This window comes from Pseudomonas sp. FP1154 (genome assembly GCF_030687245.1).
In the GTDB taxonomy this organism is placed as follows: Bacteria; Pseudomonadota; Gammaproteobacteria; order Pseudomonadales; family Pseudomonadaceae; genus Aquipseudomonas; species Aquipseudomonas rhizophila.
In genome coordinates this window covers 288358-402027 of the sequence record NZ_CP117465.1, presented here as the reverse complement: position 1 = coordinate 402027, position 113670 = coordinate 288358, and the positions used below count along the sequence as shown (strand labels likewise).

105 protein-coding genes, 1 other RNA gene and 4 pseudogenes (1 of these 110 only partly in view) are annotated in these 113670 nt (G+C 60.9%); 50 read left to right on the top strand and 60 right to left on the bottom strand.

What is annotated here, in order from left to right:
* The first annotated feature begins 259 nt into the window (after window positions 1-259).
* The 4 genes from PSH91_RS01790 (at window position 260) to ilvD (ending at window position 5587) form a co-directional block, all read left to right on the top strand.
* Window positions 260-1342: a SagB family peptide dehydrogenase gene (locus tag PSH91_RS01790; RefSeq protein WP_305467125.1), complete on the top strand. Its 1083-nt coding sequence runs from the start codon at window positions 260-262 to the stop codon at window positions 1340-1342.
* Window positions 1339-2283 (top strand): diiron oxygenase, encoded by a 945-nt coding sequence (locus PSH91_RS01785; protein ID WP_047226037.1) that lies wholly within the window; start codon window positions 1339-1341, stop codon window positions 2281-2283. The genes PSH91_RS01790 and PSH91_RS01785 overlap by 4 nt, the downstream gene beginning before the upstream one ends.
* The gene (locus tag PSH91_RS01780; RefSeq protein ID WP_281459630.1) at window positions 2276-3478 is read left to right on the top strand and encodes an MFS transporter; all 1203 of its coding nucleotides are present in this window, start codon (window positions 2276-2278) and stop codon (window positions 3476-3478) included. The genes PSH91_RS01785 and PSH91_RS01780 overlap by 8 nt, the downstream gene beginning before the upstream one ends.
* Before the next feature lie 267 nt (window positions 3479-3745).
* Window positions 3746-5587: a dihydroxy-acid dehydratase gene (ilvD, locus tag PSH91_RS01775; RefSeq protein ID WP_047226039.1), complete on the top strand. Its 1842-nt coding sequence runs from the start codon at window positions 3746-3748 to the stop codon at window positions 5585-5587.
* 177 nt (window positions 5588-5764) lie between these two features.
* On the opposite strand, the gene PSH91_RS01770 is transcribed toward ilvD, so the two are convergent.
* Window positions 5765-6820, bottom strand: coding sequence for a haloacid dehalogenase-like hydrolase (locus tag PSH91_RS01770; RefSeq protein ID WP_288911925.1), 1056 nt, complete (start codon window positions 6818-6820; stop codon window positions 5765-5767).
* Between the two features lie 243 nt (window positions 6821-7063).
* Between PSH91_RS01770 and PSH91_RS01765 the strand changes: the two genes are divergently transcribed.
* Window positions 7064-8455, top strand: a complete 1392-nt coding sequence (locus tag PSH91_RS01765) for an L-cystine transporter (RefSeq protein WP_274091164.1) — start codon at window positions 7064-7066, stop codon at window positions 8453-8455.
* 15 nt (window positions 8456-8470) lie between these two features.
* On the opposite strand, the gene PSH91_RS01760 is transcribed toward PSH91_RS01765, so the two are convergent.
* Window positions 8471-8983, bottom strand: coding sequence for a dihydrofolate reductase (locus PSH91_RS01760; RefSeq protein WP_047226191.1), 513 nt, complete (start codon window positions 8981-8983; stop codon window positions 8471-8473).
* Window positions 8984-9058: 75 nt separating this feature from the next.
* Here PSH91_RS01760 and PSH91_RS01755 point away from each other — a divergent pair, with 75 nt between their 5' ends.
* Window positions 9059-10426 (top strand): DUF2868 domain-containing protein, encoded by a 1368-nt coding sequence (locus PSH91_RS01755; protein WP_305468488.1) that lies wholly within the window; start codon window positions 9059-9061, stop codon window positions 10424-10426.
* Window positions 10419-11792, top strand: coding sequence for a GTPase/DUF3482 domain-containing protein (locus tag PSH91_RS01750; protein ID WP_160893846.1), 1374 nt, complete (start codon window positions 10419-10421; stop codon window positions 11790-11792). The genes PSH91_RS01755 and PSH91_RS01750 overlap by 8 nt, the downstream gene beginning before the upstream one ends.
* A 73-nt stretch (window positions 11793-11865) precedes the next feature.
* Here the strand turns inward: PSH91_RS01750 and PSH91_RS01745 are convergent, their stop codons facing one another.
* Both PSH91_RS01745 and PSH91_RS01740 read right to left on the bottom strand, forming a co-directional pair.
* A complete protein-coding gene (locus tag PSH91_RS01745) occupies window positions 11866-12357 on the bottom strand; it encodes a DUF523 domain-containing protein (protein WP_076383046.1) in 492 nt (163 codons plus the stop codon).
* A 2-nt stretch (window positions 12358-12359) separates the two neighbouring features.
* Entirely contained in the window at window positions 12360-12992 is a 633-nt protein-coding gene (locus PSH91_RS01740) for a 2OG-Fe(II) oxygenase (RefSeq protein ID WP_076383047.1), read from the bottom strand.
* Window positions 12993-13132: 140 nt separating this feature from the next.
* Here PSH91_RS01740 and PSH91_RS01735 point away from each other — a divergent pair, with 140 nt between their 5' ends.
* Entirely contained in the window at window positions 13133-13876 is a 744-nt protein-coding gene (locus tag PSH91_RS01735) for a hypothetical protein (RefSeq protein WP_305467116.1), read from the top strand.
* Window positions 13877-14009: 133 nt separating this feature from the next.
* Here PSH91_RS01735 and PSH91_RS01730 read toward each other — a convergent pair whose 3' ends face one another.
* Window positions 14010-14957: an alpha/beta hydrolase gene (locus tag PSH91_RS01730; protein ID WP_076383048.1), complete on the bottom strand. Its 948-nt coding sequence runs from the start codon at window positions 14955-14957 to the stop codon at window positions 14010-14012.
* A 107-nt stretch (window positions 14958-15064) separates the two neighbouring features.
* Between PSH91_RS01730 and PSH91_RS01725 the strand changes: the two genes are divergently transcribed.
* From PSH91_RS01725 to PSH91_RS01715, 3 genes are all read left to right on the top strand, one after another.
* Window positions 15065-15652, top strand: coding sequence for a DUF6436 domain-containing protein (locus tag PSH91_RS01725; protein ID WP_305467114.1), 588 nt, complete (start codon window positions 15065-15067; stop codon window positions 15650-15652).
* A 109-nt stretch (window positions 15653-15761) separates the two neighbouring features.
* Window positions 15762-18170 carry a penicillin acylase family protein gene (locus tag PSH91_RS01720; RefSeq protein WP_305467112.1) on the top strand — a complete coding sequence of 803 codons (2409 nt, stop codon included), beginning with the start codon at window positions 15762-15764 and terminating at the stop codon, window positions 18168-18170.
* A gap of 104 nt (window positions 18171-18274) precedes the next feature.
* Complete coding sequence (locus tag PSH91_RS01715) at window positions 18275-18616, top strand: carboxymuconolactone decarboxylase family protein (protein ID WP_047226049.1); 342 nt, start codon at window positions 18275-18277, stop codon at window positions 18614-18616.
* 188 nt (window positions 18617-18804) lie between these two features.
* On the opposite strand, the gene PSH91_RS01710 is transcribed toward PSH91_RS01715, so the two are convergent.
* The 8 genes from PSH91_RS01710 to PSH91_RS01675 all read right to left on the bottom strand — a co-directional run bounded on the left by PSH91_RS01710 (window position 18805) and on the right by PSH91_RS01675 (window position 27993).
* On the bottom strand, window positions 18805-19689 hold the full coding sequence (locus PSH91_RS01710; protein ID WP_047226050.1) for an ABC transporter permease subunit: 885 nt from the start codon (window positions 19687-19689) through the stop codon (window positions 18805-18807).
* Window positions 19686-20606, bottom strand: a complete 921-nt coding sequence (locus PSH91_RS01705) for an ABC transporter permease subunit (RefSeq protein WP_047226051.1) — start codon at window positions 20604-20606, stop codon at window positions 19686-19688. Before PSH91_RS01705 ends, PSH91_RS01710 begins: the two co-directional genes overlap by 4 nt.
* Complete coding sequence (locus tag PSH91_RS01700; RefSeq protein WP_047226052.1) at window positions 20603-21745, bottom strand: ABC transporter ATP-binding protein; 1143 nt, start codon at window positions 21743-21745, stop codon at window positions 20603-20605. Before PSH91_RS01700 ends, PSH91_RS01705 begins: the two co-directional genes overlap by 4 nt.
* Before the next feature lie 70 nt (window positions 21746-21815).
* Window positions 21816-22883: a polyamine ABC transporter substrate-binding protein gene (locus PSH91_RS01695; protein ID WP_076386497.1), complete on the bottom strand. Its 1068-nt coding sequence runs from the start codon at window positions 22881-22883 to the stop codon at window positions 21816-21818.
* Window positions 22884-23097: 214 nt separating this feature from the next.
* The gene (locus PSH91_RS01690) at window positions 23098-24210 is read right to left on the bottom strand and encodes a polyamine ABC transporter substrate-binding protein (RefSeq protein WP_076386499.1); all 1113 of its coding nucleotides are present in this window, start codon (window positions 24208-24210) and stop codon (window positions 23098-23100) included.
* A gap of 181 nt (window positions 24211-24391) precedes the next feature.
* The gene (locus PSH91_RS01685; RefSeq protein ID WP_047226055.1) at window positions 24392-25756 is read right to left on the bottom strand and encodes an aspartate aminotransferase family protein; all 1365 of its coding nucleotides are present in this window, start codon (window positions 25754-25756) and stop codon (window positions 24392-24394) included.
* Window positions 25757-25816: 60 nt separating this feature from the next.
* Window positions 25817-27175: a glutamine synthetase family protein gene (locus PSH91_RS01680; RefSeq protein ID WP_047226056.1), complete on the bottom strand. Its 1359-nt coding sequence runs from the start codon at window positions 27173-27175 to the stop codon at window positions 25817-25819.
* A gap of 41 nt (window positions 27176-27216) precedes the next feature.
* Window positions 27217-27993: a gamma-glutamyl-gamma-aminobutyrate hydrolase family protein gene (locus PSH91_RS01675; protein WP_076383050.1), complete on the bottom strand. Its 777-nt coding sequence runs from the start codon at window positions 27991-27993 to the stop codon at window positions 27217-27219.
* A 278-nt stretch (window positions 27994-28271) separates the two neighbouring features.
* Between PSH91_RS01675 and PSH91_RS01670 the strand changes: the two genes are divergently transcribed.
* Entirely contained in the window at window positions 28272-29648 is a 1377-nt protein-coding gene (locus PSH91_RS01670; RefSeq protein WP_047226058.1) for a glutamine synthetase family protein, read from the top strand.
* Window positions 29649-29886: 238 nt separating this feature from the next.
* Window positions 29887-30519 carry a TetR/AcrR family transcriptional regulator gene (locus PSH91_RS01665; protein ID WP_047226059.1) on the top strand — a complete coding sequence of 211 codons (633 nt, stop codon included), beginning with the start codon at window positions 29887-29889 and terminating at the stop codon, window positions 30517-30519.
* A gap of 98 nt (window positions 30520-30617) precedes the next feature.
* Here the strand turns inward: PSH91_RS01665 and PSH91_RS01660 are convergent, their stop codons facing one another.
* The 10 genes from PSH91_RS01660 to argE form a co-directional block, all read right to left on the bottom strand.
* On the bottom strand, window positions 30618-30833 hold the full coding sequence (locus PSH91_RS01660; protein ID WP_003177394.1) for a molybdopterin-binding protein: 216 nt from the start codon (window positions 30831-30833) through the stop codon (window positions 30618-30620).
* Between the two features lie 25 nt (window positions 30834-30858).
* Window positions 30859-31665, bottom strand: coding sequence for an aliphatic sulfonates ABC transporter ATP-binding protein (gene ssuB / locus PSH91_RS01655; protein WP_107321383.1), 807 nt, complete (start codon window positions 31663-31665; stop codon window positions 30859-30861).
* Window positions 31662-32444, bottom strand: coding sequence for an aliphatic sulfonate ABC transporter permease SsuC (gene ssuC / locus PSH91_RS01650; RefSeq protein ID WP_047226061.1), 783 nt, complete (start codon window positions 32442-32444; stop codon window positions 31662-31664). Before ssuC ends, ssuB begins: the two co-directional genes overlap by 4 nt.
* Window positions 32445-32451: 7 nt before the next feature.
* Entirely contained in the window at window positions 32452-33600 is a 1149-nt protein-coding gene (ssuD, locus tag PSH91_RS01645; RefSeq protein ID WP_047226062.1) for an FMNH2-dependent alkanesulfonate monooxygenase, read from the bottom strand.
* Between the two features lie 24 nt (window positions 33601-33624).
* Window positions 33625-34590 carry a sulfonate ABC transporter substrate-binding protein gene (locus PSH91_RS01640; RefSeq protein WP_305467106.1) on the bottom strand — a complete coding sequence of 322 codons (966 nt, stop codon included), beginning with the start codon at window positions 34588-34590 and terminating at the stop codon, window positions 33625-33627.
* 90 nt (window positions 34591-34680) lie between these two features.
* The gene (ssuE, locus tag PSH91_RS01635; RefSeq protein WP_305467104.1) at window positions 34681-35274 is read right to left on the bottom strand and encodes an NADPH-dependent FMN reductase; all 594 of its coding nucleotides are present in this window, start codon (window positions 35272-35274) and stop codon (window positions 34681-34683) included.
* A gap of 289 nt (window positions 35275-35563) precedes the next feature.
* Complete coding sequence (locus PSH91_RS01630; protein WP_047226065.1) at window positions 35564-36202, bottom strand: peroxiredoxin; 639 nt, start codon at window positions 36200-36202, stop codon at window positions 35564-35566.
* 282 nt (window positions 36203-36484) lie between these two features.
* Window positions 36485-37804 carry an OprD family outer membrane porin gene (locus PSH91_RS01625; protein WP_305467103.1) on the bottom strand — a complete coding sequence of 440 codons (1320 nt, stop codon included), beginning with the start codon at window positions 37802-37804 and terminating at the stop codon, window positions 36485-36487.
* Window positions 37805-38293: 489 nt separating this feature from the next.
* A complete protein-coding gene (gene argA / locus PSH91_RS01620; protein WP_047226067.1) occupies window positions 38294-39592 on the bottom strand; it encodes an amino-acid N-acetyltransferase in 1299 nt (432 codons plus the stop codon).
* A 133-nt stretch (window positions 39593-39725) separates the two neighbouring features.
* Entirely contained in the window at window positions 39726-40883 is a 1158-nt protein-coding gene (gene argE / locus PSH91_RS01615) for an acetylornithine deacetylase (protein ID WP_305467101.1), read from the bottom strand.
* Between the two features lie 205 nt (window positions 40884-41088).
* Here argE and PSH91_RS01610 point away from each other — a divergent pair, with 205 nt between their 5' ends.
* The gene (locus tag PSH91_RS01610; protein WP_047226069.1) at window positions 41089-42456 is read left to right on the top strand and encodes an inorganic triphosphatase; all 1368 of its coding nucleotides are present in this window, start codon (window positions 41089-41091) and stop codon (window positions 42454-42456) included.
* Between the two features lie 113 nt (window positions 42457-42569).
* On the opposite strand, the gene PSH91_RS01605 is transcribed toward PSH91_RS01610, so the two are convergent.
* Window positions 42570-43040 (bottom strand): Lrp/AsnC family transcriptional regulator, encoded by a 471-nt coding sequence (locus PSH91_RS01605; protein ID WP_047226070.1) that lies wholly within the window; start codon window positions 43038-43040, stop codon window positions 42570-42572.
* Window positions 43041-43165: 125 nt separating this feature from the next.
* Here PSH91_RS01605 and PSH91_RS01600 point away from each other — a divergent pair, with 125 nt between their 5' ends.
* From PSH91_RS01600 to PSH91_RS01580, 5 genes are all read left to right on the top strand, one after another.
* Window positions 43166-43498 carry a hypothetical protein gene (locus PSH91_RS01600; protein ID WP_047226071.1) on the top strand — a complete coding sequence of 111 codons (333 nt, stop codon included), beginning with the start codon at window positions 43166-43168 and terminating at the stop codon, window positions 43496-43498.
* Window positions 43499-43642: 144 nt separating this feature from the next.
* Window positions 43643-45427, top strand: coding sequence for a GspE/PulE family protein (locus tag PSH91_RS01595; RefSeq protein ID WP_274091170.1), 1785 nt, complete (start codon window positions 43643-43645; stop codon window positions 45425-45427).
* A 174-nt stretch (window positions 45428-45601) separates the two neighbouring features.
* Entirely contained in the window at window positions 45602-46522 is a 921-nt protein-coding gene (locus tag PSH91_RS01590) for an SPFH domain-containing protein (RefSeq protein WP_047226073.1), read from the top strand.
* 9 nt (window positions 46523-46531) lie between these two features.
* A complete protein-coding gene (locus PSH91_RS01585) occupies window positions 46532-46981 on the top strand; it encodes an NfeD family protein (protein ID WP_047226074.1) in 450 nt (149 codons plus the stop codon).
* A gap of 65 nt (window positions 46982-47046) precedes the next feature.
* A complete protein-coding gene (locus PSH91_RS01580; protein WP_171061308.1) occupies window positions 47047-47367 on the top strand; it encodes a DUF2388 domain-containing protein in 321 nt (106 codons plus the stop codon).
* A gap of 176 nt (window positions 47368-47543) precedes the next feature.
* On the opposite strand, the gene gcvH is transcribed toward PSH91_RS01580, so the two are convergent.
* The 8 genes and pseudogenes from gcvH to PSH91_RS01540 all read right to left on the bottom strand — a co-directional run bounded on the left by gcvH (window position 47544) and on the right by PSH91_RS01540 (window position 56592).
* Window positions 47544-47927: a glycine cleavage system protein GcvH gene (gene gcvH / locus PSH91_RS01575; RefSeq protein ID WP_047226076.1), complete on the bottom strand. Its 384-nt coding sequence runs from the start codon at window positions 47925-47927 to the stop codon at window positions 47544-47546.
* A gap of 51 nt (window positions 47928-47978) precedes the next feature.
* Window positions 47979-49061 carry a glycine cleavage system aminomethyltransferase GcvT gene (gcvT, locus tag PSH91_RS01570; RefSeq protein ID WP_047226077.1) on the bottom strand — a complete coding sequence of 361 codons (1083 nt, stop codon included), beginning with the start codon at window positions 49059-49061 and terminating at the stop codon, window positions 47979-47981.
* Window positions 49062-49211: 150 nt separating this feature from the next.
* Window positions 49212-50830, bottom strand: a pseudogene (locus PSH91_RS01565) (ABC transporter permease).
* Between the two features lie 129 nt (window positions 50831-50959).
* The gene (locus tag PSH91_RS01560) at window positions 50960-51964 is read right to left on the bottom strand and encodes an extracellular solute-binding protein (RefSeq protein ID WP_047226079.1); all 1005 of its coding nucleotides are present in this window, start codon (window positions 51962-51964) and stop codon (window positions 50960-50962) included.
* Window positions 51965-52206: 242 nt separating this feature from the next.
* The gene (locus tag PSH91_RS01555; RefSeq protein WP_305468485.1) at window positions 52207-53424 is read right to left on the bottom strand and encodes a 2-octaprenyl-3-methyl-6-methoxy-1,4-benzoquinol hydroxylase; all 1218 of its coding nucleotides are present in this window, start codon (window positions 53422-53424) and stop codon (window positions 52207-52209) included.
* 67 nt (window positions 53425-53491) lie between these two features.
* Window positions 53492-54679, bottom strand: coding sequence for a 2-octaprenyl-6-methoxyphenyl hydroxylase (gene ubiH, locus PSH91_RS01550; protein ID WP_160893860.1), 1188 nt, complete (start codon window positions 54677-54679; stop codon window positions 53492-53494).
* Window positions 54676-56010, bottom strand: coding sequence for a Xaa-Pro aminopeptidase (gene pepP, locus PSH91_RS01545; protein WP_047226082.1), 1335 nt, complete (start codon window positions 56008-56010; stop codon window positions 54676-54678). Before pepP ends, ubiH begins: the two co-directional genes overlap by 4 nt.
* Window positions 56011-56037: 27 nt before the next feature.
* Window positions 56038-56592, bottom strand: coding sequence for a YecA family protein (locus tag PSH91_RS01540; RefSeq protein ID WP_047226083.1), 555 nt, complete (start codon window positions 56590-56592; stop codon window positions 56038-56040).
* A 127-nt stretch (window positions 56593-56719) separates the two neighbouring features.
* Here PSH91_RS01540 and PSH91_RS01535 point away from each other — a divergent pair, with 127 nt between their 5' ends.
* The 4 genes from PSH91_RS01535 (at window position 56720) to PSH91_RS01520 (ending at window position 58175) form a co-directional block, all read left to right on the top strand.
* Complete coding sequence (locus PSH91_RS01535; RefSeq protein WP_030138125.1) at window positions 56720-56929, top strand: TIGR02449 family protein; 210 nt, start codon at window positions 56720-56722, stop codon at window positions 56927-56929.
* Complete coding sequence (locus PSH91_RS01530; RefSeq protein ID WP_047226084.1) at window positions 56926-57243, top strand: cell division protein ZapA; 318 nt, start codon at window positions 56926-56928, stop codon at window positions 57241-57243. Before PSH91_RS01535 ends, PSH91_RS01530 begins: the two co-directional genes overlap by 4 nt.
* Window positions 57244-57273: 30 nt before the next feature.
* A non-coding RNA gene (ssrS, locus tag PSH91_RS01525) (6S RNA) lies at window positions 57274-57453 on the top strand.
* A gap of 116 nt (window positions 57454-57569) precedes the next feature.
* Entirely contained in the window at window positions 57570-58175 is a 606-nt protein-coding gene (locus PSH91_RS01520) for a 5-formyltetrahydrofolate cyclo-ligase (RefSeq protein WP_047226085.1), read from the top strand.
* 36 nt (window positions 58176-58211) lie between these two features.
* Here the strand turns inward: PSH91_RS01520 and PSH91_RS01515 are convergent, their stop codons facing one another.
* Window positions 58212-58358, bottom strand: coding sequence for a hypothetical protein (locus PSH91_RS01515; RefSeq protein ID WP_092395219.1), 147 nt, complete (start codon window positions 58356-58358; stop codon window positions 58212-58214).
* 195 nt (window positions 58359-58553) lie between these two features.
* Here PSH91_RS01515 and PSH91_RS01510 point away from each other — a divergent pair, with 195 nt between their 5' ends.
* The 4 genes from PSH91_RS01510 to PSH91_RS01495 all read left to right on the top strand — a co-directional run bounded on the left by PSH91_RS01510 (window position 58554) and on the right by PSH91_RS01495 (window position 63888).
* Window positions 58554-59003 (top strand): EVE domain-containing protein, encoded by a 450-nt coding sequence (locus PSH91_RS01510; RefSeq protein ID WP_305467093.1) that lies wholly within the window; start codon window positions 58554-58556, stop codon window positions 59001-59003.
* An 81-nt stretch (window positions 59004-59084) separates the two neighbouring features.
* Complete coding sequence (locus PSH91_RS01505; protein WP_107321378.1) at window positions 59085-60050, top strand: HlyD family secretion protein; 966 nt, start codon at window positions 59085-59087, stop codon at window positions 60048-60050.
* A complete protein-coding gene (gene rbbA / locus PSH91_RS01500; RefSeq protein WP_139048910.1) occupies window positions 60047-62770 on the top strand; it encodes a ribosome-associated ATPase/putative transporter RbbA in 2724 nt (907 codons plus the stop codon). Before PSH91_RS01505 ends, rbbA begins: the two co-directional genes overlap by 4 nt.
* Window positions 62770-63888, top strand: coding sequence for an ABC transporter permease (locus PSH91_RS01495; RefSeq protein ID WP_047226089.1), 1119 nt, complete (start codon window positions 62770-62772; stop codon window positions 63886-63888). Before rbbA ends, PSH91_RS01495 begins: the two co-directional genes overlap by 1 nt.
* A 67-nt stretch (window positions 63889-63955) precedes the next feature.
* Here PSH91_RS01495 and PSH91_RS01490 read toward each other — a convergent pair whose 3' ends face one another.
* Window positions 63956-64363 carry a flagellar basal body-associated protein FliL gene (locus tag PSH91_RS01490; protein ID WP_047226193.1) on the bottom strand — a complete coding sequence of 136 codons (408 nt, stop codon included), beginning with the start codon at window positions 64361-64363 and terminating at the stop codon, window positions 63956-63958.
* A 150-nt stretch (window positions 64364-64513) separates the two neighbouring features.
* Between PSH91_RS01490 and PSH91_RS01485 the strand changes: the two genes are divergently transcribed.
* The gene (locus tag PSH91_RS01485) at window positions 64514-65491 is read left to right on the top strand and encodes an NADPH:quinone oxidoreductase family protein (protein WP_076383061.1); all 978 of its coding nucleotides are present in this window, start codon (window positions 64514-64516) and stop codon (window positions 65489-65491) included.
* 694 nt (window positions 65492-66185) lie between these two features.
* Window positions 66186-67535, top strand: coding sequence for a glycerol-3-phosphate transporter (glpT, locus tag PSH91_RS01480; RefSeq protein WP_047226091.1), 1350 nt, complete (start codon window positions 66186-66188; stop codon window positions 67533-67535).
* Here the strand turns inward: glpT and PSH91_RS01475 are convergent.
* The 6 genes and pseudogenes from PSH91_RS01475 to PSH91_RS01450 all read right to left on the bottom strand — a co-directional run bounded on the left by PSH91_RS01475 (window position 67511) and on the right by PSH91_RS01450 (window position 73725).
* Complete coding sequence (locus tag PSH91_RS01475; protein ID WP_047226092.1) at window positions 67511-68179, bottom strand: gamma-glutamylcyclotransferase; 669 nt, start codon at window positions 68177-68179, stop codon at window positions 67511-67513. The genes glpT and PSH91_RS01475 overlap by 25 nt on opposite strands.
* A gap of 333 nt (window positions 68180-68512) precedes the next feature.
* Window positions 68513-69481: a CDP-6-deoxy-delta-3,4-glucoseen reductase gene (locus PSH91_RS01470; RefSeq protein WP_076383063.1), complete on the bottom strand. Its 969-nt coding sequence runs from the start codon at window positions 69479-69481 to the stop codon at window positions 68513-68515.
* The gene (gene ubiD, locus PSH91_RS01465; RefSeq protein ID WP_305467088.1) at window positions 69481-70947 is read right to left on the bottom strand and encodes a 4-hydroxy-3-polyprenylbenzoate decarboxylase; all 1467 of its coding nucleotides are present in this window, start codon (window positions 70945-70947) and stop codon (window positions 69481-69483) included. The genes PSH91_RS01470 and ubiD overlap by 1 nt, the downstream gene beginning before the upstream one ends.
* Window positions 70948-71069: 122 nt before the next feature.
* A pseudogene (gene rho / locus PSH91_RS01460) lies at window positions 71070-72324 on the bottom strand (transcription termination factor Rho).
* 243 nt (window positions 72325-72567) lie between these two features.
* Window positions 72568-72897 (bottom strand): thioredoxin TrxA, encoded by a 330-nt coding sequence (gene trxA / locus PSH91_RS01455; protein WP_047226095.1) that lies wholly within the window; start codon window positions 72895-72897, stop codon window positions 72568-72570.
* 120 nt (window positions 72898-73017) lie between these two features.
* Window positions 73018-73725, bottom strand: coding sequence for a FadR/GntR family transcriptional regulator (locus PSH91_RS01450; protein ID WP_305467086.1), 708 nt, complete (start codon window positions 73723-73725; stop codon window positions 73018-73020).
* A gap of 253 nt (window positions 73726-73978) precedes the next feature.
* Between PSH91_RS01450 and PSH91_RS01445 the strand changes: the two genes are divergently transcribed.
* The 5 genes from PSH91_RS01445 to ppx all read left to right on the top strand — a co-directional run bounded on the left by PSH91_RS01445 (window position 73979) and on the right by ppx (window position 78505).
* Window positions 73979-74764 (top strand): transporter substrate-binding domain-containing protein, encoded by a 786-nt coding sequence (locus PSH91_RS01445; protein WP_047226097.1) that lies wholly within the window; start codon window positions 73979-73981, stop codon window positions 74762-74764.
* A 21-nt stretch (window positions 74765-74785) separates the two neighbouring features.
* On the top strand, window positions 74786-75454 hold the full coding sequence (locus PSH91_RS01440) for an amino acid ABC transporter permease (RefSeq protein ID WP_092452819.1): 669 nt from the start codon (window positions 74786-74788) through the stop codon (window positions 75452-75454).
* Entirely contained in the window at window positions 75451-76101 is a 651-nt protein-coding gene (locus PSH91_RS01435) for an amino acid ABC transporter permease (protein WP_076383065.1), read from the top strand. The genes PSH91_RS01440 and PSH91_RS01435 overlap by 4 nt, the downstream gene beginning before the upstream one ends.
* Window positions 76088-76825 (top strand): amino acid ABC transporter ATP-binding protein, encoded by a 738-nt coding sequence (locus PSH91_RS01430; RefSeq protein ID WP_047226100.1) that lies wholly within the window; start codon window positions 76088-76090, stop codon window positions 76823-76825. Before PSH91_RS01435 ends, PSH91_RS01430 begins: the two co-directional genes overlap by 14 nt.
* 177 nt (window positions 76826-77002) lie before the next feature.
* Complete coding sequence (gene ppx, locus PSH91_RS01425; RefSeq protein ID WP_047226101.1) at window positions 77003-78505, top strand: exopolyphosphatase; 1503 nt, start codon at window positions 77003-77005, stop codon at window positions 78503-78505.
* Between the two features lie 144 nt (window positions 78506-78649).
* Here ppx and ppk1 read toward each other — a convergent pair whose 3' ends face one another.
* Together ppk1 and hemB are read right to left on the bottom strand one after the other, a co-directional pair.
* Complete coding sequence (gene ppk1, locus PSH91_RS01420; RefSeq protein ID WP_047226102.1) at window positions 78650-80872, bottom strand: polyphosphate kinase 1; 2223 nt, start codon at window positions 80870-80872, stop codon at window positions 78650-78652.
* Window positions 80873-80889: 17 nt separating this feature from the next.
* Window positions 80890-81903 (bottom strand): porphobilinogen synthase, encoded by a 1014-nt coding sequence (gene hemB / locus PSH91_RS01415; RefSeq protein WP_160893864.1) that lies wholly within the window; start codon window positions 81901-81903, stop codon window positions 80890-80892.
* A gap of 205 nt (window positions 81904-82108) precedes the next feature.
* On the opposite strand from hemB, the gene PSH91_RS01410 reads away from it, so the two are divergent.
* Entirely contained in the window at window positions 82109-82732 is a 624-nt protein-coding gene (locus tag PSH91_RS01410) for a DedA family protein (RefSeq protein ID WP_047226104.1), read from the top strand.
* Here the strand turns inward: PSH91_RS01410 and PSH91_RS01405 are convergent.
* A complete protein-coding gene (locus tag PSH91_RS01405; RefSeq protein ID WP_047226105.1) occupies window positions 82713-83948 on the bottom strand; it encodes a sterol desaturase family protein in 1236 nt (411 codons plus the stop codon). The two genes, PSH91_RS01410 and PSH91_RS01405, sit on opposite strands and share 20 nt — an antisense overlap.
* A 123-nt stretch (window positions 83949-84071) precedes the next feature.
* On the opposite strand from PSH91_RS01405, the gene elbB reads away from it, so the two are divergent.
* A complete protein-coding gene (gene elbB, locus PSH91_RS01400; protein WP_047226106.1) occupies window positions 84072-84740 on the top strand; it encodes an isoprenoid biosynthesis glyoxalase ElbB in 669 nt (222 codons plus the stop codon).
* A gap of 119 nt (window positions 84741-84859) precedes the next feature.
* Here elbB and PSH91_RS01395 read toward each other — a convergent pair whose 3' ends face one another.
* Both PSH91_RS01395 and PSH91_RS01390 read right to left on the bottom strand, forming a co-directional pair.
* Window positions 84860-85315: a YaiI/YqxD family protein gene (locus tag PSH91_RS01395; protein ID WP_047226107.1), complete on the bottom strand. Its 456-nt coding sequence runs from the start codon at window positions 85313-85315 to the stop codon at window positions 84860-84862.
* 108 nt (window positions 85316-85423) lie between these two features.
* Window positions 85424-87322: an FTR1 family protein gene (locus PSH91_RS01390; protein WP_305467083.1), complete on the bottom strand. Its 1899-nt coding sequence runs from the start codon at window positions 87320-87322 to the stop codon at window positions 85424-85426.
* A gap of 313 nt (window positions 87323-87635) precedes the next feature.
* On the opposite strand from PSH91_RS01390, the gene PSH91_RS01385 reads away from it, so the two are divergent.
* The 4 genes from PSH91_RS01385 (at window position 87636) to PSH91_RS01370 (ending at window position 90920) form a co-directional block, all read left to right on the top strand.
* Window positions 87636-89033: a COG3014 family protein gene (locus PSH91_RS01385; RefSeq protein WP_047226109.1), complete on the top strand. Its 1398-nt coding sequence runs from the start codon at window positions 87636-87638 to the stop codon at window positions 89031-89033.
* A gap of 18 nt (window positions 89034-89051) precedes the next feature.
* Window positions 89052-89423, top strand: coding sequence for a YcfL family protein (locus PSH91_RS01380; RefSeq protein ID WP_047226110.1), 372 nt, complete (start codon window positions 89052-89054; stop codon window positions 89421-89423).
* A gap of 162 nt (window positions 89424-89585) precedes the next feature.
* On the top strand, window positions 89586-90173 hold the full coding sequence (gene lpoB, locus PSH91_RS01375) for a penicillin-binding protein activator LpoB (RefSeq protein WP_173407497.1): 588 nt from the start codon (window positions 89586-89588) through the stop codon (window positions 90171-90173).
* Window positions 90174-90176: 3 nt separating this feature from the next.
* Entirely contained in the window at window positions 90177-90920 is a 744-nt protein-coding gene (locus tag PSH91_RS01370; protein ID WP_047226112.1) for a hypothetical protein, read from the top strand.
* Between the two features lie 60 nt (window positions 90921-90980).
* Here the strand turns inward: PSH91_RS01370 and rhtB are convergent, their stop codons facing one another.
* The 3 genes from rhtB to PSH91_RS01355 form a co-directional block, all read right to left on the bottom strand.
* Window positions 90981-91613 (bottom strand): homoserine/homoserine lactone efflux protein, encoded by a 633-nt coding sequence (gene rhtB / locus PSH91_RS01365; RefSeq protein WP_047226113.1) that lies wholly within the window; start codon window positions 91611-91613, stop codon window positions 90981-90983.
* A gap of 87 nt (window positions 91614-91700) precedes the next feature.
* A complete protein-coding gene (locus PSH91_RS01360) occupies window positions 91701-92282 on the bottom strand; it encodes a mechanosensitive ion channel family protein (RefSeq protein WP_047226114.1) in 582 nt (193 codons plus the stop codon).
* Window positions 92282-94192: an ATP-binding cassette domain-containing protein gene (locus PSH91_RS01355; RefSeq protein WP_047226115.1), complete on the bottom strand. Its 1911-nt coding sequence runs from the start codon at window positions 94190-94192 to the stop codon at window positions 92282-92284. The genes PSH91_RS01360 and PSH91_RS01355 overlap by 1 nt, the downstream gene beginning before the upstream one ends.
* 50 nt (window positions 94193-94242) lie before the next feature.
* Here PSH91_RS01355 and PSH91_RS01350 point away from each other — a divergent pair, with 50 nt between their 5' ends.
* Complete coding sequence (locus PSH91_RS01350; RefSeq protein ID WP_107321372.1) at window positions 94243-94707, top strand: TIGR02444 family protein; 465 nt, start codon at window positions 94243-94245, stop codon at window positions 94705-94707.
* On the opposite strand, the gene PSH91_RS01345 is transcribed toward PSH91_RS01350, so the two are convergent.
* The gene (locus PSH91_RS01345; protein WP_107321371.1) at window positions 94704-95846 is read right to left on the bottom strand and encodes an AlgP family protein; all 1143 of its coding nucleotides are present in this window, start codon (window positions 95844-95846) and stop codon (window positions 94704-94706) included. The genes PSH91_RS01350 and PSH91_RS01345 overlap by 4 nt on opposite strands.
* Window positions 95847-96039: 193 nt before the next feature.
* Here PSH91_RS01345 and PSH91_RS01340 point away from each other — a divergent pair, with 193 nt between their 5' ends.
* Entirely contained in the window at window positions 96040-96705 is a 666-nt protein-coding gene (locus tag PSH91_RS01340; RefSeq protein WP_047226118.1) for an FKBP-type peptidyl-prolyl cis-trans isomerase, read from the top strand.
* 61 nt (window positions 96706-96766) lie between these two features.
* Here PSH91_RS01340 and PSH91_RS01335 read toward each other — a convergent pair whose 3' ends face one another.
* The 7 genes and pseudogenes from PSH91_RS01335 to PSH91_RS01305 form a co-directional block, all read right to left on the bottom strand.
* Window positions 96767-97225, bottom strand: a complete 459-nt coding sequence (locus PSH91_RS01335; RefSeq protein ID WP_047226119.1) for an Rsd/AlgQ family anti-sigma factor — start codon at window positions 97223-97225, stop codon at window positions 96767-96769.
* A gap of 177 nt (window positions 97226-97402) precedes the next feature.
* Entirely contained in the window at window positions 97403-97945 is a 543-nt protein-coding gene (locus PSH91_RS01330; RefSeq protein ID WP_047226120.1) for a disulfide bond formation protein B, read from the bottom strand.
* Window positions 97946-98200: 255 nt separating this feature from the next.
* On the bottom strand, window positions 98201-99448 hold the full coding sequence (locus PSH91_RS01325) for a heme biosynthesis protein HemY (RefSeq protein WP_047226121.1): 1248 nt from the start codon (window positions 99446-99448) through the stop codon (window positions 98201-98203).
* Complete coding sequence (locus tag PSH91_RS01320) at window positions 99445-100575, bottom strand: uroporphyrinogen-III C-methyltransferase (RefSeq protein ID WP_305468483.1); 1131 nt, start codon at window positions 100573-100575, stop codon at window positions 99445-99447. The genes PSH91_RS01325 and PSH91_RS01320 overlap by 4 nt, the downstream gene beginning before the upstream one ends.
* Before the next feature lie 84 nt (window positions 100576-100659).
* Window positions 100660-101358 (bottom strand): annotated as a pseudogene (locus PSH91_RS01315) (uroporphyrinogen-III synthase); the annotation flags it as partial.
* Window positions 101355-102296: a hydroxymethylbilane synthase gene (gene hemC, locus PSH91_RS01310; RefSeq protein WP_076383076.1), complete on the bottom strand. Its 942-nt coding sequence runs from the start codon at window positions 102294-102296 to the stop codon at window positions 101355-101357. The gene hemC and the pseudogene PSH91_RS01315, both read right to left, overlap by 4 nt.
* Before the next feature lie 147 nt (window positions 102297-102443).
* Window positions 102444-103190, bottom strand: a complete 747-nt coding sequence (locus PSH91_RS01305) for a LytTR family DNA-binding domain-containing protein (protein WP_160893869.1) — start codon at window positions 103188-103190, stop codon at window positions 102444-102446.
* A gap of 459 nt (window positions 103191-103649) precedes the next feature.
* Here PSH91_RS01305 and argH point away from each other — a divergent pair, with 459 nt between their 5' ends.
* Window positions 103650-105044, top strand: coding sequence for an argininosuccinate lyase (gene argH / locus PSH91_RS01300; protein ID WP_047226124.1), 1395 nt, complete (start codon window positions 103650-103652; stop codon window positions 105042-105044).
* Window positions 105045-105173: 129 nt separating this feature from the next.
* Here the strand turns inward: argH and PSH91_RS01295 are convergent, their stop codons facing one another.
* Window positions 105174-105833 carry a glutathione S-transferase family protein gene (locus PSH91_RS01295; RefSeq protein ID WP_160893871.1) on the bottom strand — a complete coding sequence of 220 codons (660 nt, stop codon included), beginning with the start codon at window positions 105831-105833 and terminating at the stop codon, window positions 105174-105176.
* Window positions 105834-105957: 124 nt separating this feature from the next.
* Between PSH91_RS01295 and PSH91_RS01290 the strand changes: the two genes are divergently transcribed.
* The 3 genes and pseudogenes from PSH91_RS01290 to PSH91_RS01280 all read left to right on the top strand — a co-directional run bounded on the left by PSH91_RS01290 (window position 105958) and on the right by PSH91_RS01280 (window position 109740).
* Window positions 105958-106242 (top strand): hypothetical protein, encoded by a 285-nt coding sequence (locus PSH91_RS01290; RefSeq protein WP_047226126.1) that lies wholly within the window; start codon window positions 105958-105960, stop codon window positions 106240-106242.
* Between the two features lie 228 nt (window positions 106243-106470).
* Window positions 106471-106719, top strand: coding sequence for a TIGR02647 family protein (locus PSH91_RS01285; protein WP_047226127.1), 249 nt, complete (start codon window positions 106471-106473; stop codon window positions 106717-106719).
* 179 nt (window positions 106720-106898) lie between these two features.
* Window positions 106899-109740, top strand: a pseudogene (locus PSH91_RS01280) (class I adenylate cyclase).
* A gap of 5 nt (window positions 109741-109745) precedes the next feature.
* Here the strand turns inward: PSH91_RS01280 and rnk are convergent.
* The 3 genes from rnk to cyaY all read right to left on the bottom strand — a co-directional run bounded on the left by rnk (window position 109746) and on the right by cyaY (window position 110989).
* Window positions 109746-110156 carry a nucleoside diphosphate kinase regulator gene (rnk, locus tag PSH91_RS01275; RefSeq protein WP_047226129.1) on the bottom strand — a complete coding sequence of 137 codons (411 nt, stop codon included), beginning with the start codon at window positions 110154-110156 and terminating at the stop codon, window positions 109746-109748.
* Between the two features lie 277 nt (window positions 110157-110433).
* Window positions 110434-110652: a DUF1289 domain-containing protein gene (locus tag PSH91_RS01270; RefSeq protein WP_047226130.1), complete on the bottom strand. Its 219-nt coding sequence runs from the start codon at window positions 110650-110652 to the stop codon at window positions 110434-110436.
* A gap of 4 nt (window positions 110653-110656) precedes the next feature.
* Window positions 110657-110989: an iron donor protein CyaY gene (gene cyaY / locus PSH91_RS01265; RefSeq protein WP_047226131.1), complete on the bottom strand. Its 333-nt coding sequence runs from the start codon at window positions 110987-110989 to the stop codon at window positions 110657-110659.
* A 202-nt stretch (window positions 110990-111191) separates the two neighbouring features.
* On the opposite strand from cyaY, the gene PSH91_RS01260 reads away from it, so the two are divergent.
* The 4 genes in view from PSH91_RS01260 to PSH91_RS01245 are tightly spaced (at most 13 nt apart) and all read left to right on the top strand, a layout consistent with a single transcriptional unit that may run on beyond the window.
* Complete coding sequence (locus tag PSH91_RS01260) at window positions 111192-111362, top strand: lipoprotein (protein WP_047226132.1); 171 nt, start codon at window positions 111192-111194, stop codon at window positions 111360-111362.
* 9 nt (window positions 111363-111371) lie between these two features.
* The gene (gene lysA, locus PSH91_RS01255) at window positions 111372-112619 is read left to right on the top strand and encodes a diaminopimelate decarboxylase (RefSeq protein WP_305467074.1); all 1248 of its coding nucleotides are present in this window, start codon (window positions 111372-111374) and stop codon (window positions 112617-112619) included.
* Between the two features lie 4 nt (window positions 112620-112623).
* Window positions 112624-113454, top strand: a complete 831-nt coding sequence (gene dapF, locus PSH91_RS01250) for a diaminopimelate epimerase (RefSeq protein WP_047226134.1) — start codon at window positions 112624-112626, stop codon at window positions 113452-113454.
* A gap of 13 nt (window positions 113455-113467) precedes the next feature.
* Window positions 113468-113670 carry the start of a DUF484 family protein gene (locus PSH91_RS01245; RefSeq protein WP_305467072.1) on the top strand. 520 nt of this gene lie beyond the right edge of the window, so only the first 203 of its 723 coding nucleotides appear in the window; its start codon is at window positions 113468-113470; its stop codon lies beyond the right edge, outside the window.

Genomic DNA, 113670 nt, shown 5'->3' with positions numbered 1-113670 from the left:
TCCGCTTGCCAAGCACTCATTAAAAACTATGATTGAACTGTCACTTCGCAAGTGATGACCCTCGAAAAAAACAACATTTATTCAAACCTCTTATTCAAAAAAGGAGCTGTATCATGAAAGCAATCAATCTGGAAGCTAACAAGATCGCAAACCTGGCCGGCCTGATTGTTCCAACAGGCTGCTAAGTAAGTAAAGGGTGGAGCTGAGGAGTGCCGGCGCCTCAGCCCATCCATGCTCGCCCCCTCAGCGGAAAACCTTAATGCATATAAATCCGTGCGTTTTCATACTTGCGCGCCCGCCGCACCAGATTGTATGGAACTATGAGCAGCACACTCAGTTCGAGCTCGATCTGCATTATTCAACGCGACTGGCACAACTTATTCACAACCCTTCACACTTCGACACTTGCAACCCCATCGACATTGAATTCCTGAATGCCGGCATATTGACTGCAGAACCCAAGGAAGCCCTCGAATGGCGATGGGACGAGTTATCCAGAATATTTCATATCGGCACAAAAAATATTCCTTGCGAAAGTGTTCCCCAAAATGTCGAGGAATGGGCAACCCTGTACCTGCAGCATTGCCAAGAGGTTCTATCATCACCGCCGCCGGCCTGCCGCATAAAACCGTGCCCGGTTGACCTGATTGCCTTGACGCCCTGCTCCCTGGTCGACATCGAGGACGTTTCGCTGGGGCAGACGCTTGTCAGTCGAAGCACCTCTCGCTCATTCAGCGAACGAGCCATTTCAATCGAGCAGGTCAGCACCCTCCTCTACCTGACCCTGGGTTACCTGAACGAGCGCCCTTTTGCTCACGAGACCGGTCATCCCGAAACGCTGGGCGCGCGACGCAGTAGCCCCTCGGGCGGCGGCCTGAATGCCTGCGAAGGTTACCTGTACGTGCGTCACGTGGCCGGGCTGGAACCGGGAATCTACGCCTACCACCCGGCCGAACATGCCTTGAGCCTGATCCGATCACTTCCGGATGAACCCCTGGGCCAATTGTTAGCCGGACAGCACTTCATCAATCCGTTGCCATTCGGGCTATTCATCACTTCGCGCTTCGACAAGCTCTGGTGGAAGTACGAACACTCGCGCGCCTATCGAATGGCGTTTGTCGAAACGGGCCACATGTCCCAGACCTTTTTGATGGTGGCGACTGCGCTGGGCCTCAAGACCTGGCTGACCGGGGCATTGAGCGACCGTCAGGTAGAACGGCTGCTTGACCTTGAAGACACTCCCGAACAGCCGTTGTTTTTTGTCGGTTGCGGTCATGGCGATGGGCAGGTCCACTGCCAGGCGCTGATGGCGCTGGTCAATGGCCAGGACTCTGCATCATGACCTTCACTCAGAGGCCGCGCTACACCTTGGGCGACTGGGATAACAAAGCTGCGGTGCGCGTGCGCAAAAACCACTACCGCCTACCCGACGATCTGGAGCATCAACTCGCCAGTCGGGACTGGTTTGCGCCAGCCTTCATACCCTATATCGAACATCCGCTGATCAATAAGGCGGGGCGCGCCATTGCCCAACGCCTGGCGGCCAATCACCTGGTGTACTTCCTCGACTACACCACCTTGCTCGAACACCGGGTGGTCAATCGCGCAGTGGAAACCATCGTCCATGGCGAACTGAGCGTACCCATCCCCAGCCAGATGAAAACCGCCGCCCTGCAGCTCTACACCGACGAGGGTTACCACGCACTGTTTTCCAATGAAGTGGCCGAACAGATCGTCGCCCTGTACGACATCCGCGACCGCTCGCTCCCCAGGCGCATCGACCGCCTGGTGGGCGTGATCGAAGCCACAAGCCCCCCGGATCGCCCTCTGGCGTGGTTTCTGCTGGGGTTCGTTTCCGAAACGATCATCGCCAAGGAGCTGCTGTCCATTACCCGCGAGACCTTGGTCTCCACGGTTTACCAGATGCTCAGGGATCATCTCGAGGACGAGGCACGCCATAGTCGCTATTTCAGCGAGGTGTTCCAGTATCTGTGGTCCGCCCTGGCCCCTGACCAGCGTGCTCTGGCCGCAAAGCTGCTGCTGGACATCATCGGCCTTTACTTCGAGCCCGACATCCCTTGGTTAACGCGCAGCCTCGCCAGCGTCGGCTTTGACGAACAGGACGCGTTGAAGATCGTTGCAAACCTCCTGCAACCGGACGCTCACGCCCAGCGAGTTCGCTCGGGGGCAGTCTCGACCTTCACAGCCATGCAGCAGGCAGGTTTCTTCGAAGACGGCCCCAATCGGCAGAGGTTCTTCCAGGCGGGGTTTCTCGATGGCTGACACTCATGATCTCGCCACACGCAAAACGGCCACTGTCGGCTTATTGTTGATGCTGACCTTGCTCGGCGTATTCCCCATCGATGTGGTGCTGCCTTCGTTTCCGGCGCTGTCCGAACACTTTGAGCGTCCATCGCCCGATATTGCCCTGTCTGTCAGCCTGTTCGCAGTGGGGATCGCAATGTCCCAACTGCTGGTCGGCCCGCTTTCCGACGCCATGGGACGAAGGAACCTGTTGCTGATCGGGATCATCGTCTCGGCCATTGGCGCGACCGGGTGCGTCGTGGCCAATGACTACTGGTCCTTCCTGCTTTTCCGGGTCATCCAAGCCGTGGGATGCGGTTGTTTCGTGCTCTCTCAGGCACTGATCCAGGACCTGTTTACAGGTCAGGAGCAGCAGCGATTACGGATTTTCCTGGTCACCTGCGGCGGCATTTTCATTTCCGTTTCGCCCTTGGCCGGCACCGGACTGCAAAGCTGGATGGGCTGGCGCGGCAGCTTCCTGGTATTCATTGCCCTGGCTGTCAGTGTGTTCTTGAGCGCCAGTCTTCTACTCAAGCCTTTGCCAGCGGATAGCCAACCCAGGCGCCCGGACTTCATTGCGTCCTACCGGACGGTATGCAGTGACTTCAACTTCATGGCCTACTGGCTGACGTCAGCATTGGCTTTTTCCTGCCATTTCTCGTTCATCGTCATCTCACCGCTGGTTTTCATTGACCAGCTGCAACTGTCGCCGCAGGCATTTTCGCTGACGTTGCTGGGCTACGGGCTGGCCTATATCGGCGGTGGAGCGGTCGCGACCGTGCTGAGCAACCGGATCGACCCACAGACGCAAATCCTCACGGGGCTGTGCCTGATCCTGACGGCGGGAGTGTTGATGCTTGGGCTCTCCAGCCATCTGGGCTTGTCGGTCACCACGCTGCTGCTGCCCATGATCGTGTGCACCGCCGGAACGACCATTGCTCGTGCGGCCGCCCACACCCGGGCGATGAATATCTTCCCCGAGCAAGCAGGTACATCGGCCTCGGCAGGCAGCGTGCTGATCTTCATTGTCGGCGGTTTGACCAGCGCCGCGCTCAGCCTCACTCCGCTGGACCTGCAAACCACCCTGGCTCTATGCCTGATGTTGCTCAGCCTCCTGGGGCTGGCACTCAATGGTCTGCTCCGGCATCGTCACAGGACGCTGTTGACGGGTTGAACATCGCCAGTCGTCATCCCGAGCACGACATTGGCACCCGATCAGCGCTTTGCGTCATTTCATCCTGACGCCAGGGGTGTAGAATCGCGACATTCATCGCCATTCATCCCCGGCGGGTTTATGAGCTCATGCTGAGGCGCGCAGCGATCCTGCAAAGTCATCGGCCACTTCCGGACACACGGCCAAACCCGGGTGTTCCAGACGTCAACAGAAGCTCACTTCCCATTGATACCTGATACGTACCTGATTTGCCGCCCGGAGTGCTCCATGCCTGATTACCGCTCGAAAACATCCACCCATGGCCGCAACATGGCCGGCGCCCGTGCATTGTGGCGCGCCACGGGGATGAAGGATGACGACTTCAAGAAGCCGATCATCGCCATTGCCAACTCCTTCACCCAGTTCGTGCCAGGCCATGTTCACCTCAAGGACCTGGGTCAACTGGTTGCCCGGGAAATCGAACGCGCGGGTGGCGTAGCCAAAGAGTTCAACACCATTGCCGTGGATGACGGTATCGCCATGGGCCACGACGGCATGCTTTATTCGCTGCCCAGTCGCGAGATCATCGCCGACTCCGTCGAATACATGGTCAATGCCCATTGCGCCGACGCCATCGTGTGCATTTCCAACTGCGACAAGATCACCCCCGGCATGCTCATGGCGGCCTTGCGCCTGAACATCCCGGTGATCTTCGTTTCCGGCGGCCCGATGGAAGCCGGCAAGACCAAGCTCGCCAGCCATGGCCTTGACCTGGTGGACGCCATGGTGATCGCCGCCGACTCCAGCGCTTCCGACGAAAAGGTCGCGGAGTATGAGCGCAGCGCCTGTCCGACCTGCGGTTCGTGCTCCGGCATGTTCACCGCCAACTCGATGAACTGCCTGACCGAAGCCCTTGGCCTGGCCCTGCCGGGCAACGGTTCGACCCTCGCCACCCACAGCGATCGCGAACAGCTGTTCCTGCAGGCCGGCCGGACCATCGTCGAGCTGTGCAAGCGTTACTACGGCGAGGATGACGAGTCGGTGCTGCCGCGCAACATCGCCAACTTCAAGGCGTTCGAAAACGCCATGACCCTGGACATCGCCATGGGCGGCTCCACCAACACCATCCTGCATTTGCTGGCCGCCGCCCAGGAAGCCGAGATCGATTTCGACCTGCGCGACATCGACCGTCTGTCCCGTCACGTGCCGCAGCTGTGCAAGGTCGCGCCGAACATCCAGAAGTACCACATGGAAGACGTGCACCGCGCTGGCGGGATCTTCAGCATCCTCGGCTCCCTGGCCCGTGGTGGCCTGTTGCACACCGACCTGCCGACCGTACACAGCAAAACCATGGCCGAGGCCATCGCCAAGTGGGACATCACCCAAACCACCGACGAAGCCGTGCATCATTTCTTCAAGGCCGGCCCGGCAGGTATTCCAACGCAAACGGCGTTCAGCCAATCGACTCGTTGGGAAACCCTGGACGATGACCGTGAAAACGGCTGCATCCGCAGCGTCGAGCACGCGTACTCTAAAGAAGGTGGCCTGGCTGTGCTGTACGGCAACATCGCTCTGGATGGCTGCGTGGTGAAAACCGCCGGCGTCGACGAATCGATCCATGTGTTCGAAGGCAACGCCAAGATTTTCGAAAGCCAGGATAGCGCCGTGCGCGGGATCCTCGCCGACGAAGTGAAGGCCGGCGATATCGTGATCATCCGCTACGAAGGGCCAAAAGGTGGTCCGGGCATGCAGGAAATGCTTTACCCCACGTCCTACCTGAAGTCCAAAGGACTGGGTAAAGACTGCGCACTGCTGACCGATGGCCGTTTCTCCGGCGGCACCTCGGGCCTGTCCATCGGCCACGCTTCACCGGAAGCCGCTGCTGGCGGTGCCATCGGCCTGGTGCGCGACGGCGACAAAGTCCTGATCGACATTCCGAACCGCTCGATCAACCTGCTGATCAGCGATGAAGAACTGGCCGGACGCCGTGTTGAACAGGACAACAAAGGCTGGAAGCCGGTGGAAGTGCGTCCGCGCAAAGTCACCACCGCCCTCAAGGCCTATGCCCTGCTCGCCACCAGCGCCGACAAGGGCGCGGTGCGTAACAAGGCGATGCTCGACGGGTTGTAAGCGTCCATAAACAGCAATAAAAATGCCCCACTCAAGGTGGGGCATTTTTTTGCAGTGAAACAAACCATCGATGATCAACTGTGGAGCGAGCCTGCTCGCGATAACGTTCAGTAACATCTCAGTTGGCTGACACACCGTCATCGCGAGCAGGCTCGCTCCCACAAGGAGTCCTGGGGTTTACTGGATATCTTCCGGCTTGACGATCACCCAGTTCTTGTCCGCCGTCACTGGCAGCCCTTCCTTGGCCTGGGCCGCGGCGTGCTTGGCCATCATGCCGTTGATCTGGTCCATGTACTTGTCCTTGCGGTTGACCCACAGGTGAATGCCGCCCTTGGCCACGTTCACATCGTGGAACAGCATGTAGCCGTCGCTGCTGGGGGTGTCGCCAGCCACAAGCACCGGTTTTTTCCATTCGTCGATGTACGTCAGGATTGCCGCGTGCTTGCCGGCCATCCAGGTCGCCGGAGTCCACAGATACGGTGTGTACTCAAGGCTCAGGTTGGCCTTCTCGTCATATTTGCCATTGCTGATCTGCTTGCGGGCGGTGGTCAGTTCGCCGGTCTTGCGATCCTTGAGCAACGTGGTCACGCCGATGATGTTCTGCGGCTTGAGGTTGTAGCCGTACTTCGGATCGGCGGCGACCATGCGCACCAATTCTTCCGAAGCCGCGGTCATGACATAGACCTCGATGCCGTTTTCCATCAGTTTGTTGTACAGCTCGACCTGACCGGTGAAAATCTTCGGCGGGTTGACGTTGTAGTTGACCACCTTGTCGCCGTCGTAATACGTGGTCGGGACCGGCTTGCCAGAAGCCATCAATTCGTCAACGTAGCCTTTGAGTTCTTTGAGGGTAAAGCCGGAAAACACCTGGGCGACCCAGGGGTAGCAGACCATGTCGTCCACTTCGCACAAACGGTAGTAGTAGCTGAACAGGCTTTCCTTGTGTTCGGCCGTGTCTTTGAACGGCATCAGCTTCAAGGATGGGTCGAGGGTTTCGCGGGTGATGAGGCCCTTGTTCTCCATGAACGGCAGCAACGACTCTTCCAGGTCGTAGCGGTAACTGGTGTTGTCCATGTCGAACACCGCGTAGTTACCTTTGTTGGCGTTGGTCGCGATCATCGCGTCCAGCGCCTTGGCCTGCTCCGCGGGCCAGTGCTTGAGCTCAGTAGCGAGCGCCTGGCCAACGAGGCCCAGGCCCATGGCGACAACGAGAAGGTGAGGTGCAAGCTTCATCGGCGTTTCTCCAAGGTTCAAAGAACTCGACGCTAACAAATGCTCATGACGTTTCTCTCCTGCCCGCGACCGCTTGCGTCTTGATACCGCCAGCGGCATGCCCATAAACGTCATTGCCTTATTCCATAAACGACAATCTACATACCTTTTTATTATTAATTCATTAGATATCAGGCTGTTAGGCTTCCCGCCTCGCAGTCGCGGCTTCAGGCGACTGGCACAAGTCCTATCGGAGTTTTTTTGATGAATCTGCCGCTGATCCTCAATCTGCTGGTGTTCCTCGCCTTGCTGTTTGGTCTGGCGCAAACCCGTCACAGCACCTGGAGCCTGGCCAAAAAAGTCCTGCTGGCATTGGTGCTGGGCGTGGTGTTCGGCACCGTCCTGCACACGATTTACGGCGCCGGCAACCCGGTGTTGAAAGCCTCGATCGGCTGGTTTGACCTGGTGGGCAACGGCTATGTGCAGTTGCTGCAAATGATCGTGATTCCGCTGGTCTTCGCTTCAATTCTCAGCGCGGTAGCGCGCCTGCATAACGCCTCATCCCTGGGCAAGATCAGCTTCCTGACCATCGGCACACTGCTGTTCACCACCGCCATCGCCGCCCTTATCGGTATCGGCCTGACCAACCTGTTCGGTCTCACCGCCGAAGGCCTGGTGGCCGGCACCCAGGAAATCGCACGCCTGCAGGTGATCCAGAGCGACTATGCCGGCAAGGTCGCAGACCTGAATATCCCGCAGTTGCTGCTCTCGTTCGTTCCGCAGAACCCCTTTGCCGACCTGGCCCGGGCCAAGCCGACCTCGATCATCAGCGTGGTGATATTCGCGGCCTTCCTGGGTGTCGCGGCACTGCAATTGCTCAAGGATGACGTGGAAAAAGGTCAGAAAGTGGTCAACGCCATCGACACCCTGCAAAGCTGGGTGACACGTCTGGTGCGGCTGGTGATGAAGCTGACCCCGTACGGCGTGCTGGCGCTGATGACCAAAGTGGTGGCCGGCTCCAACGTCCAGGACATCATCAAGCTTGGCAGTTTCGTGGTGGTGTCGTACCTGGGTCTGGGCCTGATGTTCGTGGTTCACGGTCTGCTGGTGTCCGCCGCTGGAATCAACCCGTTACGTTTTTTCCGCAAGATATGGCCGGTCCTGACCTTCGCCTTCACCAGCCGCTCCAGCGCCGCGACCATCCCGCTGAGTATCGAAGCCCAGACCAGCCGCCTCGGCATTCCACGGGCCATTGCCAGCTTCAGCGCGTCGTTCGGCGCCACCATCGGCCAGAACGGCTGCGCCGGCCTCTACCCGGCCATGCTGGCGGTGATGGTCGCGCCGACCGTGGGCATCAACCCGCTGGATCCGGTGTGGCTCGCGACGCTGGTAGCGATCGTGACCTTGAGCTCGGCCGGGGTGGCCGGTGTCGGTGGAGGCGCGACATTTGCCGCGCTAATCGTGCTGCCGGCCATGGGCTTGCCGGTTTCACTGGTGGCGCTGCTGATTTCCGTCGAGCCACTGATCGACATGGGCCGCACAGCGTTGAACGTCAGCGGTTCGATCACTGCCGGGGCGATCACCAGCCAGGTGATGCAGCAGACCGACAAGGCTTTGCTGGATGCCGAAGAGCATGGGGAGTTGGTGCAGGCTTGATTGCTCCCACATGGCTTACAGCTTTTCCCACACCTCAAAGCTGTAGGCCGGCTTGTCGCCCTCGGCCGGATTCGGCTGGTTCGACACCTGTTTCCACTGGCTCGAATCGAACGCCGGAAACCAGGCATCGCCATCCGGGCTCAGCGCCACACGGGTCAGGTACAGTCGGTCCGCCTGCTCCAGGGCCTGGGCGTACAGCTGGGCGCCGCCGATCAACATCAGTTCGTCGACACCCTGCTGCAACGCCCACGCCTCGGCCCGTTCCACCGCTGCCTCCAGCGTGGAAAAGACTTCCGCGCCCTCCAGCACGAGGCCAGGCTGACGACTGACCACGATGTTCAAGCGCCCCGGCAGCGGCCGCCCCAGGGAGTCCCAGGTCTTGCGGCCCATGATGATGGGCTTGCCCAAGGTGGTAGCCTTGAAGTATTTAAAGTCCCCCGGCAAGTGCCAGGGCATGCTGTTGTCGACGCCGATCACACGGTTTTCACCGAGGGCTGCGATCAGGCTTAAAGGGAGTGTTTTTTTCATGCCGGCGAGGATACCAGAGGCCACAGCGGTTATGCTCAACCCTCATTTGCGACGGAAGCACCTGTGTCTGAGCCTCTGACAGAACTGCACGACCTCTGGTTGACCGAGACGGTACGTCTGCGTGAAGAACACGCCGGCCCGCTCGAAGATCAGGAGGCCAATCGCCTGGCCCGCGCGGCGGGTGGCGATTTATCCAGCCGTATCCGTCACCGCGCCCGCTGGCTGGCCGAGCGCGACGGGCTCAGCCAGGCCTTGCATCACTGGCTGCAAGGGGCGCGCCTGGCGCTGATCATAATGGCTGTACTCGCCATCATCAGTGGCGCTGGCCTGGGCTTTGCCGCACTCGGCGACGGACGCACGCCGGTCAATGTGTTCTGGGCCCTGGGCAGCCTGTTGGCGTTAAACCTGATCTTGCTTATCGGCTGGGCCCTGGGCCTGATCTTTGCGGGTGAGCAAGGTGCAACGCTGGGGCGCCTGTGGTTGTGGCTCAGCGAAAAACTCGCCCGCGATGCCAAGGCTGCGCAACTGGCGCCAGCCCTGCTGCTGTTATTGCAACGGCACAAGCTCAATCGCTGGGCCCTCGGTGCGCTGGTCAATGGTTTGTGGCTGCTGGCGATGCTCAGCGCGCTGGTCATCGTACTGATGCTGATGGCCACCCGGCGCTACGGTTTTGTATGGGAAACCACCATTCTCGGCGGTGAGACCTTCGTCGTCATGACCCAGGCCCTCGGCGCCCTGCCCACCCTACTGGGTTTGAGCGGGCCAACCGAAGAGATGATTCGCGCCAGTGGCGACGCCGCGCTGAATATCGAAAGCGCCCGCCAGGCCTGGGCCGCTTGGCTGGTGGGCGTGACGCTGGTCTACGGCGTGTTGCCGCGCCTGTGTCTGGCGCTGGTGTGCCTGTGGCGCTGGCGTCGCGGCCGCGCCACGCTGCGCCTGGACTTGAACCTGCCAGGTTATGCCCAACTGCGGGAGCGGCTAATGCCCAGTAGCGAGCGCCTGGGCATCAGCGATGCCGCGCCCGCGCAATTGCATCAAATTGAAAGTGACGTTGGCGCGCTGCAAAGCGACGGTGCGCTGCTGGTGGCGATCGAACTGGACGACCGGCCTTGGCCACCGAAACTGCCAGGCACGGTGAAAAACGCCGGAGTGCTCGACAGCCGCGAATCGCGCCACAAGCTCCTCGAACAATTGTCACGCTTTCCTCCCGCGCGCCTGGCGATTGCCTGCGACCCACGACGTTCACCGGATCGTGGCAGCCTGGCGCTGATCGCCGAACTGGCCCGCAGCGCCGGCGCCACCCGCATCTGGTTGTTGCAGGCACCGCCCGGGCAAGCGCTGGACGCTGAACGCCTGGGCGATTGGCACAACGCGCTGCAACAGTTGCAATTGCCCTTCGCGGACTGCGCGCCTTTGAACTGGCTGGAGACCGGCCATGACTGAACCCACCAAGCCGCTGAAGCTGGCCGTGGTTGGGCACACCAATGTGGGCAAAACCTCCTTGCTGCGCACACTGACCCGGGACGTCGGCTTCGGCGAAGTGTCCCACCGCCCCAGCACAACCCGACACGTCGAGGGCGCGCGCCTGTCGGTGGACGGCGAAGCGTTGCTGGAGCTGTACGACACGCCGGGCCTGGAAGACGCCATCGCCCTGCTTGACTACCTCGAACGCTTGGAGCGCCCCGGTGAGCGCTTGGACGGGCCGGCACGCCTGGCGCGATTCCTGGACGGCAGCGAGGCACGACAACGCTTCGAACAGGAAGCCAAAGTGCTGCGACAATTGCTCGCCAGCGATGCCGGACTCTATGTGATCGATGCGCGAGAGCCGGTGCTGGCCAAGTACCGGGATGAGCTTCAAGTACTCGCCAGTTGCGGCAAACCGCTGCTGCCAGTGTTGAATTTCGTCAGCAGCGCCAGCCACCGCGAGCCCGACTGGCGCGAAGCCCTGGCACGGTTGGGGCTGCACGCTCTGGTGCGTTTCGACAGCGTCGCTCCGCCCGAGGATGGCGAGCGACGCCTGTATGAAAGCCTCGCCCTGTTGCTGGAAAGCGCCCGTGGGCAACTGGAACGACTGGTCGCCGATCAACAGGCCCAACGCCTGGCCCGTCAGCAGAGCGCGCAGCGCTTGATCGCCGAACTGCTGATCGATTGCGCCGCTTGCCGACGCAGCGTAGCCAGCGATGCCGAGCTGGAACGACAGGCCATCAGCGAGCTGCGCAACGCCGTACGTCAACGGGAGCAGCGCTGCGTCGAAGCCTTGCTCAAGCTCTACGCCTTCCGTCCCCAGGACGCCGCGGCTAGCGATTTGCCTCTACTTGACGGCCGCTGGGGCGATGACCTGTTCAATCCCGACACCCTCAAACAGCTGGGTGTACGTGTGGGTGGTGGGATCGCCGCGGGCGCAGCGGCCGGTGCCGGCGTGGATTTGCTGGTGGGCGGTCTGACCCTCGGCGCCGCCGCCCTGGCCGGCGCCATTGCCGGTGGCGCCCTGCAAACCGCCCGCAGCTACGGGAACAGGTTGATGGGCAAGCTCAAGGGCCAGCGGGAGCTGACAGTGGACGACAGTGTGCTACGCCTGTTGGCCCTGCGCCAACGGCAACTGTTGCAAGCCCTCAACCAGCGCGGCCATGCGGCAATGGACAGCATCCACATCGCCACACCCCAGGATAAAACCTGGCGCGAGGGCAAACTGCCCGAAGCGCTGAACAAGGCCAGAGCGTACCCGCAATGGTCGTCGCTTAATCCGCAGGCGCGGTTGAGCCAATCGGAACGCCAGGAACAGATCGAGCAGCTGGCTGAGCAGCTCTAGATGACACAACCCCTGTGGCAAGGGGATTTGTGGGAGCAAGGCTTGCCCGCGATGAGAGCGTCGCTACCGGTGGTTATTCGTCGGTCAATGCCCTGAGCGCCGCCGCAGCTTCTGCCAATTCCAACTCACTGAACACTTGCACCCCATGACGTTTGAGCAAGGCCGCCGTCACACCTTCACCAGGCACTTTCACGCCGCTGAACGTCCCGTCGTAGGTCAACAGATTGCCGCACGACGGGCTGTTGGCCTTGAGCACGGCGATACGGATAGCGTGTTCGCGCACCCGCTCCAGCGCTTGATACGCGCCGGACAGAAACTGTTCACTGACGTCTTCACCCTCGGTGGTGATTACCGTCGCCTGGCCGTCGAGCACCTGCGTACCTTGCCCACCGGGAATTTCTGCCGCCGCCCGAGGCGTGGGCAAGCCGCCGGCGACTTCCGGGCACAGCGGCACGACCCGACCTTCGTCGAGCCAGTGTTGAAGCTGATCGAACGGGCCACTGGCACCGCCGTCGTAGCGCACGCGGTGTCCGAGCAGGCAGCGGCTGACGAGGATCTTTTCCATGCTCAGAACACCTCGGTGCCGCGGCGCCGGAACCAGCCGGTCAAGGACAGGCGATCCCGCGCAGCAGGCAGGACTTCATGGGGGATGTCCCCCGACAGGAACACCACCAGACAACCGCCGGTGGGCACCACGTCGTGCTCCACGCCCTCGTCCAGGTACATGCGTAACTGGCCGCCATGCTCCGGCAACCAGGCGTCGTTGAGGTAAAGCACCGCCGACACCATGCGTCGATCGTCATCGCGAAAGCGGTCGACGTGCTTGAGGTAGAAGGCGCCAGGAGGGTACAGCGCGAAGTGGCTTTCGAAATCCTCCAGCCCCAGGAACAACCCGCGATTGATCGCCTCCCGCAAACTGTCCATCAACCCCAGGTAACGGTCGCACGCTTGCGCCTGGCCGGGCTCGATCCATTGGATACGATCACCCCGAATCCCTTCACGAATCTCCGAAAACGGCCCGCGCCCGACCGCCGCCGGGGCCAGCTCGCCTTCGGCGGCGCGCTGGCGACATTCGGCTGCCAAGGCGCGGGTCAGCGCATCCGGCAGGAAGATATTCTGCTGCGACCAGCCGCGCTCGGCCAGGTCGTCGACGATACGTAACAGCAGCGGGTGATCAGAAGGTATTTGCATGGCGCGCATAGTATTCCTGTGCCTGCAAAACCGACAGCGCCGCGCAGCGGGTTTGTCACGCATGATGGCGCAGGCGCAGGAACTTGATACGAATTCTCGACAAGTCCCCACACCCCACGGAGAATAGTCGGCTGCTGACAGGAGTCCCTATGCGCCGTTTGCTTTTCTCATTGTTGATGTTCTGTGCGTTGCCCGCTTGGGCAGACAGCTACGACCTGTTGTACAAGGTCGCCGGCTGGCCGGAACAACGGGCGCATTTCAATGACGCCTTGAGCGCCGCGCAGCAGCGTTACCAGAGCAGCCTGCCACCGGCAGTGTTCCAGGCACTGGTCAACAACAGCAATCAACGCTTTGCCCCCCAGGCCATGGACCAGCGGGCCGAGGCGCAATTGCGCAAGAACCTCATCGACCCAGCCCCGGCCCTGAGTTTTTTTCAGTCGCCCCTGGGCCGCAAAGTCGTGGCAGCCGAGCTGCTGGCGACCCGTCGCGACCAATTGGCGAAGAACGCCAAGGGCCTGCCGAAGATGCAAGTCAGCGACAACCGCCTATTGATCATCGGTCATCTGGCCCAGTCCCTGCCCGCCCGCGAGGCCGGCGCCGAAGTCAGCCTGGCGATCGCCGGCGTGGCGGCGGACAGCCTGAGCTCGATGATCCCCGGCCTGCTGGGTGCTGGCCAGGCCCAGGGCATGCTGAACGGTCAGCGCCAGCGTCTGATGGAGCAGATCGGCGCAGACCTGAACAACACACTGCTGTACGTCTACCGCGACCTGACGGACACCGAGCTGGAGGAGTTCGCCACCTTCGCCGAGTCGGCTGAGGGCCAGGCTTATTATCAAGCGGCCTTGGCAGCGATTCGGGCGGGGTTGGCGGTGGGGCAGACTCTCGGGCAATAGATAGATCTTCAGCGCCCCTGACACCGCTATCGCGAGCAGGCTCGCTGCCACAGGGTATTTGAGTGAACTCAGATTTTGTGATGGTCGAAAAACCAGCGTGGGAGCGAGCCTGCTCGCGATAGCAATAGCCCGGTCAGCGCCGAACCCGGCTCATCCGCTTCGTCAGAAATCCAAACATCTCCTGCCGCATCGCCAGCGCCTCATTCGCCAGGTGATGCCGACCTTCGGGCAACATCAGCACCTGGGGCCGATCGAACTTGCTGCGCAACACTTGCAGGTTATGCGCCCAATCCACCGTCATGTCCGCCTGGCCCTGCACGATCAAGGGCTGGCGCGGGCTGCTCGGGGCGACTTCGATACGCTTGATCCATTGCCCCAACGCTCCGACCCACGCGGTGGGCAGGCGTAGCGGTTGCAACGGGTCGGCTTGCAGGAATGGCAGGAAGTCCGGGTCGGTGGAGTTCTCGCTGAAACGTCGGGCGATGCCGGTTACAAAGGGTTTGAGCAAGTAGTAACTCAGGCGCGACCAGCCCCAGGCCCGCGGCCGCACCAAGGGCGACAGCAGTATGACCTGACCTTGGGCAGGGCTGTGCTGGCCTTGGTTGAGCACGTGATCAACCACGATGGCCCCTCCGGTGCTTTGTCCGCACAGATGCCAGGGTTGCGGCAGCTCCAGCGTCCCGGCCTCGGTCAGCAGGCCTTGCAACGTGGCCTGGTACTCGGCGAAATCACCGATGCTGGCGCGCTCGCCACTGGACAGGCCGTGGCCCGGCAGGTCGCAGGCGATCACGGCGAATTTCTGCTCCAGCGCCCACTCGATCAAGTGCCGGTACAACCCCATATGGTCGTAATAGCCGTGGAACAGAAACAGCGTCGCTAGCGCTTTTTCCGGCCACCAGACCTGACCGACCAGCTCATATCCGTCTATCTCGAAACGCCCCAGGCCCTTGCGCAACGTGCGGTGAGGAAAATCCAGGCCGTAGAACCGCTGATAATCCAGCGCCTGCGCAGACAGCGGCTGCCACTGAGCCAAAGGTTGCAGGCTGGCACGCAGGTGATCGGGGTCGAAACTGACGGGCATAGGATTTCCACATAAAAGCGCAACGCGCGAAACAGACTTTGTAGGCCTGCGATATTCATCTGTCGCGCCAGGCATGGCAAGCTACGCGGCCTCAGAGGATCGACTCCATGCGCCCGTCCCACCGCACGACCTTGCTTGCCAGCTTGCTTGCCCTCGGGTGCGCCGCCGTGTTGTGGATCGCCTACGACTGGTTCCAGGGCCGCTTTCTGCGAGCGTTCAGCGAACACACGGCGGTATTTTCCGGCGACCCTTTGCACCTCCCCCCCGGCCTGGCCGGCCCTGGCCCGATCCGCCTGGTGCATTTCTGGGATCCCGCCTGCCCATGTAACGTCGGCAACCAACAGCACCTTTCCGAGCTGGTGGAGAAATACGCCCCCCAAGGCGTCGAGTTTTATGCAGTCCAAAAAACCGGCAGTCAGGGTCAATTGCCGACCACGCTGAGCAGCCTCAAACCGCTTTCGGTGCTCCCCGGCTCAAGCCAGATTCCCGCCAGCCCGGCGGTGGCGATCTGGGATCGCAGCGGCAAACTGGCGTACTTCGGCCCCTACAGCGAAGGCCTGACCTGCAATTCGAGCAACAGCTTCATCGAGCCGATTCTCGAGGCCCTGAGCAGCGGCCGGGCGGTGAATGCGACCCACACGCTGGCGGTAGGGTGTTATTGCCCGTGGGGGCAGGACACATCCGCCAAAGAATAGGCCGCAGGGAAAATCCCCCAAGCAAGGATACGCAGACACCCGGCGGCATGTTAAACATGGGAATAAACAGCGAAACCATGGGACCGCTGTCACTCAATAAGGATTTAGCATGAAACGCAGCCTCATCGCCTTCCTGTCATTGGTCGTCACCGCCATCATCGTCGCGGGCGGCTACCTCTACAGCAAGCAGCCCACCCGCCAGGGCACGGTGCAGCTGCAAGGTCTGCAAGGCTCGGTGACCGTGCGCTACGACGAACGCGGCGTGCCGCATATCCGTGCTGAAAACGAAACCGACCTGTACCGCGCCCTGGGTTATGTCCATGCCCAGGACCGGCTGTTTCAAATGGAGATCATGCGCCGCCTCGCCCGTGGCGAACTGGCCGAGGTACTCGGGCCGAAGCTGCTCGACACCGACAAACTGATGCGCAGCCTGCGCATTCGCGAACGCGCCGCGACCTATCTGACGGAACAGGACCCACAGTCCCCGGCCTGGATCGCGATGCAGGCGTACCTGGATGGCATCAACCGCTATCAGGAAACCCACACCAGGCCGGTGGAGTTCGATGTGCTGGGCATCCCCAAGCGTCCTTTCACCGCCGAGGACACCGTGAGCATTGCCGGCTACATGGCCTACAGTTTTGCGGCAGCGTTTCGCACCGAGCCGCTTTTGACTTACGTGCGCGATCAGCTGGGCAGCGACTACCTGAACATTTTCGACCTCGACTGGCAGCCCAAGGGCGTGCTGGCCGAGACTCGCAAGAGCGGCCTGCCCCTGGCCGCCGCCGACTGGAAAGACCTCAACGCCCTGGCCCGTCTGAGTGAACAGGCCCTGGCCGAAAACGGCCTGCCGCAGTTCGAAGGCAGCAACGCCTGGGCGGTCTCCGGCAGCCGCACCCACAGCGGCAAACCGTTGCTGGCGGGCGACCCGCATATCCGCTTTTCCGCGCCCTCGGTGTGGTACGAGGCGCACCTGTCGGCCCCGGGTTTCGAGCTTTATGGGCACTACCAGGCGCTGATGCCCTTTGCGACGCTGGGCATGAACAAGGATTTCGGCTGGAGCGTCACGATGTTCCAGAACGACGACCTGGACCTGATCGTCGAACGGGTCAACCCGGATAATCCCGAGCAGGTCTGGTATCGCGACCAATGGGTGGACATGACCCGCAGCGAACAACAGATCGCAGTCAAGGGCCAGGCGCCGGTGACGCTGCAACTGCGCCAGTCGCCCCATGGCCCGATCGTCAACGACGCCCTCGGCGCCAACGCCGGCAAGACACCTATCGCCATGTGGTGGGGGTTCCTGGAAAGCCGCAACCCGATCCTCGAAGCCTTCTACCAGCTCAATCGCGCCGACACCCTGACCAAGGCTCGCAGCGCGTCAGCCAAGATCCACGCGCCAGGGCTGAATGTGGTGTGGGCCAACGCCAAGGGCGATATCGGTTGGTGGGCCGCGGCGCAATTGCCCAAGCGGCCGGCCGGCGTGCAGCCCGGTTTCATGCTCGATGGCGGCAGCGCAGAGGCGCAAAAGGAGGGCTTCTACCCTTTCAGCAGCAACCCCCAGGAAGAGAACCCGGCCCGAGGCTACATCGTGTCGGCCAATTTCCAGCCGGTATCGGCCAGCGGCATCGAGATTGCGGGTTACTACAACCTTGCCGATCGCGGCCAGAAACTCAACCTCCAACTGGGCGACAAGCAGGCCAAGTGGGACATCGAAACCACCCGCAAACTGCAATTGGGCACCACCACCGCCTACGGTCCGCGTTTGCTCGCGCCTTTGCTGCCGGTGCTGCGTAACGGGGTCAGCGCCCCCCAGGAGCGCAAATGGGTGGAACAACTGGCCCAATGGCAGGGCGACTATCCGCTGGACTCCATAAGCGCCACGCTGTTCAACCAGTTCCTCTTTAACCTGGCCGACGCCGCGCTGCACGATGAATTGGGCGACGGGCTCTTCGAAACCGCGCTGTCGACCCGAGTGATCGACGCCGCGCTGCCACGCCTGGCGGCATCAGAGGATTCGCCCTGGTGGGACGATCGCACCACCCCGGGCAAGGAGACCCGTGCCGACACGGTGATGAGGGCCTGGGGCAAGAGTCTGGCGCACCTGAAGGCCACCCTGGGTGACGATGCCAGCCAATGGCAATGGGGCAAGGCGCACACCCTCACCCACGGTCATCCGCTGGGCCTGCAAAAGCCGCTGGACCGGATCTTCAACGTCGGCCCCTTTGCTGCTCCCGGTACCCATGAAGTGCCCAACAACCTCTCGGCCAAAATCGGTCCGGCGCCCTGGCCAGTGACCTATGGCCCGTCCACCCGACGCATTATCGACTTTGCCGATCCGGCCCACAGCATCACGGTCAACCCCGTCGGCCAAAGCGGCGTGCCGTTCGACGCGCATTACGCGGATCAGGCCGAGTCTTACATCGAAGGGCTGTACTACCAGGCGCATCTGGCCGAAATAGAAGTGATGGCCAATACCCGCAGCACCTTGAAGCTGCTGCCGGTCGGGGCCGAACCCTGAGCCCAATGACGGGCAACGCTTTTCATCAATCAACAGGCTTGGGCGTTATTTATGGTCAAGACTGGAAGGGTTTAACAACTACCCCTCTTTATGGAGTCAACCCCATGTTCATCAACTGGTCCGAACTGCTGCCCACCATCAAAAGTGCCTTCGGCGCCCTGGGCAAAAGCAATCCGAAAATGGTCAAGGCCTACATGGCCCTGGATGAAGCCGCGGCCGATAACAACGTGCTGGATGCCAAGACCCGGGAGCTGATCTCCATCGCCGTGGCGATCACGACCCGCTGCGACGGCTGCATCGGCGTGCATACCGATGCGGCCATCAAGGCCGGCGCCACCCGCGAAGAGATCGCCGCCACCCTGGCCACCGCGGTTTCTCTGAATGCCGGCGCGGCGTATATCTACTCCCTGCGGGCGCTGGAAGCGCATGATGCGTTGAAGAAGTGAGAGGCGATCACTGAGATCTTCATTGACTGCTACGCCGCTATCGCGAGCAGGCTCGCTTCCACATTGGATTTGGGCCTGATCCCGGATTTGTGGGCAACAAAAAGACCTGTGGGAGCCTCGCTGTCCCTGGAAAGGATGGCTAAATAAACCATCCAAGACAGTTGCTCCCACAGTGACTCAGCGTCCGGTCAGACCGGCGCGGCTGCCCGGCGCGGGTCTGGCTGTTTCCAGGAGTCGGCGGCGCTTTCTTCGATGGCTTGCTGGATCGCCCGCTTGCGGTTTTCTTCGGCGCGGTGGCTGAAGTACCAGACCAGGAAAGTCACCAACGATACGGCCAGCAGGATCAGGCTCGCCACGGCATTGATTTCCGGTTTGACCCCCAGGCGTACCGCCGAGAACACTTCCATCGGCAACGTTGTCGAGCCCGGGCCGGAGACGAAACTCGCCAGCACCAGATCGTCCAGCGACAAGGCGAACGACATCATGCCCCCCGCCGCCAGCGATGGCGCGATCATCGGGATGGTGATCAGGAAGAACACCTTCCACGGCCGCGCCCCCAGGTCCATGGCCGCTTCTTCGATAGACAGGTCCAGTTCACGCAAGCGTGCCGAGACCACCACCGCCACATAGGCCGAGCAGAACGTGGTGTGGGCGATCCAGATCGTGACGATGCCACGTTCCTGGGGCCAGCCGATCATCTGCGCCATCGCCACGAACAGCAGCAACAACGACAGACCGGTGATCACTTCCGGCATCACCAGTGGTGCGGTGACCAGGCCGCCGAACAGCGTGCGGCCCTTGAAATGGGTAATACGGGTCAATACGAAGGCCGCCAGTGTACCCAGGGCCACCGCGGCGATCGCCGTATAGCAGGCGATTTCCAGCGAGCGCACCACCGAGCCCATCAACTGGCTGTTGTCCAGCAGACCGACGTACCACTTGATCGACCAGCCGCCCCATACCGTCACCAGTTTCGAAGCGTTGAAGGAGTAAATCACCAGGATCAGCATTGGCGCATAGATGAACAGCAGACCCAGCACCAGCATCAGGCTTGAAAAACTGAAGCGCTTCATTCCTTGCCCTCCATTTCTTTGGCCTGACTGCGGTTGAACAGGATGATGGGCACGATCAGGATCGCCAGCATCACCACTGCCAGCGCGGACGCCACCGGCCAGTCACGGTTGTTGAAGAATTCCTGCCACAGCACTTTGCCGATCATCAGGGTTTCCGGGCCACCCAGCAGTTCCGGGATCACGAACTCGCCCACCACCGGGATGAACACCAGCATGCAGCCGGCGATGATGCCGTTCTTGGACAGCGGCACGGTGATTTTCCAGAAACTGTTGAAGGTGCTCGACCCCAGGTCGGACGCCGCTTCCAGCAGGCTCGGGTCATGCTTCACCAGGTTGGCGTAGAGCGGCAGGATCATGAACGGCAGGTACGAGTAGACGATGCCGATGTAGACCGCCAGGTTGGTGTTGAGGATCTGCAGCGGTTCGCTGATCCAGCCCATGCTCATCAAAAAGCCGTTGAGCAGACCGTTGTTGCTGAGGATACCCATCCACGCATAGACGCGGATCAGGATCGCGGTCCAGGTCGGCATCATGATCAGCAGCAGGAGCACCGTTTGCAGGTCCGGGCGGGCCTTGGCGATGGCGTAGGCCATCGGGTAGCCGATCAGCAGGCACAAGACGGTGCTGATCAGGGCCATCTTCAGCGAGCCGAGGTAGGCGGCGATGTACAGATCATCTTCGCTGAGCAGCACATAGTTACTGAAGTTGAGCAGCACCTGCAGCTTCTGGTCGATGTAGCTGTAGATCTCGGTGTACGGCGGAATGGCCACGTCGGCTTCGGCGAAACTGATCTTCAGGACGATGAAGAACGGCAGCATGAAGAACAGGAACAGCCAGATGAAGGGCACCCCGATGACCAGTTGACGGCCACCGGGCGTTATTCGGTCGAGTCGGCGTTTGAATTTGCGCATGTTCATGAGCGAAGCACCACGCCGCTGTCGTCTTCCCACCACACGAATACCTGGTCGCCCCAGGTCGGACGCTGACCCCGGCGCTCGGCGTTGGCGACAAAGGACTGCACCAGCTTGCCGCTCGGCAATTCGACGTAGAACACCGAATGGCCGCCCAGATAGGCAATGTCATGGACCTTGCCGCTGGACCAGTTGTGCTCGCAGTCCGGCTGCTCGGCGGTGACCAGCAGTTTTTCCGGGCGGATGGCGTAGGTGACCGATTTGTCCTGCACCGAGGTACTGATGCCGTGGCCCACGTAGATGTTGCGGTCCAGGTCCTTGCAAGTCAGCACCGCGTGGCCTTCGGCGTCGTCCACCACTTCGGTCTCGAAGATGTTGACGTTGCCAATGAACTCACAGACCAGCCGGCTGGTGGGGGTTTCGTAGATATCGATCGGGCTGCCAATCTGGGCGATCCAGCCCAGGTGCATGATCGCGATGCGCTCGGCCATGGTCATGGCCTCTTCCTGATCGTGGGTCACCATGACGCAAGTTACGCCAACCCGCTCGATGATCTCGACCAGCTCAAGCTGCATCTGCGAGCGCAGCTTCTTGTCCAAGGCACCCATCGGTTCGTCGAGCAGCAACAGCTTGGGCCGCTTGGCCAAGGAACGGGCCAGGGCCACACGTTGACGCTGGCCGCCGGAGAGCTGATGCGGCTTGCGCTTGGCGTACTGGCTCATCTGCACCAGCTTGAGCATTTCGGCCACGCGGGCGTCGATCTCGGCTTTCGGGATTTTGTCCTGCTGCAGGCCGAAAGCAATGTTCTGCGCCACGGTCATGTGGGGGAACAGGGCGTAGGACTGGAACATCATGTTGATCGGCCGCTCATAGGGCGGCATGTCGGTGATGTCTACACCGTCGAGGAAAATGCGCCCCTCCGTGGGCCGTTCGAAACCCGCCAACATGCGTAGCAAGGTGGATTTGCCCGATCCCGAACCGCCGAGCAGGGCGAAGATTTCGCCTTTCTTGATTTCCAGGGACACATCGTCCACGGCAATCGTCTCGTCGAACTTTTTCGTGACCCGGTCGATTTTGACCAACACCTGCTTGGGTGTCTGGTCGCCCTCGAGGGCTTTCTTATAGGCGCCGGAGGCAACTGCCATTTACGAAACTCCCACAAAATTTGCAGCTCGCCCTGCGCGGACGAGCCTTGGAATAGTTAAAGCGCTTGCGCTATTTGCCTGACTTGACCCTGGTCCAGCTGCGGGTCATGACGCGCTGGATCTTGGGCGGCAGCTCGGAGTTGACGTACAGCTTGTCAACGACCGCTTGCGGTGGGTAAACCGCTTCGTCGGTGCGCACTTGCTGGTCCATCAACTCGCCGGCCTTGGGATTGGGGTTCGCATAGCCGACGGCGTCACTGACTTGGGCGATCACTTCAGGCTTGAGTAAATAGTTGATGAAGGCGTGGGCTTCTTTGACGTTGGAGGAATCGCGCGGGATCGCCAGCATGTCGAACCAGAGGTTGGCGCCTTCCTTGGGAATCACATAAGCGATCTCGATGCCCTTTTTCGCTTCTTCAGCACGTTCGCGGGCCTGGAAGATGTCACCGGAAAAACCGGCAGCCACGCAGATCTCGCCATTGGCCAGATCGGAGATGTATTTGGAAGAGTTGAAGTAGGTGACGTAAGGCCGGATCTTGAGAAGTTGAGCCTCGGCCTTCTTGTAGTCTTCAGGGTTCTGGCTGTTGGGGTCCAGGCCCAGGTAATTGAGCATCGCCGGGATCATCTCGTCGCCCGAATCGAGGAACGAAACGCCACAGCTGGAGAGTTTCTTGATGTTTTCCGGTTCGAACAGCATGGCCCACGAGTCGATCTTGTCGACGCCCAGCGCAGCCTTGACCTTCTCGACGTTGTAGCCGATGCCGTTGGTGCCCCACAGATAAGGCACGGCGTACTGATTGCCCGGATCATTCTTTTCCAGGCGCTTGAGCAGCACCGGGTCCAGGTTGGCGTAGTTGCTCAACTGCGACTTGTCGAGCTTCTGGAACGCCCCGGCCTTGATCTGTTTGCCCAGAAAATGGTTGGACGGCACGACCACGTCGTAGCCGGTACGACCGGCCAGCAGTTTGCCTTCCAGGGTTTCGTTGGAGTCGAAGACGTCGTACACCGGCTTGATCCCCGTGGCCTTTTCAAAGTCCGCCAGGGTGGTCTCGCCGATGTAATCCGACCAGTTATAAATATGCACGGTGGAGGCAGCCTGGACGCTGACCGCAAGCGTCAGTCCGGCACCGATCAGCATGGCATTGCGTAACAAAGAAAAAACAGGCACGTGGAGGTCCTCTTAAATAGTTGGGCCCAAGTTGCCCCCGTTACCTGGCAGCGATGTGCCCTGCAACAAAACCGGCGCGCAACTTACCCTCGATAAACCGATCCAGCAAAACTTTTAGTCATTTAATTATTCCCGTTGCCGCCGCCGCGATGCCGGCGACAACAGGAAGATGCCTCAGACCGGCTTACTTGCCAGACTTGATCTTGGTCCAGCTGCGGGTGATCAGACGCAACGTGCCGGCATCCAGATCACTGATTGCATACAGCTGCTTCTTCACTTCGTCAGACGGGTAGATGCTCGGATCGCTGGTGATGTCCTTGTCCACCAGTGGCGTGGCCGCCTTGTTGCCGTTCGGGAAACGTACGGCGTTGGTGATTTCAGCCATGATCTGCGGCTGCATCAGGAAGTTCATGAACTTGTAGGCAGATTCGACGTTCTCCGCGTCCTTGGGAATGGCGACCATGTCGTAGAAAGTGCCGGCGCCTTCTTTTGGAATGACGTAGCTGAGCTTGACCTTGTCTCCCGCTTCCTTGGCGCGCTCCTTGGACTGCTCCAGGTCGCCGGAGTAGCCCACGGCCACGCAGATGTTGCCGTTGGCCAGGTCCGAGATGTATTTGGAGGAGTGGAAATAGGCAACCGAAGGACGAATCTTCAGGAACAGGTCTTCAGCGGCCTTCAAGTCAGCCTTGTCCTTGCTGTCGGTCGGCTTGCCCAGGTAATGCAGTGCCGCCGGGATCATCTCGGTCGGTGCATCGAGGAAGCTCACGCCGCAGCTCTTGAGCTTGGCCATGTTTTCCGGTTTGAACACCACGTCCCACGAATCGATCTTGTCGATACCCAGTGCAGCCTTGACCTTCTCCGGGTTGTAGCCAATACCGATGGAGCCCCACATGTAGGGGAAGGCATATTTGTTGCCCTTGTCGCTGGCATCGCCCACGGCCTTGAGCAGGTCGGTGTCCAGGTTCTTCCAGTCCGGCAGCTTGGACTTGTCCAGCTCCTGGTAAACACCGGCCTTGATCTGCTTGGCCAGGAAGTTGTTCGACGGCACCACGATGTCATAACCGGACTTGCCCGCCAGCAACTTGGCTTCCAGGGTCTCGTTGCTGTCGAACACGTCGTAGACGACCTTGATCCCCGTCTCTTTCTCGAACTTGGCGACCGTGTCCGGTGCAATGTAATCGGACCAGTTATAGACGTGCAGCACTTTGTCGTCCGCCTGAACAGCACTCGCCATCACGCCCGTCAGGGACATGGCGAGGAGGGTCTTGCCAGCCATCTTCATACCTAATGTCTTCATGCCTAATGCCTTCATGAAAAATGCTCCAGTTATTCTTCTTAGCCGTCGTTCAGTAGCCGGCTCGCGGGCAACTTGAACAGCCGGTAGTCTGGCAAGTTACAGGCCAGCCTTTCAACAAAAGCCCAGCCTTTTGTTTACGCTGGACGAGGCCCGTACGGGCGCCTCGCTCAGAGCCTAGCACTTAGCCTTGCAACGCACTGAGCGTCAGGTCCAGGCAGTGCCGCGCCTTGGTCACCAGTTCATCGATCTCGGCCTTGCTGATCACCAGCGGCGGCGCAATGATCATGGTGTCACCCACGGCGCGCATGATCAGCCCGTTATCAAAACAGAACTGCCGGCAGATCATGCCCACACCCCTGCCTTCGTAGCGCTTGCGCGTGGCCTTGTCCTGTACCAGTTCGATCGCCCCCAGCAAGCCGACACCGCGTACCTCACCCACCAGCGGATGATCGTTCAGTTCCCGCAGGCGCTGTTGCAAATAGGGTGCCGTTTCGCCATGAACACGCTCGACGATCTTTTCGTCGCGCAGAATGCGTATGTTTTCCAAGGCCACCGCAGCGGCTACCGGGTGACCGGAATAGGTAAACCCGTGGTTGAAGTCGCCGCCTTCGTTGAGCACCGCCACCACATCGTCACGCACGATCAGGCCGCCCATGGGGATGTAACCGGAGGTCAGGCCCTTGGCGATGGTCATCATGTGGGGTTTCAACCCGTAATGATCGGTACCGAACCACTCACCGGTGCGACCGAAACCACAGATCACTTCATCGGCCACGAACAGGATGTCGTACTTGGCGAGGATTTCCTTCATGCGCGGCCAGTAGCTGTCCGGCGGCACGATGACTCCGCCCGCGCCCTGGATCGGCTCGGCGATGAAGGCACCGACATTGTCCACGCCGATTTCCAGGATCTTTTCTTCCAGCTGGTTGGCCGCCCATACGCCGAACTCTTCCGGGCTCATGTCGCCGCCCTCGCCGAACCAGTACGGTTGGGCGATGTGGACAATGCCGGGGATCGGCAGGTCGCCCTGCTCGTGCATGTACGTCATGCCGCCCAGGCTCGCGCCGGCCACGGTCGAACCGTGATAACCGTTCTTGCGGCTGATGATGACTTTTTTGTTCGGCTGGCCCTTGATCGCCCAGTAGTGGCGGACCATGCGCAGCATGGTGTCGTTGCCTTCGGAGCCGGAGCCGGTGAAGAACACGTGGTTCATGCCTTCAGGGGCGATGTCGGCGATGGCTTTGGACAATTCCAGCACCGGCGGGTGAGCGGTCTGGAAGAACAGATTGTAGTACGGCAGCTCGCGCATCTGCTGACTGGCGGCGTCGGCCAGTTCGTCGCGGCCGTAGCCGACGGCCACACACCAGAGGCCGGCCATGCCATCGAGGATCTTGTTGCCTTCACTGTCCCACAGGTAAACGCCCTTGGCGTGGGTGATGATGCGCGGGCCTTTCTCTTTGAGCTGCTTGAAGTCGCTGAATGGCGCCAGGTGGTGATCGTTGCTCAGGGCCTGCCATTTACGGGTTTGCGGATTGTTGCCGGTCATGCGAATTCTCCTTGTAGATCGGTGGGGACGGAACTGCCTGAAGCAGTCCCGTCCGGCGCTTCAGACGGCAAAGAGCAGGAATTCCCGCTCCCACGAACTGATGACGCGCTTGAAGTTTTCATGCTCGGCCCGCTTGACCGCGACGTAGCCTGTGATGAATTTCTTGCCCAGGTATTTCTCGATGGTGGCGCTGTTTTCCATGCGCTCGAGGGCATCTTCGATGGTCAGTGGCAGGCGCAGGTTGCGACGTTCATACCCTCGCCCCACCACCGGCGCGCTCGGGTTGATGCCTTCGACCATGCCGATGTAGCCGCACAACAGGCTGGCGGCGATCGCCAGGTACGGGTTGGCGTCGGCGCCCGGCAAACGGTTTTCCACCCGACGGTTCTGCGGCCCGGCTTCCGGCACGCGCAGGCCCACGGTGCGGTTCTCTTCACCCCATTCCACGTTCACCGGCGCCGACGTATCCGGCAGGAAGCGGCGGAACGAGTTCACGTTGGGGGCAAACAGCGGCAGCAGCTCGGGGATGAACTTCTGCAGACCTCCAATGTGATTCAGGAACAGCGTGCTCATGGTCCCGTCTTCATTGGAAAAGACGTTCTTGCCGGTGTCTTTGTCGATGATGCTCTGGTGCAGGTGCATCGCACTGCCGGGCTCGCCGGTCATGGGCTTGGCCATGAAAGTGGCGGCTACGTTGTGCTTGAGCGCCGCTTCGCGCATGGTGCGCTTGAACACCAGGATCTGGTCGGCCAGGGACAAGGCGTCGCCGTGACGGAAATTGATCTCCATCTGCGCCGTGCCGTCCTCATGGATCAGCGTGTCGAGGTCCAGCTCCTGCAGTTCGCACCAGTCGTAGACGTCTTCGAACAACGGGTCGAATTCGTTGGCCGCTTCGATCGAGAACGACTGACGGCCGGTTTCCGGGCGACCGGAGCGGCCAATGGGCGGCTGCAACGGGAAGTCCGGGTCGTCGCTGCGCTTGGTCAGGTAGAACTCCATTTCCGGCGCGACGATCGGCTGCCAGCCCTTGTCGGCATAGAGCTTGAGCACTTTCTTGAGCACGTTGCGCGGCGACAGTTCGATGGGATTGCCATGCTTGTCGTAGGAGTCGTGGATAACCTGGGCGGTGGGCTCGATGGCCCAGGGCACAAGGAACACTGCGTTTTCGTCCGGGCGGCACATCATGTCGATGTCGGCAGGGTCGAGCAGTTCGTAATAGATGTCGTCTTCGACATAGTCGCCCGTAACGGTCTGGAGCAGAACGCTCTCGGGCAGGCGCATGCCTTTTTCGGCAATGAACTTGTTGGTCGGCGAAATCTTGCCCCGGGTGATGCCGGTCAGGTCGCCAATCATGCATTCGACTTCTGTGATCTTATGGTCTTTCAACCAATCGGTGAGCTGGTCGAGGTTGTTACTCATAAATGCCTCTAGGCGTGAGTTTCCTGGCTGCTATTTAGTAGTCAGGCGTTGTTTGACGCATCGGCGTCGCGTTGTGTTGCCCTTGCCCGGCAGGCATCGCCAAATGCCTGGAAAATCGCAAGGTAGTACGGGTTGGAGCTTACCTCCCATTCAGGGTGCCATTGCACACCTAAAGCAAAAGCCTTGCCTCCTGGCACCGAAACAGCCTCGATCAGGCCATCCGGCGCCACCGCTTCGGCCTGCAACCCAGGTGCCAGACGCTCGATACCCTGGCTATGGATCGAATTGACCTGAATCGCCAGCGGCAGCCCCAGCCCTGCCAGAATACCGCCAGGCTGGATATGCACGGCGTGGGCAGGACCGTATTGGACATCCACCGCTTGAGTGTCATCTTCACGATGATCGATGAACGTTCCGACTTCATGAACTTTCTGATGCAGGCTGCCGCCAAAGGCTACGTTCATCTCCTGGAACCCACGGCAGATACCCAGCACCGGGATGCCGGCCGCTACAGCGGCGCGGATCAACGGCAGGGTGGTGGCATCCCGTGCAGGATCATGAGCAGTGCCCGGCGCGCTGGCGGGGCCCTGATAGTGAAAAGGTTCTACATTAGAAGGAGAGCCGGTAAAAAGAATGCCGTCCAGGGCGTCCAGAATATCGGACGGCGGGAACAGATCCGCCAGGGACGGAATCAGCACTGGCAAGCCCTTGGCGGCTGTCGCGACAGCCCGGGAATATTTATCGCCACTGACGTGATACGCATGCAGACCCATCTGCCTGGAGCAGGTGGTGACGCCGATTAACGGCAGGCGAGACATGAAGCACCCCGGTATTATTGCTGTTATGGGTTTGAATCGAGCTTAGCCTTGTTCATTTTTTTACACAACACCCCCGTAAAAAATACAACACGGCCCGCTCAAGCCTGCGGGCGCCATCTCCTCCAAAGGGAAAAAAACGCCCCAAATTGCCTCAAAAAAGCCCCGCAGGTGCTTTTTTAGAGCAAAAAAGGCCCAGCTTGACTTCGGCATGCCGTTCGGGTTGACTGGGTTTAGAAGAGATCAATGATTGATATTTTTAACAACAAAGGTGTTGCATCATGTCGGTACCCCCGCGTGCCGTTCAGCTTAACGAAGCGAACGCGTTCCTTAAGGAACATCCTGAGGTTCTGTACGTTGACCTTCTGATTGCGGATATGAATGGTGTGGTGCGCGGCAAGCGCATTGAACGCACCAGCCTCCACAAGGTTTACGAGAAAGGCATCAACCTGCCGGCCTCTTTATTTGCCCTGGATATCAACGGCTCCACGGTGGAAAGCACCGGCCTGGGCCTGGACATCGGCGACGCTGACCGGATCTGTTATCCAATCCCTGACACCCTGTGCAACGAGCCATGGCAGAAGCGCCCTACCGCGCAACTGCTAATGACCATGCACGAACTTGAAGGTGACCCTTTCTTCGCCGACCCTCGCGAAGTCCTGCGCCAGGTCGTGACCAAGTTCGATGAGCTGGGCCTGACCATCTGCGCGGCATTCGAACTGGAGTTCTACCTGATCGACCAGGAGAACGTGAATGGACGCCCACAACCGCCCCGCTCGCCGATCTCCGGCAAACGCCCGCACTCGACACAGGTCTACCTGATCGACGACCTCGACGAATACGTCGATTGCCTCCAGGACATTCTGGAGGGAGCCAAGGAGCAAGGCATTCCCGCCGATGCCATCGTCAAGGAAAGTGCCCCGGCGCAGTTCGAAGTGAACCTGCACCACGTGGCCGACCCGATCAAGGCCTGCGACTACGCGGTACTGCTCAAGCGCCTGATCAAGAACATCGCCTACGACCATGAAATGGACACTACCTTCATGGCCAAGCCGTATCCGGGCCAGGCGGGCAATGGCCTGCACGTCCACATTTCGATCCTGGATAAAGATGGCAAGAATATTTTTGCCAGCGAGGATCCCGAGCAGAACGCCGCACTGCGTCACGCGATCGGCGGTGTGCTCGAGACCCTGCCGGCGCAGATGGCTTTCCTCTGCCCGAACGTGAACTCCTACCGTCGTTTCGGCGCACAGTTCTACGTGCCGAACTCGCCGACCTGGGGCCTGGACAACCGCACCGTGGCCCTGCGCGTACCCACCGGCTCCGCCGATGCGGTGCGTCTGGAACACCGCGTGGCCGGCGCCGACGCCAACCCGTATCTACTGATGGCCGCCGTACTGGCTGGCGTGCACCATGGCCTGGTCAACAAGATCGAGCCCGGTGCGCCGGTGGAAGGCAACAGCTACGAGCAGAACGAGCAAAGCCTGCCGAACAACCTGCGCGATGCCCTGCGCGAGCTGGACGACAGCGAAGTCATGGCCAAGTACATCGATCCGAAATACATCGATATCTTCGTGGCCTGCAAGGAAAGCGAGCTGGAGGAGTTCGAACACTCCATCTCCGACCTTGAGTACAACTGGTACCTGCATACCGTGTAAGCGGGTTGCAGTAAAAAACGCCGCAGGCCTTCGAGGCTGCGGCGTTTTTTTATGCCTTGGGGTGGATGGCCGCCTTCGGCGGATCGCGAGCAGGCTCGCTCCCACAGGGAACTGTGGTGAGCATGATTAACTGACCACCAAAGATCCAATGTGGGAGCGAGCCTGCTCGCGATGACGGCCTTGAAGACAACACTGAACCCGGCTCGTACAATGCCCGGCAGCCCCGCAGGAGACACCGATGACGCGCACCGCCACCCCTCGCAAGCCTCGCGCCCGCAGCCAGGCCCGGATCGACTCGATTCTCGATGCCGCCCGCACGCTGCTCGCTGCCGAAGGCGTGGCCAGCCTGTCGATCTACAGCGTCGCCGAACGCGCCGGGATCCCGCCCTCCTCGGTGTATCACTTCTTCGCCAGCGTCCCGGCCCTGCTGCAAGGGCTGACCGCCGACGTCCACGCGGCCTTTCGCGCCTGCCTGCAAGTGCCGATCGATCATGCGCGACTGAACCACTGGCACGACCTGTCGCGGCAGGTGGAGCAACGCATGCTGACCATCTACAGCCAGGACGCCGCCGCCCGCCAACTGATCCTGGCCCAACATGGCCTGACTGAAGTCATCCAGGCCGACCGTCAGCACGATCTCGAACTCGGCGAATTGTTGCACAAGCTCTTCGCTCGCCATTTCGAACTGCCGGCACTGCCCCATGACGTTGATGTGTTCGCCCTGGCCATGGAACTGGGCGACCGCGTCTACGCGCGCTCGGTGCAGCAACACGGCCAGATCACCCCGCGCATGGCCGAAGAAGGCATGCGGGTGTTCGATGCTTACCTGGGGTTGTATCTGCCGCCGTATTTGCCCAAGCGCTCTGATTGATCGAACGCGGAGCATCCGCAGAGGCGTTAGCACGCAGAGCGTGGGAACGATAAGCCCCGAAGGGCTCATGCCGTCCGGGGCTGTGGGTGAAACATCGCTCACAACTTGGCGATAGACACCTCCGTGGATTTGACGAAGGCGATCACTTCGCTGCCGATCGCCAGCTCCAGCTCCTTGACGGAACGAGTGGTGATGACCGAGGTGACAATACCCGAGGCAGTCTGTACGTCGATTTCCGACAGCACGTCGCCCTCGACGATTTCCTTGATGGTGCCTTTGAACTGGTTGCGTACGTTGATGGCTTTGATAGTCATGGTGTCGATTCCTGTCTGGATGAAGTTATTGCGCCCAACGCAGTTGCGTAGGCAAGGGTGAAATCGGTTCGGGCTCCGGCGGTTGGCCGGGCAAGGACAGCACGCGGTTGAGAACTTCGGTTTCCAGGCTCGCCAGCCGATGAGAGCCGCGAGCCCGTGGGCGTGGCAGGTCGATGGCCAAGTCGAGGCCGATCCGGCCGTCCTCGATCAGGATCACCCGGTCGGCGATGGCCACCGCCTCGCTGACGTCATGGGTCACCAGCAGCACGGTGAAGCCGTGTTGCTGCCACAGGCGCTCGATCAATTGCTGCATCTCGATCCGGGTCAGGGCGTCCAGCGCCCCCAAGGGTTCGTCGAGCAGCAACAGGCGTGGCTGATGAATCAGCGCGCGGGCCAGGGCCACCCGTTGTTTCTGTCCGCCAGACAGCGCCGCCGGCCACTCATGAGCGCGGTCGGCCAAACCGACGGCTTCCAGTGCTTGCAACGCCTGCGGGCGCCAGTTGCCCTTTAGGCCGAGGCCAACGTTGTCGATGATTTTTTTCCAGGGCAGCAAACGCGCCTCCTGGAACATCAACCGCGTGTCCTGTTGTGCGGCACTCAACGGTGCCGAACCCGCCAGTAATTGGCCGTCAGTGGGTTGATCGAGGCCAGCCAGCAAGCGCAGCAAAGTACTTTTGCCGCAGCCGCTGCGCCCGACCACTGCCACGAACTGCCCGGCCGGTATATGCAGGTCAATGTCACGCAGAACCTGGCGCGAACCGAAGTTTTTTTGCAATTTGCGCACGGCCAGCGGGATACCGCGCAGCAAGCGTGGAGGTTGTTGGGCGGTCATGCGGGACCTCCCTTGCTCACTTGATACGCCGGGTGCCAGCGCAGCCAGACCCGCTCAAGCCCGCGGGCGGCAAGGTCGGCCAGTTTGCCGAGCACGGCGTACAGAAGAATCGCCAGGACCACCACGTCGGTCTGCAGGAATTCCCGGGCATTCATCGCCAGATAACCGATGCCGGCACTGGCTGAAATGGTTTCCGCCACGATCAGCGTCAGCCACATGAAGCCCAACGCAAAGCGCACGCCCACCAGGATCGAAGGCAAGGCGCCGGGCAGGATCACTTGGCGAAACAGGCTGAAGCCGGACAAGCCGTAGCTGCGCGACATTTCCACCAGCGCCGGATCGACGTTACGAATCCCGTGGTAGGTGTTGAGGTAGATGGGGAACAGCGTGCCCAGCGCCACCAGGAAAATTTTCGCTGACTCATCGATGCCGAACCACAGGATCACCAGCGGAATCAGCGCCAGGTGCGGCACGTTACGCACCATCTGCACCGAGCTGTCCAACAGTCGCTCGCCCCATGTCGACAAACCGGTGATGAAACCCAGGGTCAGGCCAATGCCGCCGCCGATCAGGAAGCCCACCGCTGCGCGCCAACCGCTGATGGCCAAGTGCGTCCAGATTTCGCCGCTGCGCACCAGGTTGATCCCGGCTTCGATGACGGCCACGGGGGCCGGCAGGATCCGCGTGGACAACCAGCCTGCCGATACCGACAGTTGCCACACCGCCAGCAACAGCAGCGGCACCGCCCAGGGCGCCAGGTTGTGGATAATTTTCTTCATGGCCGCCTCAGCTCTGGGACGCGGCTTTGGGAAGAATGTCGTTGGCGACCATTTCACCAAACGGGCTCACATAGCCCTGGCTCTTCGGCAACTCCGGGCGCTCCACGTCCAGGTGTGGGAACAGCAGTTCCGCCACGCGATAGGACTCTTCCAGGTGTGGATAACCGGAGAAGATAAAGGTGTCGATACCAAGGTCGGCGTACTCCTTGACCCGGGCCGCCACGGTCGGGCCATCGCCCACCAACGCCGTTCCGGCGCCGCCGCGCACCAGGCCGACACCGGCCCACAGGTTGGGGCTGACTTCCAACTTGTCGCGTCGGCCGCCATGCAACGCGGCCATACGTTGCTGGCCCACCGAATCGAAACGCGCCAGGGAGGCCTGCGCACGGGCAATGGTGTCGTCGTCCAGGTGGGAGATCAGCCGGTCGGCCGCTCGCCAGGCTTCGGCGTTGGTTTCACGCACGATCACATGCAGGCGGATGCCGAAGCGCACGGTACGGCCAAGCTTCGCGGCCTTGGCCCGCACTTGTTCGATTTTTTGCGCGACGGCTGCGGGCGACTCACCCCAGGTCAGCACCATTTCCACCTGTTCGGCCGCAAGATCCTGGGCAGCCTCCGACGAGCCGCCGAAATACAGCGGCGGACGCGGTTGCTGAATCGGCGGATAGAGCAGCTTGGCGCCCTTCACACTGATGTGCTCACCGTCATAATCCACGGTTTCGCCTTCCAGCACCCGGCGCCAGATGCGGGTGAATTCCACCGACGCCTGGTAGCGTTGCTCGTGGTCCAGGAACAGGCCGTCGCCAGCCAGTTCGTCCGGGTCGCCGCCGGTCACCAGGTTGAACAGCGCACGTCCACCGGACAACCGGTCGAGCGTCGCGGCCTGGCGCGCCGCCACCGTCGGGGAAATGATCCCGGGGCGCAGGGCGACGAGGAACTTCAGGCGCTGGGTCACCGGAATCAACGAAGCGGCCACCAGCCAGGAGTCCTCGCAGGAACGTCCGGTAGGAATCAGCACACCGCCGAAACCCAGTCGATCCGCCGCCTGGGCTACCTGCTGCAGGTAGCCGTGATCAACGGCGCGGGCGCCTTCAGCAGTGCCAAGGTAATGGCCATCGCCGTGGGTGGGCAGGAACCAGAAAATATTGAGGCTCATGGAGTGGTCTCCTAAGGGATCGAATTACTGCGCTTTCGCAACGGCCGCCGGCGGCGTCCAGATCACGTCCTTGATGCTCAAGGGTTTGGGGATCAATTTGAGCTGGTAGAAGCGGTCAGCGATTTTCTGCTGCGCCGCCACCACGTCCGGCGTGAGGAACAACGCCCCGTAGCCTTGGCGTTTCACCGCCGTCAGGGTGATGTCCGCCGGCAGGCCGAGCAGCGGCGCTACCTGCTGGGTCACCTCTTCAGGGTTGGCCTTGGACCACTCCCCCACCGCGCGCACTTCTTCCACCAGCGTCGTGATGACCTGGGGATTTTTTTGCGCATAGGGTTTGGTGGCGAGGTAGAACTGGTGGTTATCGACGATGCCTTTGCCGTCACGCAGGGTGCGTGCCTGCAACTGTTGCTCAGCGGCCGCCTGATACGGATCCCAGATCACCCAGGCGTCCACGCTGCCACGTTCGAACGCCGCACGGGCATCGGCCGGTGGTAGGAAAACGGTCTGGATATCGGCGTACTTGAGGCCTGCATCTTCGAGTGCCCGGACCAGCAGGTAGTGGACGTTGGAGCCTTTGTTCAGCGCGACTTTCTTGCCCTTGAGGTCCTGCACCGACTGGATGGGCGAGCCCTTGGGCACCAGGATCGCCTCGCTGTCAGGCGCGGGCGGCTCGTAAGCCACATAAAGCAGGTCAGCGCCGGCCGCCTGGGCGAATACCGGAGGGGTTTCGCCGGTCACACCAAAATCGATGGAGCCGACGTTCAAGCCTTCAAGCAGTTGGGGGCCGCCGGGAAACTCGGTCCATTGCACGACCACGCCCTGGGCGGCGAGGCGCTTTTCCAAAGTACCCTTGGCCTTGAGCAGCACCAACGTGCCGTATTTTTGGTAACCGATCCGAAGGGTCTCGGCTTGAGCCTGGGTGATGGCGCCGAAGGACACAGCCGCAGCAAACAGAGCGACCAGCCCGCGACGCAAAATGACAGTGCGCATGGCGCCTCTCCTTTTGCTGTGGGGTTTTGGCTGCACCTGCTTGGCCGTTGGCGGCTGAGTAAGGTGGAGTTGAATCAGTGATGTATCGGGTCAGATGCTCCAGCGAGCACTCAATAGGCGTTCATTCAATACGCTGGGGTCCAGCGGCTTTGGCCGGTGAGCCATGGCGCTGTAGAACTGCTCCAGCGCTTCGCTCAGGCGCGCTTGCAGGGCCGGGGCCAACTGCGCCTGGGCACTGCCTTCGCCATAAGCGACCTGGCTGTCTTCGGCGAAAATCCCATGGAGCATTTCCTGGGCCTTGAGCGCCGACAGCACCGGCTTGAGGGCGTAATCCACCGCCAGCATATGGGCGATGCTGCCGCCCGTGGCCATGGGCAATACCACCTTATGGGCCAGGGCACGTTCCGGCAGAAGGTCCAGCACTGTCTTCAATGCACCGGAAAAAGACGCCTTGTAGACCGGCGTGGCGATCAACAGCCCGTCGGCGTTTTCGATCTGGGCGAGCAGGTCCACCACCTTGGGGCTGCCGAAGCGGGCATGGAGCAAATCCTCGGCGGGAAAATCCCGCACCTGATAGCTCACCACTTCCACCCCCTGTTGTTGCAACCAACGTTGTGAGCGCTCCAGCAGCACTCCTGAACGGGAGCGCTGGCTAGGACTGCCGCCGAGCGAGACAACCAACATACCAACCATTCCTTAACTGTCACGTGCGATGCGCAGTGGGCGATCTCGCGGGATGGAGCAAACCATAACAGCCGGTTTATATATCCTTAAATCATATTTTTTCATTTGTTTATTCGATAAAGAGATATAAACATCAAGACGTAAAAAAGGCCGTCGGAACGGCCAAAACCCTTAGTGCACAGAGATCCTCTTTGTGGGAGCGAGCCTGCTCGCGATGGCGGCCGGCGGCGATGTCGACTGATAGACCACTATCGCGAGCAGGCTCGCTCCCACAGGTTTAGGTTTTGCGTCAGCGATTGGGCTGCGGAGTGAGGCGCAGGTAAGGTTTTACCGCGCGGTAACCCTTGGGAAAGCGCTGTTTGATTTCGTCCTCATCCTTGAGCGACGGCACGATCACCACTTCATCGCCGTCCTGCCAGTTGGCCGGTGTGGCCACCTTGTAGTTGTCGGTCAGTTGCAATGAGTCGATCACCCGCAGGATCTCGTTGAAATTGCGCCCGGTGCTGGCCGGATACGTGATAGTCAGGCGGATTTTCTTGTTCGGATCGATCACGAACAGGGAGCGCACGGTCAGCGTGTCACTGGCGTTGGGGTGGATCAGGTCATACAGGTCTGACACCTTGCGGTCGGCGTCGGCCAGGATCGGGAAATTGACCACCGCATTCTGAGTTTCGTTGATGTCCTCGATCCACTTGTGGTGCGAGTCCACCGGGTCTACCGAGAGAGCAATGGCCTTGACTCCACGTTTGGCGAACTCGTCCTTGAGCTTGGCGGTCAGGCCCAGTTCGGTGGTGCACACCGGTGTGAAATCCGCCGGATGGGAAAACAGCACTCCCCAGCTATCGCCGAGCCACTCGTGGAAGCGAATCTTGCCGGCGCTGGAATCCTGTTCGAAATCGGGGGCGATGTCGCCGAGTCTGAGGCTCATGGTGCGGCTCCTGATGGTTTTTGTGAGTCCAAACTGTGCACCGGTTTTGATTGCTTTAAAAAGAATCAATATCCATTTATCTAGATCAATAGCGAATATAAAAAACTGTTCACTGGCGGCTTCGGGCCTAGCCGCTCATGATTATTTCCGAGGTTTCGAGAAGGCCTCGAGTTGCTGAAAGAGGAGAAGGTTCGGAGAAGGCTACAGGGGTGGGCCTGATCCGAAGACGCAAAAGCCCCGCCCGGCGTGCTGCCGGGCGGGGCTTCTTTACTTCGCTACGTCTTACATGAAGTTGTAAGTGTAGTTGAAGATCACGCGAGTCTGATCCTGATCATCGCCAACACCGCTGCTGCGGTAGGAGCCGTGACGCACGGTGGTACCGAAGCCTTTCAACGCACCCTGCTGGATGACGTAATCCACACGCATGTCGCGTTCCCACTCGGAGTAATCGCTTGAGCCGCTGACGGTTTTAACGTCATCACCACGCAGGTAGGAAACCGAGGCTTTCAGGCCTGGGACGCCCAAGGAAGCGAAGTCGTAGGAGTATTGGCCGAAAGTAGTGTTTTCACCGGCACGGACAAAACCGTTGATCATGCTGTCGGTGAACAGGTAGAAGCTCGCACCACCGGCACCTTCGGGGCGACCGTTGCCATCAACTACGTTGCCCTGGTTCAGGTAGACAAAACCACCGTCATCGCCGACTTGCTGGTGACCCAACAGGAAGGCACTGCCGCCGAGGGTGTAAGTGAACATCGCGCTCCAGGTCTTGTTATCGACCTCGCCCGGGTTCTTGGCATAGCCACTGTTGTTGTTGAAGCGATAGCCCGCGTCGCCGTTACGGCCATCCGAGCTGCTGTCGAAATAGCGCAGGTCGGTCTTGAAGGATTGCCCCTCGCTGATCGGGAAAACGTGTACCGCGCCCAGGAAGTGCTGCTTGTAGTAATCCTGCAGGTTGGCGTAGTAGTACTGCAGGGTCAGGTCTTTGGTGACCTTCCAGTCAGCACCGGCGTAACGGAACTGGTTGCTTTCCTCGGTACCGCCCGCCACTGCCAGACCAGTGCTGTTGCTCGATGCACGACCTGTGGCGTGTTCCAACTGACCAGCGTTGAAAGTAACGTTGTCGATTTCCTTGGAGGTGATGGTGCCACCTTCAAAGGTCTGTGGCAGCAGACGGCTGTCGTTGGCAACCAGGATCGGCAGGTTTGGTGCCAGGGCGCCACCCACGTGAGCTTCGGTTTTGGAGAAAAGTGCCTTTACGTTGCCGGACAAACGGCTCCACTCATGCACACCCGAACCATCAGTATCGGCTGGCATATAGGAGCCGGCGTTACGACCCCTCCCCCCATCGAGACGAATACCAACCAGCGCCTGAGCGTCGATGCCGAAACCAACCACACCTTGCGTGAAGCCAGATTTGTAGTCGAATTTGAGGCCGGTGCCCGTTTCGCGCAGATCTTCAGTGCCCGTTTCACGGTTATCGTTATTGAAATACAACGTACGAGAACTGACAGACGCCTTGCTGTCCTCGATAAAACCCGCGGCGCCTGCCTGCTGCGCCAGAACCCCAACGGCCACAGCCAGGGCCAAGGTGGACTTGTTCATGCTTCGCTCCTCTCGTTTTCTAATTCTTGTGTGTCTTTGGTTCCGGGTCGAACGCCCGGAATCCGCGGATGCGTGATTAGCGCCAGACCGTGACTGGCAAGTCAATCGTAAGCATTTGTGATTACGACCATCGTCTAACCCCGCGACATCGGCCCGCAGAATAATGGTTTGTTTATAAATCTAAAAAGAATTGTTTCATAAGTTTTCAGCTCATTTGGAAATATCACCGCCATCAAAGCGTCATCCAACCGTGACATGGCATATCGGCCAGTCTGTGAATTACTGAATGTTTTTATTGATAGCGGTCCTGCACTGTGGCGATCCTGGAAACGCGGCGGGGCTCCCAAGCACTCCAAATGCAGCACTCATGGACAAAACAGCGTAGCTGCGATCTTGATGGATTCCAGCCGGACGGATCATTGTCTGGAATCAAGAAGGTCGCAGCTACGCGGTTCACTCCGATGTGCGGCTCACCCCCTGGCAGGACGCCTAGAGGGCTTTTTCGAAGATTTTCGAGTTGCGCTGATAGTTGTACAGCGATGCCCGCGCCGCTGGCAGGCGCTCGACACTGCTGGGCTCAAAGCCCCGCTCGCGGAACCAATGGGCCGTACGGGTGGTGAGTACGAAGAGCGTCTTGAGCCCTTTGGCCCGAGCCCGGGTTTCGATCCGCTCCAGCAGCTCATCGCCACGACCGCCGTGGCGGTATTCCGGATTCACCGCCAGGCACGCCAGCTCCCCGGCATCCGAATCGGCGATCTGATAAAGCGCCGCGCAGGCGATGATCATGCCTTCGCGTTCGACCACGCTGAACTGCTCAATCTCACGCTCCAGCACTTCGCGGGAACGACGCACCAGAATCCCCTGTTCTTCCAGCGGGCTGATCAGGTCCAGCAAACCGCCGACATCCTCGATGGCCGCTTCGCGCACCACCTCGAATTGTTCCTGGGCCACCAGCGTACCGCTGCCATCGCGGGTAAACAGTTCGGCCAGCAACGCACCGTCTTCGACGTAGCTGACGATATGACTGCGCGCCACACCGCCGCGACAGGCCTGGGCCGCCGCATCCAGCAGCTCGGCCTGATAGTCGCTGCCCAGCCGTTGCATGTGGGCCGGGACCTGTTGCGGGCGCAACTCGCGCACTAAACGACCGTCTTCGCCGATCAGCCCCTGCTCGGCACCGAACAGCAGCAGTTTGTCGGCTGCCAGGTCGATGGCCGCCCGGGTCGCCACGTCTTCGCAGGCGAGGTTGAAAATCTCCCCGGTCGGCGAATAGCCCAATGGTGACAGCAGGACGATGGAGCGTTCGTCCAGCAGGCGATTGATGCCCTTGCGATCGACCCGACGGACTTCGCCGGTGTGGTGATAATCCACGCCTTCCAGTACGCCGATGGGCCGTGCCGTCACCAGGTTGCCGCTGGCGACCCGCAGGCGCGAACCCTGCATCGGCGAGGACGCCATGTCCATCGACAGGCGCGCTTCAATGGCGATGCGCAGCTGGCCGACAGCGTCGATCACGCATTCCAGAGTTGCAGCGTCGGTGATGCGCATACCGTGGTGGTAATGGGGCGTCAGGCCCCGCGCGGCGAGGCGGGTTTCGATCTGTGGACGCGAACCATGAACCAGCACCAGGCGCACGCCAAGGCTGTGCAGCAGCACCAGGTCGTGGACGATGTTGCCGAAGTTCGGATGCTCCACACCATCGCCGGGCAGCATGACGATGAAGGTGCAATCGCGGTGGGCGTTGATGTAGGGCGAAGCGTGACGAAGCCAATTGACGTATTCGGGCATGAACCTGGGCCTGTAAATAAATAGCAGCCGAAAAAAGACGAAACGGAACGCACAGCGGGCTGATGGTTATCGTCGGAACAGGCTTGGCGACACGCGCGCTCTCCTCATGAATACGGGCCCGGATGTGGGCAATTTAGCCGGCCATGGCCGGTGTCAGGCAGTAATGTTCGATCAGTTGCCGCAATAGCTGCACGGTAGGTTGCAAACGTGACATTTCAAGGTACTCGCCCGGTTGGTGGGCACAGGCGATATCGCCGGGGCCAAGTACCAGGGTTTCGCAGCCAAGACGCTGAAGATAAGGCGCTTCGGTGCCAAACGCCACTGCTTCGGCACGATGGCCGGTGAGTCGCTCGGCCACTCGCACCAGTTCGCAGTCTTCGGCCTGCTCGAAGGGGGGCACTTCGGGGAACAGCGGTGCGTAGTCGATCTTGACTTTATGGCGCTCGGCGATGGGATTGAGCTTCTGCTGGATCGCCGCCCGCAAGACATTCGGGTCCATGCCGGGCAATGGCCGCAGATCGAACTCCATGGAGCACTGGCCGCAAATCCGGTTGGGGTTGTCGCCGCCGTGGATGCAGCCGAAATTCAGGGTTGGCTGTGGCACGGTGAATTGCGGGTTACGAAATTCGCGCTGCCATTGCAGGCGCAGGCCACGCAACTCGCCCATAGCGTCGTGCATCGCTTCAAGGGCGCTGTGACCCAGGCTCGGGTCGGAGGAATGACCACTGCGCCCGAGAATGTCGATGCGCTCCATCATGATGCCTTTGTGCATCCGAATCGGCTTGAGGCCGGTCGGCTCGCCGATCACCGCCGCACGCCCCAACGGCCTTCCGGCATCGGCCAGGGCACGGGCGCCGGCCATGGAGCTTTCTTCGTCGCAAGTGGCCAGGATCAGCAAGGGCTGCTTGAACGGTTGCTCCAGCAAGGGCTTGACCGCTTCGATGGCGAGGGCGAAAAAACCCTTCATGTCGCAACTGCCCAGGCCAACCCAACGGCCATCGACCTCGGTGAGCTTCAGCGGATCGGTCTGCCACAACTGGCCGTCGAACGGCACCGTGTCGCTGTGCCCGGCCAGTACCAGGCCTCCGGGACCGCTGCCGAAACTGGCCAGCAAATTGAACTTGCCGGGGCTGACCTGCTGGATATCGCAGGAGAACCCCAGATCGGCGAGCCAACCCGCCAGCAGCTCGATCACGGCACTGTTGGACTGGTCCAGCCCAGGTTGGGTACAACTGACCGAAGGCGCGGCGATCAGGGCAGCGAACTGATCTTTCAGGGTGGGCAAAGGCATCGCTGGCTCCGGACTTACAAATTGATGTCCATCATAGAACCATCTTGCGCGAGTGTCCTGTCTCACCAAAAAGGAACAGTATTGGTGAGACAGGACACTCCCATAAACCGCCGCGGCGCGTAGAACGGATGAGTCCTGTACACTGCACGGCCTTGGCAGCCACACCTTCCCCCGGCTGCGCACCCGATCCCTGGATTTTCCGGCCATGCAGAAAGAAACCGAAATCAAACTCCGCGTCAGCCGCGAGACCCTGGCAGCCTTGCGCGAGCACCCATTGCTCAAGAAACGCAACAAAAGCGGCTGGGAACGCCACGAACTGATGAACCAGTATTTCGACACGCCAGAGCGTGACCTGGCTGGGGCCAAGGTCGCCCTGCGCCTGCGTCGCGACGGCGAAGAGGTGATCCAGACCCTCAAGACTCGCGGCCAGAGCATCGCCGGCCTGTCCGAGCGCAACGAGTACGACTGGCACCTGCCCAAAGCCAAGCTCGACCTGAAGAAACTCGATGGCGAATGCTGGCCAGAGGCGTTGGCCGAACTGGACAAGAAAACCCTCAAGGCCATCTTCACCACCGATTTCGTGCGTGAACGCGCGGAAATCGCCTGGGGCCGCGGCAAAAGCAAAGTGGTCATCGAGGCCGCGCTGGACCTGGGCCACGTCGTGGTCGGCAAGCAGAAGGAAGAAATCTGCGAGCTGGAGCTGGAATTGCGCGAAGGTGAACCCGCTGCCCTGCTGGAACTGGCCGCCGAGCTGGCCGCGACCCTGCCCTTGATGCCGTGTGATATCAGCAAGGCCGAGCGTGGTTATCGCCTGCACGATGCGAACAGCTATGCCCTGAGTCTGCCGGCCCCGCAATTGACCGGCGAGATGCCACTCGATGATGCCTTTGCCGCGCTGAGCTGGCATTTGCTGGGCAGCAGCCAGCGTCTGGCCGAACAGTATCGTTTTAACGGCCACTGGCGCCTGCTGCAGGATTGGGTGGAAAACCTGGCCGAATTGCGCGCCCTGCTCAGCAGCCTCGGCCAGGCCGCACCACGCCAATCGACGCATGACTTGCGCGTCGCCCTGGACGCACTGCTGGAAGACTGGCGCCCGTTGGTCCAGGCCGGCCTGGATGACGAAGACGTGCGCAAGGCCGCGCCGGAACAGTTCCTTGAAGAGCTGCAAGACCCGCGCTGGGGCCAATTCTCCCTCAACACCTCACGCTGGCTGCTGGCCCGCAGCTGGGCTGCCGAGCGCAACACCCGCGGCAATCGCCAGGGTGCCGCCCAACTGGCTAGCTGGCTGCCGCGCCTGCTGGGCGAAGAGTCCTCGTCGCTGCAACTGCAACGCTATCAGCAACAGCCGGAAGACCTGGCCGAACAGCTGCCGCGCATTGAACGCATCCAGGCCTGGCTGCACCACGCTCGCCATGTGCTGGAAATCCCGGAGATGGACCGCCTCTACGGTGAGCTGAACAAACTGGCGCAACTGGCCAACGAACCGATTACCGAAGAAGCCCTGGAAGCGCGCAAGCAACAGGCGATCGCGGTTTATCAGAATCGGGCCTGGAAGACTTTGCTGCGCCTGTAACATCGCCATCGCGAGCAGGCTCGCTCCCACAATGGATCTTCGGCGAACAGAGATCCCATGTGGGAGCGAGCCTGCTCGCGATGGGGGCCAGCACAAACACCGCAAAAACAAGCTCAGCGCACCACCGGCAAACTCGTCGTCGATTTGATCTCCGACAGCGCCACAATCGAGTTCACTTCCTGGATCCCCGGCACCATCGACAGCTTTTCGAAGAAGAAGCGTTCATACGCCTCGATGTCCGCCGTGACGATGCGCAGCAGGAAATCCACCGACCCCATCAGCACGTAGCATTCCAGCACCTCGGGAAAGCCGCGAATGGCTTCGGTGAACTCGGTGAAGTTCGAACGTCCGTGCGCGTTGAGTTTGATTTCGGCGAATATCTGCGTGTTGAGGCCGATTTTCTTGCGATCGAGCAAGGTCACCTGACCGCGAATAATCCCCTCCTCCTTCATCCGTTGAATCCGCCGCCAGCAGGGTGATTGGGACAAGCCCACCTGTTCGGCGATCTGCGCGCTGGACAGCGAAGCATCCTCTTGGAGCAGCGCCAGGATCCTGCGGTCGTAGCCGTCCAACTCTCCGTGCATAAATAAACCTCTTCTAGGCTTAATCCAGAATCATACGATTCACCGGATCTGAATAATCATTCATATTAGATAAGAAATACCCCGTCGCGCATGTAAACATTTCTCCACATCCCCGGAGACCGTCCATGCCCCCTCTCGAAGCCGTCACCTCCAACCGACCCGATGTCTGGCACGCCCAGAATCGCCATTGTCGCGCCCACTACCATCTGCGGGCCGAAGCCGAACCGGATCTGCTGTGCCGGGCGCTGAATCTGTTTGCCTTGCAAGGCCTGACACCCCGGCAGGTCCACGTCGAACGCGACGACGATCTGCTGTCGATGGAGATCCTCATGGACGGGTTGAGCTGGCACCGTGCCCAAGTGCTCGCTGAAAAATTACGTAACCTGATCAGCGTGTGCTCCGTGGACCTGCAAGACGCTGACAGTGCGCGCCTTGAGCCGGCCCAGGCGGCAGGCTGAACGGCTGCCGGCAAGAATTCGAAACGCATTGGTCGGGTAGTGGCCCAACGGTCCATAGTGTCGGGACTATTCTTTTGCAGACCGAGCGAGGACGCCGAAGCGTCTGTATCGCGGCTTTGCTGCAATTGTCCAATAGGAACCCGCATGTCCACCAAACACGCCACTCAGGACCGCTGGCTGGACCTCAATGATCTGCTGCGCCAATTGGTCGCCCAGGGCTTCATCAGCCAGGACTGCGCCGAAACCGCACTCAATGCGCGCCGGCGCCATAGCGTCAGCGCCCAGCTGCACCCACTGGAGTTCATCGCCAACCAGCATCTGGACGATCTCAGCCGCCCCGGCAAGCGCCTGGACCTGGAAAGCCTGACCCTCTGGCTGTCGCAGCAGGCCGGCCAGCCCTACCTGCGCATCGACCCGCTGAAAATCAACGTGGCGGCCGTCACGCCGCTGATGTCCTACGCCTTTGCCCAGCGCCACAAGATTCTCGCGGTGGCTGTAGACCGCGACGCAGTCACGGTGGCCAGCGCCCAGCCTTACGTCAGCAGTTGGGAAGCGGACCTGACCCATGTACTCAAGCTGCCAATTCAGAGGGTCGTTGCCAACCCGGTGGATATCCAGCGCCTGAGCGTGGAGTTCTATCGCCTGGCCAAATCGGTCAGCGGTGCCACTACGGTCGATCAACAACCGAGCAATCTGAGCAACTTCGAACAACTGCTCAACCTGGGCGCCAGCGATCAGGAGCCGGACGCCAACGACGCCCATATCGTCAACATTGTCGACTGGCTGTTCCAATACGCCTTCCAGCAACGTGCCAGCGATATCCACATCGAACCGCGTCGCGAGCAGGGCACGGTGCGCTTTCGCATCGATGGGGTGCTGCACACCGTCTATCAGTTCCCGCCGCAGGTGACGATGGCGATCATCAGTCGCCTCAAGAGCCTGGGGCGGATGAACGTCGCGGAAAAGCGCAAGCCCCAGGACGGTCGGGTCAAGACCAAGACTCCGGACGGTGGCGAAGTGGAATTACGCCTGTCGACGCTGCCCACGGCGTTTGGCGAAAAAATGGTCATGCGGATCTTCGATCCCGAAGTACTGCTCAAGGACTTCGACCAGCTCGGCTTCTCCGCCGATGACCTGCGCCGCTGGCAAGACATGACCCGTCAGCCCAACGGCATCATCCTGGTGACCGGCCCCACCGGTTCGGGCAAGACCACCACCCTCTACACCACCCTCAAGAAGCTGGCGACGCCAGAGGTAAACCTTTGCACCATCGAGGACCCGATTGAAATGGTCGAGGCGTCCTTCAACCAGATGCAGGTGCAGCACAACATCGACCTGACCTTCGCCGCCGGCGTGCGTGCGTTGATGCGGCAAGACCCGGACATCATCATGATCGGCGAGATCCGCGATCTGGAAACCGCTGAAATGGCGATCCAGGCGGCGCTCACCGGACACCTCGTCCTCTCGACCCTGCACACCAACGATGCACCGAGCGCCATCAGTCGCTTGCTGGAGCTAGGCGTGCCCCATTACCTGATCAAGGCCACGGTGCTCGGCGTCATGGCCCAGCGCCTGGTACGCACGCTGTGCCCGCACTGCAAGGCCCCTCTGACCCTGGATGAAGACGATTGGCAGACCCTGACACGCCCCTGGCAGGCCCCGTTGCCGGCCAATGCCCAACAGGCCGTCGGCTGCCTGGAATGCCGTGACACCGGCTATCGCGGCCGCGCCGGGGTTTACGAAATCATGCAACTGACCGACAGCGTCAAAGGCTTGATTCACCCCGACACCGACCTGCTGGCGGTGCGTCGCCAGGCATTCAAGGAAGGGATGCGCAGCTTGCGGTTATCGGGCGCACAAAAAGTCGCCGCAGGGCTGACGACCGTTGAGGAAGTCCTGCGCGTGACCCCGCAGAGCGAGCAGAAGTAGCTGTGGGGAGAGGCTGTGGGAGCAAGGCTTGCCCGCGATGAAAATGACGCGGTCTCCCAAGGAAGCATGGCGCCTGCATCGCGAGCAAGCTTTGCTCCCACTGAGTGATGACAATGGCCGTTTGCCCTACACTCAGGGCGCGCAAGTCATTTTCAATCAGAACAGGGAACAGTCATGCAGATCGGTAGCGTACTTTTACTTTTTATCGGCCTCGTGGTCGCCATCCTATTCATGGGCTTCAAGGTCGTGCCCCAGGGCTACCAATGGACTGTCGAGCGGTTCGGCCGCTACACCAACACCCTCAAGCCCGGCTTGAACATCATCATCCCAGTGATGGATCGCATCGGCCGCAAGATCAATGTCATGGAAAGCGTACTGGACATCCCACCTCAGGAAGTCATTACCGCCGACAACGCCACGGTACAGATCGACGCAGTGTGCTTCTTCCAAGTGGTCAATACCGCCCAGGCTGCGTACGAGGTCAACAACCTCGAGCACGCGATCCGCAATCTGCTGCAAACCAATATCCGCACCGTGTTGGGGTCCATGGAGCTGGACGCGATGCTGAGCCAGCGTGATGGCATCAATGAAAAACTGCTGCGCACTGTCGATGAAGCTACAGCACCGTGGGGCATCAAGATCACCCGGATCGAGATCAAGGACATCAGCCCACCGGCCGACCTGATGGCCGCCATGTCAGGGCAGATGAAAGCCGAACGCATCAAGCGTGCCCAAATCCTGGAAGCCGAGGGCTTGCGAGCGTCGGCGATTCTCACCGCAGAGGGCAAGAAGCAGGCGCAAATCCTCGAGGCAGAGGGCAGCCGCCAGGCCGCGTTCCTGGAATCCGAGGCCCGCGAGCGTCAAGCGCAAGCCGAAGCGCTGGCCACCCAGGTGGTATCCCAGGCAATCGCAGACGGCAACGTCCAGGCCGTGAACTACTTCGTCGCGCAAAAATACATTGATGCGCTGGGCCGCCTGGCGTCGGCCAACAACAGCAAAGTGATCCTGATGCCGCTGGAAGCCAGTCAGGTCATCGGAGCGGTTGGTGGCATCGGTGAGATCGTCAAGGCCACCTTCGACAGCAAGAAAGCCTGAGGCGCCAATATGTGGGTGTTCCTGCAACAACTATCGTACTGGGACTGGCTGGCGCTGGGCGTCATCCTGCTGATCCTCGAAGTGTTTGGCGCCGGCGGCTACCTACTGTGGATCGGCATAGCCGCCGCCGCGGTCGGCGTGCTCACGTTCATCCTGCCGCAGATGCCGTGGGAAATGCAGTTCCTGTTGTTCGGCCTTTTCGCCATCGCGACAGCACTGTACTGGTGGCGACGCCAGCGCAGCGCAGTACGCCAAAGCGATCAACCGCTCCTGAACCTGCGCGGGCAGGAACTGATCGGCAAGGTCTTTCAGATTCATGAAGCGATTATCGATGGACGCGGCAAGATCAAGGTGGCGGACAGTGTCTGGCTGGCCAAGGGGCCCGAGTCGCCCGTGGGCACGCGGGTCAGGGTGGTGGCACAGGAAGGCGCGGTGCTGCTGGTAGAACGGGCTGACTGAGACGTCATGGAACTCAATCGAGGAGTTGGTTATCCAAAGTCATAGTTAACCCAGTGGAGTCACCTATCATGCGTCTCAAACTTGCTGTCGCGACCTTGGCCTTGCTTGCTCTTCCTGTCGGCTCGGCAATGGCCGACACGTTTTGGCGTAACGTCATCTCGTCCGGTGCAACCACCGGTTCCACCTACCTGACTTTCAAGGATAACAAGCTGATCGTCGCCGCTCAGGACGACGCCGGCAGCTTCGTTGCCAGCGACGGCGGTATCCGTGGTCCATACCTGGAAGCTGCGATGCAGAAAGTCCGTGCCGACAACCCGGGCTTGCAGGCCACCGACATGGAGCTGGCCAACGCGATCCTGGCGAAAAACGCCGTCGCCCAGGACTGATTCCAGACCGATAAAAAATGCCGCTCGATTGAGCGGCATTTTTTTGCCTGGCAATTCTCTCCAAGGCACTTAAAACCTGTGGGAGCGAGCCTGCTCGCGATGGCGGTGGATCAGTGGCAACCATATTGACTGACCCACAGCCATCGCGAGCAGGCTCGCTCCCACAGGTTTGTTGCTTATTCGCCGATAGCGGCCTTGTAGCCTGCTGCATCAAGCAGCTTGTCCAGCTCGGCCTTGTCGCTTGGCTTGAGCTTGAAGATCCATGCACCGTAGGGATCGGAGTTCAGCAGTTCCGGTGAACCGCCCACGTCTTCGTTGATTGCGATCACTTCGCCACTGATCGGCGAGTAGATGTCGGAAGCGGCTTTTACCGACTCCACCACACCGGCCTGGTCACCCGCGGAATAAACCTTACCGACCTCGGTCAGTTCGACAAACACCACATCACCCAGAGCTTCCTGCGCATGATCGCTGATGCCCACGGTGACGGTACCGTCAGCTTCCAGGCGCGCCCACTCGTGGCTTTCGGCAAAATGCAAATCGGTAGGGATAAAACTCATACTCTGTGTCCTCAAGAGAAGTGTCAGCGGCCAGCGGCCCGCCGCAAAAGGTTAGATCAGGGTTTTGCCATGGCGGACGAAGGTCGGCTTGACCACTCGTACCGGGTACCACTTACCACGAATTTCTACCTCGGCACGATCGGCGGTGGCCATCGGAACGCGTGCCAAGGCAATTGACTTGCTAAGCGTAGGAGAAAAACTACCACTGGTGATCTCCCCTTCGCCAACATCGGCGATGCGGACCACCTGATGAGCGCGCAGAACGCCGCGTTCTTCCAGCACCAGGCCCACCAGTTTTTGCTGTACACCGCCGGCCAGCTCGGCTTCCAGAGCACTGCGCCCGATGAACTGACGGCTCGCCGGTTCCCAGGCGATGCTCCAGGCCATGTTCGAGGCCAGCGGAGAAACGTCCTGGTGGATGTCCTGGCCATACAGGTTCATGCCAGCTTCCAGGCGCAAGGTATCGCGAGCGCCAAGGCCGATGGGAGAAATGCCGGCGCCCACCAGATCATTGAAAAAACTCGGGGCTTCGTGGGCAGGCAGGACGATTTCCAGGCCATCTTCGCCAGTGTAGCCGGTACGGGCGATGAACCAGTCACCGTCGGCACGGCCTTCGAAAGGCTTGAGTTGCTGGATCAGTTGGCCGCGCGATTGCGAAACCAGTTCGGCAATCTTGTGCCGGGCCTGGGGGCCCTGGATCGCCAGCATTGCCAGTTCGGGGCGTTCAAGCAGGTGCACATCGTATTCACCAAGCTGTGCCTGCATCCAGGCCAGGTCCTGATCGCGGGTCGAGGCGTTGAAGACCAGCCGATAGCCGTGCTCGACCCGATAAATGATCATGTCGTCGACTATGCCGCCGCGCTCGTTAAGCATGGTGCTGTACAAGGCACGTCCCGTGTCCTGCAAGCGATCGACATCGTTGGCCAGCAAGCGCTGCAACCAGACCTTGGCCTGGGGACCGGCGACATCGATAACGGTCATGTGGGATACATCGAACACACCGCAGTCGCGACGCACCTGATGGTGCTCCTCAACCTGCGAGCCGTAATGCAAAGGCATATCCCAACCGCCAAAATCGACCATCTTCGCGCCGAGGGCGAGATGAAGGTCATACAGAGGCGTACGCTGTCCCATGGGTGTCTCCTTCCGGGATTGGCGAAGGTGCGGACGAGCACTGCACAGCGTGAACGCCAAAAACGTTTTCAGACGCTATCAGTTGCCCGGTCCGACAGACGGACCGCACCGAATGCCGCGCATTGTAGCCGCATGATGTAGGACTGACACCTAGCTGTTTCGATGGGCCGAGCGTCGTATCAATCCGATGACCGGCAACAACCCCACCAGCACCAGGGTCAGCGCCGGTAACGCGGCCCGGGCCCACTCCCCTTCACTGGTCATTTCAAAGATCCGCACCGCCAGCGTGTCCCAGCCAAACGGGCGCATCAGCAGGGTCGCGGGCATTTCCTTGAGCACATCGACGAACACCAGCAACGCCGCACTCAAGGTGCCCGGCAACAGCAACGGCAGATACACTTTGAAAAACAGTCGCGGCCCACTGACCCCAAGGCTGCGTGCTGCCTCAGGCAAAGAAGGACGGATTCGCGCGAGGCTGCTTTCCAGTGGACCGTAGGCCACGGCCAAAAAGCGCACCAGATAGGCCAGCAGCAGGGCCGACAGGCTGCCCAACAGCAACGGTTTGCCGGCACCGCCAAGTAGCGTTGACAGGGGGATGACCAGTTCGCGGTCCAGATAGCTGAAGGCAAGCATGATCGATACCGCCAGCACCGAACCGGGCAAGGCGTAGCCCAGGTTCGCCAGGCCAACACCGGCGCGAATGGGACGGGTCGGCGCCAGACGCCGAGCGAAGGCCAACAGCAAGGCGACGCAAACGGTGACCAGTGCCGCCAGCCCACCCAGATAGAGGGTATGGACGATCAGCCCGGCATAACGCTCATCCAGATCGAACCGGCCACGCTGCCAGAACCACACCAGCAGTTGCAGCATCGGAATAACAAATGCGCAGGCAAACACCAGGGCGCACCAGCCGCTGGCCGCCACCGCCTTGAGACCGCGCAAGTGATAAAGCGCCTTGACCCGGGGTCGCTCGTTGCTCGCCCGCTGGGCGCCTCGGGCGCGGCGTTCGCCGTAAAGCACCAGCATCACCGCCAGCAGCAACAGGCTGGCCAGTTGCGCGGCGCTGGAGAGGCTGAAGAAGCCGTACCAGGTTTTGTAGATGGCCGTGGTGAAGGTGTCGAAGTTGAACACCGACACCGCGCCGAAATCCGCCAGGGTTTCCATCAACGCCAGCGCCACGCCGGCACCAATGGCCGGTCGGGCCACCGGCAACGCCACTCGCCAGAACGCCTGCCACGGCGACTGCCCGAGCACCCGGGCCGCTTCCATCAATCCCTTGCCTTGGGCCAGGAACGCACTTCGCGCCAGCAAATAAACGTAAGGGTAAAAGACCAGGACCAGCACCAGGATCACTCCCGCCGGTGGAGCGTACCCGGGGCAGGCGCAGGTTGCTGCCGAACCATTCGCGCATCAATGTCTGCACTGGACCGGCAAAGTCCAGCAGGCCCACGAAGACAAACGCCAGCACGTAGGCCGGAATCGCAAACGGCAACATTAACGCCCAGTCGAGCCAGCGTCGCCCGGGGAACTCACACAGGCTGGTGAGCCAGGCAAGGCTGACGCCCAGCAACGTTACACCGACAACCCACACCGACAATCAGCGTCAGGGTGTTGCCCAACAAGCGTGGCATCTGGGTATCCCACAGGTGGGACCAGATTTGCTGATCGATGTTTTGCCAGGACAGCAGCAGGACGCTCAAGGGCAACAGCACCAGCGCGGCGATAGCAAAAACCAGAGGGTACCAGCGGCGTTGGACGGGGTGGGTCAAGGGGGAATCTCGGGGCAGTCAGCAAACGCCTATTAAACCGCAAAAAAAAGATCGCAGCCTGCGCCACCTTCTACATTGGAACGCGATCCCCTGTAGAAGCTGTCGCAGGCTGCGATCTTGAGTGCTTTTTTAGTTCCAGCCAGCGCGATCCATCAAGCGGATAGCTTCGGCCTGGCGTTTACCCGCCACTTCAACCGGCAGGGTGTCAGCCTTGAACTTGCCCCAGGCGGCGACTTCCTTGGAAGGCTCCACGTTCGGATTGGCCGGGAACTCCTGGTTCACGTCGGCAAAGATGTTCTGGGCTTCAGGCGTGGTCATCCACTCCACCAGTTTCTTCGCGGCTTCCGGGTGCGGTGCGTACTTGGTCAGGCCGATGCCCGAGAGATTGATGTGCACGCCACGGTCGGCCTGGTTCGGCCAGAACAGCTTGACCTTCAGGTCCGGCTTCTGCTGGTGCAGGCGACCGAAGTAGTAAGTGTTGACGATACCGACGTCGCACTGCCCGGCATTGATGGCTTCAAGCAGTGCCGTGTCATCGGAGAACACATCGGTGGACAGGTTCTTGACCCAGCCCTTGATGATTTCTTCGGTTTTTTCCGCGCCGTGGGTTTCGATCAGGGTGGCGGTCAGGGACTGGTTGTAGACCTTCTTCGAAGTGCGCAGGCACAGGCGGCCTTCCCACTCTTTACCCGCCAGGGCTTCATAGGTGGTCAGTTCGCTCGGTTTGACCCGGTCGGTGGAGTAGACAATGGTCCGCGCCCGCAGGCTCAGGCCGGTCCAGGCGTGGGAAGACGCGCGGTATTGGGCCGGGATGTTGGCGTCGATCACCTTGGAAGTAAACGGTTGGAGAATCCCCATCTGCTCGGCCTGCCAGAGGTTGCCGGCATCGACGGTCAACAGCAGGTCGGCGGTGGCGTTTTCACCCTCGGCCTTGATCCGCTGCATCAATGGCGCTTCCTTGTCGGTGATGAACTTCACCGAGACGCCCGTCTTTTTGGTGTAGGCATCGAAAACCGGCTTGATCAGCTCATCGATACGCGAGGAGTAGACCACTACCTCATCGGCAGCCTGGGCGGCGGTAGCGCTGATCAGGGTCAAGGCGAGGACGGACAGCAGACGCTTGGGTGCCAACATGGGAGCGGTCTCTCGATTGTTATAAGTGCGCGAATGATAAAGACTCACATTTGCCTTCTCAATCGAACAGTGTCCAGACACGTTTCAAAATGTTGCGACTATGAGAGGTGCTGTGTTTTTGCGTCCGTTATCGCGGGCAAGCCGTGCTCCCACAACAGCTCGTCCCACATTGCCCCTGTGGAAGCAAGAGCTGGTGGGAGCAAGGCTTGCCCGCGATAGGGCCATAAGCCCCAACCCATCTCTCAGACCTTGGCCAAATCCGGCAAATCCCCGGTCAACCCCAACGCCTCACGTACGAACAACGCCTTGGCCTCGGGCAGACCGTCCACCAGTTTCAGCCCGGTATTACGCAGCCAACGCACCGGCAACGGATCGGCCTGGAACAGCCGCTCAAACCCTTCCATCGCGGCCATCAGCGCCAGGTTATGGGGCATGCGTCGGCGTTCGTAGCGGCTCAGTACCTTCACGTCCGCCAGCCGTTCACCGCGCCCGGCCGCCTGCAACAGCACTTCGGCCAGGACGGCGGCATCCAGGAAACCCAGGTTCACCCCCTGTCCGGCCAGCGGATGGATGGTGTGGGCCGCATCGCCGATCAGCGCCAGCCCTTCGGCCACGTAGCGCTTGGCATGGCGCTGGCGCAGCGGTACGCACAAGCGCGAATCGGCGCTCAGCACCTTCCCCAGTTGCCCCTCGAAGGCCCGCTCCAGCTCGTTGCAGAAATCCGCTTCCTCAAGCGCCATCAACCGCTGAGCCTCGCCAGGGGTGGTGGACCAGACGATCGAGCACCAGTCGTGCAGGCCGTCGCGCTCCAGTGGCAGGAATGCCAAGGGACCGTTATCGGTAAAGCGCTGCCATGCGGTCATCCGATGAGGCCGGGCGCTGCGCACACTGGTTACGATGGCGTGGTGCAGGTAATCCCATTCCCGGGTGGCAACCCCCGTCAAGCGACGCACGGCGGAGTTCGCACCGTCGGCGGCGATCACCAGCGGTGCCCGCAGGGTGCGGCCATCGGCCAGGGTCAGCAACCAGTCATCGCCGGAGCGGCGCATCTGCTCAAGCCGCGCGTTGGCCAGCAGGCCCAGATCACAGTCATGCAGGCGGTCCAGCAGGGCATCCTGCACGACGCGGTTTTCGACGATGTGCCCCAGGACCTCGGCATGCAGGCTGGCCGCCGAGAAATGGATCTGCCCGGTGCCGCTGCCATCCCAGACGTGCATGTTGGTATAAGGACTGGCGCGCCGGGCGATAATGCCGTCCCAGACCCCAAGACGATCAAGGATCCGCTGGCTCGCCGCCGACAATGCACTGACCCGGGGTTCGAAGGCAGCCTGGGGATCGAAGGGTTTGACGCTCATCGGGCTGCCGTCGAGCAACAGCACTTGCAGGCCACTACCCTGCAACGCCAGCGCCAGGGCGCTGCCGACCATTCCGGCGCCGACAATCAGCAGATCTGCACGCAATTCCATGCTTTAAGCCTGTTGTGCTGGCGACATGAGTCGCCCATGAGAAAAATGATCGAACCAAGCCTCACGCATCGGGACGCGTCCCCAACCCCATGGCCTGGCGGGCGAACCAGCGCTTGGCCGGAGGCAGCAGGTCGAGCCCCAGCAGGCCAAGGTTGCGGCCCAGGGACACCAGCGGCAGGTTGCTGCTGAACAGCCGCGTAACCTGGTCGGAAAACCCGACGGTCAGCGTCTGATCCATCCGCTGACGCTCGCGATAGGCTTGCAGCACGGCGAAATCCCCCGGCGCGCTGTCGCTGTCGAGCAAGGCGTCGGCCAGGGCCTGGGCATCGCGCAGGGACAGATTGAACCCCTGGCCGGCAATCGGATGCAGACTGTGGGCCGCGTTGCCCAGGATCGCCAGATGCGGGCGGACCTGTTCTTCGGCTTCCACCAGCGCCAACGGATAAAGATGCCGAGCGCCAACCTGTTTCAGGGTGCCCAGGCGATAACCGAACACGCCCTGCAATTCGCTGAGAAAGCTGCGCTCATCCAGGGCCGCCAGACGTTGCGCATCCATGCCCTGACGGGTCCAGACCAGCGCGCAACGGTTCTCCGGCAGCGGCAACAAGGCCATCGGGCCGTCGTCGGTGAAGCGCTCGAAGGCCATGCCGTTGTGGGCTTCGCCGGGTGTGATGTTGGCAATCAGCGCGCTCTGCCCATAAGGTCGATTGCGCACGCCAATACCCAGCTGTTCGCGCAGGCTGGAACGACCACCGTCAGCCAGCACGGCAAGGTCGCATTCCAAGGTGGTTTCGTCATCGAGCGTCAGGCGATAGCCGCCGACCATGGGCTCCATCCGGGTGACTTGTGCCGGACAGTGCCAACTGACCACTTCGGTGTCCAGCCCTTGCCACAGGCACTGGCCGAGCCAGGCGTTTTCCACCACATACCCCAGGGCCGGCACCCCTTCTTCCATGGCCGACAACCGCGCCGTGGAAAATCGCCCGCGATCAGACACGTGGATCTGCTTGATCGGCTCGGCGCGACGAGAAACTTCCTGCCAGATACCCAGGCGTTGATAAATCTGCCGGGACCCGAACGACAAGGCCGAGGAACGGGCATCGTAGCTCGGCTGCCAGGCATCGCCGGGGGCGAAGGGTTCGATCAGCATGATCTTCCAACCCCGGGCCTTGGCGCCGGCTTGCAGGGCCAGGGCCAGGCTCGCGCCTACCAGGCCACCGCCGACGATCGCCAGATTGACCCGGCTCATGCCGCATCAGCCCGGGCGGCGGCCATCAGGGCCTCGATTTCGGCGACCGTCTTGGGTACGCCGTGACTCAGGATTTCACAACCGGTTTTGGTCACTACCACGTCATCCTCGATGCGCACGCCAATGCCGCGCCATTTTTTCGCTACGTTGCGGTTGTTCGGGGCGATGTAGATGCCCGGCTCCACGGTCAACGTCATACCGACTTCCAGTACCCGCCATTCGCCGCCGACCCGGTACTCGCCAACGTCGTGCACGTCCATGCCCAGCCAGTGGCCGGCGCGGTGCATGTAGAAGGCCCTGTGGGCTTCGCTGGCGATCAACTCGTCCACTTCGCCCTCCAGCAGGCCCAGGCGCACCAGCCCTTCGGTAATGACTCGCACTGTTGCTTCGTGGGCCTGGTTCCAGTGTTTGTCCGGCGCAATTTCGGCGAACGCCGCTTCCTGGGCGGCCAGCACCACTTCGTAGATCGCCTTCTGCTCGGGCGAAAACTTGCCGCTGACTGGCCAGGTACGGGTGATATCACTGGCGTAGCAGTCGATTTCACAACCGGCGTCGATCAATACCAGGTCGCCGTCCTTGAGCAGTGCGTCGTTCTGCTGGTAATGCAGGATGCAGCTGTTGCGACCCGCCGCGACGATCGACCCGTAGGCCGGCATTTTCGCCCCGCCCTTGCGGAACTCATAATCCAGCTCGGCCTCCAGGCTGTATTCGTACAACCCCGTGCGCGCGGCCTGCATGGCCCGGATGTGCGCCTGGGCGGAAATCCGCGCCGCTTCGCGCATCACCTTCACCTCTGCCGCCGATTTATACAGGCGCATGTCGTGCAGCAGATGATCCAGGGCAACGAATTCGTTCGGCGGCTGGGCACCGAGATGGGCCTTGGAGCGAATCACGTTGATCCACTCCATCAGGTGCCGATCGAATTCCGGGTTGCTGCCCATGGCCGAATACACCCGGTCACGGCCCTCGATCAGGCCCGGCAGGATGTCGTCGATGTCGGTGATGGGAAATGCATCGTCGGCGCCATAGTCACGCATCGCCCCTTCCTGGCCGGCTCGCAGGCCATCCCACAACTCCCGCTCGGCGTTGCGTTCGCGGCAGAACAGGATGTATTCGCCATGGGCCCGGCCGGGCATCAGCACGATCACCGCTTGCGGCTCGGGGAAGCCGCTGAGGTATTGAAAGTCGCTGTCCTGGCGGTAAACGTGCTCGACGTCGCGGTTGCGGATGGCAACGGCGGCGGCGGGCAGGATTGCGATGCTGTTGGGTTCCATCTGCGCCATCAGGGCCTTGCGGCGACGGCTGTATTCCGATTTCGGGATATGAATCATGGGCAGACGGTGTTCCCTTTCAAGCAATCAGTGCAAGGACGGCTTGGCGGCCGGTTCAGCGGTTTTCTTGGTTTCGGTGAACAGCAGCAATGGCGCGACCCGCAGGTACTCCATCACTTCCATGTAGTCGCTTTCACCGTCATCGGATTCTTCCAGGGCGTCCTGGACCTGAGAGATCGCCGCCAGGTCTTGCAATACTTCCTTGGCCTCGTCACTCAACGCATATTCGCGGCGGGTCAGGCCGAAGCCGGCGAGGAAGCCCTGGCACCACTGGCCCAGCGCTGCGGCGCGTTCGGCCAGCGGAGCGTCATCGGTAGGCAGCAGCAGGACGACGGTCATGTCATCGCTGGTCAACTCACCCTTGACCATTTCCTGCAGGCCGATGAGCGCATTGCGCACGTTGTCCGCCGGCTCGCCTTCCAGCAACTCGGCGGCGTCAGCCAGCCAGCCGTCGGCATCGAAGCCGGCGCCGGCGCAACTGCGCCCAAGCAACAGGCCATGCAGTTCAGCAGGCGAGACAGGATGACCGCTGGTGCTCAGCAGGGTGGCAAACGCTTGATACGGGGAATTCTGAATGGGCATGGGCAGCTAGGCGCCAGACGGCGCTATGTCTAGAATGGAGGCCTTGTATCCTACATCGACAGACTCGCCAAGACTATCAGAGGCTGTGCGACCCTATCCCCATCAGACACAATCTTCAGTGGACACAATGGAAGACACCGACCTGCAAGCGCTGATGGCCAGACTCGAATTGCTAATTGAGCGGGTCGAGCAACTTAAGAGCCAAAACGGACTCCTATTAGCTCAGGAAAAGACCTGGCGCGAGGAACGCGCGCACCTCATTGAAAAAAACGAAATCGCCCGGCGTAAGGTCGAATCGATGATTTCGCGCCTCAAGGCCCTGGAGCAAGACTCATGAGTTCAAGCAATAGCGTAACCGTGCAGATCCTCGATAAAGAATATTCGATCATCTGTCCCCAGGAAGAGCGCAGCAACCTGGTAAGCGCCGCCCGTTACCTGGACGGCAAGATGCGCGAGATCCGCAGCAGCGGCAAAGTCATCGGCGCCGACCGCATTGCTGTAATGGCTGCCTTGAACATCACCCACGAGCTGTTGCACCGCCAGGATACGCCGGACGTGCAAGTCAGCGGCTCGACCCGTGAACAGGTGCGCGACCTGCTCGATCGGGTGGATCTGGTACTGGCCACCGACCCGGACGTCAGCAAGGGCTGATTCGCGAGGCTGCCTGGGGTATACTTGCGTCACTCCCTGGGGTGCTTGCCAGTTGGTGATGTCCCTGAGCCGATACGCACAACCACGGGAGTTGCACGTTGGGGCCGGTGTGCATGTCCGCTTGACGGAAAGCCTTAACGCCCCCTGCAACTTCCACCTTGAACTTTCGGGTTCAAGGGCTAAGCCGACAGCGGTTCATCCGGGGAGCCTGATTCTCACAATGCCAGTCATCAAGACTGGCATTGTTGTGTCTGGCGCAGGCATTTCTGAGCGCGCTGTTTTGCGGTTACGCTGTGCTGTCGCCTCCGATTGCGTGAAATATCGATATGACCGAACCCGCGCTGCTGCCGCGCCCGCAACTCCGCCGCCTGCTACGCCAGGCTCGTCGCGCCCTGACACCTGCCCAGCAGCGTGAAGCCGCTCGCGGGCTCTATAGGCAACTGGCCCAGCACCCGCTGTTTCGCCGGGCAAGACACATCGCCCTGTACCTGCCCAACGATGGCGAGATCGACCCGCGCCTGTTGCTGCGCGCCGCTCAGCGCCGGGGCAAGGCCACTTATCTGCCGGTACTGAGCCCATGGCCGCAGACCAAGATGGTGTTCCAGCGCATCCGCCCCGGCGAAAAGCTGCGGCCCAATCGTTTTCGTATTCTGGAGCCGCGGATGAACATCGCCCGGCAACGCAAGGTCTGGACTCTGGACCTGGTGCTATTGCCGCTGGTGGGGTTTGACGATGCGGGAGGTCGGCTGGGCATGGGCGGTGGCTTTTATGACCGCAGCCTGGCGTATCTGGCGCGACGCAAGCAATGGCGCAAGCCGACACTGCTGGGACTGGCCCATGAATGTCAGAAAGTCGAACGGTTGGCGCAGGCGAGCTGGGACGTGCCGCTGCAGGGAACGGTCAGCGACCGGCATTGGTATATCGCGGGGTAGACGCCGCAGGGAAACAGCGGCGTCCGCTAGACCGGCTCAGCGTTTGAGCGAAGGCGCGGGCTGGGTGATTTCCATCGGTGTATCGGTCTTGCTGGCCCACAGACTCTGGGCGTATCCCGTGGTAACGACCCCCAGGCCGAACAGAATGACCAAGATCCACAACAAATCCGGTTTGCGTTTCATCGATTGCCCCCCTCAAGGCATATCACACACGATGACAGCAGCGGTTTTCTTATTGGCCGTGCAGCAGCGTAAAGCTTGGAAGGCCGGCATTTTGCGGCAACCTTCAGCAACACGCAAATGCTGGCGTCAACCGACTGTCGGTTTGTCATAAGATCGCTGAACTTTTTTTATCATTACCGCCCAGGAGTAGAAATCATGGCCTATTGGCTGATGAAATCCGAGCCCGACGAATTGTCCATCCAGGATCTGCAGAAGCTCGACCAGGCGCGATGGGATGGGGTGCGCAACTACCAGGCGCGCAATTTCTTGCGGGCCATGGCGGTGGGCGATGCGTTCTTTTTCTACCACTCCAGTTGCCCGGAGCCAGGCATTGCCGGGATCGGCCGAATCGTCCGCGCGGCCTACCCTGACCCAACAGCGCTGGAACCCGACAGCCATTACTTCGACCCCAAGGCCGGGCCGGATAAAAACCCCTGGACCGCGATCGACGTGGCCCACGTCGAAACATTCCCCCGCGTGCTGAAGCTCGACTACCTCAAGCAACAGACCGCCCTGGCTGAAATGCCGCTGGTGCAGAAAGGCTCACGGCTGTCGGTGATGCCCGTCACGGCCGAACAATGGGCAGCGGTGATTGCGCTGCGCTGATCGCCGATGAGTTGATGGACATCAAGCGGGGTCGGTCGCTGATCCTGCAGACTTCGATGCTACAGCCGCAGGATGCCGGACATGTCGACGAACCATCGTACCTCTCGCTTTTTTGCCTTCGCCTTGATGGCTCTGTTGCTGGCCGCCGGTGGATTTGGCTATTGGAAGTCACGCCAGGATCGCCTCCCGGAAGGCTTGAGCATGGGCAATGGCCGCCTTGAGGCCACCGAAGTCCAGATCGCCAGCAAGACACCCGGGCGCCTGGCCGACGTTCAGGTCGACGAAGGCGACAACGTCATCAAGGGCCAAGTGCTGGCGCGCATGGACACCCGCACCCTGGAGGCCCAGCGCAACCAGGCCGAAGCCGAAGTCACCCGGGCCCGGCAGAACCTCGCCGCCACCGAAGCCAACGTGCAACTGCGCCAGAGCGAACAATTGCTCGCCCATCAAGAACTCAAGCGGACCCAGGAACTGTTCAAGCGCGGTTACGCCAGCGGCCAGATCCTCGACCAGCAACAAGCCCGCGTCGACACCGCCAACGCGGCGGTCAACGCCGCCCGGGCCCAGGTATCGGCGGCGAATGCGGCCATCGGCGCGACCCTGGCCCAGGTGGCCCAGCTCACCAGCGAAATAGATGACAGCACCTTGCGGGCCCCCCTCGACGGCGTGATCCAGTTGCGCCTGGCCGAGCCAGGTGAAGTGCTCGGCGCCGGCGGTCGAGTATTGCTGATGATCGATCCGAGCGACCAGTACATGAACCTCTACCTGCCGGCGTCGGTGGCCGGGAAACTGGCGGTGGGCGATGAAGCGCGACTGTTGCTCGACGCCTTGCCCGAGCGGCCGCTACCGGCCAAAGTCAGCTTCGTCGCGGCCAAATCCCAGTTCACCCCCAAGGAAGTCGAAACCCGTGATGAGCGCCAGAAACTGGTGTTCCGCGTCAAAGTGCACCTGACCCGTCCCGGCGAAGTGCCCCAGGCAAAACCGGGTATGCCCGGGGCCGGTTACGTGCGCACGGCGCCCATTGACTGGCCGGCCAACTTGCAATGAGCGCCACCGCCGGCGAGGCATTGCACGCCTCGGGTCTCGAACATCGCTACGGCCAGCATGTGGCGCTGAGCGATATCGCCTTCAGCCTGCCCGCCGGCACTCGCTGCGGCCTGATCGGCCCCGACGGTGCCGGCAAATCGAGCCTGCTGGGGCTGATTGCCGGGGTGAAGAAGCTCCAGCATGGCCAACTGGATGTGCTCGGCGCCTCGATTGACGATCGACGCCATCGCAAGACTCTCTACCGACGCATTGCCTTCATGCCCCAAGGGTTGGGGGGTAACCTTTACCCGGACCTGTCGATAGGCGAGAACATTCGGTTCTTCGGCACATTGTTCGGGCTATCGCGAGCAGAATGCGAACAACGCATGGGGACCTTGCTGCTGGCCACCGATCTGCAGCGTTTTGCCGACCGTCCGGCAGGCAAACTGTCCGGCGGCATGAAACAAAAGCTCGGCCTGTGTTGTGCGCTGATCCATGAACCGGATCTGCTGATTCTCGACGAACCCACCACGGGCGTGGACCCGCTGTCCCGGCGACGTTTCTGGGAACTGATAGAAAGCGTGCGTCGGCAAAGACCGCAACTGACCCTGCTGGTCGCCACGGCATACATGGAAGAGGCCGAGCAATTCGAGCACTGCCTGATGCTCGACAACGGTCGCTTGATCGCCAAGGGCTTGAGTGCGGAGCTGGCCAAGGTCACCCAGGACGGCAAGCTCGATTCGGCCTTCACCCACTTCCAGGGCGGCAGCGGCCATGACGCCGAACCGCTGGTGATCCCCCCCAGGACCGCCAACACTACCGACATTGCCATCCAAGCCCACGATCTCACCTTGCGCTTCGGCGATTTCACCGCCGTCGATAACGTCAGCTTCGCGATTGGTCGCGGTGAAATCTTTGGCTTCCTGGGTTCCAACGGTTGCGGCAAGACCACCACCATGAAGGTGCTGACCGGACTGATCCCCGCCAGCGAAGGCAGTGCCCGGCTGCTGGGTAACCCGGTCAACGCCAAGGACCTCGCCACCCGCAAGCGGGTGGGTTTCATGTCCCAGAGCTTTTCGCTCTACGGCGAACTGAGCGTGCGCCAAAACCTGGAGCTGCACGCCAAGCTGTTCGATCTGCCCACTACAGACAGCCGCCAGCGCATCGATGAGCTTATCCAGCGCTTCAATCTCCAGGAACTGGCGGACCAAACGTCCGGGGCGCTACCACTGGGCCTGCGGCAGCGCCTGTCCTTGGCGGTGGCGGTTTTGCATCGCCCGGAAGTACTGATCCTCGACGAGCCGACCTCAGGCGTCGATCCGGCCGCGCGGGATGATTTCTGGCGACTGTTGATCGAGTTGTCTCGCGAGCAAGGTGTGACGATTTTTCTTTCCACGCACTTCATGAACGAGGCCCAGCGCTGCGATCGCATTTCGCTGATGCACGCCGGCAAGGTCCTGGCCTGCGACACGCCAGCGGCCTTGCAAGCGCAGTTCAGCGGTCAGACGCTGGAAGCCGCGTTCGTCACCTGCCTGGAAAACGCCCAGGGCGAAACGCAGCAAGACGCCGCCCCCGTGACCCTTGAGAACGCCGGCGCGCCCCGGGACCGGCGCGGCCTGAGCCTCGGTCGCCTGTGGGCCGTCGCCAGCCGGGAGGGCAAGGAGTTGCTGCGCGACAAAGTGCGGATGGCATTCGCCCTGCTGGGGGCATTGTTCATGATGGTGGTCTTCGGCTTCGGTATTTCCCTCGACGTGGAGAAACTGGCCTTCGCCGTGTATGACCAGGATCAGAGCCCGCAAAGCCGTGCCTACCTGGAGGCGTTCCGCAGCTCGCGCTACTTCGAAGAACGACCGATAATCCGCGATGCAAAGGAGCTACACCGACGCTTGCAGCGCTCGGAGATCAAGCTGGCCCTGGAAATCCCCCCCGGCTTCGGTCGAGACCTCTACGCCGGCCGCCAACCGACAGTGGGCGCCTGGTTGGATGGCGGCATACCGTTTCGGGCCGAGACCAGTCGCAACTACGTCCAGGCGGTGCACCAGGGCAACCTTGAGCAACTGGCTGAATCCAGCAGTCGCGCGCCCACCCGGCAACCCAGCGCGAAGCTGGAGACACGCTTTCGTTATAACCAGGACGTGGTCAGCGTCAACGCCATCGGCCCAGGGGTCATGGCGCTGATCCTCGCATTCATTCCGGCCATGTTGACGGCGCTGGGCATCGTGCGGGAAAAGGAACTGGGCTCGATCACCAACTTCTACGCTACGCCGCTGACCCGCCTGGAGTTCCTGCTGGGTAAACAAGTGCCCTACCTGGCGGTAAGCCTGATCAACCTGGCCCTGCTGACCGCGATGAACCGCTGGCTGTTTGGCGTGCCATTCAAGGGCAGCGCCCTGACGCTGGCGTTGGGCGGCCTGCTCTATGTGCTGGCGACCACCAGCATGGGGCTGTTGATCTCGGCATTCACCCGCACCCAGATCGCCGCGATCCTCGGCACCATGATCATCACCAGCCTCCCGACCATCCAGTTCTCAGGGCTGATCGTGCCGCGCTCATCCCTGGACGGTGCAGCCTCGGTGATGGGCCAGCTGTTTCCCGCCGGGCACTTCCTCGACATCGCCGTCGGCACCTTCACCAAGGCCCTTGATCTGCGCCAGCTATGGCCACAATGCCTGGCGTTGTTCGGGTTTTTCCTGGGTTTCACCGGGCTCAGCCTGATCATGCTGAAGAAGCAGGAGGCCTGATGCATACGCTTTCACATATCTGGCGTCTTGGGCTCAAGGAGCTGACCAGCCTGCGCTACGACTCCGTTCTGTTGCTGTTCCTGGGCTACGCCTTCACCGTGGCGATCTACATGCCGGCCGCCGGTTCGGTGATCGGCGTGCACAACGCCAGTGTCGCAATAGTGGACGAAGACCAGAGCCATCTCTCACGCCAATTGGCCCTGGTCCTGCAACCGCCGGAGTTCCAGAGCCCGGTGGCACTGCCCTACGCCGAACTGGACAAGGTCATGGACAATGGCCGCTACACCTTCGTCATTAACGTGCCCGCCAATTTCCAGGCCGACCTGCTCGCAGGACGCGAACCGACGCTGCAACTCAACGTCGATGCCACGGCCATGAGCCAGGCGTTCATGGGAGCCGGCTACATCGGGCGGATTTTCCAACAGGAACTGACGACCTATGCCGGCCAGGCACAAGCGAGCGAACAAACGCCCGTGAGATTGACCACTCGTTCGCTGTTCAATACCAATCTGGAAGGTGGCTGGTTCCTCGCAGTGATCCAGATCGTCAACAACATCACGATCCTGGCCATCATCCTGACGGGCACGGCGCTGTTGCGCGAGCGCGAGCACGGCACCCTCGATCACTTGCTGGTGCTGCCGCTCACGGCCTTGGAAATCATGCTGGCGAAAATCTGGAGCAACATGCTGGTGGTGGTGCTATGTACCTGGGCGTCGCTGGAAATCATCGTCAAGTTCGCACTGGGCGTTCCGCTCGCCGGCTCCATGCTGCTCTTCCTGCTGGTGACTGCGCTCTACCTGTTCGCCAGCACCGCCCTGGGTATTTTTCTCGCCACCCTTGCCCGTTCGACGCCCCAGTTCGGCTTACTGTCGATCCCGGTCATCATTCCGATGCTGCTGTTGTCGGGCGGCAGCACGCCGCTGGACAGCATGCCGCAATGGTTGCAATGGGTGATGCAAGGTTCGCCTTCGACCCATTTCGTCAGCCTCAGCGCGGCGATCCTGTTCCGTGATGCAGGCGTTAGCGTGGTATGGCCAGACCTGCTGGCACTGGCGGCGATCGGGCTGTTGTTCTTCGCAATCGCCCTGGGCCGGTTTCGCAAAAGCCTGGCGTCTTGACGAAAAAAAGCAGCCTTGGGTAGCGCCTGAGGATCCGGGCACTGCCAAAGGCTGCGATCGAGCGGGTTTATTGAATGATCAGGTTATTGAACAACAGGTCATCCACCATCGGCTTGCCGGTTTCGTCGTTCATGATCTGCTGGGTCTGCTTCAAGGCTTCCTGACGCAGTTTTTCCTTGGCTTCGATATTGTTCATGGCCTCGGTGGTCTGTTGGGCGAACAGCGCAACCAGCTGATTACGGATCAGCGGCTCGTTGGCCTTCACCGCCGCAGCGGCGGCATCCCCCGTGACACGCAGGGCCACATCGGCCTTGTACACCCTCAGCTTTGCCGAGCCGTCCAAGCCATAGTTGCCCACGAACGGCGGGCTGAGGGTGATGTAACTGACCTTCGGCGCCTCGCCTTCTTTGGCTTCCTCGGCCATTGCCGTCACAGGCAACGACAGGGCCAGCATCAACATGATCCACGCTTTCACATTCGACTCCTCATACGGTTTGCGGCCCAGCATACCGACCCGCCGTTCAAGCACAAGCTTATGGCCGGCTATCAGGGCAGGGCATGCTCGTTGACCCATTGACTCTCACACCTACACTTATCGGCCATCACTCCCAAAGGAATAGCCCTGATGAAAGCCGTGCTGTGCAAAGAATTCGGTCCTGCCGAATCGCTGGTGCTGGAAGACGTCGCCAGCCCCGTCGCGAAGAAGAACGAAGTGCTGCTGGATGTGCATGCCGCCGGCGTGAACTTCCCTGACACGCTGATCATCGAGGGCAAATACCAATTCAAACCACCCTTCCCGTTTTCCCCCGGCGGCGAAGCAGCGGGCGTCATCAGCGCCGTGGGCGAAAAGGTCAGCCACCTGAAGGTCGGTGACCGGGTCATGGCGTTGACCGGCTGGGGCAGCTTTGCCGAACAGGTGGCCGTGCCAGGCTACAACGTGTTGCCCATCCCCTCGTCCATGGACTTCAACACCGCCGCCGCCTTCAGCATGACCTACGGCACGTCGATGCATGCCCTCAAGCAACGGGCCAACCTGCAACCCGGCGAAACCCTGCTGGTGCTCGGCGCATCGGGCGGCGTCGGCCTGGCGGCCGTGGAGATCGGCAAGGCCATGGGCGCCCGGGTGATTGCCGCCGCCAGCAGTGCAGAGAAGCTGGCCGTGGCCAAGGCTGCCGGTGCCGACGAACTGATCAACTACAGCGAAACCAGCCTCAAGGATGAAATCAAACGCCTCACCGACGGCCAAGGCGCCGATGTGATTTACGACCCGGTGGGCGGCGATCTGTTTGACCAGGCCATTCGCGCCATCGCCTGGAACGGCCGGCTATTGGTGGTCGGCTTTGCCAGCGGACGCATCCCCGAGCTTCCGGTAAACCTGGCCCTGCTCAAGGGCGCCGCCGTGGTCGGCGTGTTCTGGGGCTCCTTCGCCCAACGCCAACCCCAGGACAACGCCGCCAACTTCCAGCAATTGTTTAGCTGGTTCACCGAAGGCAAGCTCAAGCCACTGGTCTCGCAGGTGTATCCATTGAGCAACGCCGCCCAGGCGATCAATGACCTGGGCCAGCGCAAGGCTGTGGGGAAGGTGGTGGTGCAGGTGCGTTGAAGTCGATCAAGCGGTCCGCGTGCCAAAAGCGGCGGACCACGTGACGATTGAATCTGGCAATCAAGGCAAAACGCCCGGCGCCCGGCATCTACTTGCCGAAAAACACATCGGACACGTAGCGGCGCGTGTAATGGAACGAGCGCAACTTCTGCACCCATGGTTGGCGCCATGCACGTTGATGTCCGAGCACTCCCAGGCCTCGGCCAATTTGTCTGCATCGATCGGCTCGCCCTCCGGATGGAATTCCAACGATTCCACGGCTTGCGTCTGCGCTGCCGGGGAGGCTGGCTCGGGATTGTTCTCGGGCACCCATAAAACCTGAGCGGCCCAACTCGCACTGCCCAAGCACAGCAGCATCACAGCACACCCCCTCATACCGTTCCTCACCTGAATGCCAGCTCCGGCAGAAACGTGAAGGGTAAAGAGCGAGGCTCATTAGTTGAATGGCGAGACTTCTGTGTTGGTTGAAGGACGTTTCCTACTTTCTTGTCCCGCAACGATGGAGTGCAGGAGTAAAGAGACCTTACAAGGCAATTCCTACAACGCCATCGGCGTATGTCTGAGCGACATGTTCATTTAAGAACATTCATTCAGGGAAATTTCCATTGTTTAAGTGATGAGAAGCGATGCTATTTTCGGTAACGAAACTGTAACATTCGCATCCGCAGTCATAACAAGAATCTGGAGCCCTTGAATGTTTGCTTTCTTTCGTCCTGCCGTACATCAGGCGCCCCTGCCTGAAGAAAAAATAGACAGCACCTACCGACGCCTTCGCTGGCAGATTTTCGCCGGCATCTTCATCGGCTACGCCGGTTATTACCTGCTGCGCAAAAACTTCTCCCTGGCCATGCCGTACCTGATCGACGAAGGCTACACCCGGGGTCAGTTGGGTCTGGCCATGTCGGCCATTGCCATCGCCTACGGGCTTTCGAAGTTCCTGATGGGCCTGGTGTCCGACCGTTCCAACCCGCGCTATTTCCTGCCATTCGGTTTGCTGGTCTCGGCGGGGGTGATGTTCATTTTCGGTTTCGCGCCTTGGGCAACATCCAGCGTAACCATGATGTTCATCCTGCTGTTCATCAATGGCTGGGCTCAGGGCATGGGTTGGCCACCCAGCGGCCGGACCATGGTGCACTGGTGGTCGCAGAAAGAACGCGGCGGTGTGGTGTCCGTCTGGAACGTGGCGCATAACGTCGGCGGTGGCTTGATTGGGCCGTTGTTCCTGCTGGGAATGGGCTGGTTCAATGACTGGCATGCGGCGTTTTATGTACCGGCGGCCGTGGCGCTACTGGTGGCGCTGTTTGCCTTCGCGACCATGCGCGACACCCCGCAATCGGTAGGCCTGCCGCCGATCGAAAAATACAAGAACGATTACCCGGAAGGCTACGACGCCAGTCACGAGAACGAGTTCAGCGCCAAGGAAATCTTCGTCAAGTACGTGCTGCGCAACAAAATGCTCTGGTACATCGCCATGGCAAACGTCTTTGTTTACCTGCTGCGCTACGGCGTGCTGGACTGGGCGCCCACCTACCTCAAGGAAGCCAAAGGCTTCACGGTGGATAAAACCTCCTGGGCGTACTTTTTGTATGAGTGGGCAGGCATCCCCGGCACGTTACTGTGCGGCTGGATGTCGGACAAAATCTTCCGCGGCAACCGGGGCCTGACGGGCATGGTGTTCATGGCGCTGGTGACCGTGGCGACACTGGTGTACTGGCTGAACCCGGCCGGCAACCCGACCGTGGACATGATCGCCCTGGTTTCCATTGGCTTTCTGATCTACGGCCCGGTAATGCTGATCGGTTTGCAGGCTCTGGAACTGGCGCCGAAAAAGGCCGCTGGCACCGCCGCAGGTTTCACCGGGCTATTTGGCTACCTGGGCGGCTCGGTCGCGGCCAGTGCTGCCATGGGCTACACGGTGGACCATTTCGGCTGGAACGGTGGTTTTGTATTGCTGGTGGGTGCTTGCCTGCTGGCGATGGCGTTCCTCGCGCCAACCTTGTGGCACAAGCAAATCGCCAGTCAGAGCCGCGAAGCGGTGGCCTGATCCAGGGCTGATTTACAGCGTTTGAGCCGCGCCTCCAGATTCCGGTCTGGCATGGCGTGGCTGCGCAGGGCGTGGATGGTCTGCTCGACATAATCGCGAGTGGTGCCATAGCGCCCACAGGCGCTTTCGAACACCTGGCTCAGCACATGATCCGGCAAGTTGCCGGCATAGCTGGGCAGGTGCCGCTCCAGCACAAACCCCAAGGCCTGCACCCGGCTGCCATCTTCGAGACGGCAACTGAGCCAGTGCGGACGGTAGGACGGGAACGGCATCTCGCGCTGCCATAGGGCGAACAACGAATCCTCAAGATTGTCCTGCGGCAATCGATAGGCAAAACCGCTGCACGAACCGCCGCGATCCAGTCCAAACACCAGCCCCGGCAACTCCGGAGTGCCACGGTGTTCGTGAGACCACAAATACAAACCGCGATGATAACCGTGGACGCGGCCGCGCACCCGTTCCACCGCCGTGCATTCCGGCCGCCAGATCAACGAACCATAAGCGAACAACCACACTGGCCCGCCCTGGTGCAGACTCATGGTCGATTGCATCGACGTGCGCAGCTGCTCATGGGTCAGCTGCGGCCCCAGGTCGAGGCGTGGCGGGTATGGGGCGCTGGCAAAGGCGGATTCGATAGCGGTCATGGCCGGTAGCAGTTGGCTCCTCGCGGGTCGGAAGTTGGTAGCGCCGTCATGACACTGACGCTGATCAGAATCAAGGCAAGTTGGATGCCATGAATGCCTGAAACTCAGGCATATACCTTAACGACATCTAGTGTGCGTACTAAATATCGAATCGATATATCGCCAGGTATATGACCCTGTGGGAGCAAGGCTCGCCCGCGATGAGAGCGACGCTGTCTTTCAGAGACCGAGGTGCCTGTTTCGCGAGCAAGCTTTGCTCCCACAAAGCTGAAATCCTCTCGCTACAAAAAAACAGACCTCAATCAAGCTTCAAGAGCCGTTCAAGAGCGCGGCTCAAGAGCGCGGCGCATAGGCAAACACGTCGGCGCGCATTTGGTGGGCATCCATTCCGGCCTCTACCAAGGCATCGAGCGTGGCATAGATCATGGCCGGCGAACCGCTGGCGTAGACATGCACATCCTTGAGATTGCTGATGTCCTCGCACACAGCTTCGTGAAGCATCCCGCAACGACCTGTCCAGCCGCACAGGTCGCTGACGACTTTGTGCAGATACAGGTTCGGCAGTTTTTTCCACTCATCCCAATGCTCGATTTCATAGAAATCTTCCGGACGCCGCACACCCCAATACAGATGCACCGGGTGTTTGAAACCCGCTGCGCGGCAATGTTCGATCAGGCTGTGCATCTGCGCCATGCCGGTACCGGCGGCAATCAACACCAGTGGGCCCTCCGGCAACTCGGACAAATGGGTGTCGCCAAAGGGCATTTCGATGCGCACATTGGGGTTACGCTGAAGTTGCTCCAGCAGCGTCTGCGCACTGTTTTCGCGCACTAATACGTGCAATTGCAGCTCGCGCCCCGAATGCGGCGCCGAGGCCAGGGAAAACGCCGATTTCTCGCCATTTTCCCGCTCGATCATCAGGTACTGCCCCGCGTGATAGCGCGGCGGCTTGCCCGCCGGCGCGCGCAAGCGTACTCGCCAGACATCACCGCCCACATCGGCGCATTCAGTGACCTGGCACGCCAGGCTGCGCACCGGCAACTCGCCCGGTGACAGCACGCCATCCCAGAGCACCACGCAGTCCTCCAGGGGCTCGGCAATGCAGGTGAAAATCTCACCGTGATCGCGCACTTCACCCGCCTGCTCCACGCGGCCTTCCACTAACAGCGCACCACAGACATGGCAGTTGCCATTGCGGCAGCTTTGCGGGCACTCGTAGCCCAGGCGTCGCGCGCCATCGAGAATCCGCTCGGCGGGCCGGATATCCAACACCGCCCCGGAAGGCTGCAAGGTTACACGCATCAATCTATTCCTAACTGATTCCAGATGGCATCGATCCGTTGGGTAACGGCTTCATCCTTGACGATCACCCGGCCCCACTCACGGGTGGTTTCACCGGGCCATTTGTGCGTGGCATCGAGTCCCATCTTCGACCCCAGGCCGGACACCGGCGAGGCAAAGTCGAGGTAATCGATCGGCGTATTCTCGATCATCACCGTGTCACGCTTGGGGTCCATGCGCGTGGTGATGGCCCAGATCACGTCGTTCCAGTCTCGTGCGTTGATATCGTCGTCAGTGACAATAACGAACTTGGTGTACATGAACTGTCGCAAAAACGACCAGACCCCCAGCATGACCCGCTTGGCATGCCCCGGGTACGACTTCTTCATGGTCACCACGGCCATGCGGTAAGAGCAGCCTTCCGGCGGCAGGTAGAAGTCGGTGATCTCGGGAAATTGCTTCTGCAGGATCGGCACGAACACTTCGTTCAGAGCCACCCCGAGAATGGCCGGCTCATCAGGCGGACGGCCAGTGTAGGTACTGTGGTAAATCGGCTTGATCCGATGCGTAATGCGCTCGACGGTGAACACCGGAAAGCTGTCGACTTCATTGTAGTAGCCGGTGTGGTCGCCGTACGGACCTTCATCGGCCATTTCGCCGGGATGGATCACGCCTTCAAGAATAATCTCGGCAGTGGCCGGCACTTGCAGGTCGTTGCCGCGGCATTTCACCAGTTCGGTGCGGTTGCCACGCAACAGCCCGGCGAAAGCATATTCGGAGAGGCTGTCAGGCACTGGCGTGACAGCGCCGAGAATGGTCGCCGGGTCCGCGCCGAGGGCCACGGACACCGGAAACGGTTGCCCAGGATGTTTTTCACACCATTCCCGGTAATCCAGTGCACCGCCACGGTGGCTCAGCCAGCGCATGATGACCTTGTTCCGGCCAATGACCTGCTGACGGTAGATACCGAGGTTCTGACGGTCCTTGTTCGGACCTTTGGTGACGGTCAGGCCCCAGGTAATCAGCGGCCCCACGTCGCCCGGCCAGCAGGTCTGCACCGGCAACATTGCCAGGTCGACATCGTCGCCTTCGATCACCACTTCCTGGCAGATGGCGTCCTTGACGACTTTCGGCGCCATGGAAATGATCTTGCGGAAAATCGGCAGCTTGGACCACGCATCCTTCAGGCCTTTGGGCGGCTCAGGCTCCTTGAGAAACGCCAGCAGCTTGCCGATCTCGCGCAATTCGCTGACGGCTTCGGCGCCCATGCCCAAGGCCACGCGCTCCGGCGTGCCGAACAGGTTGCCCAGCACCGGGATGTCATAACCGGTCGGGTTTTCAAACAACAGCGCCGGGCCTTTGGCTCGCAGCGTACGGTCGCAGACCTCGGTCATTTCCAGTACGGGGGACACCGGCAACTGGATGCGCTTGAGTTCGCCGCGCTGTTCCAGACCGCTGATAAAGTCGCGCAAGTCGCGATACTGCATGCAAAAGCCTCATGGTAGCCGTGGCGTTCGGGGGCCCGAGTTTAACGCCGCCCGTTCAAAATAGTGAATGCACGGATAGCAAAAAGCCGGGTTTCCCCGGCTTTGCTGCCCTGCCTGATCGATTACTTGCGTTTCATCGACAGGAAGAACTCATCGTTGGTCTTGGTCTGCTTCAACTTGTCGACCAAAAACTCGATGGCAGCGACTTCATCCATAGGATGCAGGAGCTTGCGCAGGATCCACATACGCTGCAGCTCGTCGTCGGCGGTCAGCAACTCTTCGCGGCGGGTGCCGGAACGGTTGATATTAATGGCCGGGAAGACGCGCTTTTCAGCGATCTTGCGATCCAGAGGCAGTTCCATGTTACCGGTGCCTTTGAATTCCTCGTAGATCACTTCGTCCATCTTCGAGCCGGTTTCAACCAGCGCGGTGGCGATGATGGTCAGCGAGCCGCCTTCTTCGATGTTGCGCGCGGCGCCGAAGAAACGTTTCGGTTTCTCCAGGGCGTGGGCATCGACACCACCGGTCAGCACCTTGCCGGAGCTCGGGATCACGGTGTTGTAGGCACGGGCCAGGCGGGTGATGGAGTCCAGCAGGATCACCACGTCTTTCTTGTGTTCGACCAGGCGCTTGGCCTTCTCGATCACCATTTCGGCAACCTGCACGTGGCGGGTCGGCGGCTCGTCGAACGTCGAGGCAACCACTTCGCCGCGCACGGTGCGCTGCATCTCGGTCACTTCTTCCGGACGCTCGTCGATCAGCAGCACGATCAGATGAACTTCAGGGTTGTTACGAGCGATATTGGCCGCGATGTTCTGCAGCATGATCGTCTTGCCCGCTTTCGGCGGCGCCACGATCAGACCGCGCTGGCCCTTGCCGATAGGTGCGCACAGGTCGATGACCCGGCCGGTGAGGTCTTCGGTGGAACCGTTACCGGCTTCCATCTTCATGCGCACGGTCGGGAACAGCGGGGTCAGGTTCTCGAAGAGAATCTTGTTCTTCGCGTTTTCCGGACGATCGAAGTTGATCGTGTCGACCTTGAGCAGCGCGAAGTAACGCTCGCCTTCCTTCGGAGGGCGGATCTTGCCAACGATGGTGTCACCGGTGCGCAAGTTGAAACGACGGATCTGGCTCGGCGAGACGTAGATATCGTCTGGGCCGGCAAGATAGGAAGCGTCTGCGGAGAAAGCCGAAGCCGTCCTGGAGAATCTCCAGCACGCCATCACCGGAGATTTCCTCGCCGCTTTTCGCGTGCTTTTTGAGCAGGGAGAAAATCACGTCCTGCTTGCGCGAACGGGCCATATTTTCTATGCCCATCTGTTCGGCCAATTCGAGCAGTTCGGTAATCGGCTTTTGCTTGAGTTCAGTCAGATTCATATAGGAATGACGTAATCATTTATGGAGGGGGGAAATTAAGCTTTTTGGCTTAATGAGGCCGCGCCGCGGAGAAGGCGACAGGATCGCGTACTTATTCGAAAGGAGTGCGTCGGCGACGGCTTGCAGGGGGCAAAGGAGAAACCAGTGCGGGGCCGAATGTAACACCTGGGTTTGCGAGCGTCTAGCCCCGAGTAACGAAAAAAGGCCCGCGATTAGCGGGGCTTTTTCAACAGCATTCGGCGCTTAGATGTTGGCGTCGATGAAAGCAGCCAGTTGCGACTTCGACAGTGCGCCAACCTTGGTGGCTTCGACATTACCGTTCTTGAACAGCATCAGCGTCGGGATACCACGCACGCCATACTTGGGCGGGGTTTCCTGATTCTCGTCGATATTGAGCTTGGCAATGGTCAGCTTGCCAGCGTAGGTGTCAGCGATTTCGTCCAGGACCGGGGCGATCATTTTGCATGGACCGCACCACTCAGCCCAATAGTCGACCAGTACCGCGCCTTCGGCCTTGAGTACGTCAGCCTCGAAGCTAGCGTCGCTAACATGTTTGATCAGATCGCTGCTCATGGAATCTCCGGGATTGTCAGCAAAAAAACGTGGCCCATCATAGCTGCCCTTACCGGGTTCAGGAAGCCGCAGTTGATTGAGTCTCGCTATGGTGTCTGATGTATTTAGGTATGACGCCCGTCATGGGGCAGCCGGGGCCACGAAGGAAATTCCGGTGCGCAGTGCGGCGTTACGTACGTGTTCCTGCATGGCTTTTTGCGCGCCACCCGAAGCGCGACGGGCCAGGGCCCGAAGGATCTTGCGATGCTCCTGCCAGGTCTCCATCGCCCGCTCCGCCCTGATGAACGGCAGTTTCTGGCTCTCCAGGAAGATGTCGGCGCTGGCGGTGAGAATACTCAGCATCGCCTGGTTGCCGCTGGCCTGCAGGATGCGCCGATGGAACTCGAAATCCAGCCGCGCCGCTGCGTCGAAATCCCCTGCCTTGAGCTCCCGACGCATGGCCTCGACGTTGTCCTCCAATGTGTCGAGTTCATCGGCGCTCAACGTCACCGCCGCCAACCCGGCCGCGAAACCCTCCAGGGCATAACGCAACTGGAAGATATCCACCGGCAAAGCCTGGGCCGCGAACGGCCAGCCCGGGGCCAGTTCGCTGCGCGAAACCTCCACCGACGACTGCACGAACACACCCTTGCCCGGCTGTACGCTGATGACGCCCAGCGCACTCAACGATGAAAGCGCTTCACGCAGCGAGGCGCGACTCACCCCCAGTTGCAACGCCAGGTCCCGTTGCGACGGCAGCGCATCCCCAGGAGCGAAGCCTTCATCGACGATCAGTTTACGGATGGCTTGCAGCGCCACTTCGGGCACCGCGCGAGAGATGGAATTCATGGTTTTTCAGACGAACCGGGCCAGTGAGCGACCAGTTGTAAAGCTAAACGCCGCGCCCGGCAAGTCGTGCTCCACTTGGGTTCGGCGGCAAATACCAACGCTCGATAACGGTGCGAAACGCGGCGCAACTGTTCAGACCAGTAAGACCTCATCCCGCCAGTAAAACCGTGGCTTTGGCAGATTAAAAACCAGCTTGGCATGGCCTGTGCTCTGTCCGAACGCAGAAATCACATCACCGATGCGGAGATTCGCCATGATCAAGCGTTACAGCGCCCTGCTTACCGCCCTGTTCGCCAGCCTGATGCTCACTCATCTGCCCGCTCAAGCGGACGGCCTGGAAGACGTGGTCAAGCGTGGCACCCTCAAAGTCGCAGTCCCCCAGGACTTCCCGCCGTTCGGCTCGGTTGGCCCGGACATGAAGCCGCGCGGCCTGGACATCGACACCGCGAAACTGCTGGCCGATCAGCTCAAGGTCAAGCTTGAACTGACCCCCGTCAACAGCACCAACCGCATTCCGTTCCTGACCACCGGCAAGGTTGACCTGGTGATCTCCAGCCTGGGCAAGAACCCCGAGCGTGAAAAAGTCATCGACTTCTCCAGCGCCTACGCGCCGTTCTACCTCGCGGTATTCGGCCCGCCCGACGCCGCCATCAATGGCCTGGACGACCTCAAGGGCAAGACCATCAGCGTCACCCGCGGCGCCATCGAAGACATCGAGCTGACCAAGGTCGCTCCCCAAGGCGCCACGATCAAACGCTTTGAAGACAACAACTCGACCATCGCCGCCTACCTGGCCGGTCAGGTGGACCTGATCGCCAGCGGCAACGTGGTGATGGTCGCAATCAGCGAACGCAACCCCAAGCGCGTCCCGGCGCTGAAAGTAAAACTCAAGGATTCGCCAGTGTATGTGGGCGTGAACAAGAACGAGCCGGCGCTGCTGGACAAGGTCAACCAGATCCTGGCCACTGCCAAGACCGATGGCAGCCTGGAGAAAAACTCCCAGACCTGGCTCAAGCAGCCGCTGCCGGCCGATCTCTGACCGTCGCCTGAGAGGTTGAGCATGGCTTATCAGTTCGATTTTATGCCGGTGGTGCAGAACACCGAGCTGCTGTTGCGCGGTGCCTTGTTCACCTTGGAGTTGACGGCCATCGGCGCGCTGCTCGGGGTTGGCCTGGGCATCGTCGGTGCCGTGGTGCGGGCGTGGCATATTCGTCCGTTCGCGGCGATCTTCGGCGTGTACGTGGAGCTGATCCGCAACACGCCATTCCTGGTGCAGCTGTTTTTCATTTTCTTCGGCCTGCCGTCCCTGGGTTTGCAGATATCCGAATGGCAAGCAGCGGTACTGGCAATGGTGATCAACCTCGGAGCCTACTCCACCGAGATCATCCGCGCCGGCATCCAGGCCATTCCGCGTGGGCAGCTGGAAGCCGCCGCGGCTCTGGCAATGAGCCGTTTCGAAGCCTTTCGTCATGTGGTGCTGCTGCCGGCGCTGGGCAAGGTCTGGCCGGCCCTGAGCAGCCAGATCATCATCGTGATGCTCGGCTCGGCGGTCTGCTCGCAGATCGCCACCGAAGAGCTGAGCTTTGCCGCCAACTTCATTCAGTCCCGTAATTTCCGCGCGTTCGAAACCTATGCACTGACCACGCTGATCTACTTGTGCATGGCGCTGTTGATCCGCCAGTTCCTGAACTGGGTGGGGCGCCGCTACATTGCCAGGAGCAGCCAATGAGCGATTTCACTTTCTGGGACGTGGTGCGCAACCTGCTCACGGGCCTGCAATGGACCCTGGCATTGTCGCTGGTGGCGTTTATCGGGGGCGGCGTGATCGGCTTGCTGGTGATGGTGCTGCGCATTTCCAAAAGCGCCCTGCCCCGCAATATTGCTCGCACCTACATCGAGCTGTTCCAGGGCACACCGCTGTTGATGCAGCTGTTCCTGGTGTTCTTCGGCGTCGCCCTGGCCGGGGTGGAAATCTCGCCGTGGATGGCAGCGGCGATTGCCTTGACGCTGTTTACCAGTGCCTATCTGGCGGAGATCTGGCGTGGCTGCGTCGACGCGATATCCAACGGCCAGTGGGAAGCCTCGGCGAGCCTGGCCCTCAACCCGCTGGAGCAGTTGCGCTACGTGATCCTGCCCCAGGCCTTGCGCATCGCCGTGGCGCCGACCGTGGGGTTTTCGGTGCAAGTGGTCAAGGGCACGGCAGTGACCTCGATCATTGGCTTTACCGAACTGACCAAGACCGGCGGCATGCTCGCCAACGCCACGTTCGAGCCGTTCATGGTGTACGGCCTGGTGGCCCTCGGTTACTTCCTGCTTTGCTACCCCTTGTCCCTCAGTGCGCGCTACCTGGAAAGGAGACTGCATGCCTCTGCTTAGAATTTCCGCCCTGCATAAATACTACGGCGATCACCACGTGCTTAAAGGCATCGACCTGAGCGTCGAGGAAGGCCAGGTCGTGGCGATCATCGGTCGCAGCGGTTCGGGCAAATCCACCCTCTTGCGCACCCTCAATGGTTTGGAGTCGATCAACGACGGCGTGATTGAAGTCGACGGCGAATACCTCGACGCCGGCCGCGCCGATCTGCGCAGCCTGCGGCAGAAAGTCGGGATGGTGTTCCAGCAATTCAACCTGTTCCCGCACCTGACCGTCGGTGAGAACGTGATGCTCGCGCCGCAGGTTGTTCAAAAAGTATCCAAGGCCAAAGCGGCTGAATTGGCACGTCAGATGCTGGAGCGAGTCGGACTCGGGGAGAAATTCGACGCCTTTCCGGACCGCCTGTCCGGCGGCCAGCAACAGAGGGTCGCCATCGCCCGCGCCCTGGCGATGTCGCCAAAAGTACTGCTGTGCGACGAAATCACCTCCGCCCTGGACCCGGAACTGGTCAATGAAGTGCTCGGCGTGGTGCGACAGCTGGCCAAGGACGGCATGACCCTGATCATGGTCACCCACGAGATGCGCTTCGCCCGTGAAGTAGGGGACAAGCTGGTGTTCATGCACCAGGGCAAGGTGCATGAGACGGGGGACCCCAAGGTGCTGTTCGCCGATCCGCAGACGGTGGAACTGGCGAATTTTATCGGGACGGTCGAGTCGGCGACCTGAGGTTCTGCTGCGCCGTTTCTGGCCTCATCGCGAGCAGGCTCGCTCCCACTTCGATCGCGACTCGGTCACTTGTGGGAGCGAGCCTGCTCGCGATTGACGCGAAGCGGTCGCCTTTGCGTTGGCGTAAGCGGTTGATCGTGGCAGGATGGCAAGGTTATCGACCGAGACTTTTTGACCATGCCGCCATCCCAAGCCAAGAATCTGTCCCTGATCGCAGCCATAGACCTGGGCTCCAACAGCTTCCACATGGTCGTCGCCAAGGCCCAGAACGGGGAAATCCGAATTCTTGAGCGGCTCGGCGAGAAGGTCCAACTGGCCGCCGGCATCGACGAAGAGCGCCAGCTGAGCGAAGAATCCATCCAGCGCGGGCTCGATTGCCTCAAGCGGTTCGCCCAACTGATCAACGGCATGCCCCTGGGCGCGGTACGGATCGTGGGCACCAACGCATTGCGCGAGGCGCGCAACCGCGGCGAATTCATCCACCGCGCCGAAGAGATCCTCGGCCATCCGGTGGAAGTCATTTCCGGGCGTGAAGAAGCCCGTCTGATTTACCTCGGTGTCTCCCATACGCTGGCAGACACACCGGGCAAACGCCTAGTGGCGGACATCGGTGGCGGCAGTACCGAATTCATCATTGGCCAGCGCTTCGAGCCGCTGCTGCGCGAAAGCCTGCAAATGGGTTGCGTCAGCTACACCCAGCGTTATTTCCGCGACGGCAAGATCACCCCGGCGCGCTACGCCCAGGCCTATACGGCGGCTCGTCTGGAAATCATGAGCATCGAACATGCCCTGCACCGCCTGACCTGGGATGAAGCCATTGGCTCCTCGGGCACCATTCGCGCCATTGGCCTGGCCCTCAAGGCCGGCGGCCATGGCACTGGCGAGGTCAACGCCGAAGGCCTGGCCTGGCTCAAGCGCAGGCTGTTCAAGCTCGGCGACTCGGACAAAATCGATTTCGAAGGCATCAAGCCTGACCGCCGGGCGATTTTCCCGGCGGGCCTGGCGATCCTCGAAGCAATTTTCGACGCTCTGGAACTGCAACGCATGGACCACTGCGAGGGCGCCCTGCGCGAAGGCGTGCTCTATGACCTACTCGGGCGCCATCACCATGAAGACGTCCGTGAGCGCACCCTGGGCTCGCTCATGGAGCGTTACCACGTCGATCAGGAACAGGCCGCACGGGTCGAACGCAAGGCGCTGCACGCCTTCGACCAAGTGGCCGACGACTGGGATCTGAACGACGGGGTCTGGCGCGAATTGCTGGGCTGGGCCGCCAAGGTGCATGAGGTGGGCCTGGACATCGCCCACTATCACTACCACAAACACGGCGCCTACCTGATCGAGCATTCGGACCTGGCAGGCTTCTCCCGCGAAGACCAGCAGATGCTCGCGCTATTGGTGCGTGGCCACCGGCGCAATATTCCCAGGGATAAATTCGCCGAGTTCGGCAATGACGGCATCAAACTGATTCGTCTGTGCGTGCTGCTGCGCTTTGCGATCCTGTTCCACCACATCCGCGGTACCCAGGAAATGCCCCAGGTGGTCCTGCGCGCCGACGGAGCTCAACTGGATGTGCTGTTTCCCGAAGGCTGGCTGGAAGAGAACCAACTGACCCAGGCTGACTTCGCCCAGGAAGCCGAATGGCTTACCCGAGTCGGGATTGTGCTGAACATCCACTGATTGCTCACTGGAGTGAGCTGCAATCCCTGTGGCGAGGGAGCTTGCTCCCGCGGGAGGGCGAAGCCCTCCCAAGAATTCAGGGCCGCTTTGCAGCCCAGCGGGAGCAAGCTCCCTCGCCACAAAAGCTAAGCCTGCCTCTACCTCTTAACGAACCGTCAGCAACGGGCTGCCCAAGCGCTCCAGCAATGTCGCCTGGGCGCTGCGGGCATTCTGGTTGCCGGTCGGCGTGTTGCGGATATAGCGACCGTCCGATTGCAGGCTCCAGCTGTGGGTGTTGTCGGTGAGGTAGCTTTCCAGCTCCTTCTTGACCCGCAGGATCAGCTTCTTGCCTTCCACCGGGAAGCAGGTCTCGACGCGCTTGTCGAGGTTGCGCTCCATCCAGTCGGCGCTGGACAGGAACATCTGCTCCTCCCCACCGTTGAGGAAGTAGAACACCCGGGTATGTTCCAGGAAGCGGCCGATGATCGAGCGTACATGGATGTTGTGGGAAACCCCCGGGATACCCGGCCGCAGGCAGCACATGCCGCGCACCACCAGGTCGATGCGCACGCCCGACTGGCTGGCCTTGTACAACGCGCGGATGATCTTCGGATCGGTCAGCGAGTTGAATTTGGCGATGATGTGCGCCGGCTTGCCGTCCAGGGCGAACTGCGTCTCCCGGGCAATCATGTCGAGCATGCCCTTTTTCAAGGTGAACGGCGCGTGCAGCAGTTTTTTCATGCGCAGGGTCTTGCCCATGCCGATCAACTGACTGAACAGCTTGCCGACGTCTTCGCACAAGGCATCGTCGGAGGTCAGCAAACTGTAGTCGGTGTACAGACGGGCGTTGGCGGCGTGATAGTTGCCGGTGCCCAGGTGGGCGTAACGCACGATCTCGCCGGCCTCGCGCCGCAGGATCAGCATCATCTTGGCGTGGGTCTTGAAGCCGACCACACCATAAATCACCACCGCACCGGCCGCTTGCAGACGACTGGCCAGTTGCAGGTTGGACTCTTCATCAAAGCGCGCCCGCAATTCGATCACTGCCGTGACCTCTTTGCCGTTACGCGCCGCGTCCACCAAGGCGTCGACGATTTCCGAGTTGGCGCCGCTGCGATACAGGGTCTGGCGCACCGCCAATACGTGGGGATCCTTGGCCGCCTGGCGCAGCAGGTCGACCACGGGCGTGAACGACTCGAACGGGTGCAGCAGCAGAATGTCCTGCTTGCTGATCACGCTGAAAATGTTCTCGCTGTTTTGCAGCAACTTCGGGATCTGCGGAGTGAACGGCAAATATTGCAGTTCCGGATGGCTGTCCAGACCGGTGATGCTGAACAGTCGGGTCAGGTTGACCGGACCGTTGACCTGATACAGCTCGGTCTCATGCAGGTTGAACTGCTTGAGCAGGTAGTCGGACAGGTGTTTGGGGCAAGTGTCGGCCACTTCCAGGCGCACCGCATCACCGTAGCGGCGCGAGAACAGCTCGCCGCGCAGGGCGCGGGCCAGGTCTTCGACGTCTTCGGTGTCTACCGACAGGTCGGCGTTACGGGTCAGGCGGAACTGGTAGCAACCCTTCACCTTCATGCCCTGGAACAGGTCATCGGCGTGAGCGTGGATCATCGACGACAGGAACACATAATTGTCACCGGGGCCGCCGACGTCTTCCGGCACGCGGATGATGCGCGGCAACAAGCGTGGCGCGGGGATGATCGCCAGGCCGGAATCGCGACCGAAGGCGTCGATCCCTTCGAGCTCGACGATGAAGTTCAGGCTCTTGTTGACCAGCAGCGGGAACGGGTGCGTCGGGTCGAGGCCGATCGGCGTGATGATCGGTGCGATCTCGTCGCGGAAATAGCGGCGAACCCAGGTCTTGAGCTTGGTGGTCCAGTAGCGGCGACGAATGAAGCGGACCTGGTGTTTCTCCAGCTCCGGCAACAGGATGTCGTTGAGGATCGCGTACTGACGGTCCACGTGGCCGTGGACCAGCTCGCTGATCCGTGCCAGGGCCTGATGGGGCTGCAGGCCGTCGGCACCGGCCTGTTCACGGGCGAAGGTGATCTGCTTTTTCAGGCCGGCGACGCGAATCTCGAAGAACTCGTCCAGGTTGCTGGAAAAGATCAGCAGGAACTTGAGCCGCTCCAGCAGCGGGTAGGACTCGTCCAGCGCCTGCTCCAGCACGCGGATGTTGAACTGCAGTTGCGACAGCTCGCGATGGATGTACAGGCTGCTGTCATCCAGGTTGGGAATGACAATCGCAGGGGCCACGGGGGCCTCGGGCACCACCGGCGGCGTAGGCACGGCCTCATGCTCCGGCGGTGTTTCGGCGACCTGCTCGACCACGGGCTGAGCGTCTTTTACGGCAACTTCAGAGAGTCCTTCGGTATTCATCACAAGTTCCTGGGAGGCTATTTCTGCTCTCGTAACAATTGGGCGGCGCGCACAGCAAAGTAAGTCAGGATGCCATCAGCTCCTGCACGTTTGAAAGCGGTCAAGGACTCAAGGATCACTCCTTCGCCCAACCAGCCGTTCTGGATTGCCGCCATGTGCATGGCGTACTCGCCGCTGACCTGATAGACAAAGGTCGGTACTTTGAATTCGTCTTTGACCCGGCAAAGAATGTCGAGGTAAGGCATGCCCGGCTTGACCATGACCATATCAGCCCCTTCTGACAAGTCCGCCGCCACTTCGTGCAAGGCTTCCTCGCTGTTGGCCGGGTCCATCTGATAAGAGGCCTTGTTGGCCTTGCCCAGATTCAGCGCCGAGCCGACCGCATCACGGAACGGGCCGTAATAGGCGCTGGCGTACTTGGCCGAGTAGGCCATGATCCGCACATTGACATGACCGGCCACTTCAAGCGCCTCACGGATCGCCTGGATGCGACCGTCCATCATGTCCGACGGCGCCACCACCTGGGCACCGGCCTCGGCGTGAGACAACGCCTGCCTGACCAGTGCATCGACGGTAATGTCATTCTGCACATAGCCTTCTTCATCGAGAATGCCGTCCTGCCCATGCGTGGTGAACGGGTCCAGCGCCACGTCGGTGATCACGCCCAGTTCCGGGAAACGGGCACGCAGGGCACGGGTCGCGCGCTGGGCGATGCCATCGGGGTTCCAGGCTTCGGCGGCGTCCAGGGACTTGAGCCCGGCAGGCGTGACCGGGAACAGCGCCAGCGCCGGAATACCCAGCTCGACCCACTTGGCGGCTTCTTCAAGCAAAAGGTCGATGGTCAGGCGCTCTACCCCGGGCATCGATGCCACGGCCTCGCGACGGTTCTCACCGTCCAGCACGAACACCGGCAGGATCAGGTCATCAATGGTCAGCACGTTTTCACGCACCAGCCGACGAGAGAACTCATCACGGCGATTGCGACGCAGACGGGTAGCGGGGAACAGACGATTGGCGGGGGTAAAGCTCACGGCAGACTCCTGAGCCCGCGCTGACGGGCGAGCGTGACAGTTATAGACGGCCATTATGACGAACAGATGACAGATATGTGCACCTGCGTCCCGTCGTCGCAGTCATTGTCGTTGCAGGAAATGTTCACGTCGAGACACATCTCGATACTTTCCTGAATGTGTCCGAAGGGTTAGGCTGCGCGTTCATTTCGCCAGCACCCAGACAATGCTCCAGCAATTTCTCCATGACTTCGGCTACCTGGCCTTGTTTATCGGCACGTTCTTCGAAGGCGAAACCATCCTCGTGCTCGCAGGCTTCCTGGCGTTCCGTGGCTACATGGACATCAATCTGGTGGTGGTGGTGGCGTTCTGCGGCAGCTACGCGGGCGATCAGTTGTGGTACTTCATGGGGCGCAAGCACGGCCGCAGGCTACTGGCGCGAAAACCTCGCTGGCAGTTGATGGGCGATCGGGCGCTGGAGCACATTCGCCGGCATCCGGACATCTGGGTCCTGAGTTTTCGCTTCGTCTACGGCTTGCGCACAGTCATGCCGGTGGCCATCGGGCTGTCGGGCTATCCGCCGGGCCGCTATCTGTTGCTCAACGGTATCGGCGCGGCGATCTGGGCCACTGCCCTGGCCGCCGCCGCGTACCACTTCGGCGCGGTGCTCGAAGGCATGCTGGGCAGCATCAAGAAATATGAATTGTGGGTACTCGGTGCCCTGCTGGTGCTGGGGTTGTGCCTGTGGCTGCGTCGACGTATCAAGAATGCACGGCTGGCCAGGAAAGTCCTCGAAGCCGAACGGCTGGAGCAAGCCAGGACCCACGAGCCTACGACGCCAGCCGAGTGACCCGGCTGCGACAGCAATACAGCCCGATGCCACTGAGCAGGCTGTAGCTGAGCAACCCAACCCAGGCCACGGGGCTGGCCGGCCACAACCCCACCAGCGGCGCCAGCCACACCAGTGGTAAATTCAGGACCAGCCGCAACAGCTCCAGCCTCAGGGCCCACGGGCGATTCTCCAGGGCCACGCCCAACACAAACAAACCCAGCGCCACCGTGCCCCAACCCAACACCAGGGCAGCAACCGACAGGCTGTTCTCCAGGTTCATCAGGTAACTGCCCAGCGCAATGTAGGTACAGAACTGCAACGCCACGTACCACTGCTGGCGGCCGTCCAGCGGCACCTCGAATTTGCGGAACTGACTCAGGTCCGGCTTGTTCAGCGGGTACCGCGCCGCCACATCCGCCGGACGCCAACCGGTGGGCATAAACCAGATCCGTAGCTTGTCTCGCCAGCGCTCTGCCCGTCGCGCATCCGCCCACAATTGCGCATAGAACTGCAGGTTGGCCCACAACGGATTCCAGCTCGCCAGCGGCGTGGTCACGCCAAAAATCACCGGTTCGTTAGCGTCTTCTTCCTGAAAGGTGCGAAACAGACGGTCCCAAATAATGAACACCCCGCCGTAATTGCGATCCATGTAAAGAGGGTTCTGTGCATGGTGGGCGCGATGATTGGACGGCGTAACGAAACACCACTCCAGCCAGCCGAGCTTGGGGATGTGTTGGGTGTGGACCCAGAACTGATACAGCAGATTCAACGCCGCCACGCTGACGAACACCACCAGGGGCACGCCGGCCACCGCCAGCGGCAGGTAGAAAATCCAGCTCAACACAAACCCGGTGCTGGTCTGGCGCAACGCCGTGGAGAGGTTGTAGTCCTCGCTCTGATGATGGACCGAATGGGCCGCCCAGAGGATGTTGCGCTCATGGCCCATGCGGTGCAGCCAGTAATAACAGAAGTCGTAGAACACGAAGGCCAATACCCAGACCCAGGCCTGGTCGGCAGACAAGTGGATAACGGCCAGGTGTTCCAAGGCAAACGCGTAGGTCACCAACCCCACGCCCTTGGTCAGCAAACCGGTCGTGGTGGAGAGCACGCCGGTGCTCAGGCTGTTGATGGCGTCTGCCACGCGGTAATGGCTCACACCCCGCCAGCGGTCGGCCAGCAACTCGACGGCAATCAGCACAAAGAAAAACGGCACGGCATACAGAATGAAATTCATGACGCAACCCGAGCAGACAAAGCAGGGAGATAGTCGGCAGATTAGGTGTAGCTGCTCGATAACCCTATGGCAACGAGTGACAAATTAGTGGACATTTAACGCCATGAATCTGGAGAAAAGCCCATGAGCAAAAAAGTTGCAGTGATCCTTTCCGGCTGTGGCGTGTATGACGGTGCAGAGATCCAAGAAAGCGTGATCACCTTGCTGCGCCTCGACCAGCGCGGCGCACAGGTGCAGTGTTTCGCCCCCGACATCGCGCAGTTGCAGGTCATCAATCACCTGACCGGCGAGCAGATGCCCGAGAGCCGCAACGTATTGGTGGAGTCCGCCCGGATCGCTCGGGGCAATGTAAAGGATTTGCGCGAAGCCAACGTCGAGGACTTCGACGCGCTGATCGTGCCTGGCGGTTTCGGCGCGGCGAAGAACCTCTCCAACTTTGCCGTCGAAGGCGCGGGCTGCACCGTCCAGCCTGAGGTTCTGGCGCTGACCGAAGCCTTTGCCGAGGCCGGAAAACCGGTGGGGCTGATCTGCATTTCCCCGGCCCTGGCGGCAAAAATCTATGGTCCGGGGGTGACCTGTACCATTGGCACAGATACCGACACTGCCGCCGCCGTTACCAAAATGGGCGGCATCCACGAAGACTGCGCTGTCACCGATATCGTCGAAGACACTGCGCGCAAGCTGGTCAGCACGCCGGCCTACATGCTGGCGCAGAACATCAGCGAAGCGGCTTCGGGGATCAATAAACTGGTGGACCGGGTGCTGGAGTTGACTCACGAGAATGACGAGTAACACCACCCTTCAATGTGGGAGCGAGCCTGCTCGCGAAGGCGTCAGTTCAGTTGATGTATCTGTTTGCTGACACACCGTCATCGCGAGCAGGCTCGCTCCCACAAGAGGTCCGAGCAGACTCAGGAAGTTCGGGCCAAGCGCGTCAGTATCCGATCCAGCGCATTGGCGAACCCTTGCTTGTCCCGCTCGCTATACGCTGCCGGCCCGCCGCCCATATGGCCCTGCTCACGCAAGTCGGTGAACAGGTTGCGCACCGCCAGCCGATCACCCATGTTCTGCGCATCGAACTCCTTGCCCCGCGGATCCAGTGCCGCAACCCCCTTCTTCACCAGCCGGTCAGCCAACGGTACGTCGCTGCAGATCACCAGCTCACCCGGTACGGCATGCTCCACCAGGTAATCGTCCGCCGCGTCAGGCCCGCTGGGCACCACGATCAGCTTCACGCAGGCCAAGGCCGGCTTGATCTGCGGTTGGCCGGCCACCAGCACCACTTCGAAGCGGCGTTTCAAGGCGAACTTGACCACCAGTTCCTTCGCGGCCTTGGGGCAGGCGTCGGCGTCGATCCATACACGCATTGAGTTTTTCCTCTAATTAAAAGCATCGCGGGCAAGCCTTGCTCTCACAGGCGAATACTGACTGTGGGAGCAAGGCTTGCCCGCGATTATGAGCGCAGCGAATGCTGTTCAGGAAACCTGGACCCTACGCTTCTCCGCCACCCGACTGCGCCCGTACAACACCAAAATGGCCACGATCGCCACCACTTGGGCGGCCAAGGAATAAGCATCGGCGTGAATGCCCAGCCAGTCGAAATCGAAGAACGCCACCGGACGGGTGCCAAAGATCCCGGCTTCTTGCAGCGCCTTCACGCCATGACCGGCAAAAACCACCGACAGCGCGCAGAGCAATCCGGCATTGATGCTGAAAAACAACGCCAGCGGCAGTTTCGCCGAGCCGCGCAGAATCACCCAGGCCAACCCCACCAACAGCACCAGCGCCGTGGCGCCGCCAGCCAACACGGCATCATGCCCGGCGGGACCGGCTTGCAGCCACAGGGTTTCGTAGAACAGGATCACTTCGAACAGCTCGCGATAGACCGAGAAAAACGCCAGGATCGCAAAACCGAAACGTCCGCCGCCGCCCACCAGACTGCTCTTGATGTAATCCTGCCAGGCCGCCGCGTGACGTCGGTCGTGCATCCACACACCCAGCCACAGCACCATCACACTGGCAAACAAGGCCGTTGCGCCTTCGAGCAATTCGCGCTGGGCGCCGCTGACGTCAATCACATAGGCGGCCAGCCCCCAGGTCGCCAGACCAGCCAGCAGCGCCAGCCCCCAACCGACGTTGACGCTGCGAACCGCTGACTGTTGACCGGTATTGCGCAGGAACGCCAGGATCGCCGCCAGCACCAGAATCGCTTCCAGCCCTTCGCGAAGCAGAATCAGCAAGCCCGAGATGTAACTCAACGACCAGCTCAAACCGTCGCCACCCAGCAAATTCGCCGACTCCGTCAGCTTGGCCTTGGCCGCGTCCAGGCGCTGCTCGGCCTGCTCGACCGACAAGCCATCCTGCAACGACTGACGGTAGGCCATCAGCGCTTTTTCAGTGTCCTTGCGCACATTGGCATCGACGTTATCCAGCGAACTTTCCACCAGCTCGAAACCTTCCAGGTAAGCGGCTACCGACAAGTCATAGGCTTGGTCGTGATCACCGGCGCGATACGCCGCGATGCTCTTGTCCAGGGTGGTGGCGGTGTAGTCGAGCAACTGCGCCGGGCCACGCTGCACTTGTGGCGGCTGGGCACGCTGGGCGCGAAAGGTGGCTGCCGCTTCAGGGCCCTGCGCCGCGAGGATTTCGGCCGGTGTCTGGCGCGCCAGATCAGCGAGGTTAAAGGTCTGTCCGCTTTTAGCGGCCGCCGGATCGGCGCTGAAGCTGGCGATGTACGTCGCCAGGTCCCAGCGCTGACGGTCGTCGAGCTGATCGGCAAAGGCCGGCATGTCAGTGCCTTCGACGCCCATGCCAAGCGTGTTGTAGATCGCGTAGAGACTCAGATGATCCAGGCGCGCCCCATCGCGCAGGTTGGCGGGTGCAGGCTCCAGGCCGACACCGGCAGGACCGTCGCCAGCCCCGCTGTCACCGTGGCACACCGAGCAATTCTGCGCATATAGCGGCGCACCGCGGGCCGGGTCCGGGGTGATCACCGGCGCCTGACTGACCTCATACGCCACCGCCAGTCGGGCCCCAAGTTGCCGCGCCAGGCGGGCGACCTCATCGCCGTCCTGATGCGCGGTGATGGCGCTGCGCAAGGCGCCGACGCCTTGTGTCAGCTCTGCTTTTTCAGGTTTGGCTGGCAGCGCAACGATCAGCCCTTCCAGGCGCTGGGTAAATTCCAGTTGCTCGCGGTATTCAGACTCGTCGACAACCTTGCCCGCCTGCACCGTCGCCGGATAATCCGCCCCGATGTAATCCAGTAAATGCAGCGCCTGGGGGGCGCCCTCCAGGGTGTCGGCCAATAGATTGGCGCTGCATAGCGCAAACAACGGCAGCGCTAGCCAGGCCAGTAAACGGTACGGGGCAGTCATGAATGACTCTCAGATGGAAATAAGAAGTAACACATTGTTCACTTCCAATGACCTTGACTCAAGGGTTGATGTGTTTCTGAAGCAGATTTCATCGGATCTTCACGCTTGGAAGTGATGTCACAAAAACTGCATTACGAGATTAAAAAGCCATTACATAGCCAACGGCCATGTTTATAATCCCGCCGCCCTCTTATTGTCCGAAGGCATAAAAGCTCCTCCGGTTATGAGGAACCGACAGCGCCCGGCGCTCGTCCGTGGATCGTCCCAGCCCGACCCGCACCCCCCCGGCTGATACCTCAGGGAAGAAGTATTCATGGCATCCCGTGCCGCTCTTTCGATCGCCCTCGGCGCGATCACCTTGTTGTCTGGCTGCTCTGCGTTTCGCAACTACGACAGCGAATTGGCCCAGACCAATCAGCAACTGGCTTCCGGCAACGTCGACGCGGCGTTGACCCTGCTGGAGAAGAACAACACCAGCCAAGACAAAGACCTGCTGTATTTCTTCGAAAAAGGCGAACTGTTGCGCGCCAAGGGCGACCTGCCCGGCAGTCAGGCTGCCTGGTCCAGCGCCGATCAGCAGGTGGGTCAGTGGGAAGATGCAGTCAAGCTCGACACAGGCAAATATCTGGCACAGTTCGGCAGCTTTCTGGTCAACGATAAAGTTCGACGCTACGAAGGCTATGACTACGAAAAGGTCATGCTGACCACGCAGATGGCCCTGAACCAGCTGGCCGTGAACGACTTCGACGGCGCGCGGATGCAGATCAAGAAAACCCACGAGCGCGAAGCGGTGATTGCCGACCTGCGGGACAAGGAATACCTCAAGCGCGAGGAAGATGCCGAGAAGCAAGGGGTCAAGACCGAGTACAAGGACCTGCAGGGCTACCCGGTGGCCAGCCTCGACGCGCCGGAAGTGATCAGCCTGAAAAACAGCTATCAGAGTGCGTTCAGCCATTACCTGGCCGGGTTCGTCTATGAAGCCTTGGGCGAAAAAGACCTGGCCGCTCCGGGTTATCGCAAAGCCGCCGAACTGCGTCCGAATACGCCGTTGCTGGAGCAGGCATTGATCAACCTCGACAAGCCCGCTGGCAAGAAGGATGAAAGCGACATCCTGATTGTGGTGCAGAGCGGCCTGGCGCCGTCCCGGGACTCGATCCGCATTCCCCTGCCCCTGCCCATCAGCGGCAATGTGGTGATCACGCCACTGTCATTCCCCCTGATCAAGCCTGACACCTCCACCGCCACGTTCACTCAAATCGGTGTCGACGGTCGTCAACTGGACCTGACCCAGCTCAACAGCACCACAGCCATGTCCCGCCGCGCCCTGCGCGACGACATGCCCGGCATCATCCTGCGCACAACCGTGCGCGCGATCACCCGTGGCGTGGCGCAAAAACAGATCAACGAAACCAATCCCCTGGCCGGCCTCGCGGTGGGCCTGACCTCGGCCGTGCTGGAAGGCGCGGACACCCGGACCTGGCGTACCCTGCCGGACTACACCCAAGTGGTGCGTCTGCGCCTGAAAAAAGGTGAACACCACGTCACCTTGCCGAGCGCGGTGGGCGGTTCGGTGGTCAAGGTTACCGTCGATCAGCGTTACCAGGTCATCAGCCTGCGGGCGGTGGGCAATCAGGTCTTCGCCGGTGGCCTGGCCGCCCAGGTGATCCCGAGCACCAACCCGACCGCCGTCGCCAGCATCAAGCAACCTTAAGAACGGAGTCTTGTTCAAATGCGTTTAAAACTGATCACCCTCGGTGTCCTGGCCTTGCTGGCCGGTTGCGCCACCCCTGCGCCGCCGGAGCCGGGCAGCGCCGCCAGCAAAGTCGTGGCCATGGGCAAGCAGAAAAACATCGTGGTCGGCGCCATGCGCGTGGCCCGGGAAAACGGCTACCTGACCGTCAATGTGCAGTTGAGCAACACCAGCTTCAACAACAAGACGATGTACTACCGCTTTGCCTGGTTGGGACCGGAAGGCTTTCCGGTTGCCGAGGAAGAAACCTGGAAAAGCCTGACGCTGTACGGCGAACAAACCAGTTTCCTGCCGGCTATCGCACCGACCCCCAAGGCTGTGGATTTCCGATTGGAAATCAATACGCCTTGAGCCACACACCTGTGGGAGCGAGCTTGCTAGCGATAGCAATGCATCAACCAGCAATGCGCTTGGCTGACAGACCGCTATCGCGAGCAGGCTCGCTCCCACAAAAGGCTCTACTGACTGGCACCACGCGTTAACCCTAATTTTTCAGCTTTCGAGAGCACTCCCATGTTTGTACGCATTTCATCCCTCGCCCTGGCCGCCTTGCTGGTCAGCGGCTGTGCCAACAACTCTCCGGTCCTGGGCAACAAGAACATCAGCTACGGCGACACCAAGGCCGTGGAAACCGTGACCAACGAATTCGGTTCCACCGATCTGCAAATGATCGCCGAGTCCATGACCCGCTCCCTGGCCCAGTCCGGCATTCTGCAGGGCCGCCCGGTGGTTCAGGTCTATGACGTGAAGAACAAGACCAGCGAGTACATCGACACCCGCGAGATCACCACCAGCATCAAGACCCAATTGATGAAGACCGGTGCGGCACGTTTCGCCAGCGACAACAACGCCATGGACAGCCAGGTTGACCAGCTCAAGCTGCAAAACCAGAGCGGCCTGTACAAGAAAAGCACCGTGGCCAAGACCGGCAACATGATCGCGGCCAAATACCGCCTCGAAGGCTCCATCAGCTCGATCGTCAAGCGCAGCAGCGACTACAAGGACGTCTTCTACAAATTCAGCCTGCAATTGATCGACGTCGAAAGCGGTCTGGCCGAGTGGATGGACGAGAAAGAAATCCGCAAGACCACGGAGCGCTAAGCCATGCGCACATGGATCGGCATCATGGCCCTGGCCTGCGCGTTCGGCGCCCAGGCGGCCCCGAAAGTCGCGGTCACTGACCTGGCGTACCAACAACGGGTGGAGGAATACATCCACACCGTTTCGGCCCAGAGCAACTTCCAGGCGAACCCTTACAGCGCCAGCGCTTCGTCGAGCTACGACGAGATGGAAGCCACCACCAGCTACATCGAGCAGGGCGAACTGCGCAAGTTCACCGGCGACATCAAGGGCGAAATCCTGCGCAGCGGGATGTTCCAGCTCGTGCAAGGCACGCCCCACACCGCTTCGTCCACGGGCGACGTCTATGACGTGATCAAGCGAATCAAGGCCGGGCACTTCAAGGGCGCCGATTACGTGCTGTTCGGCACCGTATCGGACATCGACTTCACCCGCGACATCAATGAACTGGCCAATACCAACAGCTACTCGGCCGTGCTCGCCTTGACCCTGGTGGCGGACTTCAGCCTGATCAACACCAAAACCTACGAAATCACCTCGGCCTTCACCGCCATGGGTGAAGGCCAGGACACCAAGCTGCTGAATCACCGGGACGTACGCATCAACCTCAACCGCCCGCGGGTCGTGCGCGAGGTGTCCAAGGCCCTGGGTGAGGACGTAGCGCGGCAACTGAGCGAACAACTTGGCGGGCCGAACTACGAACAAGCCGGCGAGCCTGCGCCGCGCAACAACCTGCCACGGGATACCGCGCCGGTCATTTTGCGCTAAGCGGTTCAGCGATTATTTTGTGGCGAGGAGATTTATCCCCGCCACATTGGAACCGGCGGGTTAGACCGAGGCTTTGCGAATTGTCGCCAGCAACCCCGCCGCACCAATGAACAGCCCGGCAAAGGTGCGGTTCATTCGACGCTGCTGTTTCGGAGTGCGCAGCAGGCGCAGGACTTTGGATGCCAGCCCGGTGTACCCGGCCATGACGATGAGGTCGACGCAAACCATCGTCACGCCCAGGATCAGGTATTGCTTGATCAGCGGGGCATGGGGGTCGATGAATTGAGGCAATACCGCAAGCATGAACACCAATGCCTTGGGGTTGCTGATGTTGACCAGAAAACCGCGAAACACCAGCGCCAAAGGCTTGCCGATAGGCCGCACGGCCGCGTCATCACTGAGATCGCCCGGGATGGCTCGCCACTGCTTGACGCCCAGATAAACCAGATAGGCCACACCAAACCACTTGATCGCATAAAACGCGGTCGCCGATGCGGTGAGGACCGCGCCGACACCGGCGGCGACAATCACGATTTGCAACGCCAGACCCAATTGCAGGCCCAGGGCATTCCAGTAGCCGCGCCAGAAACCGTATTGCAGACCGCTGGACATCGATGCGATGGCACCAGCACCCGGCGAAAGACTGATCACCCAGCAAGCGGCGAAAAACGCCAGCCATGTTTCCAGCACCATTGCACACCTCGGCTCAGATTCGTTGAAACCACTAAGCTAATGCGCCGCCGGACGGTTGACCACAGATATTTAACGATCGAGACCCGCTTATTCGACGAACCCGCCGACCGGAAACGCCTCGTTGCCGCGCCAGCGTCGAACTGAACGTTGGAAGAACAGGCTGTTGGGCACTTGCACCATGGAACTGCCCGTACCGAGTTCCTCGGGTTCGATCAAGGTGGTGTAAAGCAGGTTGATGGCCACCACCCGCCCCTTGATGCCGGGCTTGTCGGTGGACTCCACCAGCTCAACTACATCGCCCAGACGAAACGGCCCGACGGTGTAGATCAGGATGGCGCACAGCAGATTCGACAGCACGCTCCAGATGGCGAAGAACGCCACCGCCGCCACCGCGACGAACCCCGACAGCGCGGTCCACAGCACCGTGGCCGAGACGCCCAGGCGTTCAAGTACCACCAGCACCGCGCTGCCCATGATCAGCCAGCGCAGCACACCCCGCAGGATGATCACCAACTGGGACGGTAACGGGTAGCGCTCGGCAAGGCCCGTGAGGGCCCGCGCCACGCAACGCTGTGCGATGTAGCCGGCCAGCAGGATCAGCAGTATTTGCACACCGAGCCAGATCGGCTCGACCCACATGACGGGTATCGGCAAAGCCAAGGCTTCCATCAGGACAAAGCCTCCAGCTCCGCTTGCAGGTTTTCCAGCAGTTCCAGGGCTTGCATCCACGCCTCCTCAAGCTCCGCTTCCCGAACCTTCAGCCTGGCCTGTTCGGCCAGCAGATCGCGCAACTCATCCTTGCGCGCCGCTTCGTAGAGACCGCTGTCGCCGAGGCTGGTTTCGATCTTTTGCAGTTTTTCATGCAGCTTGCCCAGTTCGACTTCGAGCTTGTCGGCCTCACGCTTGTGAGGCGCCAACTGCTGACGCAATGCGGCGGCGGCCTGGCGCTGGGCTTTCTTGTCGGTCTTGTCCGGGTTAACCGGCGTGGTACTGACCGGTGCATTGCGCTGACGGTAATCCACCAGCCAACGGGCATAGTCTTCCAGATCACCGTCGAACTCTTCGACCTTGCCGTCGGCCACCAGGAAAAAATTATCCGTGGTGCTCTTGAGCAAATGCCGGTCGTGAGACACCACCAGCACCGCGCCGCTGAATTCCTGCAAGGCCATGGTGAGGGCCAGGCGCATTTCCAGATCGAGGTGGTTGGTCGGTTCGTCGAGCAGCAACAGGTTCGGCCGGCCCCAGGCGATCAATGCCAGCGCCAGGCGAGCCTTTTCACCACCGGAAAAATTCAGTACCGGCTCATCGATGCGCGCACCACGAAAGTCGAAACCACCGAGGAAATCACGCAGGGTCTGCTCGCGTTCGTTCGGTGCCAGACGCTGCAAATGCAGCAGCGGGCTGGCCTTGGCGTCGAGAGAATCGAGCTGATGTTGGGCGAAGTAACCGACCACGGTGTTCTCGCCCCGGGTCAGACGCCCGGCCAGGGGCTCGAGCTCGCCGGAGAGATTCTTGATCAGGGTCGACTTACCAGCACCGTTCGGGCCCAGCAGGCCGATCCGCGCACCAGGGGTCAGCTGCAGCTTGACCTTCTCCAGCACGGTCTTGTCGCCATAGCCCAGACGCGCATCCGACAGGTCGATCAGCGGGCTGGAAATCTTGGTCGATTCGCGGAAAACAAAATCAAACGGTGAATCGACGTGGGCCGCGGACAGTTCTTCCATCCGCTCCAGTGCCTTGATCCGGCTCTGGGCCTGACGGGCCTTGGTGGCCTGGGCCTTGAACCGGGCGATGTAGCTTTCCATGTGCGCACGCTGCGCCTGCTGCTTCTCGTAGGCCTGCTGTTGCTGGGCCAGGCGTTCGGCACGGGCCCGCTCGAATGCGCTGTAGCCGCCACGGTACAAGGTGAGCTTGCGCTGGTCGACATGGGCGACATGATCCACCACCGCGTCGAGGAAATCGCGGTCATGGGAAATCAGCAGCAATGTGCCGGGATAGCTCTTGAGCCAGTCTTCGAGCCAGATGATGGCGTCGAGGTCCAGGTGGTTGGTGGGCTCATCGAGCAGCAGCAGGTCCGAAGGGCACATCAGGGCCTGGGCCAGGTTCAAGCGCATCCGCCAGCCACCGGAGAAATCCCCAACCTGACGGTCCATCTGCTCATTGGTAAACCCAAGGCCTGCCAGCAGTTTGCGTGCGCGGGCATCGGCGGTGTAGCCGTCGGCGCTGTCGAGCTCCGCGTGCAGACGGGCCTGTGCGGCGCCATCGTGTGCCGCCTCGGCCGCCGCCAGGTCGCGCTGGACCTGACGAAGGCGCAGGTCGCCGTCAAGCACGTAGTCCACCGCCAGGCGCTCAAGGGTGTCGACCTCTTGGCGCATGTGGGCGATACGCCAATCGGCGGGCAGCAGGCAATCGCCCGAGTCCGGGTGCAGTTCACCTCGAAGCAGGGCGAACAGGCTCGATTTGCCGGCGCCGTTGGCACCGATGAGGCCAGCTTTGTGGCCGGCGTGCAGGGTCAGCTCGGCGTCTTCTAGCAGACGTTGCGGGCCACGCTGTAAAGTCAGGTTCTGAAGTCGAATCATAATGGCGGCGGAGTCTACCAGCTTCGCTCGCAACTGGCGCGAGTAGCACGATGTCCTCTGATCTATGGAGCTTTTCCCTCGACCTCTACGCCAAGCCTGGTGTGGAACAAACCTGCCTGGCGCTGCAGGGCGCCGGCGCCAATGTCTGCCTGCTGCTTTGCGGGCTGTGGCTGGAACAGCGCGGGGTAGCCTGCACTGAACAAAGACTGCAACAGCTTCAGCAATGGGTCGGCCCTTGGGACACGGACGTCGTTCAGCCCTTGCGCACGCTCCGTAGCCAATGGAAAGCCCGCGCCCTTCAAGACACGGCACTCGATAGCCTGCGCGAGCAGGTCAAGCGACTGGAACTGGAAGCCGAGCGACGATTGCTGGAGCGACTGGAGACTGCGACCAAGGAATGGCCTGGGGAACAACCCAAAGATTCAGCGCAATGGCTGCAAGGACTCGTGGCGGGCGCCGACCAAGGGAACCGCGACGCGCTGCATCAGCTGCGCGTCGCGGCGTCCGGCACTTAGGAAGCGCGGGTTGGGGTGTTGCTGCTCGGCGCCGGGGCGGCGCTCGGGTTCAGCGCCGGGGTCGCAGTGCTGGCGGTTGGCGCAGGGGTCGCTGCAGGAGCCGGAGTCGATGTCGCAGGCTTGGCCGCCGGAGCAGTCGAAGGTTTTGCGGCAGCAGGCGTTTTCACGGCGGGTTTCGCAGCAGGCTTGGCCACAGGCTTGGCGGCGGCAGGCTTCGCGGCGGGTTTGGCAGCAGCCGGCTTGGCAGCCGGTTTAGCCGCAGCTTTGGCAGGTGCTTTGACAGCGGCTGGCTTGGCAGCGGGTTTAGCTGCAACTTTGGCGGGCGCTTTGGCAGCGGCTGGCTTGGCAGCCGGTTTGGCGGCGGGCTTGGCAGCAGCCGTTTTTGTAGCAGCTGGCTTGGCAGCCGGTTTAGCCGCGGCGGTTTTTGTCGCTGCGGGTTTGGCGGCGGCTGTTTTAGCGGTCGGTTTAGCAGCTGGCTTGGCGACAGGTTTAGCGGCTGGCTTGGCCGCCACTTTGGCCGCCGGCTTGGCGACAGCTTTAACGGCGGTTTTTTTCGCAGCAGGTTTTGCCGCGCTGGCAGCAACCGGTTTTTTCGCAGCCGGTTTAGCGGCTGGTTTGCTCGCTGCTTTGGCCGGCGCTTTTGCGGCCGGTTTGGCAGCTACTTTGGTCGGTGTTTTTGTCGCGACAGGTTTAGCGGCCGGTTTTCTGGCCGATACAGCGGCAGCGGCAGGCTTGGCAGCACGAAGGCTCAGTGCCTTGCCCACGGCTTCTTGCACACGACCGACGCCTTGGGCCAGTTTCAGGCTTTCCTGGGCATCACGCTTGAGTTGCAGAATATAGGCGCGGGTTTCGGACTGACGATCCTTCAAGGCATCGAGCAGATCTTCGAGTTCTTTCACAGCGTCTTTGGCCTTGGCTTGTGCCTTGGCCTTGCCAGCGGTGGCCGCGTCTTGCAGTTTGGTGCGCGACTTGTGCAGTTTTTCCTGCGCTTTGCCGCGTTGTTTTTCCAGTTTGGCGAGCAGTTTTTCAGCATCAGCCAGGGCTTGGGAGCAGGCGTTTTCCAGATGCTCGAGCAGACTGCCCGAAAGTTGTTGGAGCAAGTGCAACGGAGTGTTTACTGGCTTCTTGGTGGCCGACATGGTTTACCTCCTGACTGACGTGAGTGCGGCTCATACTAGACCTCTGCTGCAACCGCCGCTAGGGCATGTTGACAGTACACAAGACGTTGCGTTGCAAGGGACGAAAAATCTTCTACCCCACTGCCGGGGCAAACCACCTTTGCGGATATCGGCACTGGCATAATCCCCTCCATTCGAGGCCGGAGAACACTACATGTCGCGTCACTTGTTTTTATTCCTTTGCATGGTTTGCTCCATGGCTCAGGCCGCAGAAAAAACCAGCGCAAACGACGCTCATGACTTGGCGTACAGCCTGGGGGCAAGCCTGGGTGAACGTCTGCGCCAGGATGTGCCCGACCTGCAGATCCAGGCGTTGGTCGAGGGTCTGCAACAGGCCTATCTGGGCAAACCGCTGGCCCTGAAAGATGAGCGCATCGAACAGATACTGGCCGACCATCAGGCACGGCTGACGTCGTCATCGGCGACGCCGCAGATCGAAGCGGCACTGAAAACCGAGCAGAAATTTCTTGAGGAGGAAAAAGCCCGGCCCGGTGCACAGCAACTGGCAGATGGCATTCTGTTGACCGAACTCAAGCCCGGCAATGGCGCCAAGGCCGGCCCTCACGGCAAGGTCCAGGTGTTGTATGTCGGTCGATTGCCAGACGGCACCGTGTTTGATTCCAACGGGCAAGCGCAGTGGTTCAGTCTCGACAGCGTGATTGACGGTTGGCGCAGTGCATTGCCGCAAATGCCGGTAGGCGCAAAATGGCGACTGGTCATTCCTTCGACCCTGGCCTACGGCGCCGAAGGAGCCGGGGATGTCATTCCCCCGTTCACGCCGCTGGTGTTTGAAATCGAGTTGCTGGGCGCGACGACCTGAAGTTGACTCCAAAAAAAAACGGTGCGCAATGCGCACCGTTCTTTTGATTCTGCAAAAATCCTCAAGCCTGGGCCGGCGCTTCTTCCTTGTGGGAGTTGTGCAGCACTTCGATCAGGCAGTCTTCCAGTTCGAAACGCTCGTGCAGCAAGCCACCCAGTTCCTTGAATTTTTCCGCTACGCATTTGCCTTCATCACACAGGTCATTGAAGGCCAGCAGTTTTTCGGTGATGACGTCGATACGCGGGTAGATTTGCTCGGCGAGCTCCAGGCCACGTTTATCGTTGAAGGCCTTGGCCTCACTCGTCAGTTGTTCGTATATCTCGAAATGACCGGCAGACACGTAGTCGACCAGCACACCGCAGAACTCTTGCAACGGCTTGCGGCTTTCACTCAGCGCTTCAGGCCTGTCGCCGAGAGCATCATAGGCCCGAACCAGTTCGTGACGCTCCTGCAACCAGCGGTCGATCAGCAGATGCACCCCACCCCAGCGTTCCTGAGCATTCTGACAACTTTCGAGCATGGTGATTTCTTCCCTTGTGAGTCATGCCCCTCGCAGCCTGCGCACCGCCTGAAATGATCAGGGACAAGCCAGACACAACATGATCGAGCGGCATAAATCCGATAACACGTGCGGGCCAGATTATGCCCGCACGACAACCGCTTCAAGGTACGCAGGAGATAAAGTTCATACAAGTGTTTAATCCATGACCCGGACCAGTTGCGACGTTGTGCCGCTGAGCGGTCGTATCAGAGCGTTCCAGACAAGGCGCAGCAACAGATAGGACATCACAAAAGACACGGCGAGAAAAAACAACAGGCTCCATTCGGGAAGACTCAGATCGAACAGGGTCCAAGTGATGCTCGCGCAGTCGATCGCCCCCTCGAGTACACGATGTACAGCGCCCCACCACGAACTCACTGCCTTGAGGTGATCGATACAATCGGGCAACTGCTCCAGCGAGTCGCCTTGCACCAGAACCTGACGCCATGCCAGCGTCAACCCGCTCGACGCGAAAACCAGTCCCATCGCCCCGTAGCAGATGCTGCCTTTCTGAGCAGGACCATGCAGGCATGCGGCGAGACAGTTCATCAAAAACAGCATCAGGCACAACCGTTGCAAAACACACAGGCTGCAAGGCGTCAGACCTACCGCATATTCAAGGTAACTGGCGATACCAAAAACCAGAGCGGCGGCGATGAAAGCCATGAAAAACAAGAAGCGTGAGCAAGCCAAAGACATGGCGGTTCCGTAACAGAAGAGACAGGCCGTTACGGTAGAGGAAAGGCCGCCGGCCTTTCAAGGCGGGGCCGTGCAGACACTTCACCAGGGGTGTAGGGAATTCCCGACAAGCAAGAGAAGATTAAGCGCAGCTTGCTGTAGGACTTTACCGAAGGCATTGCTAACGCCATTAGGGGCATCAATAAACACGTGGCGAGGGAGCTTGCTCCCTCGCCACAATGATTCATACAACCCTCAAGAACGACTCACTCTCTCTCAAGTGGCCAAAACCTGAGCCGGGACGGGCAGTGGCGCGGCCAGCAAGCGCTCATCCAGTAACCCCAAGCCTTCCTGGAAGAGCTGGTTGCTGCGCTCGGCATCCCCCAGTTGCGCCAGCAGTCGCGCCAGTTCGGCGCAGGCCTCGGGATTGCGCTGCAGGCGCAAACTGCTTTCCAGATAATCCCGTGCCTTGCCCCACAAACTGTTTTGCAGGCACAGGCGGCCCAGTGTCAGCAGCAGGCCAGGGTCGTTCGGGTGATCCTTGAGCCAGCCTTCTGCCGCTTGCAGTTGGCGGCCCGGATCATTGCCGCGGACCAACCCGTACAGGCGCGCCAGGTGACTGTCATAGTGACGTTTGAGCGCCGCCCGCAGCACCTCTTCGGCCTCGGCCTGCGCCCCGAGTTGCCGCAGTTGCTCGGCATAGGCCAACACCAGCGCCGATTCCTGGCGTTGTGCGGACGACAGTTGTTGCCAGGCACGGTTAAGCGATTGCAACCCGACACTGCCGTCTTCGTCACGGTGGGCCGCCAGGGTGAGGTTTTCGCCCCAGGCCCGACGCTCCAGTTCAGCCAGCTCAGCCGGCGGCAGGACTTTGTCCTTGCGCAGCTCCGGCAACAACCGGACCACCGCAGACCAATCCCCGCGCTGCTGATGCAGACGTTGCAACTGACGCAGGGTCTGGGCGTTATGTGGGTGGCGATCATGCATGGCTTGCAGCGTGTTCAATGCACCGTCGGTGTCGCCGCGATCCATCTGCAATTGTGCGTGCGTCAGGGCAATCGCCAGCTCAGCCTGGGGCTGACGTTCAAGGGCACGTTCCAACAGGCTGTCGCACTGCTCGTAAAGACCTTGCTCATTGGCCGCACGGGCGGCGCCAAGGTAATACAGCAACGGTTGGCGCTCGGCTTCAGCGGCGCGATGCAGGTGGCGCTGGGCACTGGCCCAGCGACCTTCGGCCAGGTCCAGTTGCCCGTGCTCGATGGCCACCTGCACCCGCCGGCTGCGGTTGCGGCGCGACCATGGGTTGACCACGCCAGTGGAGGTCGTCACCAGGCCAACCAAGGCGCTCACGCCCCGCCACACCAGCCAGAGCACCGCCACCAGCGCCAGGGTGACCCAAAGGCCGGCCTCGTATCGGAAGTTCTTGTATGCCACCAGCACGTAACCCGAATGTTCGGCGATCGCCACGCCCAGCAAGGCAGCGACAGCGATGACCACGAACATAATCACGTAGAGGCGTTTCATGGCGTGGCCTCCTGCTCATCAGGTTTGGCCAGCGGCTTGACCGACTCTTCGGCGTTCAGGTTGCGGCGCTCCAGATAGGCCTGAACGCTGCTCAGGGTCCCTGTCAGATCCGGGGTTGCAACCGTCACCGGCTGCCTGGCCAGCTCGGCCACGCGCTCAAGCATGATTTTGCTTTGCGGGTTGTCCTGGTTGAAGTTGTTCTTGAGCACATCATGCGCTTGAGCCAGCGCTTGGGTGTACACCGGGGCCTGGCCGTTGAGAGCGGCCCATTGCGCCTGCTCCAGGGCCAGGCTCAAGGCCAGGCGCACCTGCACCAGACTCTGCCCGGCCAAGAGCGGACGGACATTCTCATCCGCGTTGAAATCGATACGGATATAGCGCGATATCTGGTCCCACCACTGCGCCCAGCGGCTGGCGCCATCGCCATCGGCGGTCAAGCCCAGCAACGACTCACCACGATCCTTGTATTCGGGTGCCAGCTCCGTGAGTTGCAGCACCTGGTCACGCAAGGCCCCCAACTGCAGGAACAGCCCGGTACGATCCGGCTGCTGGGTACTGCGCAACGCAGCAAGGGTCTTGGCCAGTTGCTCGCGAGCGGCGAATGAGCCAGGGTCGTTTTGCTCGCGCAGGATTTCGTCAGCACCCTGGACCAGGGCCTGGGCACTGCTGATGTCCTGCAGGGCGGAAAGACGCAGGCTGGCCAGGCGCAGCAGATGTTCGGCTTCGGCCAGGCGCCAGTCCTTGCGGCTGGCACCGAGCACGGTTTCCAGGCGCTGGTTCAGTCGTTGTTGATCACCCTGCAACTGGGCGACCTGACGCCGACGCTCTTCCAGCTCTTGCGCCGCAGGCAATTGAGCCAGACGCTCACTCAGGCGTTGCTCATTGAGCTTGAGGGTCTGGGCCTGATCATTGAGCGCCTGAACCTGACTGGCCTGCTGCTGGTTATTGGCTTGCAGATGACGCACCTGCCACACGCCCCAACCACCAACGGCCACGCCGGCGGCTCCCAACAACAACGCGACAATGGCCAGCCCGTTGCCGCGACGCGGCGCCTTCGGAGCAGGGGTTTCAACCGGCGTATCGATCGCGGGTTGGTCTTGATCTTTTGGCAAGGCTGTTTCGCTCACGTATCCATCCTTTGCATTAGAAAACGGCACGGACTGATCCCGTAACGCCGCCAGCAAAGCCGCAGCACTGGCGCCACGGCAATCCACAACTGTCAGGGCCCCGGCGGCACGGGCCATCTCGGCAACCCTTGGGCTTGGAACGAACAACGGTAACCGCGCCAGCGCGGGCCACTCATCGCCAGCCAACCGCTGCAGATGCTCGAAGCTCTGCCCACTGCTGACCACCAGCGCGTTCAAGCGTTCCGCTTTGACCCTTGCCGCCAACTCACCTTCTCGGTAATGCGGCAGGCTGCGCCGGTACAGTTCCAGATAATCGACACTAGCACCTTGCTCGCGCAAGCGCTCCGCCAGCAAGCCGCGCCCGCCCTCGCCACGCACAATCAAAACCTTGGGATTGGGTCGGGTGATAGCCTGGCGTAACACCAGATGCTCCAGCAAGGCTTCGCTGTCATCGCCGTGGTCGGGATAAAACACAGTGAGGCCGGCATCGATAAGGATCTGCCCGGTCGCCGCCCCCACGCTGAACCATGGCTGGTCTGGCGGCTGGGGCCAATATTGGCGCAGCAGCTCCACACACAAACGTGCGGCGGGCTTGCTCACCACAATCACGGCACAGTACTGGTCCAGCCGTTGAAAAGTCTCCCCCATGGCGTCGGACATGGGGACCGGCTCGATATCCAGCAACGGCAGGCTGCTGCTGTAGATCCCGGCCTCGGCCAGGACAGCCGCCAGGGCCGACGACTCGTCGACCGGCCGGGTCAGCAGCAGCCGCCAGCCCGTCACGCGTGGCCCGCCTCGCCGTAGACCTTCTTGAGAATGTCGTCGGCACCCTGGCCGAGCAGGTCTTCGGCTACCCGGACACCCAGCGCTTCGGCATCGCGGCGCGGCGCACGGGCCTCGGCACTGAGCAGTCGGCCACCGTTCGGATCACCCACCAGACCGCGCAACCAGACCTGCTCGCCTTCGAGTACGGCGTAACAGGCGATCGGCACCTGGCAACCGCCATTGAGGTGTTTGTTGAGGGCGCGCTCGGCGAAGACCCGGGTGGCGGTGTCGTCGTGATGCAGCGGTGCCAACAGGGCATGGATCTCGCTGTCGGCGCTGCGACATTCGATACCCACCGCCCCCTGCCCACCGGCCGGCAGGCTGTCATCGACGCTGATGGCCGACGTGATGCGATCTTCAAAACCGAGGCGGATCAGGCCGGCGGCGGCAAGGATAATTGCGTCGTACTCACCGGCATCGAGTTTGGCCAGGCGGGTATTGACGTTGCCCCGCAGAAAGCGGATTTGCAGATCTGGGCGGCGGGTCAGCAACTGCGCCTGGCGACGCAGGCTGGAGGTGCCGACCACACTCCCGGCGGGCAGGGCGTCGAGGCTTGCAAACGTGTTGGAAACGAACGCATCGCGTGGATCTTCTCGCTCGCAGATGCAAAACAGGCCCAGGCCTTCCGGAAAGTCCATGGGCACATCTTTCATCGAGTGCACGGCGATATCGGCTTCGTTGTCCAGCAGCGCGGTTTCCAGCTCCTTGACGAACAGGCCCTTGCCGCCGATTTTCGACAGCGGCGAGTCCAGCAGCTTGTCGCCGCGACTGACCATGGGCACCAGCGTCACGATCAGGCCGGGATGGGCCTCTTCCAAACGGGCTTTGACGTATTCGGCCTGCCAGAGGGCCAAGGCGCTTTTACGGGTGGCGATGCGGATCTCGCGAGGGGACATGGATCAATCCGTACTTAAAAGATACGGCGGATAATAACAGCTCAGTCAAATTCGCTTTGACTTGAATCACGACCCCAAGGCCTCCCTGGCCGTCAATGTCCTGGAAATGGAACGCGCTAAACGGCTTGGACGCCTTGGAACCTCAAGCTAAAGCTGTTGCATCATCTTCCGCACGCCGGCCACGTGCCGCCGGCTGACAATCAGCGCGTCGCCATTGAGGCCTTTGAGAAACAACTGGAAATGCCCAAGGGGTGTGCGCTGCAAACGCTCGATACGCTCGCGAGCCACCAAGGCGTTGCGGTGGATGCGCACGAAGCGTTCACCGAACTCGTCTTCAAGAGCCTTGAGTGGTTCGTCCAGCAACACCTCGCCGCTCTCGTGACGCAAGGTCACGTATTTATGGTCGGCGATAAAGTAGACCACCTGATTCAATGGGATCAGTTCAATGCCTTTGCGAGTGCGCGCACTGATGTGGCTGCGCGGGCCGCTGCCGCTTTCGGCGGCCGGACGGGTCAACGCCGCCAGTTGCACGCGGTTGGGCCGCTCGGCCTTGCGCAAGGCCTCGACCAGCGCCTCGGCAGTGACCGGCTTGACCAGATAGCCCACGGCGCCGGCCTGCAGCACCTCCGGCGGGAAGTCGTCCCGAGTGGTGCAGAACACCACCGCGGGCGGTGACTCACGCTCGCACAACTTCGCCGCGACCTGCAAACCGTCCAGGCCAGGCATGCGAATGTCGAGCAGCACGATATCCGGCTTGTGGCTGTCAATAAGGGCCAACGCCTCTTCGCCATTGGTGGCGCTCGGCTCCAGGACACTGTAACCCTCGAGTTCGCCAACCATTCGGCTCAGGCGCTCACGGGCCAGTGGTTCGTCATCAACGATCAGGACATTCATATTGCGCTGGATTCCTGCGTGAGTCTCGCACAAGGATAGCGTAGACAGGGGAAGTGACATCCGTCACCGCGATCCACGCTAAGACTCGTTCGAGGGCCAAAAAGTGCCGCGAGGCGGTTACCTATCTTTACCCGCGCCTGCCAATCGATGCTTGAGGCCTGTTGTCGCACGGCGCCGTCGTAGGAATTGTTAACACTCCATCTGACCAATACGAGCCCCCCTCTTCTATTCGTCCAATGCTCCGTGGATGAAAAAGTAAAAGTCCTACAGTCCACTGTAGACGGTTGCCGCGCCGATATTGCTCAATCGAAAAATATCGTTGTGCAAAAAACCCATTAAATGCTCGGCTTGTGCGCAAAAAACCTGCCGACCAGTGCCAGCGCCAGTCCCGGCAACCCTGCTATCATCCGCCGCAGCCTTTAACCGCTACTTTTTCCACAGCCGATCACGAGCGAATTCATGAGCACTGACAAGACCAATCAGTCCTGGGGCGGCCGCTTCAGTGAACCCGTCGACGCCTTCGTCGCCCGCTTCACCGCCTCCGTCAACTTCGACCAGCGCCTGTATCGCCACGACATCATGGGCTCGATCGCCCACGCCACCATGCTGGCCAAGGTCGGCGTACTGACCGATGCCGAGCGCGACAGCATCATCGATGGCCTGAAAACCATCCAGGCTGAAATCGAGGCCGGCCAGTTCGACTGGCGCGTCGATCTCGAAGACGTGCACATGAACATCGAAGCGCGCCTGACCGATCGCATCGGCGTGACCGGCAAGAAGCTGCACACCGGCCGCAGCCGAAACGACCAGGTGGCCACCGACATTCGCCTGTGGCTGCGCGATGAGATTGACCTGATCCTGGGCGAGATCACCCGTCTGCAAAAAGGCTTGCTGGAGCAGGCCGAGCGCGAGGCCGAGAGCATCATGCCGGGCTTCACGCACCTGCAAACCGCTCAACCTGTAACGTTTGGGCATCACATGCTGGCCTGGTTCGAAATGCTCAGCCGCGACTACGAGCGCCTGGTGGACTGCCGCAAGCGCACTAACCGCATGCCCCTGGGCAGCGCCGCGCTGGCCGGCACCACGTACCCGATCGATCGTGAATACACCGCACAGTTGCTGGGTTTCGACGCCGTGGGCGGCAACTCGCTGGATAACGTTTCGGACCGCGATTTCGCCATCGAATTCTGCGCCGCCGCGAGCATTGCGATGATGCATCTGTCGCGCTTCTCCGAAGAACTGGTGCTGTGGACCAGCGCGCAATTCCAGTTCATTGACCTGCCGGATCGCTTCTGCACCGGCAGTTCGATCATGCCGCAAAAGAAAAACCCCGACGTGCCGGAGCTGGTACGCGGCAAGAGTGGTCGGGTGTTCGGTGCGCTGATGGGCCTGCTGACCCTGATGAAGGGCCAGCCGCTGGCCTACAACAAGGACAACCAGGAAGACAAGGAACCGCTGTTCGATGCCGCCGATACGCTGCGTGATTCGCTGCGGGCCTTTGCCGACATGATCCCGGCGATCAAGCCCAAGCATGCAGTGATGCGCGAAGCGGCCTTGCGCGGCTTCTCCACCGCCACCGACCTCGCTGATTACCTCGTACGCCGTGGCCTGCCGTTTCGTGATTGCCACGAAATCGTCGGCCATGCCGTGAAGTACGGCGTGGACAACGGCAAGGACCTGGCGGAGATGAGCCTGGACGAGTTGCGCAAGTTCAGTGACCAGATCGAGCAGGACGTGTTTGCCGTGCTGACTCTGGAAGGTTCGGTCAATGCCCGCGACCACATCGGCGGCACAGCGCCTGCCCAGGTGAAGGCTGCCGTGGTGCGCGGCCAGGCGATGCTCGCCAGCCGTTAAAAGCCGAAAGCATCGCGAGCAGGCTCGCTCCCACAGTGGATCTTCAGTGAACGCACATTTGTGAACACATGGAGATCAAATGTGGGAGCGAGCCTGCTCGCGATGACTCACTTCAAAACACCACAAAACTCACTTCTTGGCAGCAATCATCGCCAAAAACGCTGGCATCTCTGCCTCCCTGTCGGCCGCAATCCGCTGCACATTCGGGTTCTGCTCCAGCCGCTCCATCAGCCCCTTGGCCGCCGGCATATCCGCCAGCAAGTCGATATCGAACACTTTCCGGCCCACCTGGCACGCCAGCGATACGCTGTAGAGGAAATACAGATCGGCCAGGCTCAGACTGTCACCCGCCACGTAGGGCGAGAATTTGCCGTGACGGCCGAGCGAGGCGAACCCCAGCAGCAATTCGGTCTTGGTCTTTTCCTTGATGGCGTCGGGTACCGATATGCCGAAAAACGCCTCGGCGTAGCAAGCCCGTCCCGGCAGCTCGATGTACAACTCGATTTCCCTGCACAAAGCCAGCACCTGGGCACGCTCGAACGGGTCGCTGGGCAACAGGGCTTTGCCCGGCTGGGTTTGTTCGATGTATTCGAGGATCACGCTGGTTTCGTTGATAAACCCTTGCTCGGTCTTGAGCACCGGCACCTTGCCCCGTGGACTGATGGCCAGCACATCGGGGGTCTGAGCGCCGTAGAACGGCACCTCTTCGAAGGGCAGGCCCTTTTCCAGCAACGCCAGCTTGACCATGTTGTAATAATTGCTGACGGAAAAACCATAAAGCTTGAGCATGACAAGGCCTCCAGGCCGTGCGGGGTTGGCAGCCTTGCGTTATAGACCGTCGAACCATCTCTTGCCAGACGCATCACCGCGCTGAATGCAGGTAAACTGGCGACCTTTCTCCAAGGAGCCTGCCGTGAGCGAGCCAACCGATATCGACACCGACGAAGAAGAGTTCGTCGAAAACACGCTGATCCAGGCCATCGAAAACCAGATCGAAAATGACAACCCGCCAGCGGCCAAGGCCGTTTTCAATAAATTGACCCTGGTGGGTTACGAGCGCGAAGAAATTCTCAACCTGATGGCCCATGTGCTGGCAGTGGAAATTGACGCGATCCTCGAAGAAGACCGTGCGTTCGATACCCAGTGGTACGAAACGGCGTTGCGCGCTCTTCCCGAGTTGCCGCCAGAAAAGAAATAAGGTCTCACCGACTGTGGCGAGGGAGCTTGCTCCCGCTCGGCTGCGCAGCAGCCATCAAGCTATTGGGACCGCTTCGCGCTCCAGCGGGAGCAAGCTCCCTCGCCACAACGAATTACGCCTGCGGTCACCCAAAACAAAAAAAGCATGACGCTGACACTGGACAGCTCGGCCGAGTGCGCTCACTTTAGTGACGCTGTCGACCAAATTCCTAGAAAGTCTGGAGTCCTTATGTCGCTTACCCCTGAGCTGGTTGCCGAACTGGAAATCCTTGCACTCTTCAACCTGGACAGTTCCCAGGAAGGCCTGAAAATCCATCAGACCGCTGCCCCCTCTGCCATCGCTGCCGCTAAACGCCTGTTCGAAAAAGACCTGATAACCCAGTCCGACGGTGGTTACCTGACCAGCCTGGGCCGGGATGCCGCCGAGCATGTGCAAAGCCTGCTGACCATTCTCAACGTCGTAAAAGAAGCCGCCTGATTCCTCCTGTCGCCCACGGAAATCTCCTTCATCGAGGTTTCCGCAGGCGCCCTGGCGCACTGTGTAAAAATTCTGACGTCAAAAACATACATTCAGCTTAAGAAATCCCGGGTTCAGGCGCTAAACTGCCACCACCTGTGATCTCCCACGTTCGACGCCGCGAGCCGGTTTGAGCTGACATGACCCGCAATCACGAAATACGCCCCGATCTGGACGAGGGAATCGACCGCAAGGTCCTGAGCCAGTTGCGCGCACGTTTTCTCAAGCTCAACAGCGTACGGATGGATCGCGCCCTGGAAGGTCTGTCGACCCGCCAGCAAAGCGTGCTGACGCTGTTGCCGTTGTTTTTCCACGTCAATCACCCGCTCCTGCCCGGCTATGTCTCAGGCAGCACACCTGCCGGGCTGTCCAACTATGAGCCCGACGCCAGCGTCCTCGCCGAAGCCCAGCGGCTGACCCGCTCGTTCTCCTACAAGCCGCGCCACGGCAGCAATCCGCCGCGACCGATTCTGGGTCTGTTTCTGATGGGCAGCCTCGGCACCCTCGCCCAAGCGGATCAAAGCGACATGGATGTGTGGGTCTGCCATGGTCCGGACCTGAGCGAGGACGAACTGGCCGAACTGCGCAAAAAATGTCTACTGCTGGAAACCTGGGCGGCGACCCAGGGCGCTGAAGCGCATTTTTTCCTGATCGACCCGGCGCGCTTTGTCCGCGGCGACCGGGACACTCAGCTCAGTTCCGACGATTGCGGTACAACCCAGCATTACCTGCTGCTGGACGAGTTCTACCGCACGGCGATCTGGCTGGCCGGACGCACGCCGATCTGGTGGCTGGTGCCGGTGTATGAAGAAGAAAACTATGAGCAGTACACCCACACGCTGATTTCCAAACGCTTCATCCGCGCCGATGAAACGCTCAACCTGGGGCACCTGGCCTATATCCCGCCGGGAGAATTCATCGGCGCCGGCCTCTGGCAATTGTTCAAGGGCATCGAGTCGCCCTACAAATCAGTGCTCAAGCTGCTGCTGATCGAAGTCTACGCCAGCGAACACCCGGACGTTCGCTGCCTGAGCCTGCGCTTCAAACAGGCGGTGTTCGCCAACCGCCTGGACCTGGAAGAGCTGGATCCCTACATGGTGGTTTACCGTCGTATCGAGGAGTACCTCAACGCCCGAGGTGAATCCGAACGCCTGGAGCTGGTGCGCAGGGCGCTTTACTTGAAGGTCAATCGCAAGCTGACCGGCCAGGGGCGCAGCACTGGCTGGCAACGGGTTCTGCTTGAGCGTCTGGCCCGGGAATGGGGCTGGGACCCACGGCAACTGGCGCTGCTGGACAGCCGCAGCCAGTGGAAAGTGCGTCAGGTCAGCAACGAACGGCGGGCGCTGGTCAACGAACTGACCTACAGCTACCGCTTCCTGACCCAGTTCGCCCGCACCGAAAAAACCGTCAGCCTGATCAACAAGCGCGACCTCAACGTCCTGGGCCGGCGGTTGTATGCCGCATTCGAACGCAAGGCCGACAAAGTCGAGTTCATCAACCCCGGCATCGCCCCGGACCTGGCCGAAGACACCCTGACGCTGGTGCAGTCACCGAACAAGAAAGAACCCGGGCAGAACCAGTGGGGCCTGTACAACGGCAGCCTCAACGCCCTGGAGTGGGAAAACTTCGCACCGATCAAACGCTGCCGCGAGTTGCTGGAGTTGCTGACCTGGTGCCATCGCAACGGTGTGATCGACAGCAGTACGCGCCTTGCGCTGCACCCAGGTAGCAGCGACCTGAGTGAGTTTGAGCTGTTCAACCTGCTGGGCAGCCTGCAACAGTCCATCGCCCTGCCGCTGAGCACGGTAGATGAAGAACAGCTGTTGCGCGCCAGCGTGCCCAGCGAAGTGCTGATACTGGTTAACGTCGGCGTCGATCCGCTCAAGCATCATCGCGACCTCAATATCCTGATGACCACCGAGCGCACGGACTCCCTGAGCTACGCCGGGGTTCGGGAGAACCTGGTGCTGACCCTGGATCAGGTCACGCTCAACAGTTGGAACGAGGTGCTGGTCAACCGCTTCGACGGCGAGCACGCCCTGCTCGACTGCCTGCGCGATTACCTCAATGACCTGCCCGTCACTCAGCGCCAGCCGCGTTTGCAGGTACGCTGTTTCTGCCACAACCGCGCGCAGTTCATTGCCCGCCGGGTCGAGGAAGTCGAAACGGCGCAGACCCCTGCTGCTGAGTAGGCTCAACCACCGCTATCTGCTCCAGGTCCAGCAGCACTACCACGTATTGGAGCTGGTGCCGGGCCAGGTCAATCACGTGGCCCTGGGCAGCCTGTCGGCGCTGATGGATTACCTGGGCGAGGAGCTGACGGCCTACAGCCCTCTGCATCTGGATCCGATGGCTCTGGAGGACCATGACCTGGCGCTGATCCTGCCCATGGGGCAGCCCGAGTGCATTCAGGTGTTCTACCGGGTCAACGAGGACGACGCTGAGCTGTACGTGCTCGATGAGCTCAATGCCCTGTGGCAACAGCGCTTGCCTTATCACGACGACCACAGCCTGCTGCTGCCGCTGCAGCGCTTCCTGCAATCGGTGCTGTACCGCCGCGACGCGTTACTGCCGATGGATGCCACCCAGCCATTGCCCCTGGAAACCCTGTACTACCAGCTCCTGCCCTCGGGCAGCGGGCGGGCACGGCGGATCGAGGCGCGGCAGGCGCCGCAAACGCCAGTGAACAAGCCGTTCTATGACGTGCAGGCAATCATCGGCAAAGCCACTCATGGGCAGGTGCACGTCACCCTGTATTGCGATCAGCGGGAGTTTTCGGAGCTGGAACATGGCGACCAGTTGTTCCGCGTGGTCGCCAGGGAGATCGTCGAACAGCGCCGTGAGGCCGAACGCTATCGCTGCTACATCACCGACCTGGACCTCTCGGGTCTTGTGGGTGATGGGGCCTGCTCAAGTAATTTGTACCTGCGCTACAAGGCTGACCTGGAACGCGCCCTGAACGAGGCGCTGGCCTTGGTCTGAAGCGCCTAGAGGTGGAAATCGCCGCCCGCTTCCGGCTGGTATTCCACGGCAAGCAATGTCAGTTTCAGCGTCTTGCCGCCCGGCGCCGGCCAGTCGATGTGCTGGCCAACCTTCAGGCCCAACAGTGCGCTGCCTACCGGGGCAAGGATTGATATCTTGCCTTCGTCGGCATTGGCGTCCTGTGGATAAACCAGGGTCAGGTGATAGTCCTTGCCGCTGCTTTCTTCGCGGCAGTGCACACGCGAATTCATGGTCACGACATCGGCGGGCACTTCATCGTGGCCTACCACGGTGTCGGCACGATCCAGTTCGGTTTGCAACGCAATCACGCCCGGCAGCGTTTCATCAAGGCTATCGATCAGGCGCTCCAGACGCTGTACGTCCAGACGTGTAAGGGTGATGGAAGGTACGGTCATGATTCAGGCAGACTCCTTTGTTCTGCACGAAAAAAGCAAAACCCCGCCACAAAAAGACGGGGTTTTCACGGGCCTCGATGAATTGAGGCGTAGCTGGACACTATCACAGCTCAATAAATAAACAACCCGGGCCAAATCTACCCATTGTCATGGGGAGCAGAATTACTGTGGCGCGGGGATTGTGGGAGCAAAGCTTGCTCGCGAAACAGGCGCCTCGATTTCAGGAAGAACGCGTCGTCTTCATCGCGGGCAAGCCTTGCTCCCACACAGTGGGCGATTACACCAGAGATTTGCGTTTAGCCGCCTCGGCACAGATCACCCGCCGGCGCTCATCATCGGCCGAGCGCCATTCGCGGATATCCTCCACATGACGGAAACAACCGAGGCAGACCTTCTGCTCATCCAACTTGCACACGCTGGTGCACGGAGAGGGCACTGCGGGGCTGACGTTGCTGTAGAGCGGTTTGGGCGGGCGCGCCGGAGTGTTCTGGCTCACGCTGTCAAAGGCCTTCGAAATCCAGTTCCACCCCGGCCTGCTGCTTGACGATGCGCTCGAGCATCTCGCCCAATTGCTCTTCGCTCTTGTCGCACATCCAGCGCTCGCTTTCCTCGTCGTAGTCGAAGTGGAAACCGCCGGACACCGCCGCCAACCACAGTTGCCGCAACGGCTCCTGGCGGCTGAAAATCAACTGGCTGCCATTTTCGAACTTGACGGTCAGCACCCCGGCGGAGCTTTCCAGGTCGATGTCCAGCTCGCTTTCGTCGAATACATCCTCCAGCGTTTGCTGGGTCGCATCGACCAGATCGTGGAAACGGGCTTCAGTCAAACTCATTGCGGCAACCTCGAAAATGTCTGCTCATGCTCAAGCGCCGCAAGATACGGACGCTTCCCGGCGATTGCAAAGGATATACCGACCGACGACAGCCGGCTTTGGGAAAAGCCTCCCGGCGCCGGACGGGAACCCCGTTGCATAGGCAAGCTGCCGGGTGGCCGGTATACTCCGGCGCAATTAACGCATTTTCAAGGATTTCGCCATGAAGCGCCTGATCTCTTCCCTTGCTGCGCTCGTCGCGGTTGCTTGCCTTGTGACAGCCTGTGGTCAAAAAGGTCCGCTGTACCTGCCCGACGACAGCAAATCCCCTGAAGAACAGGCCAAGTCGTCGCAATCCAAGTCCCACGCGCACGATACCCACACCACTTATTAAGGGAACGCCATGGACGCTTTTAACTACCGTGGCGGGGAGCTGTTCGCGGAAGGGGTTGCCTTGTCCGCGCTCGCGGAACGTTTCGGCACGCCAACCTACGTTTATTCCCGTGCACACATCGAAGCCCAGTATCTGGCCTTCGCCGATGCTCTGGCCGGCATGCCGCACCTGGTATGTTTCGCCGTAAAGGCCAACTCCAACCTCGGTGTACTCAACGTCCTGGCACGCCTGGGTGCCGGCTTTGACATCGTTTCCGGTGGTGAGCTCGAACGCGTGCTGGCCGCTGGCGGCAGCGCCGACAAGATCGTTTTTTCCGGCGTAGGCAAGACCCGTGAAGACATGCGCCGCGCCCTGGAAGTGGGGGTGCACTGCTTCAACGTCGAATCGACCGATGAGCTGGAGCGCCTGCAACTGGTCGCCGCCGAGATGGGTGTCCGCGCGCCGATCTCTTTGCGCGTGAACCCGGACGTTGATGCTGGCACGCACCCGTACATTTCCACCGGTCTCAAGGAAAACAAGTTCGGCATCGCCATTGCCGACGCCGAGGATGTGTACGTACGCGCGGCCCAACTGCCGAACCTGGAAGTGCTGGGCGTGGATTGCCACATCGGTTCGCAACTGACCACCCTCGAACCTTTTATCGATGCCCTCGACCGCCTGCTGGCGCTGGTTGACCGCCTCAGCGATTGCGGCATCTACCTGCGTCACATCGACCTGGGCGGCGGCGTCGGCGTGCGCTACCGCGACGAAGAGCCGCCACTGGTGGCCGACTACGTCAAGGCGGTGCGTGAACGCCTCGACGGTCGCGACCTGGCCCTGATGTTCGAGCCGGGCCGCTACATCGTTGCCAATGCCGGCGTGCTGTTGACCCGGGTCGAATACCTCAAGCACACCGAGCACAAGGATTTCGCCATCGTCGATGCGGCGATGAACGACCTGATCCGCCCGGCGCTGTACCAGGCCTGGATGGACGTCAACGCGGTGCGCCCTCGCGCTACCGCCGCCCGCAGCTACGATATTGTCGGCCCTATCTGCGAAACCGGCGACTTCCTGGCCAAGGGTCGGGAGCTGGCGCTGGAAGAAGGCGATCTGCTGGCCGTGCATTCGGCCGGGGCCTACGGGTTTGTCATGAGTTCCAACTACAACACTCGCGGCCGCTGCGCCGAAGTGCTGGTGGACGGTGATCAGGCGTTTGAAGTGCGTCGCCGCGAGACGGTAGCCGAGTTGTTTGCCGGCGAAAGCCTGCTGCCGGAGTAAAACCATGCTGCTGCGTTTTACCAAGATGCACGGCCTGGGCAACGACTTCATGGTCCTCGACCTGGTCAGCCAGCACGCGCACATCCTGCCCAAGCATGCCAAACAATGGGGCGACCGGCACACCGGTATCGGTTTCGACCAGTTGCTGATCGTCGAGGCGCCCAACAACCCGGACGTGGACTTCCGTTACCGGATCTTCAACGCCGATGGTTCGGAAGTCGAGCAGTGCGGCAACGGCGCCCGCTGCTTCGCCCGATTCGTGCTGGACAAGCGCCTGACCGCCAAACGGCAGATTCGCGTCGAGACTAAAAGCGGCATCATCGAACTGGATGTGCGCAACGACGGCCAGATCGGCGTCAACATGGGCGCCCCGCGCCTGGCACCGAAGGACATTCCGTTCGAAGCGCCGGCCCAGGCCTTGAGCTATCAGTTGGAGGTCGACGGCACCACGGTGGAACTGGCGGCAGTATCCATGGGCAACCCCCATGCCGTCTTGCGAGTCAGCGATATCAACAGCGCGCCAGTGCATGAGCTGGGGCCGAAGATCGAAAATCATCCGCGCTTCCCCGCGCGGGTGAATGTCGGTTTCCTGCAGGTCATCGACCGCCACCGTGCGCAATTGCGCGTCTGGGAACGCGGTGCCGGGGAAACCCAGGCGTGCGGCACCGGCGCCTGCGCGGCGGCAGTCGCCGCGATCAGTCAGGGATGGATGGATTCGCCTTTACTGATCGACCTGCCCGGTGGACGCTTGTCCATCGAATGGGCAGGCCCCGGCCAACCGGTGCTGATGACCGGCCCGGCAGTACGCGTATACGAAGGACAAGTTCGTCTTTGAGTGAGTCAAACCCATGACCGACAAGCCACAGGTTCCAGCCCCGCAGCCCGACGAATCCCCCAGCCATCCGGACGCCGCAGCCGTGGCCGCGTACCTGGATGCTCACCCGGACTTCTTCGTCGAGCATGAAGAACTGCTGGCGACGATGCGCATCCCCCACCGCCGCGGCGACACGGTGTCGCTGGTCGAGCATCAGATGAAGATTCTGCGCGAGCG

Bases quoted from the DNA above. Each gene is read 5' to 3' on its own strand.
- PSH91_RS01790 (WP_305467125.1), top strand. From the start codon at position 260: ATGCATATAAATCCGTGCGTTTTCATACTTGCGCGCCCGCCGCACCAG.
- PSH91_RS01785 (WP_047226037.1), top strand. From the start codon at position 1,339: ATGACCTTCACTCAGAGGCCGCGCTACACCTTGGGCGACTGGGATAAC.
- PSH91_RS01780 (WP_281459630.1), top strand. From the start codon at position 2,276: ATGGCTGACACTCATGATCTCGCCACACGCAAAACGGCCACTGTCGGC.
- ilvD (WP_047226039.1), top strand. From the start codon at position 3,746: ATGCCTGATTACCGCTCGAAAACATCCACCCATGGCCGCAACATGGCC.
- PSH91_RS01770 (WP_288911925.1), bottom strand. From the start codon at position 6,820: ATGAAGCTTGCACCTCACCTTCTCGTTGTCGCCATGGGCCTGGGCCTC.
- PSH91_RS01765 (WP_274091164.1), top strand. From the start codon at position 7,064: ATGAATCTGCCGCTGATCCTCAATCTGCTGGTGTTCCTCGCCTTGCTG.
- PSH91_RS01760 (WP_047226191.1), bottom strand. From the start codon at position 8,983: ATGAAAAAAACACTCCCTTTAAGCCTGATCGCAGCCCTCGGTGAAAAC.
- PSH91_RS01750 (WP_160893846.1), top strand. From the start codon at position 10,419: ATGACTGAACCCACCAAGCCGCTGAAGCTGGCCGTGGTTGGGCACACC.
- PSH91_RS01745 (WP_076383046.1), bottom strand. From the start codon at position 12,357: ATGGAAAAGATCCTCGTCAGCCGCTGCCTGCTCGGACACCGCGTGCGC.
- PSH91_RS01740 (WP_076383047.1), bottom strand. From the start codon at position 12,992: ATGCGCGCCATGCAAATACCTTCTGATCACCCGCTGCTGTTACGTATC.
- PSH91_RS01735 (WP_305467116.1), top strand. From the start codon at position 13,133: ATGCGCCGTTTGCTTTTCTCATTGTTGATGTTCTGTGCGTTGCCCGCT.
- PSH91_RS01730 (WP_076383048.1), bottom strand. From the start codon at position 14,957: ATGCCCGTCAGTTTCGACCCCGATCACCTGCGTGCCAGCCTGCAACCT.
- PSH91_RS01725 (WP_305467114.1), top strand. From the start codon at position 15,065: ATGCGCCCGTCCCACCGCACGACCTTGCTTGCCAGCTTGCTTGCCCTC.
- PSH91_RS01720 (WP_305467112.1), top strand. From the start codon at position 15,762: ATGAAACGCAGCCTCATCGCCTTCCTGTCATTGGTCGTCACCGCCATC.
- PSH91_RS01715 (WP_047226049.1), top strand. From the start codon at position 18,275: ATGTTCATCAACTGGTCCGAACTGCTGCCCACCATCAAAAGTGCCTTC.
- PSH91_RS01710 (WP_047226050.1), bottom strand. From the start codon at position 19,689: ATGAAGCGCTTCAGTTTTTCAAGCCTGATGCTGGTGCTGGGTCTGCTG.
- PSH91_RS01705 (WP_047226051.1), bottom strand. From the start codon at position 20,606: ATGAACATGCGCAAATTCAAACGCCGACTCGACCGAATAACGCCCGGT.
- PSH91_RS01700 (WP_047226052.1), bottom strand. From the start codon at position 21,745: ATGGCAGTTGCCTCCGGCGCCTATAAGAAAGCCCTCGAGGGCGACCAG.
- PSH91_RS01695 (WP_076386497.1), bottom strand. From the start codon at position 22,883: ATGCTGATCGGTGCCGGACTGACGCTTGCGGTCAGCGTCCAGGCTGCC.
- PSH91_RS01690 (WP_076386499.1), bottom strand. From the start codon at position 24,210: ATGAAGACATTAGGTATGAAGATGGCTGGCAAGACCCTCCTCGCCATG.
- PSH91_RS01685 (WP_047226055.1), bottom strand. From the start codon at position 25,756: ATGACCGGCAACAATCCGCAAACCCGTAAATGGCAGGCCCTGAGCAAC.
- PSH91_RS01680 (WP_047226056.1), bottom strand. From the start codon at position 27,175: ATGAGTAACAACCTCGACCAGCTCACCGATTGGTTGAAAGACCATAAG.
- PSH91_RS01675 (WP_076383050.1), bottom strand. From the start codon at position 27,993: ATGTCTCGCCTGCCGTTAATCGGCGTCACCACCTGCTCCAGGCAGATG.
- PSH91_RS01670 (WP_047226058.1), top strand. From the start codon at position 28,272: ATGTCGGTACCCCCGCGTGCCGTTCAGCTTAACGAAGCGAACGCGTTC.
- PSH91_RS01665 (WP_047226059.1), top strand. From the start codon at position 29,887: ATGACGCGCACCGCCACCCCTCGCAAGCCTCGCGCCCGCAGCCAGGCC.
- PSH91_RS01660 (WP_003177394.1), bottom strand. From the start codon at position 30,833: ATGACTATCAAAGCCATCAACGTACGCAACCAGTTCAAAGGCACCATC.
- ssuB (WP_107321383.1), bottom strand. From the start codon at position 31,665: ATGACCGCCCAACAACCTCCACGCTTGCTGCGCGGTATCCCGCTGGCC.
- ssuC (WP_047226061.1), bottom strand. From the start codon at position 32,444: ATGAAGAAAATTATCCACAACCTGGCGCCCTGGGCGGTGCCGCTGCTG.
- ssuD (WP_047226062.1), bottom strand. From the start codon at position 33,600: ATGAGCCTCAATATTTTCTGGTTCCTGCCCACCCACGGCGATGGCCAT.
- PSH91_RS01640 (WP_305467106.1), bottom strand. From the start codon at position 34,590: ATGCGCACTGTCATTTTGCGTCGCGGGCTGGTCGCTCTGTTTGCTGCG.
- ssuE (WP_305467104.1), bottom strand. From the start codon at position 35,274: ATGTTGGTTGTCTCGCTCGGCGGCAGTCCTAGCCAGCGCTCCCGTTCA.
- PSH91_RS01630 (WP_047226065.1), bottom strand. From the start codon at position 36,202: ATGAGCCTCAGACTCGGCGACATCGCCCCCGATTTCGAACAGGATTCC.
- PSH91_RS01625 (WP_305467103.1), bottom strand. From the start codon at position 37,804: ATGAACAAGTCCACCTTGGCCCTGGCTGTGGCCGTTGGGGTTCTGGCG.
- argA (WP_047226067.1), bottom strand. From the start codon at position 39,592: ATGCCCGAATACGTCAATTGGCTTCGTCACGCTTCGCCCTACATCAAC.
- argE (WP_305467101.1), bottom strand. From the start codon at position 40,883: ATGCCTTTGCCCACCCTGAAAGATCAGTTCGCTGCCCTGATCGCCGCG.
- PSH91_RS01610 (WP_047226069.1), top strand. From the start codon at position 41,089: ATGCAGAAAGAAACCGAAATCAAACTCCGCGTCAGCCGCGAGACCCTG.
- PSH91_RS01605 (WP_047226070.1), bottom strand. From the start codon at position 43,040: ATGCACGGAGAGTTGGACGGCTACGACCGCAGGATCCTGGCGCTGCTC.
- PSH91_RS01600 (WP_047226071.1), top strand. From the start codon at position 43,166: ATGCCCCCTCTCGAAGCCGTCACCTCCAACCGACCCGATGTCTGGCAC.
- PSH91_RS01595 (WP_274091170.1), top strand. From the start codon at position 43,643: ATGTCCACCAAACACGCCACTCAGGACCGCTGGCTGGACCTCAATGAT.
- PSH91_RS01590 (WP_047226073.1), top strand. From the start codon at position 45,602: ATGCAGATCGGTAGCGTACTTTTACTTTTTATCGGCCTCGTGGTCGCC.
- PSH91_RS01585 (WP_047226074.1), top strand. From the start codon at position 46,532: ATGTGGGTGTTCCTGCAACAACTATCGTACTGGGACTGGCTGGCGCTG.
- gcvH (WP_047226076.1), bottom strand. From the start codon at position 47,927: ATGAGTTTTATCCCTACCGATTTGCATTTTGCCGAAAGCCACGAGTGG.
- gcvT (WP_047226077.1), bottom strand. From the start codon at position 49,061: ATGGGACAGCGTACGCCTCTGTATGACCTTCATCTCGCCCTCGGCGCG.
- PSH91_RS01560 (WP_047226079.1), bottom strand. From the start codon at position 51,964: ATGTTGGCACCCAAGCGTCTGCTGTCCGTCCTCGCCTTGACCCTGATC.
- ubiH (WP_160893860.1), bottom strand. From the start codon at position 54,679: ATGAGCCGGGTCAATCTGGCGATCGTCGGCGGTGGCCTGGTAGGCGCG.
- pepP (WP_047226082.1), bottom strand. From the start codon at position 56,010: ATGATTCATATCCCGAAATCGGAATACAGCCGTCGCCGCAAGGCCCTG.
- PSH91_RS01540 (WP_047226083.1), bottom strand. From the start codon at position 56,592: ATGCCCATTCAGAATTCCCCGTATCAAGCGTTTGCCACCCTGCTGAGC.
- PSH91_RS01535 (WP_030138125.1), top strand. From the start codon at position 56,720: ATGGAAGACACCGACCTGCAAGCGCTGATGGCCAGACTCGAATTGCTA.
- PSH91_RS01530 (WP_047226084.1), top strand. From the start codon at position 56,926: ATGAGTTCAAGCAATAGCGTAACCGTGCAGATCCTCGATAAAGAATAT.
- PSH91_RS01520 (WP_047226085.1), top strand. From the start codon at position 57,570: ATGACCGAACCCGCGCTGCTGCCGCGCCCGCAACTCCGCCGCCTGCTA.
- PSH91_RS01515 (WP_092395219.1), bottom strand. From the start codon at position 58,358: ATGAAACGCAAACCGGATTTGTTGTGGATCTTGGTCATTCTGTTCGGC.
- PSH91_RS01510 (WP_305467093.1), top strand. From the start codon at position 58,554: ATGGCCTATTGGCTGATGAAATCCGAGCCCGACGAATTGTCCATCCAG.
- PSH91_RS01505 (WP_107321378.1), top strand. From the start codon at position 59,085: ATGTCGACGAACCATCGTACCTCTCGCTTTTTTGCCTTCGCCTTGATG.
- rbbA (WP_139048910.1), top strand. From the start codon at position 60,047: ATGAGCGCCACCGCCGGCGAGGCATTGCACGCCTCGGGTCTCGAACAT.
- PSH91_RS01495 (WP_047226089.1), top strand. From the start codon at position 62,770: ATGCATACGCTTTCACATATCTGGCGTCTTGGGCTCAAGGAGCTGACC.
- PSH91_RS01485 (WP_076383061.1), top strand. From the start codon at position 64,514: ATGAAAGCCGTGCTGTGCAAAGAATTCGGTCCTGCCGAATCGCTGGTG.
- glpT (WP_047226091.1), top strand. From the start codon at position 66,186: ATGTTTGCTTTCTTTCGTCCTGCCGTACATCAGGCGCCCCTGCCTGAA.
- PSH91_RS01475 (WP_047226092.1), bottom strand. From the start codon at position 68,179: ATGACCGCTATCGAATCCGCCTTTGCCAGCGCCCCATACCCGCCACGC.
- PSH91_RS01470 (WP_076383063.1), bottom strand. From the start codon at position 69,481: ATGCGTGTAACCTTGCAGCCTTCCGGGGCGGTGTTGGATATCCGGCCC.
- ubiD (WP_305467088.1), bottom strand. From the start codon at position 70,947: ATGCAGTATCGCGACTTGCGCGACTTTATCAGCGGTCTGGAACAGCGC.
- trxA (WP_047226095.1), bottom strand. From the start codon at position 72,897: ATGAGCAGCGATCTGATCAAACATGTTAGCGACGCTAGCTTCGAGGCT.
- PSH91_RS01450 (WP_305467086.1), bottom strand. From the start codon at position 73,725: ATGAATTCCATCTCTCGCGCGGTGCCCGAAGTGGCGCTGCAAGCCATC.
- PSH91_RS01445 (WP_047226097.1), top strand. From the start codon at position 73,979: ATGATCAAGCGTTACAGCGCCCTGCTTACCGCCCTGTTCGCCAGCCTG.
- PSH91_RS01440 (WP_092452819.1), top strand. From the start codon at position 74,786: ATGGCTTATCAGTTCGATTTTATGCCGGTGGTGCAGAACACCGAGCTG.
- PSH91_RS01435 (WP_076383065.1), top strand. From the start codon at position 75,451: ATGAGCGATTTCACTTTCTGGGACGTGGTGCGCAACCTGCTCACGGGC.
- PSH91_RS01430 (WP_047226100.1), top strand. From the start codon at position 76,088: ATGCCTCTGCTTAGAATTTCCGCCCTGCATAAATACTACGGCGATCAC.
- ppx (WP_047226101.1), top strand. From the start codon at position 77,003: ATGCCGCCATCCCAAGCCAAGAATCTGTCCCTGATCGCAGCCATAGAC.
- ppk1 (WP_047226102.1), bottom strand. From the start codon at position 80,872: ATGAATACCGAAGGACTCTCTGAAGTTGCCGTAAAAGACGCTCAGCCC.
- PSH91_RS01410 (WP_047226104.1), top strand. From the start codon at position 82,109: ATGCTCCAGCAATTTCTCCATGACTTCGGCTACCTGGCCTTGTTTATC.
- PSH91_RS01405 (WP_047226105.1), bottom strand. From the start codon at position 83,948: ATGAATTTCATTCTGTATGCCGTGCCGTTTTTCTTTGTGCTGATTGCC.
- elbB (WP_047226106.1), top strand. From the start codon at position 84,072: ATGAGCAAAAAAGTTGCAGTGATCCTTTCCGGCTGTGGCGTGTATGAC.
- PSH91_RS01395 (WP_047226107.1), bottom strand. From the start codon at position 85,315: ATGCGTGTATGGATCGACGCCGACGCCTGCCCCAAGGCCGCGAAGGAA.
- PSH91_RS01390 (WP_305467083.1), bottom strand. From the start codon at position 87,322: ATGACTGCCCCGTACCGTTTACTGGCCTGGCTAGCGCTGCCGTTGTTT.
- PSH91_RS01385 (WP_047226109.1), top strand. From the start codon at position 87,636: ATGGCATCCCGTGCCGCTCTTTCGATCGCCCTCGGCGCGATCACCTTG.
- PSH91_RS01380 (WP_047226110.1), top strand. From the start codon at position 89,052: ATGCGTTTAAAACTGATCACCCTCGGTGTCCTGGCCTTGCTGGCCGGT.
- lpoB (WP_173407497.1), top strand. From the start codon at position 89,586: ATGTTTGTACGCATTTCATCCCTCGCCCTGGCCGCCTTGCTGGTCAGC.
- PSH91_RS01370 (WP_047226112.1), top strand. From the start codon at position 90,177: ATGCGCACATGGATCGGCATCATGGCCCTGGCCTGCGCGTTCGGCGCC.
- rhtB (WP_047226113.1), bottom strand. From the start codon at position 91,613: ATGGTGCTGGAAACATGGCTGGCGTTTTTCGCCGCTTGCTGGGTGATC.
- PSH91_RS01360 (WP_047226114.1), bottom strand. From the start codon at position 92,282: ATGGAAGCCTTGGCTTTGCCGATACCCGTCATGTGGGTCGAGCCGATC.
- PSH91_RS01355 (WP_047226115.1), bottom strand. From the start codon at position 94,192: ATGATTCGACTTCAGAACCTGACTTTACAGCGTGGCCCGCAACGTCTG.
- PSH91_RS01350 (WP_107321372.1), top strand. From the start codon at position 94,243: ATGTCCTCTGATCTATGGAGCTTTTCCCTCGACCTCTACGCCAAGCCT.
- PSH91_RS01345 (WP_107321371.1), bottom strand. From the start codon at position 95,846: ATGTCGGCCACCAAGAAGCCAGTAAACACTCCGTTGCACTTGCTCCAA.
- PSH91_RS01340 (WP_047226118.1), top strand. From the start codon at position 96,040: ATGTCGCGTCACTTGTTTTTATTCCTTTGCATGGTTTGCTCCATGGCT.
- PSH91_RS01335 (WP_047226119.1), bottom strand. From the start codon at position 97,225: ATGCTCGAAAGTTGTCAGAATGCTCAGGAACGCTGGGGTGGGGTGCAT.
- PSH91_RS01330 (WP_047226120.1), bottom strand. From the start codon at position 97,945: ATGTCTTTGGCTTGCTCACGCTTCTTGTTTTTCATGGCTTTCATCGCC.
- PSH91_RS01325 (WP_047226121.1), bottom strand. From the start codon at position 99,448: ATGAAACGCCTCTACGTGATTATGTTCGTGGTCATCGCTGTCGCTGCC.
- hemC (WP_076383076.1), bottom strand. From the start codon at position 102,296: ATGTCCCCTCGCGAGATCCGCATCGCCACCCGTAAAAGCGCCTTGGCC.
- PSH91_RS01305 (WP_160893869.1), bottom strand. From the start codon at position 103,190: ATGAATGTCCTGATCGTTGATGACGAACCACTGGCCCGTGAGCGCCTG.
- argH (WP_047226124.1), top strand. From the start codon at position 103,650: ATGAGCACTGACAAGACCAATCAGTCCTGGGGCGGCCGCTTCAGTGAA.
- PSH91_RS01295 (WP_160893871.1), bottom strand. From the start codon at position 105,833: ATGCTCAAGCTTTATGGTTTTTCCGTCAGCAATTATTACAACATGGTC.
- PSH91_RS01285 (WP_047226127.1), top strand. From the start codon at position 106,471: ATGTCGCTTACCCCTGAGCTGGTTGCCGAACTGGAAATCCTTGCACTC.
- rnk (WP_047226129.1), bottom strand. From the start codon at position 110,156: ATGACCGTACCTTCCATCACCCTTACACGTCTGGACGTACAGCGTCTG.
- cyaY (WP_047226131.1), bottom strand. From the start codon at position 110,989: ATGAGTTTGACTGAAGCCCGTTTCCACGATCTGGTCGATGCGACCCAG.
- PSH91_RS01260 (WP_047226132.1), top strand. From the start codon at position 111,192: ATGAAGCGCCTGATCTCTTCCCTTGCTGCGCTCGTCGCGGTTGCTTGC.
- lysA (WP_305467074.1), top strand. From the start codon at position 111,372: ATGGACGCTTTTAACTACCGTGGCGGGGAGCTGTTCGCGGAAGGGGTT.
- dapF (WP_047226134.1), top strand. From the start codon at position 112,624: ATGCTGCTGCGTTTTACCAAGATGCACGGCCTGGGCAACGACTTCATG.